Annotated in this window: 107 protein-coding genes, 1 tRNA gene, 3 pseudogenes and 2 riboswitches; of the genes and pseudogenes, 55 read left to right on the top strand and 56 right to left on the bottom strand. The window is 63.0% G+C overall.

All coding sequences use genetic code 11. The features are described from left to right. Positions 1 to 2: 2 nt before the first annotated feature. Positions 3 to 701, top strand: coding sequence for a cobalamin B12-binding domain-containing protein (locus NKJ84_RS06085; protein ID WP_023676506.1), 699 nt, complete (start codon positions 3 to 5; stop codon positions 699 to 701). Between the two features lie 82 nt (positions 702 to 783). Here the strand turns inward: NKJ84_RS06085 and NKJ84_RS06080 are convergent, their stop codons facing one another. Continuing rightward, on the bottom strand, positions 784 to 924 hold the full coding sequence (locus NKJ84_RS06080) for an entericidin A/B family lipoprotein (protein WP_023676507.1): 141 nt from the start codon (positions 922 to 924) through the stop codon (positions 784 to 786). A gap of 64 nt (positions 925 to 988) precedes the next feature. Here NKJ84_RS06080 and NKJ84_RS06075 point away from each other — a divergent pair, with 64 nt between their 5' ends. Beyond that, positions 989 to 1,618: a DUF1638 domain-containing protein gene (locus NKJ84_RS06075; protein WP_254818173.1), complete on the top strand. Its 630-nt coding sequence runs from the start codon at positions 989 to 991 to the stop codon at positions 1,616 to 1,618. Positions 1,619 to 1,626: 8 nt separating this feature from the next. Here the strand turns inward: NKJ84_RS06075 and NKJ84_RS06070 are convergent, their stop codons facing one another. Further along, the gene (locus tag NKJ84_RS06070) at positions 1,627 to 2,550 is read right to left on the bottom strand and encodes an NAD-dependent epimerase/dehydratase family protein (RefSeq protein ID WP_254818172.1); all 924 of its coding nucleotides are present in this window, start codon (positions 2,548 to 2,550) and stop codon (positions 1,627 to 1,629) included. Between the two features lie 121 nt (positions 2,551 to 2,671). Between NKJ84_RS06070 and NKJ84_RS06065 the strand changes: the two genes are divergently transcribed. The 10 genes and pseudogenes from NKJ84_RS06065 (at position 2,672) to NKJ84_RS06020 (ending at position 11,796) form a co-directional block, all read left to right on the top strand. Continuing rightward, the gene (locus NKJ84_RS06065; RefSeq protein WP_352505750.1) at positions 2,672 to 3,247 is read left to right on the top strand and encodes a DUF4893 domain-containing protein; all 576 of its coding nucleotides are present in this window, start codon (positions 2,672 to 2,674) and stop codon (positions 3,245 to 3,247) included. Positions 3,248 to 3,324: 77 nt separating this feature from the next. Beyond that, positions 3,325 to 3,740: pseudogene (locus NKJ84_RS06060) on the top strand (hypothetical protein). Positions 3,741 to 3,783: 43 nt separating this feature from the next. Then, a complete protein-coding gene (locus NKJ84_RS06055) occupies positions 3,784 to 4,695 on the top strand; it encodes a fatty acid desaturase (RefSeq protein ID WP_352505749.1) in 912 nt (303 codons plus the stop codon). 234 nt (positions 4,696 to 4,929) lie between these two features. After that, positions 4,930 to 5,232, top strand: coding sequence for a virulence factor (locus NKJ84_RS06050; protein WP_352505748.1), 303 nt, complete (start codon positions 4,930 to 4,932; stop codon positions 5,230 to 5,232). Then, the gene (locus tag NKJ84_RS06045; RefSeq protein WP_352505747.1) at positions 5,225 to 5,848 is read left to right on the top strand and encodes a methylenetetrahydrofolate reductase C-terminal domain-containing protein; all 624 of its coding nucleotides are present in this window, start codon (positions 5,225 to 5,227) and stop codon (positions 5,846 to 5,848) included. Before NKJ84_RS06050 ends, NKJ84_RS06045 begins: the two co-directional genes overlap by 8 nt. After that, on the top strand, positions 5,845 to 6,936 hold the full coding sequence (locus NKJ84_RS06040; protein ID WP_352477600.1) for a methylenetetrahydrofolate reductase: 1,092 nt from the start codon (positions 5,845 to 5,847) through the stop codon (positions 6,934 to 6,936). Before NKJ84_RS06045 ends, NKJ84_RS06040 begins: the two co-directional genes overlap by 4 nt. A gap of 80 nt (positions 6,937 to 7,016) precedes the next feature. Further along, on the top strand, positions 7,017 to 7,991 hold the full coding sequence (locus NKJ84_RS06035) for a methyltetrahydrofolate cobalamin methyltransferase (RefSeq protein ID WP_023676516.1): 975 nt from the start codon (positions 7,017 to 7,019) through the stop codon (positions 7,989 to 7,991). Positions 7,992 to 8,102: 111 nt separating this feature from the next. Further along, positions 8,103 to 10,172: an ASKHA domain-containing protein gene (locus NKJ84_RS06030; protein ID WP_352505746.1), complete on the top strand. Its 2,070-nt coding sequence runs from the start codon at positions 8,103 to 8,105 to the stop codon at positions 10,170 to 10,172. Positions 10,173 to 10,359: 187 nt separating this feature from the next. Next, positions 10,360 to 10,542: a hypothetical protein gene (locus NKJ84_RS06025; protein ID WP_352477599.1), complete on the top strand. Its 183-nt coding sequence runs from the start codon at positions 10,360 to 10,362 to the stop codon at positions 10,540 to 10,542. Positions 10,543 to 10,812: 270 nt separating this feature from the next. Continuing rightward, entirely contained in the window at positions 10,813 to 11,796 is a 984-nt protein-coding gene (locus tag NKJ84_RS06020; protein WP_352505745.1) for an alpha/beta hydrolase, read from the top strand. A 6-nt stretch (positions 11,797 to 11,802) separates the two neighbouring features. Here NKJ84_RS06020 and NKJ84_RS06015 read toward each other — a convergent pair whose 3' ends face one another. Next, positions 11,803 to 12,702, bottom strand: coding sequence for a LysR substrate-binding domain-containing protein (locus NKJ84_RS06015; RefSeq protein ID WP_023676521.1), 900 nt, complete (start codon positions 12,700 to 12,702; stop codon positions 11,803 to 11,805). Between the two features lie 230 nt (positions 12,703 to 12,932). Here NKJ84_RS06015 and NKJ84_RS06010 point away from each other — a divergent pair, with 230 nt between their 5' ends. From NKJ84_RS06010 to NKJ84_RS06000, 3 genes are all read left to right on the top strand, one after another. Next, a complete protein-coding gene (locus tag NKJ84_RS06010) occupies positions 12,933 to 13,118 on the top strand; it encodes a hypothetical protein (protein WP_023719925.1) in 186 nt (61 codons plus the stop codon). Between the two features lie 334 nt (positions 13,119 to 13,452). After that, on the top strand, positions 13,453 to 13,587 hold the full coding sequence (locus NKJ84_RS06005) for a hypothetical protein (protein ID WP_013894968.1): 135 nt from the start codon (positions 13,453 to 13,455) through the stop codon (positions 13,585 to 13,587). A 347-nt stretch (positions 13,588 to 13,934) separates the two neighbouring features. Next, positions 13,935 to 14,873, top strand: coding sequence for a GlxA family transcriptional regulator (locus tag NKJ84_RS06000; RefSeq protein ID WP_302895626.1), 939 nt, complete (start codon positions 13,935 to 13,937; stop codon positions 14,871 to 14,873). Positions 14,874 to 14,904: 31 nt separating this feature from the next. Here NKJ84_RS06000 and NKJ84_RS05995 read toward each other — a convergent pair whose 3' ends face one another. From NKJ84_RS05995 to NKJ84_RS05965, 7 genes are all read right to left on the bottom strand, one after another. Further along, positions 14,905 to 15,690: an ABC transporter ATP-binding protein gene (locus NKJ84_RS05995; RefSeq protein ID WP_352505744.1), complete on the bottom strand. Its 786-nt coding sequence runs from the start codon at positions 15,688 to 15,690 to the stop codon at positions 14,905 to 14,907. Beyond that, entirely contained in the window at positions 15,687 to 16,463 is a 777-nt protein-coding gene (locus NKJ84_RS05990) for an ABC transporter permease (RefSeq protein WP_352505743.1), read from the bottom strand. The genes NKJ84_RS05995 and NKJ84_RS05990 overlap by 4 nt, the downstream gene beginning before the upstream one ends. Positions 16,464 to 16,534: 71 nt before the next feature. Continuing rightward, positions 16,535 to 17,485 (bottom strand): ABC transporter substrate-binding protein, encoded by a 951-nt coding sequence (locus NKJ84_RS05985; RefSeq protein WP_352505742.1) that lies wholly within the window; start codon positions 17,483 to 17,485, stop codon positions 16,535 to 16,537. 112 nt (positions 17,486 to 17,597) lie between these two features. Continuing rightward, positions 17,598 to 18,446: a DUF1194 domain-containing protein gene (locus NKJ84_RS05980; protein WP_352505741.1), complete on the bottom strand. Its 849-nt coding sequence runs from the start codon at positions 18,444 to 18,446 to the stop codon at positions 17,598 to 17,600. A gap of 91 nt (positions 18,447 to 18,537) precedes the next feature. Continuing rightward, a complete protein-coding gene (locus NKJ84_RS05975) occupies positions 18,538 to 21,099 on the bottom strand; it encodes a GcvT family protein (protein WP_352505740.1) in 2,562 nt (853 codons plus the stop codon). A gap of 268 nt (positions 21,100 to 21,367) precedes the next feature. Next, positions 21,368 to 21,631 carry a hypothetical protein gene (locus tag NKJ84_RS05970; RefSeq protein ID WP_254818157.1) on the bottom strand — a complete coding sequence of 88 codons (264 nt, stop codon included), beginning with the start codon at positions 21,629 to 21,631 and terminating at the stop codon, positions 21,368 to 21,370. 154 nt (positions 21,632 to 21,785) lie between these two features. After that, on the bottom strand, positions 21,786 to 24,275 hold the full coding sequence (locus NKJ84_RS05965; RefSeq protein WP_352505739.1) for a mechanosensitive ion channel family protein: 2,490 nt from the start codon (positions 24,273 to 24,275) through the stop codon (positions 21,786 to 21,788). Positions 24,276 to 24,516: 241 nt separating this feature from the next. Between NKJ84_RS05965 and NKJ84_RS05960 the strand changes: the two genes are divergently transcribed. The 4 genes from NKJ84_RS05960 to NKJ84_RS05945 all read left to right on the top strand — a co-directional run bounded on the left by NKJ84_RS05960 (position 24,517) and on the right by NKJ84_RS05945 (position 29,737). Continuing rightward, on the top strand, positions 24,517 to 25,776 hold the full coding sequence (locus NKJ84_RS05960) for a sarcosine oxidase subunit beta (RefSeq protein WP_352505738.1): 1,260 nt from the start codon (positions 24,517 to 24,519) through the stop codon (positions 25,774 to 25,776). A gap of 91 nt (positions 25,777 to 25,867) precedes the next feature. Next, complete coding sequence (locus tag NKJ84_RS05955) at positions 25,868 to 26,164, top strand: sarcosine oxidase subunit delta (protein ID WP_023676536.1); 297 nt, start codon at positions 25,868 to 25,870, stop codon at positions 26,162 to 26,164. Beyond that, complete coding sequence (locus NKJ84_RS05950; protein WP_352505737.1) at positions 26,161 to 29,157, top strand: sarcosine oxidase subunit alpha; 2,997 nt, start codon at positions 26,161 to 26,163, stop codon at positions 29,155 to 29,157. The genes NKJ84_RS05955 and NKJ84_RS05950 overlap by 4 nt, the downstream gene beginning before the upstream one ends. Beyond that, positions 29,150 to 29,737, top strand: a complete 588-nt coding sequence (locus NKJ84_RS05945; protein ID WP_352505736.1) for a sarcosine oxidase subunit gamma — start codon at positions 29,150 to 29,152, stop codon at positions 29,735 to 29,737. The genes NKJ84_RS05950 and NKJ84_RS05945 overlap by 8 nt, the downstream gene beginning before the upstream one ends. A gap of 21 nt (positions 29,738 to 29,758) precedes the next feature. Here NKJ84_RS05945 and NKJ84_RS05940 read toward each other — a convergent pair whose 3' ends face one another. Then, positions 29,759 to 30,457: a nitroreductase gene (locus tag NKJ84_RS05940; protein ID WP_352505735.1), complete on the bottom strand. Its 699-nt coding sequence runs from the start codon at positions 30,455 to 30,457 to the stop codon at positions 29,759 to 29,761. A 276-nt stretch (positions 30,458 to 30,733) separates the two neighbouring features. On the opposite strand from NKJ84_RS05940, the gene NKJ84_RS05935 reads away from it, so the two are divergent. From NKJ84_RS05935 to NKJ84_RS05915, 5 genes are all read left to right on the top strand, one after another. Further along, a complete protein-coding gene (locus NKJ84_RS05935; protein ID WP_352505733.1) occupies positions 30,734 to 31,321 on the top strand; it encodes a helix-turn-helix domain-containing protein in 588 nt (195 codons plus the stop codon). A 76-nt stretch (positions 31,322 to 31,397) separates the two neighbouring features. Next, positions 31,398 to 33,851 (top strand): GcvT family protein, encoded by a 2,454-nt coding sequence (locus NKJ84_RS05930; RefSeq protein ID WP_352505732.1) that lies wholly within the window; start codon positions 31,398 to 31,400, stop codon positions 33,849 to 33,851. Beyond that, positions 33,848 to 34,747 carry a homocysteine S-methyltransferase family protein gene (locus tag NKJ84_RS05925; RefSeq protein ID WP_352505731.1) on the top strand — a complete coding sequence of 300 codons (900 nt, stop codon included), beginning with the start codon at positions 33,848 to 33,850 and terminating at the stop codon, positions 34,745 to 34,747. The genes NKJ84_RS05930 and NKJ84_RS05925 overlap by 4 nt, the downstream gene beginning before the upstream one ends. Then, complete coding sequence (locus tag NKJ84_RS05920) at positions 34,747 to 35,928, top strand: pyridoxal phosphate-dependent aminotransferase (protein WP_352505730.1); 1,182 nt, start codon at positions 34,747 to 34,749, stop codon at positions 35,926 to 35,928. Before NKJ84_RS05925 ends, NKJ84_RS05920 begins: the two co-directional genes overlap by 1 nt. Then, positions 35,925 to 38,399 carry a GcvT family protein gene (locus NKJ84_RS05915; protein ID WP_352505729.1) on the top strand — a complete coding sequence of 825 codons (2,475 nt, stop codon included), beginning with the start codon at positions 35,925 to 35,927 and terminating at the stop codon, positions 38,397 to 38,399. The genes NKJ84_RS05920 and NKJ84_RS05915 overlap by 4 nt, the downstream gene beginning before the upstream one ends. A 6-nt stretch (positions 38,400 to 38,405) precedes the next feature. Here NKJ84_RS05915 and NKJ84_RS05910 read toward each other — a convergent pair. From NKJ84_RS05910 to NKJ84_RS05885, 6 genes and pseudogenes are all read right to left on the bottom strand, one after another. Beyond that, positions 38,406 to 38,985 (bottom strand): annotated as a pseudogene (locus NKJ84_RS05910) (NAD(P)H-dependent oxidoreductase). After that, positions 38,982 to 40,382 carry an FAD-binding oxidoreductase gene (locus NKJ84_RS05905; protein ID WP_502896041.1) on the bottom strand — a complete coding sequence of 467 codons (1,401 nt, stop codon included), beginning with the start codon at positions 40,380 to 40,382 and terminating at the stop codon, positions 38,982 to 38,984. Before NKJ84_RS05905 ends, NKJ84_RS05910 begins: the two are co-directional and overlap by 4 nt. Then, positions 40,379 to 41,680 (bottom strand): cytosine deaminase, encoded by a 1,302-nt coding sequence (locus tag NKJ84_RS05900; RefSeq protein WP_352505728.1) that lies wholly within the window; start codon positions 41,678 to 41,680, stop codon positions 40,379 to 40,381. Before NKJ84_RS05900 ends, NKJ84_RS05905 begins: the two co-directional genes overlap by 4 nt. A gap of 178 nt (positions 41,681 to 41,858) precedes the next feature. Then, the gene (locus NKJ84_RS05895) at positions 41,859 to 42,710 is read right to left on the bottom strand and encodes an ABC transporter permease (protein WP_352505727.1); all 852 of its coding nucleotides are present in this window, start codon (positions 42,708 to 42,710) and stop codon (positions 41,859 to 41,861) included. Beyond that, positions 42,697 to 43,539: an ABC transporter ATP-binding protein gene (locus NKJ84_RS05890; RefSeq protein WP_352505726.1), complete on the bottom strand. Its 843-nt coding sequence runs from the start codon at positions 43,537 to 43,539 to the stop codon at positions 42,697 to 42,699. The genes NKJ84_RS05895 and NKJ84_RS05890 overlap by 14 nt, the downstream gene beginning before the upstream one ends. A 3-nt stretch (positions 43,540 to 43,542) precedes the next feature. After that, positions 43,543 to 44,547: an ABC transporter substrate-binding protein gene (locus tag NKJ84_RS05885; RefSeq protein ID WP_352505725.1), complete on the bottom strand. Its 1,005-nt coding sequence runs from the start codon at positions 44,545 to 44,547 to the stop codon at positions 43,543 to 43,545. Between the two features lie 381 nt (positions 44,548 to 44,928). Between NKJ84_RS05885 and NKJ84_RS05880 the strand changes: the two genes are divergently transcribed. Then, positions 44,929 to 45,312 carry a RidA family protein gene (locus NKJ84_RS05880; RefSeq protein WP_352505724.1) on the top strand — a complete coding sequence of 128 codons (384 nt, stop codon included), beginning with the start codon at positions 44,929 to 44,931 and terminating at the stop codon, positions 45,310 to 45,312. 222 nt (positions 45,313 to 45,534) lie between these two features. Further along, complete coding sequence (locus NKJ84_RS05875) at positions 45,535 to 46,338, top strand: creatininase family protein (RefSeq protein WP_352505723.1); 804 nt, start codon at positions 45,535 to 45,537, stop codon at positions 46,336 to 46,338. A gap of 64 nt (positions 46,339 to 46,402) precedes the next feature. On the opposite strand, the gene NKJ84_RS05870 is transcribed toward NKJ84_RS05875, so the two are convergent. The 4 genes from NKJ84_RS05870 to cobD form a co-directional block, all read right to left on the bottom strand. Continuing rightward, a complete protein-coding gene (locus tag NKJ84_RS05870; RefSeq protein WP_352505722.1) occupies positions 46,403 to 47,341 on the bottom strand; it encodes a serine hydrolase domain-containing protein in 939 nt (312 codons plus the stop codon). Next, positions 47,338 to 47,613, bottom strand: coding sequence for a hypothetical protein (locus NKJ84_RS05865; protein WP_352505721.1), 276 nt, complete (start codon positions 47,611 to 47,613; stop codon positions 47,338 to 47,340). Before NKJ84_RS05865 ends, NKJ84_RS05870 begins: the two co-directional genes overlap by 4 nt. Before the next feature lie 61 nt (positions 47,614 to 47,674). Next, the gene (locus NKJ84_RS05860) at positions 47,675 to 48,178 is read right to left on the bottom strand and encodes a tyrosine phosphatase family protein (RefSeq protein WP_352505720.1); all 504 of its coding nucleotides are present in this window, start codon (positions 48,176 to 48,178) and stop codon (positions 47,675 to 47,677) included. Next, a complete protein-coding gene (gene cobD / locus NKJ84_RS05855) occupies positions 48,175 to 49,233 on the bottom strand; it encodes a threonine-phosphate decarboxylase CobD (protein ID WP_352505719.1) in 1,059 nt (352 codons plus the stop codon). Before cobD ends, NKJ84_RS05860 begins: the two co-directional genes overlap by 4 nt. Here cobD and cbiB point away from each other — a divergent pair. Next, positions 49,232 to 50,203, top strand: a complete 972-nt coding sequence (cbiB, locus tag NKJ84_RS05850; RefSeq protein WP_352505718.1) for an adenosylcobinamide-phosphate synthase CbiB — start codon at positions 49,232 to 49,234, stop codon at positions 50,201 to 50,203. The genes cobD and cbiB overlap by 2 nt on opposite strands. A gap of 297 nt (positions 50,204 to 50,500) precedes the next feature. Here cbiB and cobO read toward each other — a convergent pair whose 3' ends face one another. The 5 genes from cobO to NKJ84_RS05825 form a co-directional block, all read right to left on the bottom strand. Next, entirely contained in the window at positions 50,501 to 51,133 is a 633-nt protein-coding gene (cobO, locus tag NKJ84_RS05845) for a cob(I)yrinic acid a,c-diamide adenosyltransferase (RefSeq protein WP_352477569.1), read from the bottom strand. 1 nt (position 51,134) lies between these two features. Further along, a complete protein-coding gene (gene cobU / locus NKJ84_RS05840) occupies positions 51,135 to 51,656 on the bottom strand; it encodes a bifunctional adenosylcobinamide kinase/adenosylcobinamide-phosphate guanylyltransferase (protein WP_352505717.1) in 522 nt (173 codons plus the stop codon). Next, the gene (locus NKJ84_RS05835; protein ID WP_352505716.1) at positions 51,649 to 52,431 is read right to left on the bottom strand and encodes a CbtA family protein; all 783 of its coding nucleotides are present in this window, start codon (positions 52,429 to 52,431) and stop codon (positions 51,649 to 51,651) included. Before NKJ84_RS05835 ends, cobU begins: the two co-directional genes overlap by 8 nt. A gap of 15 nt (positions 52,432 to 52,446) precedes the next feature. After that, a complete protein-coding gene (locus tag NKJ84_RS05830; protein ID WP_352505715.1) occupies positions 52,447 to 52,626 on the bottom strand; it encodes a CbtB domain-containing protein in 180 nt (59 codons plus the stop codon). A 36-nt stretch (positions 52,627 to 52,662) separates the two neighbouring features. Then, a riboswitch (cobalamin riboswitch) is annotated at positions 52,663 to 52,860 on the bottom strand. Positions 52,861 to 53,048: 188 nt separating this feature from the next. Then, entirely contained in the window at positions 53,049 to 54,248 is a 1,200-nt protein-coding gene (locus NKJ84_RS05825) for an MFS transporter (protein ID WP_352505714.1), read from the bottom strand. A gap of 245 nt (positions 54,249 to 54,493) precedes the next feature. Between NKJ84_RS05825 and NKJ84_RS05820 the strand changes: the two genes are divergently transcribed. Beyond that, complete coding sequence (locus NKJ84_RS05820) at positions 54,494 to 55,492, top strand: heparan-alpha-glucosaminide N-acetyltransferase (RefSeq protein ID WP_352505713.1); 999 nt, start codon at positions 54,494 to 54,496, stop codon at positions 55,490 to 55,492. 16 nt (positions 55,493 to 55,508) lie between these two features. Beyond that, on the top strand, positions 55,509 to 56,015 hold the full coding sequence (locus NKJ84_RS05815; RefSeq protein WP_352454650.1) for a methyltransferase family protein: 507 nt from the start codon (positions 55,509 to 55,511) through the stop codon (positions 56,013 to 56,015). Between the two features lie 19 nt (positions 56,016 to 56,034). Here NKJ84_RS05815 and NKJ84_RS05810 read toward each other — a convergent pair whose 3' ends face one another. From NKJ84_RS05810 to NKJ84_RS05795, 4 genes are all read right to left on the bottom strand, one after another. Further along, a complete protein-coding gene (locus tag NKJ84_RS05810; protein WP_254818129.1) occupies positions 56,035 to 56,421 on the bottom strand; it encodes a MerR family transcriptional regulator in 387 nt (128 codons plus the stop codon). Between the two features lie 139 nt (positions 56,422 to 56,560). Continuing rightward, positions 56,561 to 57,958 carry a magnesium transporter gene (gene mgtE, locus NKJ84_RS05805; protein ID WP_502894205.1) on the bottom strand — a complete coding sequence of 466 codons (1,398 nt, stop codon included), beginning with the start codon at positions 57,956 to 57,958 and terminating at the stop codon, positions 56,561 to 56,563. 349 nt (positions 57,959 to 58,307) lie between these two features. Next, on the bottom strand, positions 58,308 to 58,790 hold the full coding sequence (locus tag NKJ84_RS05800) for an SRPBCC family protein (RefSeq protein WP_254818127.1): 483 nt from the start codon (positions 58,788 to 58,790) through the stop codon (positions 58,308 to 58,310). Further along, positions 58,787 to 59,104 carry an ArsR/SmtB family transcription factor gene (locus NKJ84_RS05795; RefSeq protein ID WP_023676569.1) on the bottom strand — a complete coding sequence of 106 codons (318 nt, stop codon included), beginning with the start codon at positions 59,102 to 59,104 and terminating at the stop codon, positions 58,787 to 58,789. Before NKJ84_RS05795 ends, NKJ84_RS05800 begins: the two co-directional genes overlap by 4 nt. A 435-nt stretch (positions 59,105 to 59,539) precedes the next feature. On the opposite strand from NKJ84_RS05795, the gene NKJ84_RS05790 reads away from it, so the two are divergent. Beyond that, entirely contained in the window at positions 59,540 to 60,355 is an 816-nt protein-coding gene (locus NKJ84_RS05790; protein ID WP_352505711.1) for a phosphatase PAP2 family protein, read from the top strand. Between the two features lie 344 nt (positions 60,356 to 60,699). Here NKJ84_RS05790 and NKJ84_RS05785 read toward each other — a convergent pair whose 3' ends face one another. Further along, the gene (locus NKJ84_RS05785; RefSeq protein ID WP_352505710.1) at positions 60,700 to 61,767 is read right to left on the bottom strand and encodes a cyclic nucleotide-gated potassium channel; all 1,068 of its coding nucleotides are present in this window, start codon (positions 61,765 to 61,767) and stop codon (positions 60,700 to 60,702) included. Positions 61,768 to 62,020: 253 nt separating this feature from the next. Next, positions 62,021 to 62,105, bottom strand: a tRNA-Leu gene (locus NKJ84_RS05780). A 175-nt stretch (positions 62,106 to 62,280) separates the two neighbouring features. Here NKJ84_RS05780 and lipB point away from each other — a divergent pair. Beyond that, positions 62,281 to 63,024, top strand: a complete 744-nt coding sequence (gene lipB, locus NKJ84_RS05775; protein WP_352505709.1) for a lipoyl(octanoyl) transferase LipB — start codon at positions 62,281 to 62,283, stop codon at positions 63,022 to 63,024. Between the two features lie 388 nt (positions 63,025 to 63,412). Here lipB and NKJ84_RS05770 read toward each other — a convergent pair whose 3' ends face one another. The 23 genes from NKJ84_RS05770 to NKJ84_RS05660 all read right to left on the bottom strand — a co-directional run bounded on the left by NKJ84_RS05770 (position 63,413) and on the right by NKJ84_RS05660 (position 86,873). Next, the gene (locus NKJ84_RS05770; RefSeq protein WP_254818120.1) at positions 63,413 to 64,096 is read right to left on the bottom strand and encodes an ABC transporter ATP-binding protein; all 684 of its coding nucleotides are present in this window, start codon (positions 64,094 to 64,096) and stop codon (positions 63,413 to 63,415) included. Next, positions 64,093 to 65,379, bottom strand: a complete 1,287-nt coding sequence (locus NKJ84_RS05765; RefSeq protein ID WP_352505708.1) for a lipoprotein-releasing ABC transporter permease subunit — start codon at positions 65,377 to 65,379, stop codon at positions 64,093 to 64,095. Before NKJ84_RS05765 ends, NKJ84_RS05770 begins: the two co-directional genes overlap by 4 nt. Next, positions 65,376 to 66,704: a proline--tRNA ligase gene (proS, locus tag NKJ84_RS05760; RefSeq protein ID WP_352505707.1), complete on the bottom strand. Its 1,329-nt coding sequence runs from the start codon at positions 66,702 to 66,704 to the stop codon at positions 65,376 to 65,378. Before proS ends, NKJ84_RS05765 begins: the two co-directional genes overlap by 4 nt. 560 nt (positions 66,705 to 67,264) lie before the next feature. Next, complete coding sequence (locus tag NKJ84_RS05755) at positions 67,265 to 67,549, bottom strand: DUF1467 family protein (protein ID WP_352505706.1); 285 nt, start codon at positions 67,547 to 67,549, stop codon at positions 67,265 to 67,267. Continuing rightward, complete coding sequence (mce, locus tag NKJ84_RS05750) at positions 67,546 to 67,950, bottom strand: methylmalonyl-CoA epimerase (RefSeq protein WP_352477558.1); 405 nt, start codon at positions 67,948 to 67,950, stop codon at positions 67,546 to 67,548. Before mce ends, NKJ84_RS05755 begins: the two co-directional genes overlap by 4 nt. Before the next feature lie 141 nt (positions 67,951 to 68,091). Further along, the gene (locus NKJ84_RS05745) at positions 68,092 to 69,762 is read right to left on the bottom strand and encodes a ribonuclease J (RefSeq protein WP_352505705.1); all 1,671 of its coding nucleotides are present in this window, start codon (positions 69,760 to 69,762) and stop codon (positions 68,092 to 68,094) included. A gap of 134 nt (positions 69,763 to 69,896) precedes the next feature. Continuing rightward, a complete protein-coding gene (locus NKJ84_RS05740; protein ID WP_352477556.1) occupies positions 69,897 to 70,718 on the bottom strand; it encodes a biotin--[acetyl-CoA-carboxylase] ligase in 822 nt (273 codons plus the stop codon). Between the two features lie 4 nt (positions 70,719 to 70,722). Beyond that, positions 70,723 to 72,159: an NADH-quinone oxidoreductase subunit NuoN gene (nuoN, locus tag NKJ84_RS05735; protein WP_352477554.1), complete on the bottom strand. Its 1,437-nt coding sequence runs from the start codon at positions 72,157 to 72,159 to the stop codon at positions 70,723 to 70,725. A 17-nt stretch (positions 72,160 to 72,176) separates the two neighbouring features. After that, complete coding sequence (locus tag NKJ84_RS05730; protein ID WP_352450009.1) at positions 72,177 to 73,682, bottom strand: NADH-quinone oxidoreductase subunit M; 1,506 nt, start codon at positions 73,680 to 73,682, stop codon at positions 72,177 to 72,179. Further along, entirely contained in the window at positions 73,682 to 75,655 is a 1,974-nt protein-coding gene (gene nuoL, locus NKJ84_RS05725) for an NADH-quinone oxidoreductase subunit L (RefSeq protein WP_352505704.1), read from the bottom strand. The genes NKJ84_RS05730 and nuoL overlap by 1 nt, the downstream gene beginning before the upstream one ends. A gap of 10 nt (positions 75,656 to 75,665) precedes the next feature. Beyond that, a complete protein-coding gene (nuoK, locus tag NKJ84_RS05720) occupies positions 75,666 to 75,974 on the bottom strand; it encodes an NADH-quinone oxidoreductase subunit NuoK (protein ID WP_023676620.1) in 309 nt (102 codons plus the stop codon). Position 75,975: 1 nt separating this feature from the next. Next, the gene (locus NKJ84_RS05715) at positions 75,976 to 76,596 is read right to left on the bottom strand and encodes an NADH-quinone oxidoreductase subunit J (protein WP_352505703.1); all 621 of its coding nucleotides are present in this window, start codon (positions 76,594 to 76,596) and stop codon (positions 75,976 to 75,978) included. A gap of 230 nt (positions 76,597 to 76,826) precedes the next feature. Then, positions 76,827 to 77,318: an NADH-quinone oxidoreductase subunit NuoI gene (gene nuoI / locus NKJ84_RS05710; RefSeq protein ID WP_023676622.1), complete on the bottom strand. Its 492-nt coding sequence runs from the start codon at positions 77,316 to 77,318 to the stop codon at positions 76,827 to 76,829. Further along, positions 77,318 to 78,361 (bottom strand): NADH-quinone oxidoreductase subunit NuoH, encoded by a 1,044-nt coding sequence (gene nuoH / locus NKJ84_RS05705; RefSeq protein WP_292663045.1) that lies wholly within the window; start codon positions 78,359 to 78,361, stop codon positions 77,318 to 77,320. Before nuoH ends, nuoI begins: the two co-directional genes overlap by 1 nt. A gap of 2 nt (positions 78,362 to 78,363) precedes the next feature. Further along, positions 78,364 to 80,445, bottom strand: coding sequence for an NADH-quinone oxidoreductase subunit NuoG (gene nuoG / locus NKJ84_RS05700; protein WP_352505702.1), 2,082 nt, complete (start codon positions 80,443 to 80,445; stop codon positions 78,364 to 78,366). A 74-nt stretch (positions 80,446 to 80,519) separates the two neighbouring features. Further along, positions 80,520 to 81,215 carry a helix-hairpin-helix domain-containing protein gene (locus NKJ84_RS05695; RefSeq protein ID WP_352505701.1) on the bottom strand — a complete coding sequence of 232 codons (696 nt, stop codon included), beginning with the start codon at positions 81,213 to 81,215 and terminating at the stop codon, positions 80,520 to 80,522. A 79-nt stretch (positions 81,216 to 81,294) separates the two neighbouring features. Further along, positions 81,295 to 82,599, bottom strand: a complete 1,305-nt coding sequence (gene nuoF, locus NKJ84_RS05690) for an NADH-quinone oxidoreductase subunit NuoF (protein ID WP_352505700.1) — start codon at positions 82,597 to 82,599, stop codon at positions 81,295 to 81,297. Between the two features lie 10 nt (positions 82,600 to 82,609). After that, on the bottom strand, positions 82,610 to 83,671 hold the full coding sequence (gene nuoE / locus NKJ84_RS05685; RefSeq protein ID WP_352505699.1) for an NADH-quinone oxidoreductase subunit NuoE: 1,062 nt from the start codon (positions 83,669 to 83,671) through the stop codon (positions 82,610 to 82,612). Further along, the gene (locus NKJ84_RS05680; RefSeq protein ID WP_254818103.1) at positions 83,672 to 84,862 is read right to left on the bottom strand and encodes an NADH-quinone oxidoreductase subunit D; all 1,191 of its coding nucleotides are present in this window, start codon (positions 84,860 to 84,862) and stop codon (positions 83,672 to 83,674) included. A 66-nt stretch (positions 84,863 to 84,928) separates the two neighbouring features. Continuing rightward, positions 84,929 to 85,306 (bottom strand): four helix bundle protein, encoded by a 378-nt coding sequence (locus NKJ84_RS05675; protein ID WP_352505698.1) that lies wholly within the window; start codon positions 85,304 to 85,306, stop codon positions 84,929 to 84,931. A 21-nt stretch (positions 85,307 to 85,327) separates the two neighbouring features. After that, positions 85,328 to 85,930: an NADH-quinone oxidoreductase subunit C gene (locus NKJ84_RS05670; RefSeq protein WP_352505697.1), complete on the bottom strand. Its 603-nt coding sequence runs from the start codon at positions 85,928 to 85,930 to the stop codon at positions 85,328 to 85,330. Between the two features lie 5 nt (positions 85,931 to 85,935). After that, entirely contained in the window at positions 85,936 to 86,517 is a 582-nt protein-coding gene (locus tag NKJ84_RS05665; protein ID WP_023720749.1) for a NuoB/complex I 20 kDa subunit family protein, read from the bottom strand. Beyond that, positions 86,508 to 86,873 carry an NADH-quinone oxidoreductase subunit A gene (locus tag NKJ84_RS05660; RefSeq protein WP_023720750.1) on the bottom strand — a complete coding sequence of 122 codons (366 nt, stop codon included), beginning with the start codon at positions 86,871 to 86,873 and terminating at the stop codon, positions 86,508 to 86,510. Before NKJ84_RS05660 ends, NKJ84_RS05665 begins: the two co-directional genes overlap by 10 nt. A 335-nt stretch (positions 86,874 to 87,208) precedes the next feature. Here NKJ84_RS05660 and NKJ84_RS05655 point away from each other — a divergent pair, with 335 nt between their 5' ends. The 8 genes and pseudogenes from NKJ84_RS05655 (at position 87,209) to NKJ84_RS05620 (ending at position 97,467) form a co-directional block, all read left to right on the top strand. Beyond that, positions 87,209 to 88,408: a winged helix-turn-helix domain-containing protein gene (locus NKJ84_RS05655; protein ID WP_352505864.1), complete on the top strand. Its 1,200-nt coding sequence runs from the start codon at positions 87,209 to 87,211 to the stop codon at positions 88,406 to 88,408. Between the two features lie 29 nt (positions 88,409 to 88,437). Beyond that, a riboswitch (cobalamin riboswitch) is annotated at positions 88,438 to 88,641 on the top strand. Positions 88,642 to 88,679: 38 nt separating this feature from the next. After that, positions 88,680 to 89,105, top strand: a pseudogene (locus NKJ84_RS05650) (DUF1636 family protein); the annotation flags it as partial. A gap of 5 nt (positions 89,106 to 89,110) precedes the next feature. Then, positions 89,111 to 90,151 (top strand): cobalamin biosynthesis protein CobW, encoded by a 1,041-nt coding sequence (gene cobW / locus NKJ84_RS05645; RefSeq protein ID WP_352505696.1) that lies wholly within the window; start codon positions 89,111 to 89,113, stop codon positions 90,149 to 90,151. A gap of 18 nt (positions 90,152 to 90,169) precedes the next feature. Next, positions 90,170 to 93,820: a cobaltochelatase subunit CobN gene (locus tag NKJ84_RS05640; RefSeq protein ID WP_352505695.1), complete on the top strand. Its 3,651-nt coding sequence runs from the start codon at positions 90,170 to 90,172 to the stop codon at positions 93,818 to 93,820. Beyond that, complete coding sequence (cobG, locus tag NKJ84_RS05635) at positions 93,817 to 95,307, top strand: precorrin-3B synthase (protein WP_352505694.1); 1,491 nt, start codon at positions 93,817 to 93,819, stop codon at positions 95,305 to 95,307. The genes NKJ84_RS05640 and cobG overlap by 4 nt, the downstream gene beginning before the upstream one ends. Next, positions 95,304 to 95,951 carry a precorrin-8X methylmutase gene (locus tag NKJ84_RS05630; RefSeq protein ID WP_502896042.1) on the top strand — a complete coding sequence of 216 codons (648 nt, stop codon included), beginning with the start codon at positions 95,304 to 95,306 and terminating at the stop codon, positions 95,949 to 95,951. The genes cobG and NKJ84_RS05630 overlap by 4 nt, the downstream gene beginning before the upstream one ends. Beyond that, a complete protein-coding gene (locus tag NKJ84_RS05625; protein WP_352505692.1) occupies positions 95,948 to 96,706 on the top strand; it encodes a precorrin-2 C(20)-methyltransferase in 759 nt (252 codons plus the stop codon). The genes NKJ84_RS05630 and NKJ84_RS05625 overlap by 4 nt, the downstream gene beginning before the upstream one ends. Next, positions 96,703 to 97,467 carry a precorrin-3B C(17)-methyltransferase gene (locus NKJ84_RS05620; protein ID WP_352505691.1) on the top strand — a complete coding sequence of 255 codons (765 nt, stop codon included), beginning with the start codon at positions 96,703 to 96,705 and terminating at the stop codon, positions 97,465 to 97,467. Before NKJ84_RS05625 ends, NKJ84_RS05620 begins: the two co-directional genes overlap by 4 nt. Here NKJ84_RS05620 and NKJ84_RS05615 read toward each other — a convergent pair. Next, a complete protein-coding gene (locus NKJ84_RS05615) occupies positions 97,431 to 98,213 on the bottom strand; it encodes a cobalt-precorrin-6A reductase (protein ID WP_352505690.1) in 783 nt (260 codons plus the stop codon). The two genes, NKJ84_RS05620 and NKJ84_RS05615, sit on opposite strands and share 37 nt — an antisense overlap. A gap of 1 nt (position 98,214) precedes the next feature. On the opposite strand from NKJ84_RS05615, the gene cbiE reads away from it, so the two are divergent. The 16 genes from cbiE to NKJ84_RS05535 form a co-directional block, all read left to right on the top strand. Continuing rightward, on the top strand, positions 98,215 to 99,456 hold the full coding sequence (gene cbiE / locus NKJ84_RS05610; protein ID WP_352505689.1) for a precorrin-6y C5,15-methyltransferase (decarboxylating) subunit CbiE: 1,242 nt from the start codon (positions 98,215 to 98,217) through the stop codon (positions 99,454 to 99,456). Beyond that, a complete protein-coding gene (locus NKJ84_RS05605) occupies positions 99,453 to 99,833 on the top strand; it encodes a cobalamin biosynthesis protein (protein WP_352505688.1) in 381 nt (126 codons plus the stop codon). Before cbiE ends, NKJ84_RS05605 begins: the two co-directional genes overlap by 4 nt. Further along, positions 99,830 to 100,594 (top strand): precorrin-4 C(11)-methyltransferase, encoded by a 765-nt coding sequence (gene cobM, locus NKJ84_RS05600; RefSeq protein WP_352505687.1) that lies wholly within the window; start codon positions 99,830 to 99,832, stop codon positions 100,592 to 100,594. The genes NKJ84_RS05605 and cobM overlap by 4 nt, the downstream gene beginning before the upstream one ends. Next, the gene (gene cobA / locus NKJ84_RS05595) at positions 100,591 to 101,397 is read left to right on the top strand and encodes a uroporphyrinogen-III C-methyltransferase (protein WP_352477538.1); all 807 of its coding nucleotides are present in this window, start codon (positions 100,591 to 100,593) and stop codon (positions 101,395 to 101,397) included. Before cobM ends, cobA begins: the two co-directional genes overlap by 4 nt. Continuing rightward, entirely contained in the window at positions 101,394 to 102,740 is a 1,347-nt protein-coding gene (locus tag NKJ84_RS05590) for a cobyrinic acid a,c-diamide synthase CobB (RefSeq protein WP_352505686.1), read from the top strand. The genes cobA and NKJ84_RS05590 overlap by 4 nt, the downstream gene beginning before the upstream one ends. 3 nt (positions 102,741 to 102,743) lie before the next feature. Further along, entirely contained in the window at positions 102,744 to 103,517 is a 774-nt protein-coding gene (gene cobS / locus NKJ84_RS05585; RefSeq protein ID WP_352505685.1) for an adenosylcobinamide-GDP ribazoletransferase, read from the top strand. 24 nt (positions 103,518 to 103,541) lie between these two features. Then, a complete protein-coding gene (cobT, locus tag NKJ84_RS05580) occupies positions 103,542 to 104,552 on the top strand; it encodes a nicotinate-nucleotide--dimethylbenzimidazole phosphoribosyltransferase (protein ID WP_352505684.1) in 1,011 nt (336 codons plus the stop codon). A 26-nt stretch (positions 104,553 to 104,578) separates the two neighbouring features. Further along, a complete protein-coding gene (locus NKJ84_RS05575) occupies positions 104,579 to 105,127 on the top strand; it encodes a hypothetical protein (protein ID WP_352505683.1) in 549 nt (182 codons plus the stop codon). A 467-nt stretch (positions 105,128 to 105,594) separates the two neighbouring features. Further along, entirely contained in the window at positions 105,595 to 106,812 is a 1,218-nt protein-coding gene (locus NKJ84_RS05570) for a tyrosine-type recombinase/integrase (RefSeq protein ID WP_352505682.1), read from the top strand. A 228-nt stretch (positions 106,813 to 107,040) separates the two neighbouring features. Further along, complete coding sequence (locus NKJ84_RS05565) at positions 107,041 to 107,244, top strand: helix-turn-helix transcriptional regulator (protein ID WP_352505681.1); 204 nt, start codon at positions 107,041 to 107,043, stop codon at positions 107,242 to 107,244. 138 nt (positions 107,245 to 107,382) lie between these two features. Continuing rightward, positions 107,383 to 108,942, top strand: a complete 1,560-nt coding sequence (locus NKJ84_RS05560; RefSeq protein WP_352505680.1) for a TOTE conflict system archaeo-eukaryotic primase domain-containing protein — start codon at positions 107,383 to 107,385, stop codon at positions 108,940 to 108,942. 613 nt (positions 108,943 to 109,555) lie between these two features. Then, positions 109,556 to 109,969 carry a hypothetical protein gene (locus NKJ84_RS05555; RefSeq protein ID WP_352505679.1) on the top strand — a complete coding sequence of 138 codons (414 nt, stop codon included), beginning with the start codon at positions 109,556 to 109,558 and terminating at the stop codon, positions 109,967 to 109,969. Beyond that, positions 109,966 to 111,411: a terminase large subunit domain-containing protein gene (locus NKJ84_RS05550; protein ID WP_352505678.1), complete on the top strand. Its 1,446-nt coding sequence runs from the start codon at positions 109,966 to 109,968 to the stop codon at positions 111,409 to 111,411. The genes NKJ84_RS05555 and NKJ84_RS05550 overlap by 4 nt, the downstream gene beginning before the upstream one ends. Continuing rightward, on the top strand, positions 111,332 to 111,943 hold the full coding sequence (locus tag NKJ84_RS05545; protein ID WP_352505677.1) for a hypothetical protein: 612 nt from the start codon (positions 111,332 to 111,334) through the stop codon (positions 111,941 to 111,943). Before NKJ84_RS05550 ends, NKJ84_RS05545 begins: the two co-directional genes overlap by 80 nt. Then, positions 111,943 to 112,311, top strand: coding sequence for a hypothetical protein (locus tag NKJ84_RS05540; RefSeq protein ID WP_352505676.1), 369 nt, complete (start codon positions 111,943 to 111,945; stop codon positions 112,309 to 112,311). The genes NKJ84_RS05545 and NKJ84_RS05540 overlap by 1 nt, the downstream gene beginning before the upstream one ends. Before the next feature lie 12 nt (positions 112,312 to 112,323). Further along, a partial coding sequence (locus NKJ84_RS05535; RefSeq protein WP_352505675.1) for a hypothetical protein occupies positions 112,324 to 112,579 on the top strand: 256 nt, incomplete at its 3' end.

Here is a 112,579-nt window from a genome sequence, read left to right as displayed (position 1 = left end):
AAATGGCCGACGACGAGATCATCCTTTCGGAACTCTCCGACGACGAGTTGGTGCAGCAGATGCACGACGATCTTTATGACGGGTTGAAGGAAGAAATCGAGGAAGGCACCAATATCCTTCTCGAGCGCGGCTGGGCGCCTTACAAGGTGCTGACCGAGGCTCTGGTCGAAGGCATGCGCATCGTCGGTGAGGATTTCCGCGATGGCATCCTGTTCGTTCCCGAAGTGCTGCTGTCGGCCAACGCGATGAAGGCCGGCATGTTCATCCTGCGTCCGCTGCTTGTCGCCACTGGCGCGCCAAAGCAGGGCAAGATGGTGATCGGCACCGTCAAGGGCGACATCCACGATATCGGCAAGAACCTGGTCGGCATGATGATGGAAGGCGCCGGCTTCGATGTCATTGACCTCGGCATCAACAATGCGGTCGAAAAATATCTCGATGCCATCGAAAAGCACCAGCCCGACATTATCGGCATGTCAGCGCTACTGACGACGACCATGCCTTACATGAAGGTCGTCATCGATACGATGAAGGAAAAGGGCATTCGCGACGACTATGTTGTGCTGGTCGGCGGTGCGCCGCTCAACGAGGAATTCGGCAAAGCCGTCGGTGCCGACGCCTATTGCCGCGACGCCGCGGTGGCGGTCGAGACCGCCAAGGACTTCATGAAGCGCAAGCACAACGTCCGCGCTTCGGCCTGAGGTCAATAAGTCCGGCACCAACGAGAAAAGCCGCGCCTTGCAGTGCGGCTTTTTTATTCCCAAATGTTTAGAGCCGTGCGGATCAGGGTTTCTTGACGGTATCGTCAACAGCTTTAGCAGTGGATTTGATATCCTTACCGACGCCGCGCACCGTGTTGGCGCAGGCCGAAACAGCCAAGGCGCAGGCGAGAATAGCGATTGGCGCAACGCGGAACAATTTCATGAATGGTGTCTCCCTCAGCATATAAATTCGCTGGACAGCAACGAAGATGGATTAGACTGGTTCCATGACTACCGCGCGAAAACAACAATCCGATCAGGGCGACAGGCTGCTCGTCATCGCCTGCGGGATGATTGCGCGCGAGGTTTTGGCGGTCAAGGAGCAGCTTGGGCTCGACCATCTCGACCTGACCTGCCTGCCAGCGGAGTTCCACTTCTATCCGGACCGCATCGCGCCGGCCATGGACAAGGCAATCGAGAAGGCCAAGACCGACGGCTACAGACACATCTTCGTCGGCTATGCCGATTGCGGCACGGGTGGCTTGCTCGATCGGATCTGCGAGAAGCATGGCGTCGAGCGCATGGCCGGGCCGCATTGCTTTGCTTTCTACCAGGGCATGGATACCTATGCGAAGGTCGCCGATGATGACATGATGTCGTTCTACATGACCGATTTCCTCTGCCGGCAATTCGATGCCTTCTTCATGAAGCCGCTCGGCCTGGACAAGCACCCGGAGCTGATCAAGGACTATTTCGGCAACTACGAGAAGCTGATCTATATCGCTCAGACTGACGACCCGGAACTCGACAAGGTCGCCGAAAAGGCGGCGAAAATGCTCGGTCTCGCCTATGAGCGGCGCTCGACCGGCTATGGTGACCTGACGAAGGAACTGGCCAGCGCTGCAATCCTGGCTTGACGGTACTTCTAGGCAAGGCCTTCTTCAGCTTCGAGCCCGGCGAGCACATCGGCAAAGCTCGTCTTGCAGACGAAACCCAGCCGGTCCCTCGCTCGCGACGCATCGTAGACCCGGTCGATCGACGAAAAAATCGTCCAGCCTTTCTTCGCGTAGAGTGCCGGATAATCCGGAAAATAGCGTGCGACGACCGAGGGTGCATCGGCGATCAATGCCGCGCAATCCTCGGGCTGGAACGGTGTCGGTGCCGAAATGATGAAGATGTCGAAGCCCAATTGCGGTGCTTTCTCCAAGGCAGCGATATGGGCATCGGCAGCATCCTCCACCGTCAGCCGGCGAAACAAAAGCTCATTGGCTTTGGTGTTGGCGTCCGACTGTTCGATCACGTGCGCCATATCGTCTGCTTCGGGAAAGAACCGAGCGGTGCGCAGTACGATCGACGGAAGGCCGAACTGGAGCTGGTAAAGGCGACAAAGATGTTCCGCGGCAAGCTTGGTGACGCCATAGATGTTGCGTGGCTCCGGCGACATGTCTTCCGTCAGCCATGCCGCCTTGCGCGCGCCTCCCGTGAAACCGGCGCGTATGGCCTCGGAAATCATCAGCGATGTCGTCGACGTAAACACGAAGCGCTGAACCGCGAATGCAGCGGCCGCATCGAGCAGGTTGAGCGTGCCGCGCACATTCGTCTCGACGAAATCCTCGTTGCGATAACGTTCGATGTCGGGCTTGTGCAGCGCGCCGCTGTGGATGATGGCCTCGATGCGGTTCTCCTCGACCGCCTGCATGACCAGGTCGCGATCGGCGACTGAGCCGACGATTGGAGTTTCCGAAGACGGAACGGGATCGAGGCCGGTGACGTCATGGCCGAGGGCCCGCAGGCGCGGTGCCAAGGCGCTGCCCAGCCAGCCCGACGATCCCGTCAGCAAGATCCGCATTCTTTCCACCTCGTTTCCGCTGTCGATGCCCAAGCACGGATGACAGAACGTGGCGAAACATTAAGGTATGCGCCAGACAAGAAAACGGGCTGCTCTAGCCATCAACAGGGAAACGCCACCGATGATCGCTCGCCTCATGTTTGCCGCAGCAACTGTCCTCTGCTTGACCATGCCCGCGTTCGCCGACGGCGAGGTGCAGAAGTTGATAACGGCTGCCGACAAGGCGCGGCTCGACAAATATGGCGAGACGCGCAAGGCAGCGCTTGACGAGGCGAAGGCCGGCGATCCGGCCGAGGTCAAGCAGCTCGACGCCTTGCTGGCAAAGCCGCTGGTTTCCTTCTCCGACAACGACCTGACCGGCAAGTGGCAATGCCGCACCATCAAGGCCGGCGGATTGAGCCCGCTCGTCATCTATGGCTGGTTCAAATGCAAGGTGAGCGACGATGGTTCCGGCTGGAGACTGGAAAAGATCACCGGCTCGCAGCGCACCAAGGGCCGCTTCTTCGACGATGGCGAGAAACGCGCCATCTATGTTGGTTCCTTCTACGTCAACGACGATCCGGCAAAGCCCTACGGCAGCGGCCCGGAAAGCGATCAGGTCGGCTATGCCTTCCGCAACAGCGCCAGCGAATGGCGCATCGAGTTCCCGGCGCCCTATTACGAATCGAAGCTCGACATCCTCGAACTCAAGCGCTGAGCCCCGATCACCAAGGGTTAACCCGGTCAGCCTAGCATTCGCGCGCAAAGAACAGGTCTTTGCGGAGGTCGCGAACCATGGCACGGTCGAAACCAAACCAACGACCGATCGTCGTCGTCACCGAAGGCGGCTCGCATATCTGGGCGATCGTCAACGCGGTCGCCGATCAACTCGGGCCGGTCAGTGTTATCCTCGAAGCACCTGAATCCAAAAAGCAATTGCTTCTCGGACGGGCGCGACGGCAAGGCTGGGCCTCGGCCATCGGTCAACTCGGCACGATGATGCTGACCCGGCAAAACCGCAGCCGGGCGACACAATTTCAAGCTACGCGTTGCGGCAGGCGGCGTTCTCGCGCGACATCTGCGTCGAGGCGGTCAGAGATGCGCTGGCCGGCAAGCTCGGCACGGTCGAGCCCGGCCTGCCTTCGAAACAATGGTATCACCCGACGGTCTGGTCCTATCTCTGGACCGGGATAACGAACGGCGTCTGGTGACGCGCCGATTTACCGGATGCCCACCCGCCGCTAACATTGCATCATGAGCGACATCGATCACCGCACCATCATTGCCGGCCTTTCGGTCGAGGACCGTCGCGACCTCACCGCCAGGCTTGACCGGCCAGGCATTTTCCGGCTGGCCGCCCATGGCGGGCTGGTTATCCTGCTGGGCGCGTTGATCGCCGCCCGCATCCCGTTCTGGCCGCTTCTCGTCTTGCCGCAGGGAATCCTGATCGTCTTCTTCTTCACGCCGCTGCACGAGACCATCCATGAAACGGCGTTCAGGACGGCGTGGCTCAATCGCGCTGTTGCCGCCGTGGCCGGCTTCCTGATCCTGCTGCCGCCGGCATGGTTCCGCTATTTCCATTTCGCCCATCACCGCCATACGCACGACCCCGAAAACGACCCCGAACTGAGGGCGCCGAAGCCGGAGACCGTCAGCCAATATCTGCGCTATCTGTCGGGCGGCCCCTATTGGATCGCCATGGGCCGCGTGGTCGCAACCAATGCGGCTGGCCGCAATCGCGACGGCTTCGTACCGGAAAAGAGTCGCGGCAAGGTGGTTGCCGAAGCACGGCTGTTCCTTATCGGTTATGCGGTGTTGCTGGCCGCATCTCTCACCATACAGTCGGCGCTGCTGTTGTGGGTCTGGATCGTGCCGGTGCTGGTAGGACAGCCGTTTTTGCGGGCCTACCTGCTGGCCGAGCACGCGTTGTGCCCGCATGTCGCCAACATGCTCGAGAACACCCGCACCACCTTCACCAACAGGCTGGTGCGCTTCGTGGCCTGGAACATGCCATACCATTCGGAGCACCATTCCTATCCGGCCGTTCCCTTCCACCGCCTGCCGCGCTTCCATGAGATCGTCGCGGAGCATCTAGGCACGACCGAACGAGGTTACGTGCGTTTCCACAGGAAGCTGGTCGGCAGCTTCGATGGCCGCGCCGGCTGACCTGTGCTGAAAGACTCCGCTTTCAACCGCGGCCGTCGATTGCGTCGCTTTTGAAGGCCCCCGCGTCGTCCCATAACAAGCAGCCCAACAGCGCTTCCGGCAATGCTCGAAACCACTGCATTGGCCCAAAACATCGGAATCGATCTTTGGAGGGCACGATGCAGCGGAGTTAGATGGTAGAGCATCGTTTGTGCGTTCGATTGGACGCGCGGCGCTCTGCAGGAGCAGGAATTCATGGCCGATCTGATCGTCGTCTACTGGCGCGACATCCCCGCCCAGGTCATCGTCAAAAAGGGCCGGCAGAACGCCAAGCGCGAACTGCCGCTGCGCTTCACCGAGGCGATCGACATGTGCGCCATGCGCACCGGCGCCGGCGGCACCGACGACTATCTTGCCGAATGGCGCAAGGCAGAACCCATCCTAGTCGGTGACGATCTTGAAGCCGAGGCGGAGAAGGCTCTTCAGGAAATCGATGCGAAATACGACCGCGAGCGGCTGATAGCTCTGGTCAAGGCGGGCGGCAAAGAAAATGTCTGATCCCCAATCAATGCCGGCGACGACGGCTCAGACCGGCCTGACGCAGGCGACCATCGTCAGGAAGGCGGCGCCGAAATCCGACTACAAGCCGGCCGACGTGTCGCCGCAGCGGCGCGTGCAGCGTTCGTTTGCAGTGCGGCTTTGGTCGGTCCGGCATTCGCGGTTGCTCGAATGGTTTTACGCCAAATTCGCCGACATGTTTCTGCTCCTCCACCCGCTTTGGAAGGGCATCGGCTACAGCCGCGTCGAAGGACCGGTGAAATTCGTCGAAAAGCGCGTCAAGGGTTTCATGTTCGACTGCCGCATGTGCGGCCAGTGCATCCTTTCCTCGACCGGCATGTCGTGCCCGATGAACTGCCCTAAGCAATTGCGCAACGGCCCTTGTGGCGGTGTCCGCGCCAACGGCAATTGCGAGGTCGAGCCTGATATGCCCTGCGTCTGGGTTAAGGCCTGGGAAGGCTCGCGGAACATGGTGCATGGCGACAGGATTTTGGAGGTGCAGAAACCGGTCGACCAATCCTTGCGCGAGACCTCCGCGTGGCTGCGCGTCACCGCGCAGGCGGCGGCCGCCCGCGATGCGGCCCGGAACATTACCAACACTGGAGCGTCGGCATGATTGGCCGCCAGCCCGACGAGAATCCGGCCGGCATCCATTTGCCGCTCGATCCCCTGCCCGGCCACACCTCGCGTGGTCGCCTGGAGCGCGTATTGAGACGCGGCGAATTCGCAGTGACGACCGAGCTCAATCCGCCCGACAGCGCCGATCCGGAAGACGTCTACAACCGCGCCAGGATTTTCGACGGCTGGGTCGACGCCATCAATGCCGTCGACGCTTCCGGCGCCAACTGCCACATGTCGTCGGTCGGCATCTGCGCCCTCCTGACCCGCATGGGCTATGCCCCGATCATGCAGATCGCCTGCCGCGACCGGAACCGCATCGCCATCCAGGGCGACGTGCTTGGGGGTGCTGCGATGGGCGTCGCCAATATGCTCTGCCTGACCGGCGACGGCGTGCAGGCCGGCGACCAGCCCGGCGCCAAGCCGGTGTTCGATCTCGACTGCATGTCGCTGCTCGAAACCTGCCGTATCATGCGCGACAACGGAAAATTCCTGTCCGGCCGCAAATTGACGACCCCGCCGCAGCTTTTCCTTGGCGCGGCCATCAACCCGTTCGCGCCGCCGATCGATTTCCGGCCCTATCGGCTTGGCAAGAAGATCGCTGCCGGCGCGCAGTTCGTGCAGAGCCAGTATTGCTTCGACGTGCCGATGTTCCGTACCTACATGCAGAAGGTCCGCGATCTCGGCTATACCGAGAAATGCTTCATCCTGTGCGGCGTCGGGCCGCTGGCCTCGGCCAAGACGGCCAAATGGATCCGCTCCAACGTGCCGGGCATTCACATTCCCGATCAGATCGTCAAGCGCCTGGAAGGCGCTCAGGATCAGAAGAAGGAAGGTAAGCAGCTCTGCATCGACATCATCAATGAGGTGAAGGAAATTCCCGGTGTGTCCGGCGTTCATGTGATGGCCTATCGCCAGGAAGAATACGTCGCCGAGATCGTCGACGAATCCGGCGTGCTGAAGGGTCGCCGGCCATGGAAGCGCGAAATCCGCCGCGACGACCAGCTCGTTGCCGACCGGCTCGACCACATACTGCATGACGACCTCACCGAAACCCAGGTCGACATGGTCAAAACCGCGCATTGACAGCGCGAATCGTCAGCATTCGCTTGATCACAAACAGATAACGATATAAAGAACTCTTTATATCACGATGGAGAGATTTCATGACCCGCACCATCGTCGCCTCGGCGACACGAGAAATCATCATCGGCTTCGATCAGCCCTTCTGCGTGATCGGCGAGCGCATTAATCCGACCGGCCGCAAAAAGCTCGCCGCCGAAATGATCGCCGGCAATTTTGAGACCGTCATCAAGGATGCGCTGGAGCAGGCCGCCTGCGGCGCGACCATGCTCGACGTCAACGCCGGCGTCACCGCAGTCGACCCCAACGCCACCGAGCCGGCGCTGCTGGTGCAGACGCTGGAGATCGTGCAGGGCCTGGTCGATCTGCCGCTGTCGATCGACTCCTCGGTGACCGCCGCGATCGAAGCGGCGCTGAAGGTCGCCAAGGGCCGGCCGCTGGTCAATTCCGTCACCGGCGAGGAGGAAAAGCTCGAAGCCATCCTGCCGCTGATCAAGAAATACAACGTTCCGGTCGTCGCCATTTCCAACGACGAGACCGGTATTTCGATGGACCCCGATGTGCGCTTTGCCGTCGCCAAGAAGATCGTTCAGCGCTGCGCCGACTTCGGCATTCCGGCGCATGACGTGGTCGTCGACCCGCTGGTCATGCCGATCGGCGCGCTGGGCGATGCCGGCCGCCAGGTATTTGCCCTGCTACGCCGGCTGCGCGAGGAGCTCAAGGTCAACACCACCTGTGGCCTCTCCAACATCTCATTCGGCCTGCCGCACCGTCATGGCATCAACGCCGCCTTCATCCCGATGGTGATCGGCGCCGGCATGACCTCGGCGATCATGAACCCGGTGCGGCCGCAGGAAATGGAAGCGGTGCGCGGCGCCAACGTGCTGAACGGCACCGACGAGAACTGCACCAACTGGATCAGGACATACAAGGACTACAAGCCTGCTGAAGGCGGCCAGGCCGTTGCCGCCCGGACGCAGGTCAACGCGCCGGGCGATGGCAATGGCAATGGCGGACGCAGGCGCGGCGGCCGCGAAGCGCGGATGGCCCGGGGTTGAGCCATGGCTTGGCCGACACGATATGGGTTTACGACTGGGAGGAACCGAAACACAGCGGCATCGCTGCCGTGGCCAAGACCCGAGCAGCGTAGAAAGTAAAGTCTGGAACGAATGAACTCTCCCGTCAACATCACTGATCCGCTCGTGCTGTTCATGCCGTCGGGCAAGCGCGGGCGGTTTCCGGTCGGCACACCGGTTCTGGATGCCGCGCGCCAGCTTGGTGTCTACGTCGAGAGCGTGTGCGGCGGGCGTGCCACTTGCGGGCGTTGCCAGATCGAGGTGCAGGAAGGCAATTTCGCCAAGCACAAGATCGTCTCCTCCAACGATCACCTCTCGCCCAAGGGCGCCAAGGAAGAGCGCTACGAGCGCGTTCGCGGGCTCCCCGAGCGGCGCCGCTTGTCCTGCTCGGCACAGATCCTCGGCGATCTCGTCGTCGACGTGCCGCAGGACACCGTTATTAACACGCAGACTATCCGCAAGGACGCCGATACCAGGGTCATCGCCCGCGATGCGGCTATCCGCATGTGCTATGTCGAGATCGAAGAACCCGACATGCACAAGCCGCTCGGCGACCTCGACCGCCTGAAGATCGCGCTGATGAAGGACTGGGGCCTCAAGAGCCTAGATTTCGATTTCCATCTGTTGCCGCAGGTGCAAGGCATTTTGCGCAAAGGCAACTGGACCGCGACGGCCGCCATCCACAAGGACACCGACAGCGAGACCGCGCGGGTCATCGCTCTGTGGCCTGGCCTGAAGAACGAGGCATACGGGCTTGCCTGCGATATCGGCTCGACCACGATCGCCATGCATCTGGTGTCGTTGCTGTCGGGTCGGGTCGCCGCCTCGTCGGGCACCTCCAATCCGCAGATCCGCTTCGGCGAGGATCTGATGAGCCGCGTCTCTTACGTGATGATGAACCCGGACGGCCGCGAAGGCATGACGGTCGCCGTGCGCGAGGCCATTTCGGGCCTCGTCGACAAGGTCTGCGCCGAAGGCAACGTCCAGCGTAACGATATCCTGGATTCCGTTTTCGTCGGTAATCCGATCATGCATCATCTGTTCCTCGGCATCGATCCGACCGAACTCGGCGGCGCTCCCTTCGCGCTAGCCGTCTCCGGCGCCGTGCACATCAAGGCATCGGATATCGGCTTGAAACTCAACCAGGGCGCCAGGCTTTACATGCTGCCTTGCATTGCCGGCCATGTCGGCGCTGATGCGGCTGCAGTGACGCTGTCGGAAGGCCCGCATCGGCAGGACGAGATGATGCTGATCGTCGATGTCGGTACCAATGCCGAGATCGTGCTCGGCAATCGCCAGCGGGTCGTGGCGGCCTCCTCGCCAACCGGCCCGGCCTTCGAGGGTGCGGAAATCTCCGGTGGCCAGCGCGCCGCACCGGGTGCAATCGAACGCGTCCGTATCGATCCCGAAACGCTGGAGCCGAAATACCGCGTTATCGGCTCGGAACTCTGGTCCGACGAGCCGGGCTTCCTCGACAGCGTGCAGGCGACCGGCGTCACCGGCATTTGCGGCTCCGGCATCATCGAGGTGGTAGCCGAGATGTACCTCGCCGGCATCATTTCCGAGGACGGCGTCGTCGATGGATCGCTGAGCGGCCACTCGCCTCGCGTCGTCGCCAATGGCCGCACCTTCTCCTATGTGCTGAAGGAAGGCGAGCCCAAGATCACCATTACCCAGACCGACGTGCGCGCCATCCAGCTTGCCAAGGCGGCGCTTTATGCCGGAACCAAGCTTTTGATGGAAAAGCAGCACACCGAACATGTCGACCGTATCCATTTTGCCGGCGCGTTCGGCTCGTTCATCGATCCGAAATACGCAATGGTGCTGGGCCTGATCCCGGACTGCGACCTCGACAAGGTCTCGGCCGTCGGCAATGCGGCCGGCGCCGGCGCCCGCATGGCGCTCCTGAACCGCGGCTATCGCCGCGAGATCGAGGAAACCGTCAGCAGGATCGAGAAGATCGAGACGGCGCTGGAGCCGAAATTCCAGGAACATTTCGTTTATGCCATGGCGCTCCCAAATAAGATCGACCCGTTCCCCAAGCTGTCGGCGGCGGTGAAACTGCCGCCGCGCAAGACGGTGAGCGAAGACGGCATTGCCGGCGACGCTGCCCCGCGACGGCGTTCGCGCGAAGGCCACGCCGCGCGGCGCGGGCGGGGATGACTCGCCTCCGCTCGGCTGTCAGCCTTTCTATTTTCATTTGTATGCAAATGTTTCCAGATCGCGCCGATCTGGAAACGAAATCGCGTTTTCGTGAAATCCGCCAGATACATGTGCGGAGCATTTAACCGGCATCGAACGGCAGGCAGAAACAGTTGTCGGCCACCGCAACGCTCCAAAGGAGATCAAGATGTCGATGTTCGGAAGCCTCGGCCGCTATGGTGCGGCCTTCAAGAAAACACGCGAAGCGCGCAAGTCGCTGCGCATCCTCAACAGCTTGCCGCCTGAGATCCAGAAGGACATTGGCTGGCCGGTGTCGCCGCGTTCAAGCGAAAGGCAGCTTTCGGTCGGCTGGGGCATGCAGCGCGGATGAACTTCATCGACAAATGCAAGCTGCTTGGTATTCGCCGGGGCCGCAATGCGGCTCCGGCTGCACCCAGCAATCGGCTGCGCGCCGCACTGCCGCCCGCGGCGCTGAGCTGCCCAGGTGGGCTAGCGACTTCATGGACCTGAGGCTTTATCGCCAGCTGGAGTCAAACCACCGTGTTGAGATTGCATAAATATTGACTTTTTTGGTGGCGACACAATCTTCAAAATAGTCGGGGGTTCTCTTAGTCGGCTCAGCCGAAGTCCGTGTATCTGCATGCCCAGTCTCAAAAGCCACGTCGTTTCGTTCGTGCTCAGGTACAGCCGTAAGAAGGCGTTTTCCAGCCCGGAGAACCTGCAGCGCTGGATCGCCTATGCGCGCAAGACGGAAAACCATCGGCCGCCTGCGTCGCTGCGGTCGCGCCTGGAGATCACAACCCGCACGATCAACGGCTTTCCCGTCTACGAGATCGCGCCCAAGGCTGGCGAGCGGAGGCGGATTCTCTACCTGCACGGCGGCGCTTACGTCTTTGAAATCACCCCCTATCATTGGCGGCTGATCGCCGACATGGCCGACCGCCTCGGGTTCGGTATCACCGTGCCGATCTATCCCATTGCTCCCGAACACGATTTCCACGCGATGTTCGGTATGGTCGGCGCCGTCTACCGCCAGATGTTCGGCGAAACCAGGGCAAATGACATCATCTTCATGGGCGATTCCGCCGGCGGAAACATGGCTGTCGTGCTGACCATGATGGCTGCGCAAGACGGCCTGCCCTTGCCATCACGCCACGTGCTGATTTCGCCCGGCCTCGACGTATCGCTCGCCAACCCAGAAATGTATGAGGCTGAACGCAACGATCCATGGCTGGGCATTGCCGGCGGCCGCGAGGCGATCCGGCTTTACAGCGCCGGCATAGATCCCACCGACTGGCGCATCAGCCCGGTTTACGGCGACCTGTCGGTGCTGCCCAAAACGCTGCTGCTGACCGGTTCACGCGATCTGCTTACACCCGACAATCTGATCTTCGCGGAAAAGGCACGCGCGGCCGGCGTCGAAATTGAGGTCGTCCACGAGCAAGGCATGTTCCATGTCTGGCCATTGATCGACATGCCGGAGGCGCGACGCGCGCGGGACAGCATAGTGGCCTTCTTGACCAACGAAACTGACAGTTATCATGCCAAGGCAGGAGAGTTGTCGCTGCAAAGGGCAGACCGCGATGGAACCCCTCGCGATCTGGTTGCGCCGCTCAGGTCGTAGTTTGGCTCAGAACTTCCCAGTTTCCCTGAACATCTCAAACGTCGCTCGGATATGGTCGGCGACTGCCTTCACCGGCGCGCTGGCGTCCGGCGTCACCACCATGGCGAGGTTGTAGGTGCCGATGTCAGGCATGCCGTCCTTCGGGCACAGCTCGACCATGTCGCTGCCGAGGAACGATTTCGGCAGCGGCGCGACTGCAAGATCCGCCATGATCGCGGCGCGCTGGCCGGCCGTGTGCGCGCTCATATAGGCGATACGGTAGTTGCGGCCCTCGCGGCCAAGCGCCTCCAATGCACCCGCCCGCCAGGCGCAGCCTTCTTCCCACAAGGAGACCGGCAGCGGCTCGCGCAGATGCGCACAGCCCCCCTTGGCACCGGCCCAGACGATAGGCTCGGTGAGCAGTACTTCGGCGCCGATCGCGCTGGTCTTGTATGAGTTGGTGAGCAGCGTGATGTCGAGTGCCCGATCGTCCATGCGACGGCGCAGGTTGACGCTCTGGTCGATGGTGACGTCGACCGCGATGGAAGGATGCGACTGTGCGAATCGCTTCAGCACATGCGGCAGCACACGTTCGCCATAATCGTCCGGCGAGCCGAGCCGCACCACCCCGACAATGTCTGGAATGATGAACTTCGACACCACCTCGCGATTGATCGACAGCAGCCGGCGCGCGTAGCCGAGCAGCATCTCGCCATCGGTGGTCAGCGTCACCGAACGGGCGTCGCGCGCGAACACCGAGCGGCCGAGAATGTCCTCCAGCTTCTTGATCTGCATGGAGACGGCCGACGGCGTGCGGAAGACCGCATTGGCCGCAGTGGTGAAGCTCCCGGTCTCGGCGATTGCGACGAAAGTGCGCAGAACGTCGAGATCGAGCAGCGGCAGCGGATGATTGAGTGGGGCGTTCATGGCAAGCGACCTTCAATTTTTCTGATGCAAACCATCATTCCATTTCGTTTGATTGAACATCAGTTTGGGAGGATAGTCAACTCCATCGAAGGCAGGACGCATCGACGTGGTCCCGAAACAACCATGACACGGACCTGCAATCGACACGAAATGAAGCTGAAACAAACCCGGTGTACCGCCTGACGCTGCAAGCGCCGGGACAATCCCGGCCCAACGCGAAGGAGAATGAGATGTCTATCCTGTCATCCATCGGTCGGATCGCGACCGAGTTCAGCGAGGCCCGTGCCCGCTACCAGACGGAACGAGCCATCCGCGCGCTGCCGATTGAACTGCAGAAGGATATCGGCTGGCCCGAAGCTGCCGATGCCAAGACCGGCACTCGCCATGGTGTGGGATCTTGGGCTGGAGCAAAGTAAACCGTGTGTATCAACAGCTGAGGCCTGCCGCGCAGATCAGCCCGGCAGGCCTTTTTGTTTGTATTCAAATGATTTTCCCGAGCCATGTCGCCGTCGCATGCCGCATATGAGCAAGTCGCATAGCAGCCCGCACTGGCAATCAACACATTGTAAATAATCGAAAATCCTGGGCAGGTTGCCCAAATTTGTCGCATTCCGTGTCGCTTTTCATATCAAGTGCTTCGCTTTTGCGATTTAGTTTCCCCTCACGTAAGCCTATATGATCATCAACAAACGAGCTGCCCCACTCCATCAAGCGAAGGCGACCCGTCTGAGCAACTGAATGGAGATGATCATGAAGCTTTTTGCCCGCCTCTTTGCCCGCCGCGAAATGAACCTGACGACCGCGCTCGAGCGCCAGCGCCTGGCCAACACCATGCCCGGCCAGACCGGGGCCATGGCTGCGGCGCGCCTCGGCTTCGTCGCCTGAGACAGCAATCCTGGCGGAAGCAGCCCAGCGCTGCTTCGAAGTCGATCCAGCGCCGCCTCGGTTTTGCCGAGGCGGCGTTTTCGTGTGCGCAGACTGCGTAGGCTCGTTGGTCGATCCGGCGGCCTGTCACGTCCTTCGCCGCACAGCGATTGCCCATTTGCGACCCATGTCGCAAATAAAGTCGCTCCGTTGCCATCTAGCCAATTGACAGGAAACGTTTTTCCTGATGTCGCTATGCTGATCGCGACATCCTGTTCGCGCCATTGCAGCGTGAGGATCTACCCGTGAACGTCGTAAAGCACCCGATCCGGCGATCGTTCGTATTCTTCCTGGTCCCCGATTTCACCATGATCGCCTTCGCAACGGCGCTCGATCCGTTGCGTTCGGCCAACCGCATGCTCGGCTATGAAGCCTATCGCTGGCGGCTCGCCAGCATCGACGGCAAGCCGGTGCGCGCCTCGAACGGCGTCGAATGCGCCGTCAACACCTCGCTGGAGGAAGAGCGCAAGAAGATGTCCGGACCGGACCGGCCGAACATGGCCATCGTCTGCAGCGGCATCAATGTCGAGCGCTACCAGAACAAATCGGCCTTTGCCTGGTTGCGCGAGGAGTACAATCGCGGCGTTGCCGTCGGCGGCCTGTGCACCGGCGCGCATATCCTGGCCGCAGCAGGCCTGTTGTCCAACAAGCGCTGCGCCATCCATTGGGAGAACCTGCCGGGCTTTTCCGAGGCGTTCCCCAAGGCCAATGTCTTCGCCGACCTCTTCGAGATCGACCAGAACATCTACACCTGCGCCGGCGGCACCGCCGCTCTCGATATGATGCTGAAGCTGATCGGCGACGATTTCGACGAGAGCCTCGTCAACCGCGTCTGCGAGCAGGTGCTGACCGATCGCGTGCGCAGCCCGACCGACCGCCAGCGCCTGCCGCTGCGCGCCCGCCTTGGCGTGCAGAATTCCAAGGTGCTGACCATTATCGAGCTGATGGAAGCCAATCTCTCCGAGCCGCTCTCGCTGATCGAGATCGCTGACCATGTCGACCTGTCGCGCCGGCAGATTGAGCGCCTGTTCCGCACCGAGATGGGGCGCTCCCCTGCCCGTTACTATCTGGAGATCCGCCTCGACCGCGCCCGGCACCTGCTGATCCAGTCGTCGTTGCCGGTCGTCGAAGTGGCGGTCGCCTGCGGCTTTGTTTCCGCCTCGCATTTCTCCAAATGCTATCGCGAGTTGTACGCCCGCTCGCCGCAACAGGAACGCGTCGACCGCAAGCAGCTTCTGGCGGCTTGATCGGGCCATCGGCTGGACGAAGCCCGCCGAGTCAATGCACTTCGGCCGTGCGCATCGCCTCGACGCGGATATCTTCCGTCAGCCGCGCCTTCAGTGCCGAAAACTCCGGGCTGGTCTTCAGCGTGTAGTGGCGCGGATGCGGCAGGTCGACGGCAACGTCCGACTTGATGCGGCCGGGCCGCGCCGTCATTACCACCACGCGCGACGCCATGAAGATCGCCTCCTCGATGTCGTGGGTGACGAACAGCACCGTTTTTTGCCGGCGCTCCCATATGCCGAGAAGCAGCTCCTGCATCAGCCCTCGGGTCTGGTTGTCGAGTGCTCCGAACGGCTCGTCGAGCAGCAGGATCTCCGGATCGTTGGCCAGTGCCCTGGCAATCGCGGTGCGCTGCTGCATGCCGCCGGAAAGCTGCTTCGGCCAATGGTTTTCAAAACCTCTCAGCCCGACGAGATCGACGTAAGAAGCGACGATTTCGTTGCGCTCGTGCTCGGCCATTCCACGTTCGCGCAGGCCGAAGCCGATGTTCTCGGCGACCGTCAGCCACGGAAACAGCGTATAGGACTGGAAAACCATGCCGCGGTCTGGACCGGGCCGGTCCACCACCCTGCCGTCGAGCATAACACGTCCCCCACTCGGCGCTTCGAGGCCGGCGACGATCCTGAGCAGCGTCGACTTTCCACAGCCGGATGGCCCCAGGATGGTGATGAAGTCGTTGGCGGCGACCGCCAGATCGGTCGGCATCAGCGCCTTGACCGGCTGCCCACCGCCGACACCGGCGAAGGTGCGCGAGACGCCTTCGATGACCAGCTTGCTCACGCCAGGCTCCATGGAAACAGCCAACGGTTGAGCGCCTTGAAGGCGAAATCGGACAACAGCCCGATCAGGCCGATGACGATGATGCCGAAGATGATCTGCCCTGTCGCCAGCCGCGACTGGCTGTTGATGATCATGTAGCCGATGCCCGACGACGAGCCGATCAGCTCGGCGACGATGACATAGGTCCAGGCCCAGCCGAGCACCAGCCGCAGGGTCTCGGCAATCTCCGGCGCATTGGCCGGCATGATCACGCGCCGCACGATGCCGTTGTCGGACGAGCCAAGCGTGTAGGCCGCCTCGACCAGGTCGCGCCGTGTTCCGCCGACTGTGACCGCGATGATCAGGATGATCTGGAACACCGAGCCGACGAAGATCACCAGCAGTTTTTCGAGCTCGCCAACGCCCGCCCACAGAATGAGCAGCGGGATGAAGGCCGATGCCGGCAGATAGCGGGCGAAGGAGACGAACGGCTCCAGGAACGCCTCCACGGGCTTCCAGGCACCCATCACGATGCCGAGCGGCACGGCAACGATGGCCGCCATCAGGAACCCGCCGAAGACGCGCCAGATAGTGATAAGGATGTCGAGCCAGAAGCGGTCCTCGACCAGCAGCCGCCAACCGTCTCTCACCATCGACAGCGGATCGGCAAGGAAAATGCGATTGACGTGGCCGCCAAGCGTGATCCACGCCCAGAACGCCACGAACAGCACGAAGAACGAAATGCCGAGCACGGTTCGAATGCCCGGCGAGACCGGATGCAAGGGGCGCGGCATCTTCGACCGTCCTCTGATCGGAATGAAAAAGCGGCGGCGCACGCGCCGCCGCCGGGCGACAATCCTGCCGGTTAGTCGGCGACGGCGCTGGTGTCGGCCAATGTCGATACGTCGGGCGCTTCCTTGATCAAGCCCATCTGCAGCAGAAGCTCGCCGGCGGTCTTGGAAAAGTCCTGGAATTCCTTGGTGAAGAACTGCTTGTTTTCAGCCTTGTCGGCCCATTTCAGGTATTTTGCCGACTCTTCGAACTCCTTGGCCGACTGCTTCACGTCGGCGCCCATCGCCTCATAGGATTTCGCCGGGTCGCTCTTTATCAGGTCAAGTGCCTCGAAATAGCTGTCGGCAAGCGCCTTGGCCGCATCCGGATTGGCCTTGAGGAACTCCGGCGTGCAGCCGACCGTGTCGAGCACCATCGGATAATCGAGAGTGGTCACAAGGATATGGCCCTGGTCGGACTTTTCGCGCACCGCCGAGATGAACGGCTCATAGGTGACCGCCGCATCGTTCTGTCCGGCGAGAAACGCCTGCGCCGCCGCGTCCGGCTCCAGGTTGACGACCGTCACGTCCTTGGTCGACATGCCGTTCTTGTTGAGCACCCAGGCCAGCATGAAATAGGGCGACGTGCCCGGCGCCGAGGACGCGACCGACTTACCCTTGAGATCGGCGACGGTCTTGATGTCGTTGCGGGCGACGATGCCGTCGGCGCCGTAGGACTTGTCGAGCTGGAATATCTGCTTGGTCGTCACGCCGTTAGCGTTCCAGACCAGCCAGGTCTCGACCGTAGTGGCGGCGCATTGCAGGTCGCCGCTGGCGATGGCGAGGGGCCGACTGGCTTGCGGCACCTTCTTCAAGGTGACGTCGAGGCCGTGCTTTTCGAAGATGCCGGCCTGCTTGGCGAGCGTCAGCGGCGCAAAGCCAGTCCATCCGCTGATGCCGATGCTGACCGATGTAGCGGCGGTGGCCGGCGCGGACAATCCGACGGCAAGCGTCAAGCTTGCTGCAAGAATTCCGATCCCGTTCATGTCGGTTCCCCTTTTTTGTTCGGATGGAGGATTGTGTCACAGACGCGCACAGGCTTGTCAATGAAGCAGATGCTGCACTGCGGTATGTCACCACCGGCAGCAAACTTCGCCATTAGCGGGTGTTGTACATCCAGCTGCGGTCGCGCCACATTTTTTCGCCAACCAGGCAGTCGGTGACGGGGATGTCCTGCGCCAGCACCAATGGCGGATGCGCCGCCTCTTCCGCCGCTCGCTGCGGCGAGGCCGGACCGGCAAGCTCCAGCACCAGCTTGCGGCGGATGGCCTCCGGAAACTGCGTCCAGTCATTGACCGGGATCATGAAGGAGCCCGGCCCGCCGATGACGCAGTCGCTGTAGTAGCGGTCGAGATTGTTGACATCGTAGGCGCTGGTGAACCCGCCCCTGGTCATCAGCGGCAGGCCGTTGACGGTGATGCCCTGCTTAATCACGGCGTCGCGGGTGATATCGACAGGTGCGCCCTGGTTGTTGGGGCCGTCACCCGAAATGTCGATCACCCGCTTGACGCCCTGGAAGCCGCTTTCGGCAAAGAGATCGCTGGCGAATTCCAGCGCGCCGGAGATCGAGGTGCGCCTGGCACTGGCCGGCGGATGAGCGGAAAGCTGCGCTGCCAGCCGCTCGGCGTCGGCACGATTGGCGATCACCGTCCACGGCACGACGACCTGCTGCCAGGTCGCGCCAGCCCATTCGACATACGTGACGGCAATCTTGCCATGAGCGCCTTCGCCGATTGCCTGCAGGACATCGTCATGCGTCAGCGCCGCCGCATAGCCATGACGCTGGATTTCAAGCTCGTCCGGCGACATGGACAAGGATACGTCGACTGCCAGCACCAGTTCGACGTCGACCGGCTCGGCGGCGCGGGAGTTTGCAGTCAGCCATAGCACCGACGCCAGCGCGGCGGCACCCGAGACGAAATGTCTTGCACTGGCAAAACCAGACATGCCGCACGTTAAGCGAAAATCGCCGATCGACAAAGAGAAAGCCCGGTGGAGAGCCGCTCATTCGGTCACATTTTTGCGACCGTCCCGATGGTTAGCTGCGCGGATTGAGGTTCTCCGGGTCATAGAGCGGCCTGTAGCCGACGGCGGCCACTTCGACCGGGTATTTCTCGCCGAAATATTCGACGTTCAGCTTGCGGCCCTCCTGGCAATACGCCCAGGGCAGGTAGGCGAGCGCGATGTTCTTGCCGAGGGTCGGACCGTAGGCCACCGAGGTCGTGAAGGAGCGGCGGCCGAGCTCGTCGACGAGCGTCTCACCGGTTTGCGGGTCCATCACCGGCATCGTGCCGACCGGATAGCGGGGAACGCCGTTGGAATCGGTATTGTCCGTCATGATAAGCGTGCAAAGCATGGCCGGCTGGTGCACCCGGGCGCGATATTCCAGATGCTTTGCCTTGCCGCAGAAATCGGCCTCCTTGACCTTCGGTCGGGCAAGGTCGGCTTCCAGCAGATTATATTCGGTCAACAGATCCGCGTTTTGCAGACGCAGGCTCTTCTCCATACGGCGGCTGTTGGCATAGGTCTCGACGCCAAAGGCCATCACGCCGGTCGACCGCAGCGCGTCCCAGACAGCGAGGCCGTCCTCGTAGCGCATGTGCAGTTCCCAGCCTTGCTCGCCGACATAGGAGATGCGGAAGGCGGTCACGTCCTTGCCGGCGATCCTGACGGGCTTGATCGCGGCAAATGGAAAATTCTCCGGCGTCAGCCCGTCGGGGTTTTCCACGCACTTGCTCAATGTCGCCCGCGCGTTCGGACCCCAGATGCCGATGGTCACGTACTTCTCGGTCACGTCGGTGACGGTAACGTCGAAGCCTTTGTCTTCTGCCGTCCGGCGCATGTACTGGAAGTCGCGCGGCCCCGCATCGGCGCCGTCGATGACGCGGCAGCGGTCGACCATGCGGATGACGGTCAGGTCGGCGCGCACCATGCCTGCCTCGTCGAGGAAATGGGTATAGATGCCCTTGCCGATATTGCCGTCGCCGCCGATCTTTGCCGCGCACAGCCATTCCATCAGCGCGACATGGTCCGGGCCTTCGACGTCGTACATGGCGAAATGCGACAGGTTGACGATGCCGCAATCCTCGCTCATCGCGAGATGCTCGGCGTTCGAGACGCGCCAGAAGTGGCGGTTATCCCATTCGTTTTGGCGCACCGGCACCCGGTTGCCGTATTTCTCGAGCAGATGCTCGTTGGCGGCGTAGCCATGGGCGCGCTCCCAGCCGCCGAGCTCCATGAAATAGCCGCCGAGTTCCTTCTCGCGCTCCCAGAACGGCGAGCGGCGGACATTGCGAGCCTTGGAGAAGGTCTCGCGCGGATGGACCGCCGGATTGTAGACCTTCATCGCCGTTTCAGTGCAGCGGTCCCAGATGAACTGCTCTTTCGTCTGGTGCGGATAGAAGCGCGAATAGTCGATGGCGTGATGGTCGATCGCCGTGCGGCCGTCTGTCATCCAGTCGGCGATGAGCTTGCCCATGCCGGGACCGTCCTTGACCCAGATCGCCACGGCATACCAGAGGCCCCTCACCTTCTGGCTTTCGCCCATCGAAGGACCGCCGTCCGCCGTCACCTGCAGCAGCCCGTTGAAGGAATGGCTCTCATTGTAGCCCAGCTCGCCCAGGATCGGCGTCAGTTCCATGGCCCGCTCGAGCGGCGCCAGGATCTGCTCCATGTCGAGATCGCGCTGCGACGGCGAAAGCCGTGCCTCGTTTTTCTCGAGAATATCGCGCGGATGGCAAAGGCGCGGATTGGTCTCTTCGTAATAACCCCATTCGATCTGCCCGCCTTCGGCGGTCTTGGGATCGCCGGTATCGCGCATATAGGCCGAATTACCCTGGTCGCGCAGCAGCGGCCAGCCGATCTCCTTGCCGGTGCCGGCGAACTCGGTGTACGGCCCGAAGAAGGTGAGCGGGTGGTCGATCGGCATGACCGGCAGGTCCTCGCCCGCCATTTCCGCGATCAGCCGCCCCCAGATGCCCGTGCAGACCACGACGTAGTCGGCCTGGATGGTGCCGCGGTCGGTCACCACGCCCTTGATGCGGCCGTTGTCGATGACGAGCGACCTGGCCGAGGTGTTGGCAAACGCCTTGAGTTTGCCCGAGGCTTCCGCCTGGTCGACCAGCTTGCCGGCGACTGTCTGCGAACGCGGGATGACGAGGCCGGCATCGGGATCCCACAGGCCGCCCTGTACCATCTGTTCTTCGATCAGCGGGAATTTTTCCTTGATTTCGGCGGGATCGATCAGGCGGGCGCGTGTGCCGAAGGCCTTCGCCGAGGCGATCTTGCGCTTGATTTCCGCCATGCGGGCGTCGTCTCCGACGCGTGCGACCTCGAGGCCGCCGATGCGGGCGTAATGACCCATCTTTTCGTAGAAATCGATGGAATAGAGCGTCGTCCAGCACGACAGGAAATCATGGCTGGTTGTGTAGCAGAAGTCGGAGGCGTGCGCCGTCGAGCCGATATCCGTCGGGATGCCCGATTTGTCGATGCCGACAATATCGTCCCATCCGCGCTCGATCAGGTGATGGGCGACCGATGCGCCGACGATGCCGCCCAGCCCGACGATGACGACCTTCGCCTTTTCCGGAAACCCTGCCATTGCCCGCGACTCCAAGATGCTATTGCGAGCAGACTATAGGTCGGCGCGGCGGCGCGCTTGCAGCCTGTTTGCGACATCGCCAAAAAAGCCCGCGCCACCAGCTCGTCGAATGCAGTTGGACCTACGCCTTCACCCTGCTCGGTACGAAAGCGCTGCTAGAGCCCGTTCTGCGCAGCTTCGAAGAAAAGTGAATACCTTCATCGCCGATTACTGGAAGTAAATAAAAGGCCGGGCGTTTGCCCGGCCTTCAAAAATCATGGCGTCGACTTTACTTGATGCGCGCGACGCCGCCCGAGATCTCGACGGTTTCCGAACCCGTCAGCGCCTCGAGGTCGCCATTCGGCAAGGTAACAAAACAGCCGCTCGGGCAAAATTCCACGGTTTCGCCGGCGGCCAGCGCCAGCTCGGTCTTGCCGCCGCCTTCCGTCACGATCAGCGTGCGGGTCTCGGCGTCCTTGTTGACCGCGCTGGCGGCATGGGCCGAACCGCCCACGGCCAGAAAAGCGATGGCGGCGACGAGAGACTTCCACATTTTGCAGTATCGGTGTTGCCACCGCCTCTGTTGCATTTCGCAAGGCATTCTCGCCGTTTGCAGGTGAGCTTATATGCAATGCAAGCTGAACAGCAACTGAATGCCGCATTCATGCCGCAATTGATTTCCGAAGCTTGAAGGCAAGCTCCAAACGCTAGTCAGGATCGGGCTTGCGTACCTTGCGTCCCGACTTGGCGAGACGTTTCGCCTCGACTGCCGCTAGAGCTTTTGCTTGTTCCCGCTCGGCGAATTCGACTTCGATCTTGTCGTCGTCGATCGGCCAGGCCTCGTGCTTTTTGGTCTCGACGACGGCGCGCGGTGTCGACGGAATTTCGATATGCTGGTCGGCGAACACATCGAAGATGGCAAAGCGGATGTCGTTCTGGACGATATTGCCACTAAGAACGTCTGCCAGGAACACGCGGATCTCGAATTCGAGCGCGGCCGGGCCGAAATTGGAAAACAACACAAAGGGTTCCGGGTTCTTCAGCACCAGCGGATGGCTGCGTGCGATCTCCAACAGGACGCCATGCACGTGCTTGACGTCGCTGCCATAGGCAACGCCGACCTTGATGTCGATGCGGCCGAGCTTGTTGCGGTGCGTCCAGTTGCCGACCGCATTGTTGATCAGGTTTGAATTGGGCAGGATCACCGATTGCCGTTGAAACGTTTCGATCTCGGTGGCGCGCACGCTGATCTTCTTGACAGTGCCGCTGATGTCGCCGGCGACGATCCAGTCGCCGACCTTGAACGGCCGCTCGGCCAGCAGGATCAGGCCCGACACGAAATTCGAGACGACATTCTGCAAGCCGAAACCGATGCCGAGGGACAGGGCGCCGGCGACCAGCGCAAGATTGGAGAGGTCGATACCGGCCGCCGAGATGCCGACCAGTGCCGCGACCGCGACGCCGGCATAACCGACCGCCAGCCGGATCGAATTGCGCACGCCGGTGTCGACCCGGCCGCGCGCCATCACCGAGCCGTCGAGCCAGCCCTGGAACCAGCGCGTCAGGAAATAGCCGATAATGAAGACCACAACGCCGGTGAGAATGCCGGTGACCGAGATCGTCACCGAACCGATGGTGAGGCCGGTCGCCAGCTTGTAGGCCCAGGCCTGAATGTCGCCGGGCTGGAAGCCCCACATCAACAGGATCAGCGGCAGGAACACCAGCACAATCATGATGTTGATGGCGGCGCTGACGACAAGCCCGAGCTGGTCGAGGGCGGTCTCTTCGTAGCTTGAATTGGCCGCTAGCCAGCGCCCGATCGAAGTTTTGGCGAACCCGCCTTCCTCGCCGATCGCCCGCGCCGACAGGAAACCGATATAGGCGGTGACCAGGATCGTGCCGGTGACCACGACCTGCAGCGAGACGAAAATTGCAAGGCCGATATAGCCAAGCAGTGCCGATGCGATGGTGAATAGGCCTAGTGCGATGGCGGTGTAGCGCAGCCACGCCGGCCAGGGGCGCCAGCTTCCGTCGGGAGCCTTGAACGGCTTCAGTAGGCCCATAAGGATCAGGATGATGCCGACGATGATGGTGGCGATGAAGCTTCTGGCGATGGTCAGCGACAGTGGCGAGCCCATCTTGTCGTTCACGACCGACAGGAAATAGTTGATGCCGATGGCGACGGCCATAGCGGTCGTCAGCCGCACCAGCCAGCGCGCCGGGCCGGTTTCGACCGGGATCAGGCGCCAGTTCGGCAATCGGGGCTCGAGCGCTGCGTTGGTCAGGCGGTTGACGCAGAACACCACCGCGGTGACGGCAACCAGCGAATTCAGGAAGATGCCTATGTCACCGCGTAAAACGTTGTAATAATTGAAGAAGAAGATCGTCGAGACAAGGAAGGCGCCGACCGCCAGCGTCGGCAGCAATGTCGACCAGAACGCCACCGACAAGCGGCTGAGATAGGAGGGGTCCTCGACGGAAGGATCCGCTTCGAAGACGCGGCCGAACAGGCGTCGGCCGCCGATAAAAAGCACTGCAGCGAATGCGAGCGCCATCAAAGTCGCGGCAAGAATGGCCTGGAACTTGAACTTGAAGGCGAAGCTCAGCCAGGACGAGACCGCCTTATAGAAGCCGGAAAACTCAGCGTTGGCGTCGGAAAAGACTTCGGGGCTAAGCGCATCGGACAGCACGTAGCGCTTGGTAAGCACATTGCGAAACAGCTCGCTGCGCATGTTGCCGATCTTCTCGATCAGCCCACTGATGCGGATCGACAGGTTCTGCGCGCTGGCAATAACGGCGTTGATCTCGGCTTTTTCGGAAGCCAAGGCCTGGCGTTCACCGGTTACGATGTCTGGCTCGGCCGGCTGGCCCGCGGCCGGCGGAGGTCCCAGCACCTCAATCCGATCGTTGATATCGCCGAGACGCGAGCGGAACGCTAGCGCGCTGGTGAGCGCCGCCCGCGACAGATCCTCCAATTGCAGACGGATTTCCACCAGGGTGGCATCGTCTTGGCCGTCCTGCTGTATCTTCTTCTCGAGACCGTCGGTTTTGGCCGTCAGACTCTGGATGACCTTCTGCTGGTCTGCGATCAACCCGGCGGCGCCCTGCCCGAGTGCCTGCGCCATTGCAACGAACGACGGCGGCGCCGAGACGACAAGCGCAAGAATCAAGACCAGGCGGAGTAAACGAAAGAACATGTTTTTTCTGGTGACTCGCGGGCGGCATCGGCAGTTTTGAAGCACGTCCTTGATAAAGAGGCTCATATCACGGGGCAAGTCACCCCAGGCGTCTCGTTTTTCGAAGTCGGCCAATCGAACTCGGCCAATCGGAGTCGGTCAATCGAAGTCGGGGAGTCGAAAAGCGATGGCGCAATCTTGGCTTTGCGTTGGCCACCTGCTCTATAGTCTGCCGCCAAGCCTGAAATGGATGACAATAAGAATGGCGGAATATTCGGCCTTTTCGCTTCTCAAAAACGCACTGACCGGAAACAAGGACTGGAGGCCGGCCTGGCGCAAGCCCGACCCGAAGGCGTCCTATGACGTGATCGTCATCGGCGGTGGCGGCCATGGCCTGTCAACCGCTTACTACCTAGCCAAGGAGCACGGCATCACCAATGTCGCGGTGCTGGAGAAGGGCTGGCTCGGCTCCGGCAATGTCGGCCGCAACACCACAGCGGTCCGTTCCAATTATCTCCTGCCGGCCAACACGCGCTTTTACGAGCATTCGATGAAACTGTGGGAGAACCTGGCCCACGACCTCAACTACAACGTCATGTTCTCGCAGCGCGGCTGCCTGAACCTCGCCCACACACCTGCCCAGCTCGACGACTATGCCCGGCGCGGCAACGCCATGCGCCATCTCGGCGTCGACGCCGAACTGATGACTACGGCGGAGATCGCCCGCCTGGTGCCGGCACTGGACGTCTCGGCCACCGCGCGCTTCCCGATTGTCGGCGGCCTGATGCAGCGGCGCGCCGGCACCGCCCGCCACGACGCCGTCGCCTGGGGCTATGCGCGCGCTGCAGATCGGCGCGGCGTCGACATCATCGAAAACTGCGAGGTCACCGGCTTCCTGCGCGACGGCGACCGTATCACCGGCGTCACGACGACGCGCGGCGAAATCCGCGCCAAGAAGGTAGCCGTCGCAGTGGCCGGCAGCACCGGGCAAGTCATGCGGCTCGCCGGCATCGAGACGATGCCGATCGAGAGCCACGTGCTGCAGGCCTTCGTCACGGAATCGCTAAAGCCGTTCATCGATACGGTCCTGACCTTCGGCATGGGCCATTTTTATATGTCGCAATCGGATAAGGGCGGCCTTGTCTATGGCGGCGATCTCGACGGCTACAACAGCTACGCCCAACGCGGCAGCCTGCCGATCGTCGATGAGGTGATGAGCGAGATGCTGGCGCTGTTCCCTGGGCTGGCCCGTGTCCGCATGCTGCGCTCATGGGGCGGCGTCTGCGACATGTCTATGGACGGTTCGCCAATCATCACCACCGGTCCGCTTCCGGGCATGTATCTCAACTGCGGCTGGTGCTATGGCGGCTTCAAGGCGACGCCGGCTTCCGGCTGGTGCTTTGCCTGGACCATTGCCAAGGACGAGCCACACGATCTCAACGCGGCCTTCACGCTCGACCGCTTCTATCGTGGCCTGGTGATCGACGACAAGGGCCAGGGCGCCACGCCCCGGCTGCATTAGGCCATGATCCCGAACCGCAGGTCCGCGTCAGCGAAAAGTGGAAACCGGTTTTCGGACAAGATCATGGTCAAACGAGAAGTTTAAGAGATCCATGCTCATCACCTGCCCCTATTGCGGCCCGCGCGACGTGATCGAATTCACCTATCAGGGCGACGGCAATCGCCAGCGCCCACAGCCGGCCTCGCAGAATCTCGACGCCTGGAACGCTTATGTCTACGACCGGCTGAACCCGGCCGGTGACCACAATGAGATCTGGCAGCATTCCGGCGGCTGCCGCGCCCATCTCAGGGTCGTGCGCAACACGCTGACGCACGAGATCTCCAGCACCGCGTTCGCGCGCGGCGATCACAATTCGGTTGCGCGGCACCGGGCCGAGGACAAGCCATGAGCCCGCGCCGTACCGAGGCCGGCGGCCTCATAGACCGGCTGCGGACCATTCGTTTCACCTTCGACGGCGCGCCCTATACCGGCCACGCCGGCGACACGCTGGCTTCGGCGCTGCTGGCCAACGGCGTCACCCTGTTCGGGCGTTCGTTCAAATATCACCGTCCCCGCGGCGTGCTGACCGCCGGCGTCGAGGAGCCTAACGCGCTGGTCACCGTGTTGCGGGGCGAGGTTCGCGAGCCGAACATTCCCGCCACCATGGTCGAGATCTATGACGGGCTGACCGCAATAAGCCAGAACCGTTTCCCCTCACTTGCCTGGGACGTCAGTGCCGTGAACCAGCTCGGCGGCAAGCTTTTGTCGGCCGGCTTCTACTACAAGACCTTCATGGGACCGGTGATCGGTCCGCTGAAGGGCACACGCTTCTGGATGTTCTGTGAGCATTTCATCCGCCGTGCCGCCGGCCTGGGCAAGGCAGGCACGGCTCCCGATACGGCGCGCTACGAACGCATGAATGCGTTTTGCGATGTGTTGGTAGTCGGCTCCGGCCCGGCCGGGCTGATGGCCGCCAGGGCTGCTTCCGATCAGGGTGCACGCGTCATCCTGGCCGAGCTCGAGCCGCATTTCGGCGGCTCGGCCAGTTGGTCGGGCGAGACGATCGATGGCATGCCGGCCGCCGACTGGGCGGCGCGCGCCGCTGGCCAGCTCGAAGGCCGTGACAATGTCCGCCTGCTGCCGCGCACCACGGTCTGGGGCTATTATGACGGCAACACGCTCGCTGCGCTCGAACGCGTCACCGACCACAAGGAAACGCCCGGCAAGGGCGAACCCCGCCATCGCTACTGGACAATCCGCGCCAAGTCGGTGGTGCTGGCCACCGGCTCGCTGGAGCGTCCGCTGGTCTTTCCGGGCAATGATCGACCAGGCGTGATCCTGGCGCATGCGGCCGAGCGTTTTGCCAATGAATATGGGGTGCTGCCCGGCGACAGGATCGGGCTGTTCACCAACAATGACAGCGCCTATCGCGCAGCCCTGGCGCTGAAGAAGGCCGGCGCCGTGGTCGTCGCCATCGTCGACGTACGCCCTGAGCTTTCGAGCGAGATGCGCAAGCTGGCCGGCGAAACCGAGGCCGAGATCTTTTCTGGCCACGCGGTGATCGCCACCGAGGGCGGCAAGGCGCTGTCCGGCTTCAAGGTGCAGCGCTTCGATATGGCGAGTGGCGCGCTTTCCGGCGATGCGCGCAGCATCCACGCCGATTGCCTGCTGATGTCGGGCGGCTGGTCGCCGACCATCCATCTGGCCAGCCAGGCCGGCGCCAAGGCGGAATGGAACGAAACGTTGCAAGCGTTCCTGCCGCCGAAACCTACAACACGGCAATGGATCGGCGCCGGCGCCTTCACCGGCAGTTTCTCCACCGCCGAGGCGATCGCCGAAGGTCGCGCCGCCGGTTTTTCCGCGACGGGCGGAACCGGCACGCCGGCGGCCTTGCCGGTTGTCGAAGCCGCTCCCGGCGATCCCGATCCGGCGCCGGTGTTCGAGATCAGGGCCAGTGGAAAGAGCTTCGTCGATTTCCAGCATGATGTGACGGCCGACGACGTGCGGCTGGCGCATCGGGAAGGCTTCGTCTCGGTCGAGCATCTGAAGCGCTACACCACGCTCGGCATGGCGACCGACCAGGGCAAGAGTTCCAACATACCAGGCCTGGCCATAATGGCCGAGGCGCTGGGCAAGCCGATCCCGCAGGTCGGCACGACGCGCTTTCGCCCGCCCTTTTCGGCGGTATCGATCGGCTCGCTTGCCGCCGAACGCTTCGGCGATCTGAAACCCGAGCGACTGACGCCGATGCATGACTGGCACGTCGCCAACGGCGCCACCATGTATTCGGCCGGCCTCTGGTACCGGCCGATGATCTATGGCCATCCCGGCGAGACGATCGAGCAGGCCTATGTGCGCGAAGCGAGAGCCACGCGCGAGAGCGCCGGCATCGTCGACGTCTCGACACTGGGCAAGATCGCCGTGCAAGGCCCGGACGCGGCGGAATTCCTTGACCGCGTCTACACCAACATGTTTTCGACGCTGGCCGTTGGCAAGGCGCGCTACGGGCTGATGCTGCGCGAGGACGGTCTCGCCTTCGACGACGGCACAACATGGCGGCTCGGCGAGCAGGATTTCCTGATGACCACCACCACCGCCAATGCCGGCAAGGTGATGCAGCATCTGGAGTATTTCCTCGACGTGATCTGGCCGGAGCTGAAGGTCCACGTCACCTCGGTAACCGATCAATGGGCCGGTGCCGCCATCGGCGGGCCGAAGGCAAGGCAGATATTGGCTGCTTGCGTCAGCGGCACCGCCGTCGACAATGCCGCACTGCCCTTCATGGCCATCGTCCACGGCGAAATCGCCGGCGTGCCGGTGATGATCTGCCGGCTGTCCTTCTCCGGCGAAATGGCCTTCGAGGTCTATTCCGGCGCCGGTTACGGCACCTATGTCTGGGAGGCGCTCATCGAAGCCGGCAAGCCGTTCGGGCTGGTGACCTACGGGCTGGAGGCGCTGGGCACCATGCGCATCGAGAAAGGCCACGTCACCGGTGCCGAGATCGACGGCCGTACCACGGCACGCGACCTGCATCTCGACTGGATGCTGTCGAAGAAGAAGCCGTTCATCGGCTCGGCGATGATGGATCGCGAGGGGCTGATCGCACCCGACCGCCTGGAACTCGTCGGTATTGTTTCGCTCGACAACCAGCCGCTCAATGGGGGCGCACACATCGTCGAGCAGCTTGACGAAGCCAATCCCCACGGCTCGCTTGGCCACATCACCGCCTGCTGCTATTCGCCGGCGCTCGGCAAATATATCGCGCTTGCCCTGGTCAAGGGCGGCAAGGCGCGGCGCGGCTCGCGTGCCTACGTTTCCGACCCGTTGCGCAACCGGTTCGGGCCGGTCGAGATCGTCTCCAACCATTTCTTCGATCCGGACGGGAGCCGCATGCATGGTTGAACGCCAATCACCGCTTGAGCCGGTGCTGCATCCGGGCTCGCATGGCGATTTCGAGCACGGCGTCGAAATCATCCTCTCCGAAACTAGGCCGGGGTCGATTCTGCAGCTCGCCGCCTGGCCCGGCGAGGAGAAGACGTTGATGGCCGGCATCCATACGGTCACCGGCCTGACTTTGCCCGACGGCGCCGGCGGCGGTGTGACGAACGGCGCCAGGTCGGTGTTCGGCTTTGCGCCGGGAAAATTTACGGTTGTCGATGAAGCCGAGGGATTGGCGACGGCCTTTGCCGATGTCGTCACCCCGGCCATCGGTACGGTCACCGACCTTTCGCACGGCCGCACCGCGATCCGTATCGCCGGGCCGAAGGCCGAGTGGGTGCTGGCGAAATTCTTCGCCATCGACTTCGCGCTCCCGGCCTTCCCGATCGGCGCCGGCCGCTCGACCATGCATCACGACGTCTTCGCGCAGATCCAGCGCACCGCGGCCGATCAGTTCGACATCTACGTGTTCCGCTCGTTCGCACGCTCGTTCTGGAAGGCACTCTGCCACGCCAGCGAGGAAGTCGGCTACGACGTGCAATAACTCAGCCGGCGCGTCGCCACGTTAGCTGGCGAACGTCACCCACTCTTCCAGCGGCGCGCGGTCGGTGCGGAATGCGTTTTCGGGCTTGGACGTGTCCTCATGGCCGAGCGCCATGCCGCAGACAACGATCTCCTCGTCGGGAATGTTGAGCACCGGCCTGATCTGCCGGTGATAGGGCGCGAAGGCAGCTTGCGGACAGGTGTGCAGGCCCCTGCCCCGCGCCGCGACCATGATGTTTTGCAGGAACATGCCGTAGTCGATCCACGACCCTTTGTTCAGCCGCCGGTCGACGGTGAAGATCATGCCGACCGGCGCATCGAAGAAGATGAAGTTGCGGTCGTGCTGCGCGCGCATCCTGTCGACCTCGCGCCGGCCGATGCCGAGCACGCCGTAGAGACCGAAGCCGTTGGCCCGCCGCCGCGTCAGATAGGGTTCGAAGAACTGGTCGGGATAATAGCGATATTCGTCCCATTCCGCCTTTTCGGCGCGGATGCCCGAGCTGAGGATGGCATCGCTGATGCGCTGCTTGACCTCGCCCTTGGTCACATAGACCTTCCAGGGCTGCATGTTGGTGCCTGACGGCGCGCGCGCGGCAACGGCGAGAATATCGCGGATGGTCTCGTCGTCGATCATATCGGGCAAGAAGGCGCGTACCGATCGGCGCGAGGTGATCGCGTCATCGACGATCGCCGCCGCAATCCGGGAGTTGTTTTCCAGCATGGCCGTCCCTTTGCGTATGATCCCGAACCCGATTCTCCGGAAGGATCATGCGCCGACTAGAAGTGATGGAGCATCCTTGCGCGTCTTTTTGAACGCCCGATAAGCCTATCCGCCTCGACCGGACGCCCCACTCGCCGCTCGTGCGCCGAGCCTTTGCCCGAACCGTCAAAATGGCGCAAGTAAATCTTGTGGGCGCATGAAAATCCTCTTGATTTTTTCACAAACGTGCCGTCACATGAAATTTGCTGGGAATTTTTCACCGAAACAGGGACAGCTTTGCCCTCAACCGCGGCCAGATCGGAACAAGACAGCGGCGAACGGCTGCTGGCCGGCGACATCCGCGCCTTGCGCAAGGCGCGCGGACTGACGCTTGCCGAGACCGGCCTCAAGCTCGGCCGCTCCGTCGGCTGGGTCAGCCAGGTCGAGCGCGGCCTGTCGATCCCGTCGCTCGGCGACCTCAGAGCCTTCGCCGAATTGTTCGGCGTGCCGGTCAGCCTGTTCTTCAGCCATGACGTGCCTGTCGAGACCGAGCGCGGCGTGGTCGTGCGCGCCGGCAGCCGACGCGTGCTTGGCACAAGCGATTCTGGCCTGGTGGAGGAGCTGCTGTCGCCCGATCTCGGCGGTAGCTTCGAGATGCTGCGTTCGGCCTTCGCCCCGGGTGCCGAGCTGAAGACCGAGGCGCGCCGGCCGACCGAGGAAGCCGGCTACGTCGCTTCCGGCAGCTTCGACATCGAAATTGCTGGCGTCTGGCACCGGCTTGGCGAAGGCGACTCCTTCCGCTTCGACGGCAAGCCGTTCCGCTGGCGCAATCCTGGAGCCGAGCCGGCTGTCGTCATCTGGGTGGTTTCGCCGCCTGTCTACTGAACGAATGCATGTCGCCCAAAAGTGCGTGGCGGTTTGGGACAATGACATGCATCAAAACAAATAGTCGGAGAAGAACATGGCCGGTTTGCCGACCACGGCACGCGTTGTGATCATCGGAGGCGGTGTCGTCGGCGCCTCCTCGCTCTATCATCTCGCCAAAGCGGGCTGGATCGACTGCGTGCTTCTGGAGAAGAACGAGCTGACTTCCGGCTCGACCTGGCATGCCGCCGGCAACGTGCCGACTTTCTCGTCGTCATGGTCGCTGATGAACATGCAGCGATATTCGACCGAACTCTATCGCCGGCTGGGCGACGAGGTCGGCTATCCCATGAACTACCACGTCACCGGCTCGCTCAGGCTAGCCCATAGCGCGGAGCGCATGCAGGAATTCCAGCGCGCCAAGGGCATGGGCCGCTACCAGGGCATGGACATCGATGTCGTCGGGCTCGACGAGATCAAGCGTCGTTACCCCTTCATCGAGACGCATGAGCTGAAAGGCGCGCTCTACGATCCGAATGACGGCGACATCGACCCGGCGCAATTGACCCAGGCGCTGGCTAAAGGTGCCCGCGACATGGGCGCGAAGATCATCCGCTTCTGCCCGGTCACCGGCGTGCGCCGAGAAAACGACGAGTGGGTGGTCGAGACGGCGCAAGGCGAGATCCGCTGCGAGATCGTCGTCAACGCCGCCGGATACCGCGCCGCCGAGATCGGCAGGATGTTCGGCCGCGAGGTGCCGATGATGGTGATGAGCCATCAATATATCCTGTTCGAGGAAATCCCCGAACTGGCGGCCTGGTCGAAGGAACAGGGCAAGAAGCTGCCGCTGCTGCGCGACGTCGATACGTCCTATTATCTGCGCCAGGAAAAGAACGGCATGAATCTCGGCCCTTATGAGCGCAATTGCCGCGCCCACTGGGTCGGCCACAACGACCCGATGCCCGACGACTTTTCGTTCCAGCTGTTTCCCGACGATCTCGATCGGCTGGAAGATTACCTGGCCGATGCTGTCGCCCGCGTGCCGATCCTCGGCACCGCCGGCCTATCCAAGGTCATCAACGGGCCGATCCCCTATGCGCCGGACGGCAACCCGCTGATCGGGCCGATGCCCGGCGTGCCCAGCGCCTTCGAGGCCTGCGTCTTCACCTTCGGCATCGCCCAGGGCGGCGGCGCCGGCAAGGTGCTGGCCGAATGGGTGACCGAGGGCCAGGCCGAATGGGATATGTGGTCCTGCGATCCGCGCCGTTTCACCGCCTTCGCCTCGGCTCCGGATTATTGCGTTGCCAAGGGCATGGAAATCTACGGCAACGAATACGCCATCCAGTTCCCGCGCCATGCCTGGCCGGCCGGACGCGACCGCAAGCTGTCGCCGCTCCACGGCCGCATCAAGGCACTCGGCGCCCAGTTCGATGCCTATAATGGCTGGGAACGCGCCACCTGGTATGCGCAGCCCGGTGACGACGTCTCCGAACAAGCCACGCTGACTTTCCGCCGCGACGGGCCGTGGCAGCATCGTGTGCGCCAAGAATGCCTCGCCGTCCGCGATGCCGCCGGCATTCTGGACCTGCCGGGCTTTTCCCGTTTCAATCTCGATGGTCCAGGTGCGGCCGAATGGCTCAGCCTCCAGGTCACAGGCCTGGTGCCGAAACCCGGCCGCATCGGCCTCGTCTATTTTGCCGACGACAAGGGCCGCATCGTCACCGAGATGTCGGTGGTCCGCCACGACGAGAACCTGATGACGCTGATCACCGCCGCTGTGGCTCAGTGGCATGATCTCGAATGGCTGAAATCGCGCATCCCGAAGGACGCCACATTCAAGCTGATCGACAGGACGGAGGAATACTCTACCCAGATCCTCGCCGGCCCCAACTCGCGAAAAATCCTGGCCGAACTCTGCGCGGCCGACCTCACCCTGCCCTGGCTGACGCATCAGGAGACCAGTATCGCCGGACGTTGGGCAAAGCTGGTGCGCGTGTCCTTCGCGGGCGAGCTCGGCTGGGAAATCCACAGCAAGATCGATGATACTGCAGCGATCTTCGACACCGTCTGGGCAGCTGGCCAGAAGCACGGCCTGAAACCGTTCGGCATGTACGCGCTGGATTCGCTGCGGCTCGAAAAAGGTTACCGCACCTGGAAGGGCGACCTGTCGACCGCCTATTCGATCCTGCAGGGCGGGCTGGAGCGCTTCGTCAGATGGGACAAGCCTGACTTCCGCGGCAAGGCAGCGCTGCAGAACGAGAAGCAGCAGGGCGTCAAGAAACGCTTCGTCACGCTTGTCGTCGAAAACCCCGGTGACTGCGATGCGCCTTATATGTCGACGCTGTGGCATGACGGCCGGATCGTCGGCGAGACGACGTCCGGCGGCTGGGGTCATCGTATCGACAAGTCAATCGCGCTCGGCATGCTGCGCGCCGACCTGACCGAGCCGGGAACGGCGGTCGAGGTCGAGATCTTCGGCGAACGTTTTCGGGCGGTCGTGCAGGAGGATGAGCCGTTATGGGATCCAAAGAACGAGAGGCTCAGAGCATGAAGAAAGTGATCCTCACCGATGGCGGCATGGGCCAAGAGCTGGTCCGCCGCAGCAGCTCCGAGCCGACGCCGCTGTGGTCGGCCAGGGTGCTCATCGACGAACCGGATCTGGTGCGCGACCTGCATGCCGAATTTATCCGCGCCGGCGCCCGCGTCATCACCGTCAACACTTATTCCGCAACGCCGGAGCGGCTGGCGCGCGAAGGCGCGGAAGAGCTGTTCAAGCCGTTGCAGAAGCGCGGCATCGAACTGGCAAGGCAAGCACGCGACCAGGCCGGCGACGCGGCGATCGCCGGCTGCCTGTCGCCGCTGTTCGGCAGCTATGCGCCAGCGCTGACGATATCCTTCCAGGATACGCTCGACGTCTATCGCCGTATCGTTGCCGAGCAGGCGGACGGCGTCGATCTGTTTCTGTGCGAAACCATGGCGTCGGCCGAAGAGGCGCGCGCCGCCGTCACCGCGGCATCGGAAAGCGGCAAGCCTGTATGGGTGTCGTGGACGCTCGCCGACCGCGGCGCGCCGCGCCTGCGCAGCGGCGAAGCCATTGCGGCGGCGGCAAGCGCTCTCGACGGCCTGCCCGTCGCGGCCCGGCTGATCAATTGCTGCCGGCCCGAGGCGATCGCTGCAGCGCTCCCCGAACTGATCGCCCTCGGCGGGCCGGTCGGCGCCTATGCCAACGGCTTCACTTCGGTCGAGGCACTCAAGCATGGCGGCACCGTGGAAGTGCTGCACGCCCGCCACGACCTCGATCCGGATGCCTATGCCGGCCAGGCGATCGGCTGGGTCGAGGCTGGCGCCGGCATCGTCGGCGGCTGCTGCGAAGTCGGACCGGCCCACATCGCCGCGCTGCGCGACCGGCTCGAACAAGCCGGCTACGAAATTTCGGGAGTAGCATAATGCCCAGACCATCATCGCGCATTTCCGGCATCGTGCCTTCGGGCAAGGATGGCTGGGAGGTTCATTCCGCTGCCTGGGCGCGCAAGCAGGCTGGCGAGGACATCATCATGCTGTCGGTCGGCGACCATGATTTCGACACGCCGGGCGAGACGATCGAAGCCTGCGTGACGGCCGTCCGCGCCAGCAATCACCACTATACGCCGCTTGCCGGCGTTCCACGCCTGCGCAAGGCGATGGCGGCGGCGTCGACGCGGTGCACCGGGGTTGCGACCAGCCCCGACCAGGTCATCGCCACGCCGGGCGGGCAGGCCGCGCTTTACGCGGCCATTCAAGCGGTTCTCGACCAGGGCGACCATGCCATCGTCGTAGCGCCCTATTACGCCACCTATCCGAATACCTTCAGTGCGGCGGGCGCCGAGTTCAGCGTCGTCGAGACCCCCGCCGAAGACAGCTTTCAGCCGCGCGCCGCCGACATCCGCGCCGCCCTTCGGCCGAACACCCGCGCCATCCTGATCAACACGCCGAACAATCCCACGGGCGCCGTCTATTCGCGCGAGCGCCTGGAAGAGCTGGCGCAGATCTGCCGCGAGCATGACCTTTGGCTCCTGTCGGACGAGGTCTACTGGACGCTGGGCCGCGGCGAGCACGTCTCACCACGCTCACTGCCTGGCATGACGGAACGCACGCTAGTCATCAATTCGATGTCCAAGAGCCACGGCATGACCGGCTGGCGCATGGGCTGGCTGACCGGGCCCGAGGAGATGATCTCGCTGCTGACCGACCTCAATCTGGTGATGACCTACGGCCTGCCGGCCTTCATCAGCCTCGCCTGCGCCGAGGCGCTCGAAAACGGCTACGGCGTCGAGGAGATCGCCGAGCGCTATGCCGCGAGGCGCGCCGTCGTTCTCGATGCCATGCGCGGTATGAACAACGTCACCGTGCGCGGCTCCGAAGGCGGCATGTATGTGATGCTCGACATATCGGCGATCGAGCCGGACGACGAAAAATTCGCCTGGGCTTTCCTCGACCAGGAGAAGGTCGGCGTTATGCCCGGCTCGAGCTTCGGCGCGGCCGCAGCAGGCCACATCCGCTTCAGCCTCTGCCAGCCTGAGCCGGTGCTGATGGAGGCTGCCACACGCCTGCGCCGCTTCGCATCCAGCTATCGCCGCGAGGCCGCATGAGCGCCCCGCCCACCAAAGCCATTCCGACTAAGGCCATTCCTCCCAAAGCAAGGGCGGTCATCATCGGCGGCGGCGTCTCCGGTTGTTCGGTCGCCTATCATCTGGCCAAACTCGGCTGGACCGATATCGTGCTGCTCGAGCGCAAGCAGCTGACGTCAGGCACAACATGGCACGCTGCCGGCCTGATCGGCCAATTGCGCGGCTCGCAGAACATGACGCGGCTGGCGAAATATTCGGCCGACCTCTACGTCAAGCTCGAGGCCGAGACCGATGTCGGCACCGGCATGCGCCAGGTCGGCTCGATCACAGTGGCGCTGACCGAGGAGCGCAAGCACGAGATCTATCGGCAGGCGTCTCTCGCCCGCGCCTTCGATGTCGACGTGCGCGAGATTTCGCCACGTGAAGTCAAGCAGATGTACCCGCATCTCAATGTATCCGATGTGGTCGGCGCCGTGCATCTGCCGCTCGACGGCCAGTGCGACCCCGCCAACATCGCCATGGCCTTGGCCAAGGGCGCGCGCCAGCGTGGTGCGACGATCGTCGAGAATGTGAAGGTGACCAAGGTCCATACCAGGGCCGGCCGCGTCACCGGAGTGTCTTGGGCGCAGGGCGACGAGCAAGGCACGATCGATACCGACATCGTCGTCAACTGCGCCGGCATGTGGGCACGCGAGCTTGGCGCCCAGAATGGCGTCACCATCCCGTTGCACGCCTGCGAACATTTCTATCTCGTCACCGAACCGATCGCCGGGCTTTCCCGCCTGCCGGTGCTGCGCGTCCCGGACGAGTGCGCCTACTACAAGGAAGATGCCGGCAAGATGATGCTCGGCGCTTTCGAACCGGTAGCCAAGCCGTGGGGCATGAACGGCATAAGCGAGGATTTCTGCTTCGACCAGTTGCCCGCGGACATGGATCACTTCGAGCCGATCCTCGAAATGGGCGTCAACCGCATGCCGATGCTGGGCACCGCCGGCATCCACACCTTCTTCAACGGCCCCGAAAGCTTCACGCCCGACGATCGCTACTATCTCGGCGAGGCGCCGGAGCTTTCCGGCTACTGGATGGCGACCGGCTACAATTCGATCGGCATCGTCTCCTCCGGTGGCGCCGGCATGGCGCTGGCGCAATGGATCAATGACGGCGAGGCGCCTTTCGATCTCTGGGAGGTCGACATCCGCCGCGCTCAGCCGTTCCAGAAGAACCGCCGTTATCTCAAGGAGCGCGTTTCCGAAACGCTCGGCCTGCTCTACGCCGATCATTTCCCCTACCGGCAGATGGCGACTTCGCGGAACATAAGGCGCTCGCCGCTGCATGAGCATCTGAAGGCGCGCGGTGCGGTGTTCGGCGAGGTCGCCGGCTGGGAGCGCGCCAACTGGTTCGCCAGGCCCGGCCAGGAGCGCGAATACCGCTATTCCTGGAAACGGCAGAACTGGTTCGACAACCAGCGTGAGGAGCATCTGGCGGTCAGGAACGGCGTCGGCCTGTTCGACATGACCTCGTTCGGCAAGATCCGCGTCGAAGGCCGCGACGCCTGCGCCTTCCTGCAAAGGCTCTGCGCCAACGACATGGATGTGGCGCCGGGCAAGATCGTCTATACCCAGATGCTCAACCAGCGCGGTGGCATCGAGAGCGACCTCACCGTCTCGCGGCTGTCTGAAACAGCCTTCTTCCTCGTCGTGCCCGGTGCGACGCTGCAGCGCGATTTAGCCTGGCTGCGAAAACACCTTGCCGACGAGTTCGTCGTCATCACCGATGTGACCGCTGCCGAAGCCGTGCTCTGCCTGATGGGCCCGGATGCGAGAAAGCTGATTCAAAGGGTGAGCCCCAACGATTTTTCAAACGAAAACAACCCGTTCGGGACGTTTCAGGAGATCGAAATCGGCATGGGGCTGGCCCGCGCCCACCGCGTCACCTATGTCGGCGAGCTCGGCTGGGAGCTTTATGTCTCGACCGATCAGGCCGCCCACGTCTTCGAGGCTATAGAAGAAGCCGGCGCCGACGTCGGCCTGAAGCTATGCGGCCTGCACACACTGGATTCCTGCCGCATCGAAAAGGCCTTCAGGCATTTCGGCCACGACATCACCGACGAAGACAATGTGCTGGAGGCCGGCCTTGGCTTTGCCGTGAAGACGGCCAAGGGAGACTTCCTCGGCCGCGATGCGGTGCTGAAGAAGAAAGAAACCGGCCTATCACGTCGGCTGGTGCAGTTCCGCCTGAACGACACCGAGCCGCTGCTCTTCCACAACGAGGCGATCCTGCGCGACGGCAGGATCGTCGGTCCGATCACCTCGGGCAATTACGGCCATCATCTCGGCGGCGCTATCGGGCTTGGTTACGTGCCTTGCAAGGGCGAGAGCGAGGCGGATGTCCTGTCGTCGTCCTACGAGATCGAGATCGCCGGCGAGCGCTTTGCGGCGGAGGCGTCGCTTAAGCCGATGTACGATCCGAAGGCGGCACGGGTGCGGATGTAGCGCACCTCAGAGCGCGTCCATCCTGGCCGCGACCTTCGCCACGAACCTGGTCCGACTGCCCTCGGTCGACTGGTTCATCGAGTAATGCGCAAGGTAAAACCGACCCGCCGGGCTGGATCGTCGCGCGCAGCACCCGATTGACCAGCTTGCGCGGCGGGTCACCCATCAGCATGGCTCGGAACCGGCTGCCGCCATAGGTTGTGACGGCGACCACCTTGCGAATATTGTGCAGTGACGGCTGCACCTTGCCGGCGACCAGCTTGAACGACACACCGGGCAGGAAGACGCGATCGAAAAAGCCTTTCAGAATGGCCGGATAGCCGAAGTTCCACACCGGAAACGACAGCACCAGCGCCTCGGCCCGCAGCAAGCGCTCGACATAAGGCGACGCCGGATCGCCGTCGCTGCGTTCGTCGTGATAGGACATCCGTTCGGCGCGCGTCAGCCTGGGATCGAAATTCTCGGCATAGAGGTCACAGTCGTCTACCACATGGCCGGCCGCCTTCAGGCGCTCGACGATGGTCCGGTGCAGGCCGGCATTGAAGCTGGTCTCCACCGGATGAGCGTAGAGGACGAGGATGTTCAACCCGCGTTCTCCAGCCCCTTGAACAGAAACGACTTGCCCGAGCGATAATCATAGTCCGGATTTTCCCAGGCGATCATCTTGCCCGGATTGAGCAGCCCTTGCGGGTCGGTTTCGCGCTTGAAGGCGAGCTGCACCTCGTCGGTGCGCTTCATGCCGCCTTCTTCCAGCGTGTAGCGGTGCGGGTTGAAGATCCAGCAGCCATTGTCCTCGTGGATGCGGATGATCTCGTCGAGCCGCTCCGCCGTGGTGAAACGCACCAGCGGCAGCCCTGCGATGCCGATGGCGCCGTCGAAGCGGATGAATTCGAGATGCGCCGGCACCTCGTCGCCGAAGCGATCGACCATCGCCTTGACGTGGCCGAGGTGGTCCGGCGAAGGGTAGCGGGTCTGCAGGTAGGTGATCGTCGGATCGACCCGGATGGCACGCAGCGTCGTGTGGTTCCAGGTCAGCTCATAGGCCGGCGGCAACCCTTTGAGATCGGCCTCCTTGTCGGCCCGGAAGACAATCTCGCCCTTGCTGCGCGCCGTGAAGGCAAGGAAGGCATCCATCGCATGCGGTGCGATCATCAGGACGACGATGCTTTGGCCGCGCCGGAAAAACCGCTGGTGGCGCTTGAAATAATCGTAGGGGATCGGTGCTGCGATCGGCGTGATCAGTTTCGCCAGTATGCCGTCCTGGATGGCGAGGTCGTTGCCGAACCCGGCCGCATCCATGAAATCGTCGAAGCCGACGATGACGTCGATCCAGTCATAGCTGGCGGTCAGCGGCATCTCGACTTCGGTGATGATGCCGTTGGTGCCGTAGGCATGCATCACCTTCAGCACGTCCTCGCCGGTGAGCTCCATGACACGCGGCTCAGCCTCCATCGTCACGGTCCTCAGCCGGATGACATTGCCGAGGTCGCGCAGTCCGCCCCAGCGGATCGAGCCGATACCGCCGGAGCCGCCGGCGACGAAGCCGCCGATCGACGCCGTGTTGTAGGTCGACGGCGACATGCGGAGCTCCTGGCCGGAATGCGCCCGCGTCGCTCTGTCCATGTCGGCGAGCACGGCGCCGGGGTCGGTGACGACACGGCCGGGGGCGATCGTCTTGACCGCGTTCATCTCGGCGAGATTGAGCACGACGCCGCCGGACAAGGGCATCGCTTGGCCGTAGTTCCCAGTGCCGCTGCCGCGCGGCGTCACCGGCACGCCATGCCGGTGACAGGCGGCGAGAATGCGGACGACCTCGTCTTCGGTTTTCGGCGTCACGATCAGGTCGCCGGTGACGTGATCGAGCTGCTGCTTCAGCACCGGGCTGTACCAGTAGAAGTCGCGGCTCTTCTGCTGGACGATCGCCGGATGGTCGTCGATCTTCAAACCGTACAGGTCGCGCTTGAGCGCCGCAATATCCATCATTCCACCATCAGATCATCGAGTTCGGCATAATCGGGCAACTGACGCTCGATCGCCAGGCCGTCGCGTACAACGATGCGATCCGATTCGGGCCGTGACAGCAATTCCGTCCAGCTCCGCCCCTTGAAGACGACGAAATCGGCCGGCGCTCCGGCGGCAAGCGTGCCGAAACCGTCGAGCCGCATCACCTTGGCCGGCGTCGAAGTCACCGCTTGCGGCCAGTCGGCGACGGGATGGTCGAGATGCAGGATGCGCGTCGCCATCCGGTAAACCTCAAGCATGTCGAGATCGCCATAGGCGTAGAACGGGTCGCGCGTATTGTCGGAAGCGACGGCCACGGCAATGCCGCGCGCCTTCATCTCGTGCAGCAACGTCACCCCGCGCCAGCGCGGCGTGGTGTTGTCGCCGCGCCGGTCCTGCAGATAGAGATTGCACATCGGCAGCGACACCACCGCCAGGCCGGCCTTGGCGACCTTGTCTAGCGTGTCGAGCACGTCAAGATCGGGCTGGCGCGCCAGCGAGCAGCAATGGCCGACCAGGATGTTCCCCTCGAAACCGTTCCAAAGGGCGGCTTCGGCGATTTTCTTCAGCGAGATCGCCGCGATATCGTCGGTCTCGTCCGCATGGAAATCGAGATCGAGGCCGTGCTCGATCGCCTGCGCAAATACCTGGTCAAGTAGTTCTTCGAGATCCGGCACCATATAGGTGACGACGCCGAGCACGCCGTTGGCCGCAGCCACTCGCTTGGCCAGCCTCTCGAACCATTTCCTGTCGCGCACGCCCTCGATGCCGAGCAGGCAGGCCGCCTGCAGCTCGATGCGGCCGCGCCATTTATCCCGCATCGTCTCGAACACCGGCCAGGAGATCTCTTCCTGCGGCGCAACGCTGTCGAGATGCGTGCGCAGCGCCCTGGTACCATGCGCATAGGCCGAGCGCAGCGAAAAATCCATGCGGCGGGCAACGTCGTCGGCGCTCCAGCGCGCCGCCCGGTCGGCGCCCGTTGCGTTCAGCGCGCCCATGAAGGTGCCGTCCGGGTTGGGCGTTCGAGGCCAAATATGGCCCTTGTCGATATGGGTGTGGCAGTCGACGAAGCAGGGCAAGACGATCCGGCCGCCGAGGTCGATGGCGCCTGCCGGTGCATTGGATCGCTGATGTGCTGCAATGCTGGAGATTTTTCCGTTGGCGACGGCGATATCCGTAAGCGCAAAGCCGTCGGCATCGAATGCTGCGGCCAGTCCTGGCGTCAGCGACTGATGAACACGAACGTTTGCAAGATGATAAGGACCAGAGGCTGGTATCAAGCCGCACTCCCCTCTGTCCTGCCGGACATCTCCCCCTCAAGGGGGGAGATCGGCAGCTTCAACCGGGGCACGCGCCTTGCCACGTCAGTAATTGGCGAAATCCGAAATGAGGTCCAATCTCCCCCCTTGAGGGGGAGATGTCCGGCAGGACAGAGGGGGGTAACGGCGCCGACCATGCCTACCGCTCCTGCCTCAGTGCGCTCTCGTGCCAGCGCCGCAAAATGAGATGCGATACAAGCGACAGAACCAGGAAGATCAGGATGCCGGTGAGCGAGATCAGGATCAGCGCGGCGAACAGCCTTGGTGCGTTGAGCCGGTAGCCGGCCTCGATGATGCGCGAGGCGAGGCCAGACGACTGGCCGGTGGCGCCGGCGACGAACTCGGCCACCACCGCGCCGATCAGCGACAGCCCGCCGGCGATCTTCAGCCCGCCGAGGAAATAAGGCATCGCCGCCGGCAGCCGCAGATAGCGCAATTGCTGCCAGCGGGTCGCACCGTTGAGCTTGAACATGTCGCGCAGATTGCGGTCGACCGAATTGAGGCCGAGCGTGGTGTTGGAAAGGATTGGGAAGAAGGCGACGATCCAGGCGCAAAGCAAAAGCTTTGTCGTCTGGTTGTCGACATAGATGTTGATCAGCGGAAAGATCGCGACGATCGGCGTCACCTGCAGCACGATGGCGAACGGAAAGAACGACATCTCCACCCATTTCGACTGAGCGAACAGCACCGCCAGCCCGACGCCGCCGATGACGGCGAGAAGCAGGCTCAAGAAGGTGATCCTGAGTGTCACCAGCAGCGAGGAGAACAGCAGCCCGGCATCGTCATGCAACGTCTGCAGCACCACGCCGGGACGCGGCAGGATGTATTTCGGGACGTCGTTCCAGACGCAGACACGGTCCCACAGCCAGATCGCCAGGATCATGATGGCCAGCGGCAGCAGCCATCTGCCGATGCGCTCGAAGCGCTCCTGGCGGACGCGGCGCGCCTCCTCCGGGTCGAGCGCCAGGACTGGTTCTTCAATGGCCGTCATGATGCGGTCCGGCAGTTGAGTTGATGGCGCCGATCAGCACGTCGGATGCCTGGCGGCAGAGCGCGGCATAGTCGGGCGAGGTGCGAAACGCCTCGTCGCGCGGATAGGGCGCGTCGACGGCAAGCTCCGCGAACACTCGGCCCGGCCGCGCCGCCATGACGACGACGCGGTTGGAGAGGAAAACGCTTTCGAAGACGCTGTGGGTGACGAAAACGACGGTGAAATGCTCATCCTGCCATAGCTCCAGAAGGTCATTGTTGAGCTTGAAGCGGGTGATCTCGTCGAGTGCCGCGAACGGCTCGTCCATCAACAGAATCCGCGGCTTGGTCACCATGGCGCGGGCGATCGAGACGCGCATCTTCATGCCGCCCGACAGTTCGCGCGGCACCGCCTTCTCGAAGCCGGTCAGGTGAACCCGTGCCAGCATCTCCATCACCGTCGGTGCCGCCTTGGCCCGCGACACGCCCTTCAGCCGCAGCGGCAGCCAGACATTGTCGAAGACGTCGGCCCAGGGCAGCAGCGTCGGCTCCTGGAAGACGAAGCCGATATTCGAACGGTCGCCGATATTCGAACGATCGCGGGCGCCGCTGCCGCGCCAGTCGAGCAGGCCCGAGGTCGGCGTCGACAGGCCGGCAATCAGCCGCAGCGCCGTCGATTTGCCGCAGCCGGACGGGCCGAGCAGGCTGAGGAAGTCGCCTTCCCGGATCGTCAGCTCGACATTGCTGAGCGCGGTGACGCCGTTGGAAAAAACCTTGCCGACGCCACGCAGCGCCAACAGCGTCGGCCCCGGTACACTTCCTGGCTGTTGCGCCACTTTCTCCAGCTTCACGGTCTACTTCTTCAGGTCGAGCCCGACGCCCTTGTTGACGAAGGAAAGCGTGTAGGCCTTCTTGATGTCGATGCCCGCCGGCGCGACCTTCGCCTTGACCATCTTGTCGTAAAAACTCTGGATGCGCGCGTCGGTCATGGCGCCGATGCCGAGCTTTTCGCTGTCGCCGGAATCGACCACGCCGAACTTCTTCAACTGCTCGATCGAGAAGGCGATCTGCTCATCCGTCATGTCCGGATTTTCCTTCTTGATCATTTCGTTGGCGGCCTTGTTGTCGCCGTAGAGATAATTGTACCAGCCCTTGGCCGAACCATCGACGAAGCACTGGACCACCTCGGGCCGCTTGTCGATCGTCTCCTGCATGGTCTCGACCGTCGTTGCATATGTGTCCCAGCCATAGTCGGCCAGCAGGAACTGGTTCGGCGTGAAACCGCCCTGCTTCTGAACGGCGAATGGCTCCGAGGTGACGTAACCCTGCTGGATCGACTTCTTGTTGGCGATGAACGGCGCAGGGTTGAAGGTGTATGGCACGCGCTTGGCGGCATCGAAGCCAAGGTCGGTGACCATCCACTGGAAGAAGGTCTGCGCACCTTCGTCGCCGAGGATGTACTGGTCGGCGTTCTTCAGGTCTTCCCATTTGTCCAGCTCCTGGCCGGGATGGGACATGATGACCTGCGGGTCCTTCTGGAAGTCGGCGGCCACGACGCGCATCGGTATGCCTTGCTGCACGGCATCGAAGGCCGACAGCAAATTGCCGCCCATGTAGAAATCGATCTTGCCGGCCAGCAGCAGCGGCCGGCCGCTGACCTGTGGGCCGCCCTGCATGATCGTCACGTCGATGCCGCAGGCCGCATAGGTGCCATCCGCCACCGCCTGGTAGTAACCGCCATGCTCCGGCTCGGCCAACCAATTGGTGCCGAAGGTGACTTTTTCGTTCGCTGCCGCAGCAAGCGTGCCTGCGCCAAGCAGCACGATCGCGCCGGCCGAAATCTTCAGTTTTCCGTACATCCACACCACCCTTTGTTCGCTCCGGCGCATTACGCGGCGGGCTCGACACCATTGTTTCAAGAAGCAAGACACATGCCACCGGCGCGTTGCGCCGGGACCGCCCGCTTGTGCAATGCCCGCCTGTGCAATGGCGGCGCGAAGGCCGGACGGGTCATGCTGTACGAAAGGCATCGTGCCTATTTTTTGATCGCCTGTCCACAATCGCCCTCGTGACATGCACCGCCATCTTGATGCCCGCATCGATCCCGCATTAGAGCGACGTGCGTCCACTTGGACGCACAAAGTACGCTCTAAAACTTCGTATCCTGTCGCATCGTGCTTTCCGAAAATCGATCTCGATTTTCGGGCCGATGCGATAGGCTGCCGTGAACGGAGATTGCCATGTTCAAATTTCTCACGCCGAAGTCGATCAAGCCGCCCTTCGCCCGCTACAGCCACGGCGTCGAGTTGCCACCCGGCAAGCGGCTGGTGCTGTGTTCGGGCCAAGTTGCGATCACAGCGGACGACCAGATCCCGGAAGACGCCGGCGCGCAGGCCGAGCTCTGTTTCCAGAATATATCGGCGATTCTCGGCGAGGCCGGGCTCAGCCTGTCCGACATCGTCCGCATCAACGCCTACGTCACCGACCGCGCCTTCCTGCGCCCCTATATGGAAGTTCGCGACCGGCTGTTCGCCAGCCCTGCGCCGGCTTCGACGCTGATGGTCGTTTCCGGTTTTGCCCGGCCGGAATTCAAGGTCGAGATCGAGGTCATCGCTGCGGGTTGAGCAGGCGCTGGCCAGCGGCTGGAATCGACAGGCCGATGATCTCAAGTTACACGACAAAGGTTGGCGCTGCCCCTCATCCGCCTGCCGGCACCTTCTCCCCGTGTAGTGACGGGGACAGGGCTAGCCGGAACGCTGGCGATCGCCCTCTCCCCCGTCCTTCACGGGGAGAGGCTAAGGGTGAGGGGCAGCGCAAACGCCCATTCAGTCTCTTCGAGGTTCAAAATGGCCGGAACAAAAAAGCGCGTATGGTGGGGTGACTACCGGACCACCGAATACGCGACCATCGATCCTGAGGCGACCATTGCCGTTCTGCCGCTGGCAGCGATCGAGCAGCACGGGCCGCATCTGCCGGTTTCGACCGACACCTCGATCATGAACGGTATGCTGGAAACGGTGATCGCCCGCCTGCCCGGCGATCTCGACATCCGCATCCTGCCGGTGCAGGCGGTAGGCAAGTCGAACGAGCACCTGCATGCGCCCGGCACCCTCACTTTGCCGGCGACGACCTTGGTCGAGGCATGGACCGAACTCGGCCTGTCGGTCGCGCGCGCCGGCGTCCGAAAACTGATTGTCGTCAACTCGCATGGCGGCAATGAAGAGATCATGGGCATCGTCACGCGCGAATTGCGTGTGCGGGCAAAGATGCTGGCGTTAAAGACCAGCTGGCAGCGCTTTGGCCGGCCGGCCGGTATGTACACCGATCTCGAAGACCGCCACGGCATTCATGGCGGCGACGTCGAGACCTCGCTGATGCTGCATTTCCGGTCCGACCTCGTCGATATGGCCAAGGCCGACAATTTCGTGTCCAAGGTTGCCCGCGCCGAAAAGGAATTTTCGCTGCTGCGCCACACCGGAACGCACGCCTTCGCCTGGATCGCCAGCGATCTCAACCCGAATGGCGTGGTCGGCGACGCCAGCATTGCCACCGCCGAAAAAGGCCGGCTCACCGCCGAGCATCAGGCCGACGGCTTCATCGGCTTGGTGAGGGACATGCGCAAGGCCAAGCTGGCGGATTGGCTGGCGTAGGTGTTTGATCCCACCAGCTCAGGCCTCGCTCACGAGGGGCGATTCCATTCGCGCGCGAGGATCCTCACTTCCCCTCTTGAAGCGGCGACACCGTGTAGATTTCGTCCAGTATCTTCACCATCAAGGTGTTGGCGGTCGCCTGGCCGTCGAGCGCGAGAGTCAGGTTGGTCCATATGACCAGGGTGACGTCATTGGCCGGATCGTAGCCCATGAAGGACTGGTAACCGGGCACCTCGCCTTCGTGATAGTAGATTACGTTAGGCCCGAAGGTCAGCGTTAGGATGCCATAGCCGTATTTTTGCATGGCGGGTTCGCCCGGCTCCGGCGCCACAGGGCTTGCAAGCCACTGCCGCTGGAAGTCGGCATTGAAGAGCTTGCCCCCGACCAGCGCGCGCATCCACGTCGCGAGGTCATCGGCGGTGGAGATGACTCCGCCAGCCGCAAAGTAGGCGGACGGGTTCTGCCATGTGTCGTCGTTGGGCTTGAGCGTTCCGGCCCTGGCCGCAGCCTGGAGGTCGTCCGGATAGGGCGCATCAGCCAGGGCGTACGACGTACTGCCGTAGAGGTAACCGTTTGAGTATGGTTCGGGGATGGTGTTCGACGTGCTCGGCGGCAACGCCGTGTTCTTCATGCCGAGCGGCCCGAACAAGCGGTCCCGGAAGATGGTCGAGAGCGGCTTGCCGTCGATCTTCTCGGCAACAAGGCCGAGCAGATAGTAGTTGGTGTTGTTGTACTCGAATTCGGCACCCGGCGCGAAGTCCGGCGGCCGTTTGAACGCCATACCGAGTACTTCATCGGCGGTCCATACCCTGTAAGGATACTTGTCCAGGCTTTCGGCAAGTTCCGGCGCATTTGTGAAGTTAGGGAGGCCGCTCCGCATTGTTATGAGCTGTCGAATGGTTATCTCGTCGCCGTTGAGAACGCGCTGGACGTATTTCGAGATCAGATCGGCGAAGCTCAGTTTCCGTTCCTGCACCAGTTGCACGATAACAGCGGCGGTCATCGTCTTGGTGTTCGAGGCCGCACGGAAGTGGGTATCGGCGCGCGGCGGGTTCGTGGCACCCAGTCAGTCGTACCGTAGCCGAAGACGAGGTTGCCCCGCGGAGTCTTGAGCAAAACCATAGCACCGGGCAGCATAAGTTCCTTGGCCAAACGCTCGACAGTGGCTTGGAGCGCTGCCAGGTCGATCGACTTGAGAGCCGGCATGGAGGCGGCCATGGCGCTGCCTGTCGTGCAGACCACGCCAACAACGATTGCCAAAATTCTCCCGATCATCATTCGCTCCTTGGCTGTGTCCTAGAACTCCTGCGCTCTTTCCTGGAACTTGTTTTTAGGCTCAGATTTTCAATTCGAACGGTGTGCCTTCGAAAGCATCCGCGCCGCGCCCGATCGCCTGGATCGCTTCGATCATTCGGCCCCTGCGATCGAGCAGCGTGTCGGCGATCGCGATCAGCCGCGGATTGGGTGTCGCCGTCGGCGACAGCCTGCGCAGAGTCTCGGCCAACTCGGCCTCGTCGCGCTTCGGCGCCAGCGCTGCCGCGATGATATAGGCCGAGGCGGTCGAGCGGCTGATGCCGGCATGGCAATGCACCACCAGCGGGCGCGAGCGATCCCATTGGCGGGCGAAATCGAGCAGGGTCACAACGTGCTCCTCGCCCGGCATGGTCATGCCCTCCTGCGCCACCGCAATGTCGTGCATGACCAGATGCAGATGGTTTTCCCTGGTGATCGAGGCCGGTCGCACCACCTCCGTTCCGGCGGCGAGCAGCGAAAGCAGCCGCCCGGCGCCGGTCTTCGCTACCGTTTCCTCGACTTTGGACAGCGAGCAGACATGGATCATTGGGTCGTTTCTCCCTTGGCATCATCGTCGCGCCGCGAGGCCCAGCCGGCAAGTGCGGATTCGAGCCGCCGCCATTCTTCGTCGGCTCCCGGCAGGCCGGCGCGCAGCACATCCGGACGATCGGCGAAATGCCGAAGCAGGATGCCGCGCTGGCCAAGCGCCGAAAACAGGCCGGCAGCGTTCGCCAGCCTGAGATAGCGGAACAGCGTGGTGCCACCGGCGACAGGCACGCCGAAGCGGCCGAACAGCGTGTCGAGCCGTGCGGCGTCCTCGGCCAGACGGCGCCGCATCCCGGCCTGCCAGCCGGTGTCGGCAAGCGCCCTTATGCCATATTCGAGCGCCGGCCCGGCAACCGCCCATGGCCCGAATTGCGCCTCCAGCCGCTCGACCATCAGCGCGTCGGCCAATGCAAACCCAAGCCGCAGGCCGGCCAGGCCGAAGAACTTGCCGAACGAGCGCAGCACGACGATGCCGCCCTGGTCGACGTCGCCGGCCAGGCTCTCGCTGCGCGGGCCGACATCCATGAAGGCCTCGTCGACGACCAGCAGCCCGCCTCTGGCGCGTAATGCCCGGGCAAGTCGAAGCAATCTTTCGCGCTCGACGACGCGCCCGTCCGGGTTGTTTGGATTGACGACGATCGCAAGGTTGGCCGCCGCCAGGGCTTCGAAATTATCGACTTCAGCCGCCGCGTGGCCGGCGATCGCTGCTGCCCGCCGATGCTCGGCATAAGTCGGCCCGAGCACCAGCACCTTGCCCGGGCTGACCAGCGAAGCGACGCGCGGCAACAGGATTTGCGTGCCGGGCGCCGCCGCGACGTTCGCCGCCGACGGCGCGCCATAGGCGCTTGCCGCGACTTCAGCCAAGTCGCGGCTGCGCGCCGTTTCCGGCAATCGCGACAGGGCGGTGGCGGGCAAATCGAAAAGCGGGTAGGAGTGCGGATTGATCCCGGTCGAGAGGTCGACGAAAGGCAGCGGCGCGTGAGGGAAAAGCGCCCTCGCCCGGCCAAGGCTTCCGCCGTGGTCCACTGCCGCCGTCACCCCATCAAGAGACTTCATGTCGATCCTGATCACTTTCCTGTCGCTGGCCATCGAACTTGTACTCGGCTACCCGGCCCGGCTCTTCGATGCCATTGGCCATCCCGTCACCTGGTTCGGCAGGCTGATATCCTTTCTCGACCGCAGGCTCAACCGCGCCACTGATTCCGACGCCGACCGTCGCCGCTGGGGCGTCGTCGCGCTGCTGGTGATCGTGCTGGTGCCGGCCGCCCTCGCCTTCTGGATCGAAGTCATGCTTTGGAGCATTCCCTTCGGCTTGTTGGTCACCGCAATCCTGGCGACGTCGCTGCTGTCGCAGAAGAGCCTGGCCGAGCATGTCGAAGCGGTGGCCGACGCACTCGACAGCGGCGGACTGGACATGGGCCGCATCGCCGTCTCCAGGATCGTCGGCCGCGATCCGGAAAAGCTCGACAGGGCCGCTGTCTGCCGCGCAGCGATCGAAAGTCTTGCCGAGAATTTCTCCGACGGCGTCGTCGCGCCGGCCTTCTGGATCGGTATTGGCGGGCTCGCCGGCGGCGTCGCCTACAAGGCCGCAAACACCGCCGATTCGATGATCGGCCACCGCACGCCGCGCCACGAAGCCTTCGGCTGGGCGGCTGCGCGCTTCGACGACTGGATCAACCTGCCGGCGTCGCGGCTGACGGCGCTGCTGATCGTGCTTGCGGCTTTCCTGGTCAAGGGCGCCGACGCCAAAGCCGCCTGGCACGCCGTGCGGCGCGATGCGAAAAAACACCGCTCGCCCAATGCCGGCTGGCCGGAGGCAGCGATGGCCGGCGCGCTCGGCCTGGCGCTCGCCGGCCCCCGTTCCTACGACGGCGTGATGGTCGAAGACGCGTTGATGGGCGAGGGCGGCCGCCGCGACGATGTCGAGAGCACCGACGTCCGACGGGCGCTGAAACTCTACCAGGTCGCCGACTTGCTGCTGATTGCGCTGTTCGGGGTGGTCGCAGTGGTTGTTATCTTGGCGTGACCTGCGCTCGAGATCGACGGAAACAAAAAACCCGCCAAGCGGCGGGTCGTTGGAGCCAATTAGCACCATAGCGAAATTAATAGCATAGCTGCCGGCACAAAGCAAGAACAAAATAGGGCAACGCCTCAAATAATCGGTTCAGGTCGGCGCTGCCCCTCAGCCTTAGCTCCCCGTGAAAAGACAGGGAGAGGGAGATCGCCAGCGTTGCGGCTAGCTCCTTGTCCCCGTCCTTCACGGGGAGAAGTCGCCGGCAGGCGATGAGGGGCAGCGCTGACCTTGACAAACCAGCAACACCCCTCAGAACTCAATCCCCTGCTGCGCCTTCACGCCGGCGGAGAAGTGGTGCTTGGTCACGGCCATCTCGGTGACCAGGTCGGCCGCCTCGACCAGTGCCGGCTTGGCGTTGCGGCCGGTGACGACGATATGCAGGCCTTCGCGGCGTGACTTCAGCGCCGCGACCACCTTTTCGAGGTCGAGATAGTCGTAACGCAGCGCGATGTTCAACTCGTCGAGCACCACCAGGCTGATCGACGGCTCGGCCATCAGCTCGAGCGCCTTCGCCCAGGCGGCCTCGGCCGCCGCGATGTCGCGTTTCAGGTCCTGCGTCTCCCACGTAAAGCCCTCGCCCATGGCGTGCCAGAGGACACGGTCGCCGAAGGCGGCAAAGGCGTCCTTCTCGCCGGTGTGCCATTTGCCCTTGATGAACTGGACGACGCCGACACGCTTGCCGTAGCCGAGCATCCTGAGCGCCAGACCGAAGGCGGCCGTGGTCTTGCCCTTGCCCGGCCCGGTGTTCACGATCAACAGCCCCTTCTCGACCGTCTTGGCTGCAACCTCGGCGTCCTGCACCGCCTTGCGCTTGGCCATCTTGGCGCGGTGGCGTTCCTCGTCCCCCTGTTCAATGGTCTTGGGATCGATAGTATCAGCCATGTCATTTCACCTTGAGCGGCAGCCCCGCCACCATCAAAAGCACGGTGCCGGCGACCGCCGCGACGTCCTGGTTCAGCCGGCCGGCGGCATCGCGAAACCGTCTTGCCAGCGCATTGTCCGGCACGATGCCCTGGCCGACCTCGTTGGACACCACGAACCACGGGCCACGCGGCCGCGACAGCACATCGGCCAGCCTTTGGCATTCGGCCTCGACATCATGGTCGGCCAGCATATGGTTGGTCAGCCACAGCGTCAGGCAGTCGATCAGCACCGGCTGGCCGTCGGGCAGTGCCTCGATCGCGCCGGCAAGGTCGAGCGGCGCCTCGATGGTCGTCCAGCCATCGCCTCGCCGCGAGCGGTGCAGCGCGATGCGCTGACGCATCTCCTCGTCATAGGCTTGCGCTGTGGCGATATAGCTCCACGGCGCCGGACAGGCGCTCACCAGCCTCTCGGCATGCGCGCTCTTGCCGGAGCGCGCACCGCCGATGACCAGGGTCAGCGCCCCGGCAGCGCGGTCAGGCAAAGCTGTCGCGCAGGCTGGTTGCCGCGCCGGTGAAGCGTCCGCGCACCAGCCCGACGACCATACCGAGCACCAGCCAGAACACCAGATTGGTCAGCGTCACCGCCACCACGAACTGATGATGCAGGCCTTCCGGGATCGCCGTCTCGAAACTGTCGGGCTGCGGCGCGCCGACAATATGCGGCGCAACGATCAACGCCACGGCAAGGATCGCCAGCGGCAGCGATCTGCGGAAGGCGATAAGGCCGAGACCGGCCGCTGTCGCCACCACTGTTGCCCACCACCAGATCTGGCGTTGGACAAGGTCGGCCGCCGGCATCGCCGGCAGTTCCGGCGCCAGGCCGAGGCCGGGCGCCAGCGTGAACACGGCAAAGCCGGCCAGGCCCCAGAACAGGCCCTGGCGCCAATTGCCGATGCCGCCGGCGAATTCCGAAACCGCGACCAGGACCAGTGCGAAGCCAATGCCGGTGACGATATTGGCAACGACGCTGAAACCAAAGCGCTCGAAGCCGTCGGCCGGCGCCCAGCCTTCGTCTTCAGCCGGAGCCATTGCTTCAGCCGGTGCCGGCGCGGCGCTGCTCATAGCCATCGTGCCGGCGGCGTTTTCGGCCGGTGCCGCAGGTGCCGCGGCATGGTCATGGCCGCCGCCGGCCTGTTCGTAGACTTCCGCTTTCAGGATGAGCGGCACGGTGGCGTAGGCCTGCATGCAGGCGAGAACGACGCCGGCCACAAGCCCTGCGATCGCCGCGATGAAGACGACGTTGCGAAACAGTGTCATGATGTCAGCCCCTTGTCAGTGGCAGGGAAAGCCCATCGAGTGGCGATAGTCGTGCGCGGCATTGTGGACCGCATCGATATGCGAGAAGCCGACAAAGCCCATGACGAAAATGCCGAGGAATGCAGCAAGCGCCAGCTGCAGGAGACGCGACTGCGAGGAGGCGGAAGCGCCGAGCGAAACGGAAGCGGTATTCATGTCTTGTCCTTTCGCCCTCCACCCGAGGGCATAGAAGTCAGTTTCCTGTCGCCGGCAGGTCTCCTGGCTCGCGGATCAGCGCCCTTCCCCACCTTCCCGAAGGCGAACCTTCAGTGGCATATGGAGAGGACTACCGCACACAGTTGCGGGGGCAGCCACGGCATTGGGCAAACAATTTCGCCCGCACCGCATTCCCTCTTGGTTCCAAACGGAACCGACGACATCAGCGACTATAGGCAGAATCGCCGCGCCCGGCAAACCAAATTCCGCCGGATCGTGTGGCGAATGCGCCGCCTCGCCAAACCGGAGAACTGGCGCCGCAGACGTCGCGATCTGCGCGGTCAAACAGAACGGCCTGCGTTCGATGCGGCACTGCACCGCTTCCACAATTGGGTGTTCGAGCGCCATGCGGCGCTCGAACATCAAAGCGATTTGGGCAGATAGCGCCAGGTGACGAAGCCGCAGATCGCCGCCAGCAGGCCGAGTGTCGCGAAAACCGCGCCCAGGCCGAAGAACGCCAGCACCACGGAATAGACCAGCGGCGGCGTCAGCTCGGAAAAGTCGAGATAGGTGCGGTAGACCGCCGCCATCTGTGCCCGCTCATACGAGCGCACCGAGCGCATGAAGGCGGTCGAGCCCAGCGCATCGAGCGCGATGGTGAAGAAGGCACCGCAAAGCAGCAAGGCGCCGGTGATGAGCGGTGCGGCCTCGCCGACGGCGCCGGCCGCCAGCAGCGTTGCCGACATCGCGAAATAGGCGAACGTCATGGTGCGCCGGCCGCCGAAACGCTTTCCTGCCCTGCCCCAGAAGATGGCCATGAACAAAAGCGCATTGCCGGCCGAAACCAAGAGGCCGCCGGCGAGCTTGCCCTCGCCGGTGATCACCATGAACAGCGGCCCATAGACGAAGAACGTCGTCCAGAAGCAGGAGCGGCCGAAAGCGATCAGCCAGGCCAGCCTCAGCCTTGGCTGCGCGACGAAGCGGCCGATATTGGCCAGCGGATTGACCGGCCGCGTCTTGCCGGGGCGGATCGACGGGTTATCGCCAAGCCGGTAAGTCCAGAACAGCGCCAGTAAAGCCATGGCGAAGACGGCCACCGCGCCATGCGCGGCATAGATGCCGAAACGCGTGTAGAGGTAAATTCCGAGGGTCGGCCCGGTGGTCCAGGCAAGCATCGACCACGCCATGCGCAGCGACTCGGCCTGCATGAAATCGGTCTTGCGGATATGGTCCATGATGTAAAGGTTGAGCGTGATCGCCAGCGCGCCGGCGCCGACGATGCGGCAGAGCATGCCGACCACCTGGCCAGCCAGCGTATGGGTGACGAAGAACAGCGAGCCGGCGGCCAGCAGGCAGGCGCCGGCGGTATAGACCCAGCGCCGGGCAAAGCGGGCGATCAGCATCGGCATGAACAGCGTCGCCGACAGGCCGAGCATCGCCACGATCGTGTAGAGGATCGAAACAATCTGCTCGTTGTGCAGTATCTCATAGGCCTGGATCGGGATGACGCTGGACACGGTGGCGCGCGCGAAGGATTCGACCGCATAGAGCGAGGCGAAGGTGCGGGCATCCGCCGGCCGCAAGGCCGCAAGCCAGATCGGATGGCGCACATGGGTAGCCATTGTGTTCCCCGAAGCCGAATCGCCCGAAGCAGGGTTGGAGCACAAATCTGCCGCGGCGATTCCTGGCCGCGTAACAGGAAACCGACGCCTTCACGGCAAAAAGCGAAGCCGGCCAAAGGCTTTCCGGCTCTGGCCTAAAGCAGCCCTGATGCCGCCGTCACCAACGCAAAGCAAGGCCCTGCTTCTTTTGACGGTGGCAACCGTGATAGTCGTCTTGCCGGGGCTGAACCAAGACAGCGAGACCAATGAGCATCGACACGCCGAGCGCAGCCGTTCAGGATCAACCGAAGTCGAAGCGCATCGCCGCTATCGACATTGCACGCGGCATCGCATTGCTTGCCATGGCGAGCTATCATTTCACCTGGGACCTCGAATTCTTCGGCTACACCGATCCCGGCCTCACCGCCTTCGGCTGGTGGAAAATCTACGCGCGCTGCATCGCCTCGAGCTTCCTGTTCCTGGTCGGCATCAGCCTCTATCTCGCCCATGGCAAAAAAATCCGCTGGACCGGCTTCTGGAAGCGCTTCGCCATGGTTGCCGGGGCAGCGCTCGCAATATCGCTGGTCACCCGCATCGCCACGCCCGACGGCTTCATCTTCTTCGGCATATTGCACGAGATCGCGCTCGCCAGCTTGCTCGGCCTGGCGTTCCTGCGGCTGCCGGCGCTGCTGACGCTTGCCGTGGCGGCCCTCGTTATCGCCGCGCCTTTCTACTTGCGATCCGAGCTTTTCGATCATCCGGCTTTGTGGTGGGTCGGCCTGTCGGCGACCAACCCGCGCTCCAATGACTACGTTCCGCTGCTGCCCTGGTTCGGCGCCGTACTTGCCGGCATCGCGGTTACCAAGCTCGCCGCCACCTCCGGCGCACTGACGCGGCTGTCGGCCTTGGCGCCCGGCCGCTGGGCAAACCCGCTGGTCTTCATCGGCCGGCACAGCCTTGCCTTCTATTTGATCCATCAGCCTGTGCTGATCGGCTCGGTCTGGCTGTTTTCGCAATTCATGCCGGCGCCGGCCGAAACCAGGGAGGTGAGTTTTCTGAAATCCTGCCAGATATCCTGCGAGCAGGCACGCGACACCGAGTTCTGCTCCAGCTATTGTGCCTGCATGCTGGACACTCTCCAGGGCGAAGCCTCGCTTGACCGGCTCTACAGCAACGACCAGTCCCTGGAGTGGAAGGCGCATATTGGCGAGCTCGCCGGCACCTGCACCGCCCAAGCCGAGGCGGCGGAACTGGGAACGCGCTAATCGAGGGAGGACAATAATGAGCGACAGTCACCCGAAACCCGTGCAGCAAAATCCTGGGCAGCCGAAGCTGGGGCACATCCCATGGCCGCCGCTGATCTATATCGCCGCCATCATCGTCAGCGTCGCGCTAGGGCTGTTCTATCCGCTGCCGTGGATCGGCGATCTTCTCGGCGACATCCTGTTCGCCGCCGGCCTTGTGGGGTTGGTGGCGGTTGCCGCGCTCTGGTTCACGGCAATTCGCACCATGATCCGCGCCAAGACGACGCTCAACCCGAACGGCGTGCCTGACCATCTGGTGACCACCGGACCCTTCGCCGTCAGCCGCAACCCGATCTACCTCGCCAACACATTGCTGCTGGTCAGCCTCGCCTTTGTCACGGGGATCGCCTGGTTCCTGCCGCTGGCGGTCATCGCGGCGTTCTTGACGCAGAAGCTGACGATCGAGAGCGAGGAGAAGGTGCTGACCGCCAAATTCGGCAAAAAGTACCGGGACTACGCCAAAAGGGTGCGGCGCTGGATTTGAGCCGAGGCTGACACCGCGCCTATGTGGTGACGCCGAGTTCCACCAGCCGCTCGACGCAGGATTCCTCGGCTTGGTCGAGTTCGGCCAGGGTCTCTTCGAGGTCGCGGCGTTTCTGGCGCAAATGCTCACGCTTTTCCTCGATTCGCTTGATCATCAATTTGAGTTGGCCGACCTCGCCGGGCGGCTCCCTGTACATCTGGATGATTTCGCGGATCTCGTTGATCGAGAAGCCGAGCCTTTTTCCCCGCATGATCTGGCGGATCAGATGCCGGTCCGATGGCCGGAACAGCCGGGTGCGGCCGCGCCTTACCGGCTGCACCAGCCCTTCATCCTCGTAGAAGCGCAACGTCCGCGTCGACACGTCGAATTCCCGGGTCAGTTCCGTGATCGAATAATATTCCCGCATCGTCACTCCAATGCCCCGACCACGCCGCGAGTTCCAACTGGCCGGCGCCGCCGGCGCTCAGGCGCGTACCAGAATCGGCGGACAAGGCGCTTTCCAAAGCCTCGCACGGCATTTACGTAAAAGTCAATTGAGGTGCCGTTCAGCGCACGCCGAACCACCATGTGGCGAGCCCGAGAAAGGCAAAGAAACCGACGACATCGGTGACCGTGGTGACGAAAACCGCCGAAGCCACAGCCGGATCGATCTTGAAGCGGTCGAGCAGCAGCGGGATAAGGATGCCTGCCAGAGCCGCCACGAACATGTTGATGATCATCGCAGCCGCAATGATGCCGCCGAGATTGCGATCGTGGAACCAGGCAGCAGCCACGAGGCCGATCAGGATGGCGAAAATGATGCCGTTGATGAAGCCCACCCCGATCTCGCGGCGGATGATGCGGCCGGCATTGTAGATGTCGAGGTCCCTGGTCGCCAGCGCCCGCACCGTGACGGTCATGGTCTGCGAGCCGGCATTGCCGCCCATGCCGGCGACGATCGGCATCAGCACCGCCAGCGCCACGATATGCTCGATGGTGCGGTCGAACAGGCCGATCACCGAAGCCGCCAGGAAAGCCGTCAAAAGATTGACCAGCAGCCAGGGCACGCGCGAGCGCGAGGTCGAAAAGATGCTGTCCGAGAGTTCTTCGTCACCGACGCCGCCCATGCGCAGCAGATCTTCCTCGGCCTCCTGCTGGATGACGTCGACGACGTCGTCGATGGTCAGCACGCCGACCAGCCGCTCGTTCTCGTCGACGACGGCGGCGGACAGAAGATCGTATTGTTCGAATTCGCGCGCCGCCTCCTCCTGGTCCATGGTGGCCGGGATGGCATGCCTGGTCTCATGCATGACCTCTTCGACCTTGACCGAGCGCTTGGTACGCAGGATCTGGTCGAGGTCGATGGCGCCGAGCAGCTTGAAGCTCGGATCGATGACGAAGATCTGGCTGAAACGGTCGGGAAGATTGTTGTCCTCGCGCATGTAGTCAATCGTCTGGCCGATCGTCCAGAAGGGCGGCACCGCGACGAACTCCGTCTGCATGCGGCGGCCGGCGGTCTCTTCGGGATAATCGAGCGAGCGCCGCAGCCTGATCCGCTCGGTGAACGGCAGTTGCGACAGGATCTCGTCCTGGTCCTCCTGGTCGAGGTCTTCGAGAATGTAGACGGCATCGTCGGAATCGAGATCCTGCACCGCCTGGGCGATCTGCGCATTGGGCAGACTGTCAACGATGTCGCGGCGGATCGCCTCGTCAACCTCGGTCAGCGCGGAAAAATCGAAATCCTTGCCCAGCAATTCGACCAGCGCGCGTCGCTGTTCCGGATGCAGCGCCTCGAGCAGGTGGCCGAGTTCCGACTGGTGCAGATCGTCGACTTCACGCTTCAGCGTCAGCGTATCGCGATCGGCGATCGCGGCCCCGATCTGGGCGAGGAACGACGACAGGATGACGCCGTCCTCGTCATAGATGTCGGCGCGGCGCTCCTCGGCGGCCCTGGCGCCGGTCATCTGTTCGTCCTGGCCTTCCACCAGCGCCTCCCGCCATCGGATTTCCGGATAAGGTGCCTGTCAGGTCTAACGCATGACCCTGACAATCGGAATCGATTTTGCGAAAGGACCATGCGCAACGGCAAATTGCTACAGCGCCGTTCGCGCGTCCAAACGACGCAACGCATACCGGATGGTAGGAGGAGAGGACGTTCTACAAACCTGCGGCGCTGCAAAACCTTTGCGGCGCCAGGTAAAGGGCAGCGTATCTCCCCGCCCGGTCAACCAGATGGGGAGATCGACACTGATTCAAAACGGCGAGGCCGGCAGTGCGAGGGCCTCGCTGGTATTGGACTGGAAGGCTTCCCGATCAGGCGGCGTGGCGCTTCGCCTCGGCCGCATAGCGGTCCAGGAGACCGCTCCAGCCACCCTCGGATTCGAAGGCCTCGCGCATCGCCTCTGCGGTTTCGCCCATGTTCTCCAGAAGCCTGTGCTCGAGTTCCACACGCGTCGCGTTCTCACCGAGCGCGACAAAGCGGATCTCGACTTCGGTCAGCAGTGCCGGATCGTAGCGCCAGCCGGCTCCAATGCGCCAGGCGAGCGTCAGCCTGGACGGCGGATCCCAGGCGAGAACCTCGCCCCAATCGCATTGTGACCCATCCTCGCCAATCTCGTACCAGCGGCCGCCGGCTTTCGGTTCGATCACCGCGGTCGTCAGGGCGGATTTGCCGATCGAGTGCGAAGCCGGCCACCAGCGCCCGAATCCTGTGGTGAACACATCGAATGCCTTGTCGAGCGGCACCTCCACGGTCACCGACTTCCTGACCGGCGCGGGCTTGATCATGGTCGTCATTTCCTCTTCTCCTTGCTGTTGTCGACTTCCCGTTTGAAGGCGTCGAGCGCATCGCCCCACATGCGGTCGAGCCAGGCGCGCATCTCGCCAAGTCCATGCGGGTCGAGATGATAGATGTTGCTGGCACCTTTCGGCTCTGCGCGGACCAGCCGGGCTTCCTTCAAAACCTTGAGGTGCTGCGATACGGCCGGCTGCGAGACCGGAAGCACTCGCGTCAGATCGATGACCGAGCGTGGCCGATCGGCGATGAGCTCGAACACCTTGCGGCGTGTCGGATCGGCCAAGGCCACCATGCCTGCGTAATCATAAATCATGACTTATGATAAGCTAAAACTTATGATACGTCAACAGGAGGCGGCAGGCCGCGTTAAGCACCGACCAGTTCGGTTTCCAGCCCCCGGGGCAATCCCTTCACGCAGGGGCTTGGACAGCAAATGCGGATGCAAGATTACAGGGAAACAATCCGTCGCATGCGAGCCGGCGGCAAATGTCGACCACCGGGGAAAAGTAAACCTGGCGGCAAGGTTTTTACCTTATCGGTATATGTGTCTCTCCGGCGAAACGTTAAGAACGGGTAAATTGGTTTGGCCCTAACCACGGAAGCCTCTCGCTACAGGCCCTCCGCCATATGGCAATTGCGCCTCTCATTGTTCATGGCGACATATGTTTTAGGCGCATCCGCACTATACCCAGAAGTATTCTATACGTCTGCCTCAATCTATTCTCACAAATTTCTTGTTGGGATCCCGGTGTTGTTTATCGGTGGCGTCTGCTGTGCCGCGCTAATCCATGGCCCGCGGCAACCGGTTCGCTACGCACTGGATTTGGCTCAAGGGCGCTGGCGTGGTTGTCTGCTGGTGCTGCTGTTCTTCTTTGCCAGCTTGACCGCGTTCTCTACCTACAAGATCGCCATCCCGTCCGTCGTCCCATACTATGCCGACAACTGGTTGGCCGACGCTGACGAATGGCTGCACGGGATGCCGCCATGGGAGATCGTCCATAAGCTCGACAGCAACGATTGGTCGTCCGTCGTCTTCAACAGCTATGAAGTCATTTGGTTTTACCAGTGGTTCGGCACCATCCTTTTCGTGTCGCTCTGGTCGGACGAGATTGCCCGCATCCGCTATCTCTGCGCAGCAGCGCTGACGTTGTCCGTCCTCGGAACGGTCTTGGCCCTGGCGCTGGCATCGGTCGGACCGGTTTACTACCACCACTTTGTCGGCGTGGATCGCTTCCACGGATTGAATGCGGCCCTGGACAGGCTGGACCATAGTTACATGGTGCGGGACCCCGCGGCATATCTCCTGATGGCTTACCAGAGCGGCCGGCCAAGTCTTGGCGGCGGCATCTCGGCCATGCCAAGCATGCATGTCGCCTTTGCCGTATTGAACGCCTATTTGCTGTCATCGATCAATCGCTGGCTTGGCGTTCTGGGTTGGACCTTTGCAGCCCTGATCCTGTACGGATCGGTGTTCACTGGCTGGCACTATGCCGTGGACGGCTACGCATCGATCGTTGTTGTATCGGTGATCTGGTGGGCGACCGGACGCCTGGTGCGCGAATAGCTATGTGCGCTTGTCGATGGATGGCCATGGCCGCCGATGGCCAGTTCGCATAAGCCAAACTCGCGACCGCAATCAGGCACAAAGCACGTGCCCCGACAAGGACGCTCCCCGCCGTGCGAGAATTCAACGAGGAAGAGATTCCGCTTTCGAATTTAATGGTGCGGTCGAGATGCAGCGCCGCAACGCCTCCCGCGTTGATTTTAAAGCATTTCTCTACGATTCCGCGGCGATTTGTATTGAGGGCGGTTCGGCAGCGGCAGAGCATGTAGTTCCAGCCAGCCACTGTCGGCGGGCAATTGGCCGCCCTGGCAGCGCATCCTCCTCCTGACAAACACCTAGTGCGGTCAACCCTTAGGCGCCGCGCCGCGCCGCTCGAGCGCGGTTTTGCGAATGATTTCTGCGATCTCCGGGCTGCTGCTGCACAGCATCTGGAAATCCGCCGAGTGTAGCGACAGGAGTGAGACCACCGTTGTGGCGCTGACGGTCGCCGAGCGCGGTTCGCCGGTGATCAGCGCCATCTCGCCGAAGAAGGCGCCAGGGCCCAGCTCCACCGGGTTCGGCGTCGCGACGCTGACGCGCCCCTCCACGACGAAGAACATCTGATCACCGGTCTCGCCCTTGCGGCAGATCACAGCGCCAGCCGGCACGCTGCGAGGTCGTAATGCGCGCACGATCTCGACTAGTGTGGCCGGGCCGAGCTTCTGAAACAACGGCACGGCGGCGACCAATTGCCAATTGCGGACGAAATCCTCGCGACGGACTTCTTGATAAAAGCCGGTGGCAAGAATGCCAGCCCAGAGCGCGAAGATGCCGATGCCACTCATCATGACCGCCCCGGCAAGGACGCGGCCGGCGAAGCTTTCCGGAATAGCGTCGCCATAGCCGGTGGTGGACAGCGTGACCACCGCCCACCACATTGCCTGGGGGATGCTGCCGAACTTTTGCGGTTGGACGTCGCGCTCGATTACATAGGCTGCGAGCGCAACACCGAACAGAACGATGCCGAAGACCGTGGCGACGCCGATCAGGTTGCGCGCTTCGTTGGTCAGGATTCTGCCCAGCAGCGGGAAGAAAGTTGAATCGCGCAGCGGTTTCAGCAGCCAGACAGCACAGTAGAGGCTCCGATCGGGCGTGCCGACGAGCAGAAATGCGGCGAGTGGAACCAAAACCGCGAGCATATCAATGGCGATTGCCGGCGTCCTGTCCCGAACGTCTCCCGCCCGGCGCTTGAGCAGTTTCTCGGCCAATTCCAGGAGATAGACGCCCCAAATGACCGCGAGCACGGCAGCCAAAGCCAGTCTGCTTCGCCCGGACATGTCCGGTGTCGTGAGCGCAGCCACCGCCACAAGCCCAGTCGCAGCCAGCACCGCGTTGAGCGGCGCGTAAATTCTTAAGAAAGGCAGTACCGACATTCTATGCCCACGAGCGGATGCTACCCTCCAGAATAGGATGCCTTCAAGGCAAGCGCAAAGGTGCTTGCTTTCGCTGCGATGCCCATCACCAACCGTGAACTCAGATGTCCGGGAAAGTGAACAGACGGCATAGGACGCGAATTAACAAATTACGGTGACAGTGGGCTTTTTGCCGTATTTGCACGGCTGTGCGACAAGCCTGAAAAATCGCAATAACTTCCACAGCCAAAGACTGAACAGCCAGAAGACTGATTGGTGCGGTCGAGAAGACTCGAACTTCCACGGGTTGCCCCACAGCGACCTCAACGCTGCGCGTCTACCAATTCCGCCACGACCGCACGTGGTAGGAGCCGGAACCAACCGGCCCGCGGCGTGTAGCAAATCGTTTCCGGTGAAACAAGTGCGCGGCCAGCAATAATCGGCCGGACATCGGCATAACTCTTCAAGGGCCGAACGTGCCGGAACTGGACGTTTGTACCGATTGCCGCCATATGAGTGGCGAGACGAGATATCATGACGGACCGCAGCCAGATCGCCACGTCGTTCCTGCCCTTGCCCGGCTCGGCGCCGGTCGAATGGCGCATCGAGCCTGGGCTCACCGCCTATCCCGATGCGCTCGCCCTGATGGAGGCGCGAGCCGAGGCAATCCGCAGCGGCGCCGCCGGCGAGATGGTCTGGCTGGTCGAGCACCCGCCGCTCTACACCGCCGGCACCAGCGCCCGCGTCGAGGACCTGATCGAGCCGGACCGCTTCCCGGTCTTTGCCGCCGGGCGTGGCGGCGAATACACCTATCATGGGCCAGGCCAGCGGGTCGCCTACGTCATGCTCGACCTGAAGCGGCGGCGCGAGGATGTCCGCGCCTTCGTCGCCGCTCTCGAACAATGGATCATCGGCTCACTGGCCGCCTTCAACGTACGCGGCGAACGCCGCGAGGACCGCGTCGGCGTCTGGGTGGTTCGGCCGGACCGCCCCGCTTTGCCCGACGGCTCGGCGGCCGAGGACAAGATCGCCGCCATCGGCATAAGGCTGAGGCGCTGGGTGAGCTTTCACGGCATCGCCATCAATGTCGAGCCGGACCTTAGCCATTTCAGCGGCATCGTGCCGTGCGGCGTCCAGGATCACGGCGTCACCAGCCTTGTCGACCTCGGCCTTCCCGTAACCATGGCCGACCTCGACCTGGCGCTGAAATCCGCTTTCGAGGACGTGTTCGGGCCCGCCGCGGTGTCGCCTGTCGAAGTGTCCCGCAAGGCCGGCTGAAACACTCGCCCAATGCCTGCGCCAATATGCGAAGGCGGCCCTCGCTCATCAGCATCGAGCCCGCCCTTGAGCTCAATCCTCACATCGCGCCGATCCAGATTGCCATGGAAATGAGGAACGTGCTCATGCACACCAGCGAAACGACATCCTGAACAAGATTGGTCATAACTCTCTCCTGTTGTTAGTATGTTCGTATTTTGTTCTAATTTTGTTCGAATGTCAACGATCGCAGCCCGGGTGTCACCGGAATTGCGCTCGGTCATTTCGACAGGGTTAAGAAAGGGTTGAAAAGGGAGATGCGGGCGTTTCGGGGCCGACAGGCGCGCGCAAGTGGCGGGACGGCGCACGGCAGCTCGCAGGCCGGCATCGCCTCAATAGCAGCGCACCCCTAAAGCGGCACGACCTTGCCGTCGGCCAGCGTCACGCGGCGGTCCATGCGCGAGGCGAGCTCATGATTATGAGTGGCGATCAGCGCCGCCAGGCCCGATTGCCGGACCAGCGCTGCCAGCGCCTCGAACACATAGGAAGCAGTCACCGGGTCGAGATTGCCGGTCGGCTCGTCGGCCAAAAGCACCAGCGGCGCATTGGCGACGGCACGCGCAATGGCGACCCGCTGCTGCTCGCCGCCGGAGAGCTCGGAGGGGCGATGCTGTGCCCGCTTGCCGATCTGCATATAGTCGAGCAATTGCGCCGCCCGCTCGGCCGCCTCCTTGCGCGGCAGCCCTTTTATCAGCTGCGGCATCATGATGTTTTCCAGCGCCGAGAATTCAGGCAGCAAATGATGGAACTGATAGACGAAGCCGACGTCGTTGCGGCGGATCGCCGTGCGCTCGTCGTCGGAAAGCCGGCCGCAGGCGCGCCCCGCCAGGATCACGTCGCCGGCGTCCGGTCGCTCCAGCAGCCCGGCGGTGTGTAGCAGCGTCGACTTGCCGGTGCCCGACGGCGCCACAAGCGCCACCATCTCGCCACGCTTCAGCGAAAAATCGGCGCCGTTCAGGATGGTCAGCTTGCGCGGTCCCTGCACATAGTGCCGTTCGACGCTCTTCAGCTCGATAATGGCTTCGGCCATCACTCGTACCTCAGCGCTTCGACCGGATCGAGCCTGGCCGCGCGCCACGCCGGAAACAGCGTGGCCAGGAACGACAGCGCCAGCGCCATGAGAACGACGGAGATCGTCTCGCCGGCATCCATGCGGGCCGGCAATTGGCTCAGGAAATAAAGCTCGGGATTGAACAGCCGCTCGTTGGCCAGCCAGGAGAAGAACTGGCGAATGCGCTCGACGTTGAGGCAGATCACGATGCCGAGCAGCACGCCGGCGATGGTGCCGACAACGCCGATCGCAGCCCCGGTCATCAGGAAGATGCGCAGGATCGCGCTGCGCGTCGCGCCCATGGTGCGCAGGATGGCGATGTCGTGGCCCTTGTCCTTCACCAGCATGATCAGGCCCGAAATGATGTTGAGCGCCGCCACCAGCACGATCAGGGTCAGGATCATGAACATGACGTTGCGCTCGACCTGCAGCGCGTCGAAGAACGTCTTGTTGCGTTGCCGCCAATCGACAAGGCTGATCGGCCGCTGCGCCGCATCTTCGACCTTCGGCTTCAGCGCGTCGATATTGTCGGGATTGTCGGCGTAGATCTCGATCGTCTGCGCCCGGCCGTCCATGTTGAAGTAAAGCTGCGCTTCCGAGAACGGCATGTAGACGATCGAGCTGTCATATTCCGACATGCCGACCTCGAAGATCGCGGTGACCGGATAGCCTTTCATGCGCGGCGTCGTGCCAAGCGGCGTGATGTCGCCCTCGGGCGAAATCAGCGTGATCGTATCGCCAAGCACTAGCCCGAGATTCTCGGCCATGCGGCTGCCGATGGCGACGCCTTCGCCGGTGTCGAAGCCGACGATCGAGCCCTCCTTGATATTGTTGGCGACGATGGTGATCTTGCCGAGATCCTCGCCGCGTATGCCGCGCACCAGCGCGCCGGTGCCGCCGCCGACATTGCCTTGCGCCAGCACCTGCCCGTCGATCAGCGGGATGGCGTATTTGACGCCGGGCACGCCGTTGATGCGGCCGGCGACCTGGGCATAGTCCTCCAGCGGCATATCGAGCGGCTGCACGATCAGGTGCCCGTTGACGCCTAGGATGCGCGTCAGCAGTTCGGCGCGAAAGCCGTTCATCACCGCCATGACGACGATCAGCGTGGCGACGCCCAGCATGATGCCGAGGAAGGAGATCGAAGCGATGACCGAGATCACCGTCTCCTTGCGACGCGAGCGCAGATAGCGCCACGCCACCATGCGCTCGAAGCCGGAAAAAGGCCCGGCGCCCGATGGTCTTGCTGCCGCCGCTTTGTTCATGCGGCGGCACCGAAACGCTGCTTCACGTCCGCGATCGGCAGCGTCTCGCGCTCGCCGGTCCTGCGGTTCTTGATTTCGACCTCGCCGGCGGCGATGCCGCGCGGCCCGACGATAACCTGCCACGGCAGCCCGATCCGATCGGCGGTGGCGAACTTGCCGCCCGGCCGCTGGTCGGTGTCGTCGTAGAGCACCTCCTTGCCGGCGGCGGCAAAAGCGGCGTGCAGCTCGCCGCAGACGCGATCGCATTCGGCATCGCCGGCCTTCATGTTGATCAAGCCGACATCGAACGGCGTCACCGCCTCCGGCCAGATGATGCCGTTATCGTCATGACTGGCTTCGATGATCGCGGCGACCAGCCTGGACGGGCCGATGCCGTAGGAACCGCCAGAAACGAAATGATCCTTGCCGTCCGGGCCTGTCACCTTGGCGCCCATCGGCTTGGAATATTTGTCGCCGAAATGGAAGATATGACCAACCTCGATGCCGCGCGCCGAGACCCGGTCGCTCGCGGGCACCTTCTCCCATGCCGCCTCGTCATGCATCTCGTCGGTGGCGGCATAGGGCGTCGTCCATGTCTTGACGATGGCGCCGATCTCGGCGTCGTTCGAAAAATCCGTGTCTGCGCCAGGCACTGCCAGCGAGAGATAATCGCGGTGGCAAAACACCTGGCTCTCGCCGGTGTCGGCCAGGATGATGAACTCATGGCTGAGGTCGCCGCCGATCGGCCCGGTGTCGGCGCGCATCGGGATAGCCTGCAGCCCCATGCGCGTAAACGTCCTGAGATAGGACACGAACATGCGGTTATAGGCGGCCTTGGCGCCTTCATAATCGAGGTCGAAGGAATAGGCGTCCTTCATCAGGAACTCGCGCGAACGCATGACGCCGAAGCGCGGGCGCACCTCGTCGCGAAACTTCCACTGGATGTGATAGAGGTTGAGCGGCAGGTCCTTGTAGGACTTGACGTAGGAGCGGAAGATCTCGGTGACCATCTCCTCGTTGGTCGGCCCGTAGAGCATATCGCGGTCTTGCCGGTCCTTGATGCGCAGCATCTCCTTGCCATAATCTTCATAGCGGCCACTTTCGCGCCACAGCTCGGCCGATTGGATGGTCGGCATCAGGATTTCGAGCGCGCCGGCGCGATTCTGCTCCTCGCGGATAATCCGGCAGACCTTGTCCAGCACCCGCTTGCCGAGCGGCAGCCAGGAAAAGCTGCCCTGCCCCTGCTGGCGGATCATGCCGGCACGCAGCATCAGCCGATGCGAGACGATCTCGGCCTCGCGCGGGTTTTCTTTGAGGATGGGCAGGAAATAGCGCGACAAACGCATGAACTGGTCCGTGAGAGAGGATGGCGGCGCCGGAATCGGCGCGGCACAGGCTTGCTTGCCCCGGCTTCATAGCCATTTCATGGCGGAATGGAAACCCGGCCCAGGCGCTGCACAGGCGCCGCAATTGCCGCACGCGGCTTGCTGGGCGTTTCGCAAGCAACGCCTGCCGTACTATTGTGCACTGCAGCACGAGATTGCCTGTTTCCGGGCAAAATTCTTCGTGACATTTTCACCCGCCTTAGGCTAGTGTGCCCACATAACCGAGAGGGTAGAGAAAAATCTGCCCTCCTACGCGGTCAAAGTCTTGGGAGGATGCGATCTAGGCGCGGTAACTCGCTGCCGCCGGACACCGGAAACAGATCGGACGCGTTTAAATTGCAAGGCCTCGCGCCTTGCATTTTTTTTGTGCAATCATTTGGTTAGCACGACAGATTACCAAACTACATGACGTTGCGTCAGCCCAAGCCCGCCCCGGGGCTTTACTTGGATTGACCGTGCTGGCTCAGCTTGATTTCAGGGCGTCGGCTAGGCTGGGATAGCCGGACACGGTAGGTAGCCGGCTAATGCGCTGGGCTCTGGTTGAAATCCGGCACGATATGCGGGATGTCATCGATGCCGAGGCCAAGCCCTCTCGTGATGCCGTAGAAGATAGCCATGAGGACCAGCGTGGCGATTGTCGTGCGCAGCGCCGCGCGCAGCATATGCGGTCCGCGCGGTGCGCTCGGAACCGTGCCAAGCGTCACGTCCCGGTCCTCGTCCTGTGTCCGCATGCTGAACGGCAGGACGGCGAACAACACCACCCACCATATGGCGAAGAACAGGGCAACAAACGAAACCCAACTCATGCTTGCTCCAGTTCGACCAGCGTGCCGAAGAAATCCTTGGGGTGCAGAAACAATACCGGTTTGCCATGCGCGCCGGTCTTCGGCTTGCCGTCGCCCAGCACGCGCGCGCCGCTGGCCTTGAGACGGTCGCGCGCCGCAACAATGTCGTCCACCTCGTAGCAGAGATGGTGCATGCCGCCGGACGGATTCTTCTCGAGGAATGCGGCGATCGGCGAGGCTTCGCCGAGCGGCTCGAGCAACTCGATCCTGGTGTTGCCGACGTCGACGAACACCACCGTAACGCCATGCTCCGGCAGCGCCTGCGGCGCGGTTACGCGGGCGCCAAGCGTATCGCGATAGACCGCCGCAGCCGCGGCCAGATCCGGCACCGCAAGCGCGACATGGTTGAGACGTCCGAGCATAGGGTACTCCCGGGTTAAGGGAGTAGGGGAGTAAGGCAGTAGGGGAGTAGGGAAAAAAGGATCTAGAAGTGCAGACTGTTTGCGCTCCTACTTCCTGCTTCCCTACTCCCTTACTGCCTTACTGCCCTATTCCCTTGTTCGTCACCGCGTGACGAACACTGTCACCAGCGGCTTCTTGCCCCAGGCTTCGTTGGCCGCGCCGCGCACCGCGCGCCGCACCGCCTCCTGGACCAGGTCGAGGTCTTTTCGGCGCTGGCGGGGGATGGAGTCCACGGCGCCGATTGCCGCATCGATCATCAGGTCTTCCAGGCTCTCGCCGCTGCGGTCGGCCTCGGCGACGCCGATGGCGACGAGATCGGGATCGCCGGCAAGCTCGTATTTGTCGTCGAGCACGACGTTGACGGCGACATGGCCGGCAAAGGACAGCTTGCGGCGGTCGCGAATGCCCATCGCCTGATCGCTGCCGATCAGCCTTCCGTCCTTGTAGATGCGGCCGAACGGAACCTGGTCGATGATGGCGGCAGCACCCGGATACAGCCTGAGCATGTCGCCGTCGCGCACCTGCGCCACCTGGCCGATGCCGGACGTCGACATCAGCGAGCCCTGCGCCACCAGATGCGCCGCCTCGCCATGAACGGGAACGCCGATCTGCGGCCGCACCCATTCATACATCTTGCGCAATTCGCTGCGGCGTGGATGGCCGGAGACATGCACCAGCGCATCGCCGTCCTCGATGATCTTGATGCCGAGATCGATCAGGCGGTTCTTGATTTCGAGGATCGCCTTCTCGTTGCCGGGAATGGTGCGCGAGGAAAACACCACCGTGTCGCCGGCCGTCAGCGCCACCGACTTCATCTCGTCGCGCGACAGCTTGGCAAGTGCGGCAAGCGGCTCGCCTTGGCTTCCGGTGCAGATGATGACGAGGTTTTCGCGCGGGATGAAGCCGTAATCCTCCTCGGCGATGAATTCCGGCAACCCGTCCATATAACCGAGTTCATCAGCCACATCGATGACGCGCTTCATCGAGCGGCCAAGCACCAGGCATTGGCGGCCGGCATCCCGCGCTGCCTTGGCGATCGAGACGATGCGGCCGACATTGGAGGAGAAGCTGCTGACGGCGACACGGCCCTTGGCATTCTGGATGACACCTTTGAGGCCCTCGCCCACCGCCACTTCCGACGGTGATTCCCCTTCCCGCAGCGCGTTGGTGGAATCGCAGATCAACGCCAGCACGCCCTTGTCGCCATAGGCACGGAAGCGTGCCTCGTCGGTCATCGGCCCCACCGTCGGCGCCGGATCGATCTTCCAGTCGCCGGTATGGATGACGACGCCGGCCGGCGTGGTGATCGCCAGCGACATCGGTTCGGGAATGGAGTGCGCGACGGGGATGGCCTCGATCTCGAACGGACCGACGGTGAATTTCTCGCCAGCCCGGTAGATCGTCACCGGGATCTTCGGCGCCCCTTGCTCGCCCTGCCGCTTGGCTTCCAGCAGGCCGGCGCCGAACGGCGTCATCCAGACCGGCGCCTTGAGCTTCGGCCAGATGTCGTGCAGCGCGCCGTAGTGGTCCTCATGTGCATGGGTAATGACGATGCCGCGCAGATTGGCGACATTCTCCTCGATGAAGCGGGTGTCGGGCAGTACCAGGTCGACGCCGGGCAGGGTTGCATCGGGAAAAGTAACGCCGACGTCGACGACGATCCATTCGCGCGCATTGGCCGGCCCATAGCCGTAGAGGGCGAAGTTCATGCCGATCTCGCCGACACCGCCGAGCGGCACGAAGACAAGTTCGGCATTTTCCGCTGTCGCCATGGTCTTTCCTTCCTTGCCGGTCAAATTGTGGGCCGGTCAAATTGTGGGCCGGTCAAAATTGTCGGCCAATCAAAATTGTCAGCCGGTCAAATTCAAGCTGGTCAAATACCTGGCCAGTCAAACGTATTGGCCAGTCAACCGACGGCCGATGCGACCGCGCCGAAATGCACGTCGCCGGCGGCGATCGTCAGAACCGAGCCTTCATCGTCGCGGATCACGAAACGGCAGTCTTCGTCAATGGTCTCGAAGGTGCCGCGCACCACATTACCGTCAATTCTGACAGCAACCTGCCCGCCAAGCCCCGCCGCACGCGCCAGCCAGCGCCGCCTGACGGCGGCAAGCCCACGCCCTTCGTTCCACAGCCGGGCATTCTCGCTCCATGCATCCGACAGCGCCAGAAACAGCGTCTCGGCATCGCAAGCAGACCCCAGCGCGTTGAGCGACGTCGCTGGATAGGGCAAATCATTAGGATAAGCCACCACATTGACGCCGATGCCAACAGCCACCGCCGAACGGTCGCCATCCAGCATCGCCGATTCCAGCAGGATGCCGGCGAGCTTAGCGCCCGAGGCAAGCACGTCGTTCGGCCATTTCAACTCGAAGCGGTTCTTGCCCTGGCTCGCACCATCGAGGCCGATCGCAATCCTGCCTTTCGGCACGACGGCGTCGAGCGCGTCGGCCAGCGCCAGTCCGGCAACGAAGCCGAGCGTCGCGGCAAGTCGAAGCTCGGTGTTGGTGATCACCAGCAGCGTCGCCGCCAGGTTGCCTTCGGGCGTCGCCCAGGCGCGGCCGCGGCGGCCACGTCCCGCTTCCTGCTTTTTTGAGACGACCCAGAGTTTGCCCGGATCGCCGGCCCGCGCGTGCTCCAGCGCCAACGCATTGGTGGAGCCGACCGTATCGTGCGCCTCGAGCCGGAACCCTTCCGAAGCCGCGGTTGGAGCCAGCCTGAACGTCATTCCGTTAGAAGAAGGTCTTGGCCGCGGCGGCTGCGTAGGTTCCGATCGGGCCGCCGATCAGCACGTAGAACAGCACGAAAGCGCCGCAGGCGCCGAGCACGACGCGCAGTTCGGTCGCCATCGGCACGAAGCCGCCGACCGGTTCGTCGAACCACATGATCTTGATGATGCGCAGATAATAATAGGCGCCCACCACAGAGGCCAGCACGCCGATGATCGCGAGCGCGTAGAGGTTGGCATTGATGGCGGCGAGGAACACGTACCATTTCCCCCAGAAGCCGGCGAGCGGCGGGATACCGGCCAGCGAGAACATCATGATGGTGAGGATCGTCGCCATGATCGGGTTGGTCGCCGACAGGCCGGCGAGATCGCTGATCTGCTCGACATTGCCCTCCTTGCGCCGCATGGCCAGGATGAAGGCGAAGGTGCCGAGCGTCATCACCAGATAGATCAGCATGTAGATGGCGACGCCGCGCACGCCGTCCTGGCTGTTGGCGGCAAGGCCGACCAGAGCATAACCCATATGACCGATGGAGGAATAGGCCATCAGCCGCTTGATGTTGGTCTGGCCGATGGCCGCGAATGCGCCGAGCGCCATCGAGGCGATCGAGATGAAGACGATGATCTGCTGCCAGTCGGCGGCGATCGGCTTGAAGGCGCCCATGGTGACGCGCACCATCAGCGCCATCGCCGCCATTTTGGGTGCCGCCGCCAGAAAGGCCGTCACCGGCGTCGGCGCGCCCTCATAGACGTCGGGCGTCCACATATGGAACGGCACCGCCGAGATCTTGAAGGCAAGGCCGGCCAGCACAAAGACCAGGCCGAAGACGAGGCCGAGCTGGCGCTCGCCGCCGCTGAGCGCCGCGGCGATCTCCTGGAAGCCGGTGTTGCCCGTGTAGCCGTAGACCAGCGAGATGCCGTAAAGCAGCATGCCCGACGACAGCGCGCCAAGGACGAAGTACTTCAGCCCGGCCTCGGTCGAGCGCAGATTATCGCGGTTGATCGCCGCCAGCACGTAGATCGCCAGCGACTGCAGCTCGAGGCCGAGATAGAGCCCGATCATGCCGTTGGCCGAGATCATCAGCATCATGCCGAGCGTGCAGAGCAGGATCAGCACCGGATATTCGAACTTGTCGAAACGCTCCGCCTGGGCAAAGCGAACCGACATGACCAGCGTCACCGCCGAGCCGACCAGCGCCAACATCTTCATGAAGCGGGCGAATGGGTCCTGGATGAAGGCTTCGCCATAGGCGTTGCCCTGCCCCGGGGAAAAGATCAGCCAGGCGCCGGCGATCACCAGCACGGCAACAGCAAGGCCGCTCACCGTGACGGCGGTGTTGGCGCGCGAATAGGCGCCGAGCATCAACAGCGCCAAGGCGCCGATGGCGAGGATCAGCTCTGGCGTCGAGAGCGACAGGCTGGAGAGAAGGTCCGGCGTCATGGTTCGCAAACCCCCAGTCAGTTCGCCGCCGCGGTCTGCGCGGCGCCGATGGATGCGGTGACATTGGTAACGAGCGCCTTGACCGATTCGGCCGTCGCGTCGAAGATCGGCGCCGGATAGACGCCAAAGAAGATGACCAGCGCGACCAGCGGATAGATGATCACCTTTTCGCGCGTCGACAGGTCGAGCAAACCTTTCAGGCTTTCTTTGGTCAGTGCGCCGAAGATCACCTTGCGGTAGAGCCAGAGCGCATAGGCCGCCGACAGTATGACGCCGGTGGCGGCGAAGAACGCCACCCAGGTGTTGACCCGGAACACGCCGAGCATGGTCAGGAACTCGCCGACGAAGCCGCTGGTGCCGGGCAGGCCGACATTGGCCATGGTGAAGATCATGAACACGGTTGCATATTTCGGCATGTTGTTGACCAACCCGCCATAGGCGTCGATGTCACGCGTGTGCATGCGGTCGTAGACGACGCCGACGCAGAGGAACAGCGCGCCGGAGACCAGGCCGTGCGACAGCATCTGGAAGATCGAGCCCTGGACGCCTTCCTGGTTCATCGCGAAGATGCCCATGGTAACGAAGCCCATGTGAGCGACCGACGAATAGGCGATCAGCTTCTTCATGTCCTCCTGCATCAGCGCCACCAGCGAGGTGTAGATGATGGCGACGACGGAAAGCGTGAAGATCAGCGGCGCGAACATTTCGGATGCGATCGGAAACATCGGCAGCGAAAAACGCAGGAAGCCGTACCCGCCCATCTTGAGCAGGATGGCGGCCAGGATCACCGAGCCGGCCGTCGGTGCTTCGACATGCGCGTCCGGCAGCCAGGTATGCACCGGCCACATCGGCATCTTCACCGCAAAGGACGCGAAGAAGGCAAGCCATAGCCAGGTCTGCATATTGGCCGGGAAATTATGCGTCAGAAGCGTCGGGATATCGGTGGTGCCGGACTGGAAGAACATCGCCATGATGGCGAGCAGCATCAGCACCGAGCCGGCCAGGGTGTAGAGGAAGAACTTGAACGAGGCATAGACGCGCCGCTTGCCGCCCCACACGCCGATGATGATGAACATCGGGATAAGGCCGGCTTCGAAGAAGACGTAGAACAAGACGATGTCGAGCGCACAGAACACGCCGATCATCAGCGTCTCGAGCAGCAGGAAGGCGATCATATAGGCTTTGACGCGCTTCTCGATCGATTCCCACGAGGCGAGAATGCAGAGCGGCATTAGGAAGGTGGTCAGGATGACGAACAGCATGGAGATGCCGTCTACGCCCATATGGTAGGAGATGCCGGAATCCAGCCAGGCAAACTTCTCGACGAACTGGAAGCCAGGTTGCGAATTGTCGAAGCCGGTCCAGATAAACAGCGAAATCACAAACGTGAACGCAGTCGTGAAAAGCGCGATGGCGCGGATGTTGCGGCGCGCGTTCTCGCTGTCATCACGCACGAAAAGGATGAGCAGCACACCAACCAGCGGCAGGAAGGTGACCAGCGATAGGATCGGCCAGGCGGTCATCAGAGCATCATCCAGGTGACGAGTGCGGCAACGCCGATCAGCATGGCGAAGGCATAGTGGTAGAGATAGCCGGTCTGCAGCTTGACGACCCGGTTGGTGACGTCGACGACGCGCGCCGAAATGCCGTCCGGCCCGAGTCCGTCGATGACGGTGCCGTCGCCGGTCTTCCACAGGAAGTGGCCGAGGCGCTTTGCCGGCCGCACGAACAGGAAGTCGTAGAGCTCGTCGAAATACCATTTGTTGAGCAGGAAGGCGTAGAGCAGGCGATGGTTGGCAGCGACGCTCCGAGGCATTTCCGGCGCGCGAACATAGAACTGCCAGGCTATCGCAAAGCCGATCAGCATGGCGATGAACGGCGACAACTCGACCCATAACGGCACTTCGTGGATTTCGTGCAGGATCTGGTTGTCCGGCAGCGTGAACAGCGACGCCTTCCAGAATTCGGCATAGCCCTCGCCGATGAAGGCGCCGTGGAAGATCACACCGGCGAGCAGCGCGCCAGCCGCCAGGATGAACAGCGGCACCAGCATGACCGGCGGCGATTCATGGACATGGTGCATGACCTCGTGGCTGGCCCGCGGCTCGCCGTGGAAGGTCATGAAGATCAGCCGCCAGGAGTAGAAGGAGGTGAAGCAGGCAGCAATGACCAGCAATATGAAGGCAAATGCGGCGACCGCATTGTGGCCGGCGAAGGCCGCTTCGATGATGGCGTCCTTGGAAAAGAAGCCGGCCGTGCCGATGATCGTTACCGGAATGCCGACACCGGTCAGCGCCAGCGTGCCGATCACCATCATCCAGTAAGTCGTCGGGATCAGCGTCCTTAGGCCACCCATTTTGCGCATGTCCTGCTCGTCGGAGACGGCGTGGATGACCGAGCCCGAGCCGAGGAACAGCAGCGCCTTGAAGAAGGCGTGGGTGAACAGATGGAAAATCGCCGCGCCATAGGCGCCGACGCCGAGCGCCACGAACATGTAGCCGAGCTGCGAACAGGTCGAATAGGCGATGACGCGCTTGATGTCGTTCTGGACAAGACCGACTGTCGCCGCGAAGAAGGCGGTGAAGGCGCCGATGAAGGTGACCACCGTCAGTGCCGAATGCGACAGCTCGAATAGCGGCGACAGCCGCGCCAGCATGAACACGCCTGCCGTCACCATGGTGGCGGCATGGATCAGTGCCGAGACCGGCGTCGGGCCCTCCATGGCATCCGGGAGCCAGGTGTGCAGCGGCACCTGCGCCGACTTGCCCATGGCGCCCATGAACAGGAGCAGGCAGACAACCGTCATCGCGGCCTGCTTATCAAGCGCATAGCCGAGGAAGGTCAGTACGGCCGCGCCTTGCGGCGCGCCTTCCGCCGGAATGAACGTCGCCGCATTGGCGAAGATGGTGCCGAGATTGACCGAGCCGAACAGCACGAACACGCCGAATATGCCGAGCGCAAAGCCGAAATCGCCGACGCGGTTGACGACGAAGGCCTTGATCGCAGCTGCATTGGCCGACGGCTTCTTGTACCAGAAGCCGATCAGCAGATAGGAGGCAAGGCCGACGCCTTCCCAGCCGAAGAACATCTGCACGAGGTTGTCGGCCGTCACCAGCATCAGCATGGCGAAGGTGAACAGCGACAGATAGGCGAAGAAGCGCGGCCGGTCCGGGTCGTGATGCATGTAGCCGATCGAGTAGATATGGACCAGCGCCGACACCGTATTGACGACGACCAGCATCACCACGGTCAGCGTATCGATCCGCAGCGCCCACGACGCTTCGAGGCCGCCTGACTGGATCCAGCGCAGTACCGGCACGGTGAACACCTCGCCGCCGCCGAAGCCGACCGAGAAGAAGGCAACCCACGACAGCACTGCCGCGATCACCAGGAAGCCGGAGGTGATGTATTCGGAAGCCTTGGCCCCCAGCGAAGTGCCGAACAGGCCGACGATCAGGAAGCCGAGCAGCGGAAGGAAGACGATGGCCTGATACATGGTGGTTCCGTCAACCCTTCATCATGTTCACGTCTTCGACCGCGATCGAGCCGCGGTTGCGGAAGAAGACGACGAGAATGGCAAGGCCGATCGCCGCTTCGGCCGCCGCGACCGTCAGCACGAACAGTGCGAACACCTGGCCGACCAAATCGCCGAGCGCCGCCGAAAAGGCGACGAAATTGATGTTGACCGCAAGCAGGATCAGCTCGATCGACATCAGGATGACGATGACGTTCCTGCGGTTCAGGAAGATGCCGAACACGCCGAGCGTGAACAGGATCGCCGATACGGTCAGGTAGTGCGCGATGCCGACGACCATTTCAGACTCCTTCGCCCGTCTTGACCTTGCGGATTTCCACTCCGGTTGCCGCCGTGCGGCCGACCTGGGCGGCGATCGACTGCCGCTTGACGCCCGGCTTATGGCGCAGCGTCAGCACGATGGCGCCGATCATGGCGACCAGCAGCACCAGGCCGGCGATCTGGAAGTAATAGAGGTAATCCGTATAGAGGATGTCGCCGAGCGCTGCCGTGTTCGAGCGCGCGGCCAGGTCCGGAATGGGCTTGGCGACCATCGCCGCCAGTTTCGGCGCGAATGTATAGCCGCCGAGCACCACGATCAGCTCCGCCGCCAGGATCAGCCCGACCAGCGCGCCGATCGGTGCATATTGCAGGGCGCCTTCCTTCATTTCGGCGAAGTCAACGTCGAGCATCATGACGACGAACAGGAACAGCACCAGCACGGCGCCGACATAGACGACGAGCAGGATCATCGCCAGGAACTCGGCGCCGGTCAGCATGAACAGGCCGGCGGCGTTGAAGAAGGTCAGGATCAGAAACAGCACAGAATGCACGGGATTGCGCGCCGAAATGACCATGAACGCCGATGCCACCGCGACAAAGGCGAAGAGGTAGAAAAAGGCCGCCTCTAGTCCACTCAGCATGGGTTCCCCCGGGTTTCCTGTCCAAACAGGACGTTCGTCCTGTTTTTTGCCACCGCCTCCGGTCGGCAAGTTGCGTGTTCCTATCGCATGTTCCGATCGGGTTGAAAGACCCGATCGAAAAGAAAACATGCGACACTCTTTCATTCCGGAGGATGATCTTGTCCGAAAAGTATGCAACTTTTCGGGATCATCCTCTGAACGAGGCCCTCGCCCCGTTCATGCATCAAATATCAGCGGTAAGGCGCATCCAGCGAGATGTTGCGCGCCAGCTCACGCTCCCAGCGGTCGCCATTGGCCAGAAGCCTGTCCTTGTCGTAATAAAGTTCCTCGCGCGTCTCCGTCGCGAACTCGAAATTCGGCCCCTCGACGATGGCGTCGACCGGGCAGGCTTCCTGGCAGAAGCCGCAATAGATGCATTTCACCATATCGATGTCGTAGCGCACGGTGCGCCGCGTGCCGTCATTGCGGCGTGGGCCGGCTTCGATGGTGATGGCCTGCGCCGGGCAGATCGCCTCGCACAATTTGCAGGCGATGCAGCGTTCCTCGCCGTTCGGATAACGGCGCAGCGCATGCTCGCCGCGGAAGCGCGGGCTGACCGGTCCCTTCTCATGCGGATAGTTGATCGTCTCCTTCGGCGCGAAGAACTGGCGCATCGACAGGAAGAAAGCGCTGACGAAATCCTGCAAAAGCAGTGACTTGGCGGCCTGGGATAATGCAGACATCAGGCAAACCCCGTGATCTTTAGGAAAGCGGCGGTGGCGACCACCATGAACAGCGAGATCGGTAGGAAGACCTTCCAGCCGAGCCGCATCAGCTGGTCGTAGCGATAGCGCGGCACGAACGCCTTCACCATCGAGAACATGAAGAACACCAGGCAGACCTTGAGCACGAACCAGATCAGCCCCGGCACCCAGGTGAACGGCGCGAAGTTGAAGGGCGGCAGCCAGCCGCCGAGGAACAGGATGGTGGCCAGCGCGCACATCAGGACCACGGCGACATATTCGCCGAGGAAGAACAGCAGGAACGGCGTCGACGAATATTCGACCATGTGGCCGGCGACGAGTTCCGATTCGGCTTCCACAAGGTCGAAGGGCGGCCGGTTGGTCTCGGCCAACGCCGAGATGAAGAAGACGATGAACATCGGGAACAGCGACAGCCAATGCCAGTCGAGGAAGGTGTTGGGCAGGCCGAGCCGCGTGCCCAGCCCGTCCTGCTGCGACAAGACGATGTCGGACAGGTTGAGCGAGCCGACGCAAAGCAGCACGGTGACGATGACGAAACCGATGGAGACTTCGTAGGACACCATCTGCGCCGCCGAGCGCAGCGCGCCAAGGAACGGGTATTTCGAATTGGACGCCCAGCCGCCCATGATCACGCCATAGACCTCGAGCGAGGAGATGGCGAAGACATAGAGGATGCCGACATTGACGTTGGCGATCGCCCAGCCCTCATTGACCGGGATCACCGCCCAGGCCGAGATCGCCAGCACCGCCGAGACCAAGGGCGCCAGCAGGAAAACGCCCTTGTTGGCGCCGGACGGGATCACCGGCTCCTTGAACACGAATTTCAGCAGATCGGCGAAGGCCTGCAGTGTGCCCCACGGGCCGACGACGTTCGGGCCGCGGCGCAATTGCACCGCCGCCCAGATCTTGCGGTCGGCATAAAGCACATAGGCGACGAAGATCAACAGAACGACGATCAGCACGACCGACTTCAAAAGGATCAGCAGCGCCGGCAGCACGTAGAAGGAGAAGAAAGTGTCCATGTCTACTCCGCCGCCTGCCTGAAGCCGTTTTTCGCCAAAGCCGAGCATTCGGCCATCACCGCGGAAGCCCGCGCGATCGGATTGGTCAGGTAGAAATCCTTGACCGGCGAGGTGAAGGTGCCCTTGTTCAGCCGACCGCCGAGCTTGGCAACCCTGGCGATGTCGGCCGGGTCGCCGGCCGCGACATGGTCGACGCGGGCAAGATGCGGGTATTGCGCATAGAGCTTTGCGCGCAGTTGCTGCAGCGAATCGAACGGCAGCTTCTTGCCGAGCACATCCGACAGTGCCCGAAGGATCGCCCAGTCCTCGCGCGCTTCGCCGGGCGCGAAGCCGGCACGGTTGGTCTGCTGCACGCGGCCTTCGGTGTTGACGAAGGTGCCCGACTTCTCGGTATAGGCGGCGCCCGGCAGGATGACGTTGGCGCGATGCGCGCCCTTGTCGCCATGCGTGCCGATATAGACGACGAAAGCGCCGCCGGTCTTGGCCATGTCGATTTCGTCGGCGCCGAGCAGGAACAGCACGTCGGTCTCGCCCAGCATGCCGGCGACATTCCTGCCGCCCTCGCCCGGTACGAAGCCGACATCGAGGCCGCCGACGCGTGCCGCGGCGGTGTGCAGCAGGGCAAAGCCGTTCCAATCGGCCCTAGCGGCGTTGACTGCGACGGCGAGCTTCGCCGCCTGGCCGAGCACGGCCGCGCCGTCCGGACGCGCCAGCGCACCCTGGCCGACGATGATCAGCGGATGCGTCGCCTTCTTTAGCAGATGGAAGAACTTGCCGTTGCCGTCGGCCAGATCCTTCAGCGATTCCGGTCCGGCGCCGAGCTGCTCGTAATCATAGCGCGTATCGCCGACATCGCCGATGACGCCGACCGGCAGATTGCCGGCCCGCCAGCGCTTGCGGATGCGGGCGTTGAGCAGGGATGCCTCGAAGCGCGGATTGGCGCCGATGATCAGCACCGCATCGGCCTGTTCGATGCCTTCGATGGTCGGGTTGAAGACATAGCTGGCCCGGCCGAGCGACGGATCGAGTGCGGCACCGTCCTGGCGGCAGTCGGTGTTCCTCGAGCCGAGCGAAGCCATCAGAAGCTTCAGCGCGTAGATCTCCTCGACGGCTGCGAGATCGCCGGCAATGGCGCCGATCTTTTCGGGTGCGGCATTCGACACCGCTTCCTTGATCGCGGCAAAAGCCTCCGCCCAGCTTGCCGGGGCCAGTCTGCCGTCCTTGAGCACATAGGGCCGGTCGAGGCGCTGCGTGCGCAGGCCGTCCCAGATAAAGCGGGTCTTGTCGGAAATCCACTCCTCGTTCACCGCCTCGTTGGTACGCGGCAGGATGCGCATCACTTCGCGGCCCCGGCTATCGACGCGGATCGCCGAGCCGACGGCGTCCATCACGTCGATGGACTCGGTCTTGGTCAGTTCCCAAGGCCGTGCCTGGAAGGCGTAGGGTTTGGAGGTCAGCGCACCGACCGGGCAAAGGTCGATGACATTGCCCTGCAGTTCCGAAGTCATTGCGCTTTCGAGATAGGTGGTGATCTCGGCATCCTCGCCGCGGCCGATCAGGCCGAGCTCGGATATGCCCGCAATCTCGGTGGTGAAGCGGACGCAGCGCGTGCAATGGATGCAGCGGTTCATGATCGTCTTGACCAGCGGCCCGATATACTTGTCTTCGACCGCCCGCTTGTTCTCGTGGTAGCGTGAGGAATCGACGCCGAACGCCATCGCCTGGTCCTGCAGGTCGCACTCGCCGCCCTGATCGCAGATCGGGCAGTCCAGCGGATGGTTGATCAGCAGGAATTCCATCACGCCTTCGCGGGCCTTCTTGACCATCGGCGTGTTGGTGAAGATTTCCGGCGGCTCGCCGTTCGGACCGGGGCGCAGGTCGCGCACGCCCATGGCGCAGGACGCCTGCGGCTTGGGCGGGCCGCCCTTCACCTCGATCAGGCACATGCGGCAATTGCCGGCGATCGACAGCCGCTCGTGGAAGCAGAAGCGCGGCACTTCCGCACCGGCGTCCTCGGCCGCCTGCAGCAGCGTGTAGTGGTCGGGTACAGTGATCTCTTTCCCGTCGACCTTGAGCTTTGCCATTTCGCCTCAAACCCCTGCGGACGTTCCGCAATCTTTCCTTCCGGGCGCAGCCGACACCGCGCACGGTATTGAATTCAATTTTTGGCCCCGGCCAATGCGGCCGCCTGACCGATCCAGCCGTCACGGCCGATACGGCCCTTCAACGACAGGTAATCTTCGACCCAGGCGATCTCTTGCGGCGTCCACGCGGCAATCTGGGCGTATGTCCAGATGCCAAGGCCGTTCAGCACCTTTTCCAGTTTCGGCCCGATGCCCGATATTGCCTTGAGGTCGGCGGGCACGGCTGGCCGGTCCATCGGCTTGGGCTGCTTGAAATCTTCCGGCATCAGCCCGGCCGACGCATCCGCTGCAACGGTGCTGGCATTCGCCACGCTCCGCGCCGCAGTGCTTGTTGCAATGTCGGTCACGTCATTAGCGAAGGACTGCGCCTCGGCAATCAGGGTTTTGGTGGCTGCGCGCGCCTTGGTCGAGGAGCTTTTGCCGGTCGCGGAAACGCGTTCGGTCCGGGCCTCGAAATCCTCGGTGACCGGCTGCCAAAGCCGCTGCGAGGTCTCGGCCACGCCTGAAAGCACGCCCATCCAGACGCCAAAGGCGTGGTTGGCAAGCCCGATGCCGAGTGCCGTCATCGCCGCCGCGCCGGCGACAGGATGCGCCAGGAGATTGACGGCGCTGGCCATCTCCTTCGGCATTGTCCTGGTCAGGTCCTGGTTCATCTTCAAGAACGGGTCCCCATCGGGCGTCAAATCGTCGGGTATCGAAAACAGCGACATAGGTGGTCTCCTGGTCGTTTCCGTCTGCCCCGCGCTCGTTTCCTCGTTTCGGGCATTCGCCCGCATTTTTTGAATTCTTCTATTCCGCCGCCGCCAGCACCGGTTCGGCGCGGTGTGCGTTGCGCGAGAACTCGTCGATGCGCCGCTCCACCTCGCCGCGGAAATGCCGCATCAGGCCCTGGATCGGCCATGCCGCCGCATCGCCCAGAGCGCAGATCGTGTGGCCCTCGACCTGCTTGGTCACGTCGAGCAGCATGTCGATCTCGCGCTTCTGCGCCTCGCCGCGCACCAGCCGTTCCATCACCCGCCACATCCAGCCCGTGCCCTCACGGCAGGGCGTGCACTGGCCGCAGCTCTCATGCTTGTAGAAGTAGGACAGCCGCGCGATCGCTTTCACGATATCGGTCGATTTGTCCATGACGATGACAGCCGCGGTGCCGAGGCCCGATTTCAGGTCGCGCAGCGCATCGAAATCCATCGGCGCGTCGATGATCTGCTCGGCCGGCACCAACGGCACCGAGGCGCCGCCCGGAATGACCGCCAGCAGATTGTCCCAGCCGCCGCGGATGCCGCCGCAATGCGTCTCGATCAGTTCGCGGAACGGGATCGACATCGCCTCTTCGACGGTGCACGGATTGTTGACGTGGCCGGAGATGCAGAACAGCTTGGTGCCGGCATTGTTGGGCCGGCCGAAGGACGAGAACCAGGCCGCACCGCGGCGCAGAATGGTTGGCGCCACGGCGATGGACTCGACGTTGTTGACCGTCGTCGGGCAGCCATAGAGGCCGACATTGGCCGGAAACGGCGGCTTCAGCCGCGGCTGGCCTTTCTTGCCTTCGAGGCTTTCGAGCAGCGCCGTTTCCTCGCCACAGATATAGGCGCCGGCGCCATGGTGCATGTAGATGTCGAAATCGTAGCCGGAGGTATTGTTCTTGCCGATCAGCTTGGCCGCATAGGCCTCGTCGATGGCGAGTTGCAGCGCCTCGCGCTCGCGGATGAACTCGCCGCGCACGTAGATGTAGGCGGCGACCGCGCCCATGGCGAAGCCGGCGATCAGGCAGCCCTCGACCAGCGTATGCGGATCGTGGCGCAATATATCGCGGTCCTTGCAGGTGCCGGGTTCGGACTCGTCGGCATTGACGACGAGATAACTCGGCCGGCCGTCGCTCTGCTTGGGCATGAACGACCATTTGAGCCCGGTCGGGAAGCCGGCGCCGCCGCGGCCGCGCAGGCCCGATGCCTTCATCTCGTTGACGATCCACTCGCGCCCCTTGGCGATGATGCCGGGCGTGTTGTCCCAGGCGCCGCGCGCCATGGCGCCGGCCAGCGACTTGTCGAAGCGGCCGTAGATGTTGTTGAAGATGCGGTCTCTGTCCTGAAGCATTGCTCGTTCCTCAGACCGGCTTCTTGCCGGTCGGCCGGCTCTTGTTTCCGGGCGACGGCTTGGCCGCTTCGGCGGCAGCCTTCGCTGGTTTAACCTTGGCCTCCGGCGCTTTGAAAGCAGACGCCGGCTCGGCCTTGTTCTTGGAGCCTTTGCGCTGTTTCGAGACGTCCTCGACCTGCGGCTCGGCCTTGTTGGCATTGGCGGCCGAATGCAGAGGCGCTGCAACGCTCGCCGCCTTCTCCGCCGTTGGCGCGACTTTTGTCGCCGACGGCGATTTCAGCGCCGGGCTGGTCTCGACCGCATCGGTCTTCGGCTTGCTGGCATTCGAGGGCGCAACTGGCGCCGGTGCAGGCGCGGCAGCAGGCGGAACCGGCGCTGCGGCGTAAGCCGCCGGCGCCGCTTCCTTGGCGGCCTTGGTCGCGGCCCTGGTTTCCCGGTCGCGGGTCGCCTTGAGGATCGCCTTTTCACTCTTAAGGGTCGTCAGGCCACTGGCCGGCTCGGAAGTGACGCGGCCGTTTTGCGGTCCCGGTTCCACCGTAGCGCCCTTGCCGGCGTCATAAAGGTCGATGATCTCGGCAAGCCGCTCCGGCGTCAAATCCTCATAGGTGTCCTTGAATATCATCACCATCGGCGCGTTGACGCAGGCGCCGAGGCACTCGACCTCCTCCCACGACAGCGTGCCTTTGTCGTTGGTGTGGAACTGGTCGTGATGGATCTTCGAGCGGCACACATCCATCAGCGCTTCCGAGCCGCGCAGCATGCAGGGTGTGGTGCCGCAGACCTGGATATGGGCGCGGCTGCCGACCGGATTGAGCTGGTATTGCGTATAGAAGGTGGCGACTTCCAGCCCTCTGATATAGGGCATGCCGAGCATGTCGGAGATCGCCTCGATCGCCGCCTTGGTCACCCAGCCTTCCTGCTCCTGCGCCAGCATGAGCAAGGGGATGATCGCGGATTGCTCTCGCCCCTTCGGATATTTCTTGATCCACTGCTTCGCCGCTGCCGCATTCGCCCGGTTGAAGGCAAAGGCGGCTGGCTGGAGGCTGGCTTCTGCGAGACGGCGGACTGACATTTAGCGATCGACCTCACCAAACACGATGTCGAGGGAGCCGAGAACCGCGGTGACGTCGGCCAGCATGTGGCCGCGGCACAAAAAGTCCATGGCTTGCAGATGCGCAAAGCCCGGCGCGCGCAGCTTGCAGCGGTAGGGCTTGTTGGTGCCGTCGGAGACGAGATAGACGCCGAACTCGCCCTTCGGCGCCTCGACCGCGGCATAGACCTCGCCGGCTGGAACGCGGTAGCCTTCGGTGTAGAGCTTGAAGTGATGGATCAGCGCTTCCATCGAGCGCTTCATCGCCGCGCGCTTCGGCGGCACCACCTTGCCGTCGAGGTTCGACACCGGCCCGCCGCCCTCCTTGCCGAGCAACAGGTCGACGCACTGGCGCATGATTTTCGCCGACTGCCGCATCTCTTCCATGCGCACCAGATAACGGTCGAAACAGTCGCCGTTCTTGCCGACCGGAATGTCGAAATCCAGCTCGGCATAGCATTCGTAGGGTTGCGATTTGCGCAGGTCCCACGGCGCACCCGAGCCGCGCACCATGACGCCGGAAAACCCCCAGGCCCAGGCGTCCGCCAGGGAGACAGTGGCAATGTCGACATTGCGCTGCTTGAAAATACGGTTGCCGGTCAAAAGCGCGTCGAGGTCGTCGATCGACTTCAGGAACGGGTCGATCCACTTGCCGATGTCCTCGATCAGCTTCTGCGGCAGGTCTTGATGCACACCGCCCGGCCGGAAATAGGCCGCATGCATGCGCGAGCCGCTGGCACGCTCATAGAACACCATCAGCTTTTCGCGCTCGACGAAGCCCCATAGCGGCGGCGTCAGTGCACCGACATCCATCGCCTGCGTCGTCACATTGAGGATGTGCGACATGATGCGGCCGATCTCAGAGTAGAGAACTCGAATAAGCTGCCCGCGCTTCGGCACCTCGATGCCGAGCAGCCGCTCGGCTGCGAGCGCGAAGGCATGTTCCTGGTTCATCGGCGCGCAATAATCGAGCCGGTCGAGATAAGGCACCGCCTGCAGATAAGTCTTGTGCTCGATCAGCTTTTCCGTGCCGCGGTGCAAAAGTCCGATATGCGGGTCGACGCGATCGACGACTTCGCCGTCGAGTTCAAGAACCAACCGCAAAACACCATGCGCTGCAGGGTGTTGCGGGCCAAAGTTGATATTGAAGTTGCGAACGGAGGTTTCAGCCATGGAGGCGCCTCTGGCGAAGAGTCAGTAGTGAGTAGTGAGTAGTGATCATCAACCTCAATGCCTGCTTCATTCCGCCTGCTTGGCCTGCACCGTCCGGATAAGAGATCTCGTCATTTTTCCAATCTCTTCGCATCGCAGTAGCAGTTCAATCTCATCGTCTTTTCGTAGCAGCCCAACCCGGCATGCCAGCAAAATGTGCGTTTCCAGTTCCTTCAACGAACCTTGCGCCATGCGCAAAAATTGAACGAACGAACCTCTGTTTTCTCGACCGTATCCCTCCGCGACGTTGGCTGCGATCGAAACCGCCGATCGGCGCATCTGCGAGGTCATGCCGTAGATCTCCTCCTTCGGAAACCCTTTACTGATGCGGTAACAATCTTCAGCAAGCACCATCGCCGATTGCCACACCTTCAGGTCGCGATAAGATTCGATCCTTTTTTCCAATTCCTACTCACTACTCACTACTCACTGTTTCGCCTTCTCGTCCCCCGGCAGAACATAATCCGTGCCTTCCCATGGGGACAGAAAATCGAAATTGCGGAATTCCTGCTTGAGCTCCACCGGCTCGTAGATGACGCGCTTGGCCTCGTCGTCGTAGCGCACCTCGACGAAGCCGGTCAGCGGAAAGTCCTTGCGCAGCGGATGGCCTTCGAAGCCGTAGTCGGTCAGAATCCGCCGCAGATCGGGATGACCCGAAAACAGCACGCCATAGAGATCGTAGGTTTCGCGCTCGAACCAGTCGGCGCCGGGATATATGCCGGTGATCGACGGCACCAGCGTCTCTTCGTCGGCCTGGACCTTGATGCGGATGCGGATATTCTGCCTCGGCGACAGCAAATGATAGACGACGTCGAAGCGCTTTGCCCGCGACGGATAATCGGCGCCGCAGACATCGATGATCGAGATGAACTGGCATTTCGGGTCGTCGCGCAGGAAGGTCACTGCCTCGATCAGGTCGCGCGGTTCGACCGAGATGGTGAGTTCGCCATAGGCAAACACCGCCTCGCCGATCCGGCCGGTCAGCTTCTCGCCCAGATAGGTCGAGAGGTCATTCAACGCCTGGGTCATGCCGCTCACCGTTCGATCGTGCCGGTGCGGCGGATCTTCTTCTGCAGGAGAAGGATGCCGTAGAGCAGCGCTTCGGCGCTCGGCGGGCAGCCGGGCACGTAGATGTCGACCGGCACGATGCGGTCGCAGCCGCGCACCACCGAATAGGAATAATGATAATAGCCGCCGCCATTGGCGCAGGAGCCCATCGAGATGACGTAGCGCGGCTCCGGCATCTGATCGTAGACCTTGCGCAGCGCCGGCGCCATCTTGTTGGTCAGCGTGCCGGCAACGATCATGATGTCGGACTGACGCGGAGACGCGCGCGGCGCGACACCGAACCTCTCGGAGTCATAGCGCGGCATCGAGGTATGGATCATCTCGACCGCGCAGCAGGCGAGACCGAAGGTCATGAACATCAGCGAGCCGCTGCGCGCCCAGGTGATCAGCGCCTCGGTCGAGGTGACGAGAAAGCCCTTGTCGGCGAGCTCGTTGTTGATCTCCAGGAAGAACGGATCATCCTCCCCCACCGGCCTGCCGGTGTTGGGGTCGATGAGGCCCTTGGGCTTCGGCGCGACGAGCGTGCCGGAACTGTCGTTCAATCCCATTCCAGCGCTCCTTTTTTCCATTCATAGGCAAAGCCGATGGTCAGCACCGCCAAAAACACCATCATCGACCAAAAACCGAGCATGCCGATCTGGCTGAACGACACCGCCCAAGGAAACAGGAAGGCTACCTCCAGATCGAAGATGATGAACAGGATCGACACCAAGTAGAAGCGGATGTCGAACTTCATGCGCGCATCGTCGAACGAGTTGAAGCCGCATTCATAGGCCGAAAGCTTTTCCGGATCGGGGTTGCGGTAGGCCACCAGGAAGGGTGCGGCAAGCAGCGCCAGCCCGACCACCAGCGCCACGCCGATGAACAGGACGATGGGCAGGTACGAACCTAAAAGTGCGTTCATGCTGCAGTTTCCGTTGGCGGCCAATCCACTCTGATACAGCACCGGACCCACTTGCGGAAGCGTGACAGTTTAACCACTGAACCGTTTTAAGGGGGCTCTATGCTGCAACGCGGCGAGGGTTAGCGCAGCGCTTTCGGCGAAGCAAGTCAAACCTTGTTCAAATCGCGGTACTGGGCGGCATATCCGGGAAAACTGGTCAGATCCGCTCCTGTTTGATTTCTTTCACTTTTCACTCCACTTTTCTCTCCTGACATGGATACCGCCAAAACCCTGCTAGCATGGCGCGGAATCACAGATTCTCTTCTCTGTCCGGCATCATCAGGATACCCGCATTGATGAAGGAAAAAATCTCACTTCGCATGGCCCGCCGCATCGCGCTGGCGGCACAGGGATTCAATGACCCCCGACCCGCCGGTACACCCGACCGCCGACATCTGGCCCGCGTGCTTGCCCGTACCGGCCTGCTGCAGATCGATTCCGTCAGCGCCGTGGTGCGCGCCCACTACATGCCGCTCTATTCGCGGCTTGGCCCCTACAAGCTGGCGCTGCTCGACGACGCCGCCATAACGCGCAAGCGCATGGTCTTTGAATATTGGGCGCACGAAGCCTCCTTCCTGCCGGTCGAGACCTATCCGCTGATGCGCTGGCGCATGCAGCGGGCCGAGCGCGGCGAGGAAATGTACAGCGGACTGGCCAAATGGGGCCGCGAGCACGCCGCCTATATCGAAGACATCTATCGCGAGGTCGCCGAACGAGGCCCGATCGCGGCGTCGGCTTTCGAAGGCCAGAAGGGTTCGGGCGGCTGGTGGGGCTGGAGCCATGCCAAGCACGCCTTCGAATGGCTGTTCTGGGCCGGCCGCATCACCACCGCGCATCGCCGCGGCTTCGAACGGTTCTACGATCTGCCGGAGCGCGTACTGCCGCCCGCGATACTCGCTCTACCGGTTCCCTGCCCCGAGGACGCCCACCGCGAATTGCTGCGCATCTCCGCCCGCGCCCATGGCGTCGCCACGGCAGGCGACCTGCGCGACTATTTCCGCCTCTCGCCCGCCGATATTAAGGGCCGCATCGAGGAGCTGGTCGAGGCTGGCGAGCTGTTGCCGGTGAGCGTCGACGGCTGGAGCAAAACAGCCTATCTCCATAAGAACGTCCGTTTGCCGCGCAGGATCGAGGCGCGCGCCTTGCTTGCGCCGTTCGATCCCGTGGTCTTCGAGCGGTCGCGCACCGAGCGATTGTTCGACTTCCACTACCGCATCGAGATCTACACGCCGGCCGAAAAGCGCCGGTATGGCTATTATGTGCTGCCGTTCCTGCTCGGCGACAGCATCGTCGGGCGCGTCGACCTCAGGGCCGACCGTCCGGCCGGCGTATTGCGCGTCCATGCCGCCTATGCGGAGCCCGGCGCCCCGCCACAAACCGCTGCCGAACTCTTCGAGGAATTGAAGCAGATGCAGGGCTGGCTCGGGCTTGAGCGCATCGCGGTGACGGCTGCCGGCGACCTTGGCCGGCCGCTCGCAGATATCGCCGCGTCATAGACGTGCGTTGACACGACTGCCTCCACAAGCCTAAATCCGTTTCAGACGGTCCCCTGCCCGCAACGGCAGGGGCCAAGAGGGAATGCGGTGCGAAATCTCGATTTCAAATCCGCGGCTGTCCCCGCAACTGTAAGCGACGAGCCAAGGCCGAAAACCACTGGGATATTCCCGGGAAGGCGGCACCAAGGCGATGACCCGCGAGCCAGGAGACCTGCCGTCTAGGACATAAGAATCCGATCGCCTGGCGGGTTTTCCGGGCAAGGAGCCTGATTTGGAACGCGACAGCAGTTTTTCGGCTGAGACAGCGGATTTATTGTCCGGCCCTGACGATTCCCCGGCCGGCGTTACCGTCATCGTCTGCTCTTCCTGCCGTGACGAGACCGGTTCGGACGCTCATCCCCGCGCCGGCGAACTGCTCGCCGAGGACACGCGCCGCGCCGCTTCCGGCGAAAACATCAAAATCCGCACCGTCGAATGCCTCGGCAATTGCAAGCGCCGGCTCAGCGCCGCCATGCTGCGCGACGGCTGCTGGAGTTACGTCTTCGGCGACCTGACCGCGACCAGCGGCGCCGATCTCGTGACCGGCGCAAAGCTGTTCGCCACCTCGACGGATGGGCTCATTCCGTGGCGCGGCCGTCCCGATTGCCTGAAGCGCGGTCTGGTTGCCCGCATCCCTCCCCTCGACCTTTTGAAGGACTTGATATGGCCGCTGCCCCCCTTTCGCGCGTCCCCTGCACCGTCGTTACCGGATTTCTCGGCGCCGGCAAGACGACATTGATCCGCCATTTGCTCGAAAACGCCAAAGGCAAGCGGCTGGCCATCATCGTCAACGAGTTCGGCGACATCGGCATCGACGGCGAGATCCTGAAGGGCTGCGGCATCGACACCTGCCCCGAGGAAAACATTGTCGAGCTGGCCAATGGCTGCATCTGCTGCACTGTCGCCGACGATTTCGTCCCGGCACTCGACCAGATCCTGTCGCTGATGCCGAGGGTCGACCATATCCTGATCGAGACGTCCGGGCTGGCCCTGCCCAAGCCGCTGGTCCAGGCCTTCCAGTGGCCGTCGGTCAAGAGCCGGGTGACCGTCGATGGCGTTATCGCCGTCGTCGACGGACCGGCGCTGGCTGATGGGCGCGTCGCCAACGACATGGACGCCCTGCAGGCGCAGCGCGCGCAGGACGAGACGCTCGAACACGACGATCCGGTCGAGGAAGTATTCGAGGACCAGCTCGCTTGCGCCGACCTGATCATCCTCTCGAAGAGCGACCTGATGGACGCAGCCGGCTCGGCCCGTGCCAATGCCGTCATCGGCAAGCATGTTGCGCGGGCGGTGAAGATCGTGCCGACTTCGCAAGGCAAGGTCGATCCGTCGGTGCTGCTCGGCCTCGGCCTCGCCGTCGAGGACGACATAGAGAACCGCAAAACCCATCACGACGACGAGCTCGACCACGAACATGACGATTTTGACTCGTTCGTCATCGACATCGCGTCCGTGTCTAACCCGGACGAGCTCGCACAACGCGTCGCCACGGCGGCGGAGGAAGAAAACGTGTTGCGCGTCAAGGGCTTCGTCGAGGTTGGCGGCAAGCCGATGCGGCTCCTGCTGCAGGCCGTCGGCCCGCGCGTCAACCATTATTACGACCGGGCCTGGACCGCTGAAGACGATCGCCGCTCGCGCCTTGTCGTCATCGGTCTGAAAGGGCTGAACCGCCCGGCGATAGAGCGTATCCTCGCCGGCTGACCCCAGGTACAAGCCGCGATGCACATCCTCACCACCACATCCGCCTCGCTCGACGATCTCGCCGAGCCTGTCGATCTCAGGCAAACGCCTGCGGATGTCGTGGCCCTGTCCTTCACCGACAGCGACCTGGCCGGGCTGGCGGCGGCGTGGAAGGCGGATGCGGACCGCCTGCCCTCGATGCGGCTCGCCGCCTTGCGCGACCTGCGCCATCCGATGTCCGTCGACCTCTGGACCGAGAGCGTCGCCCGCCACGCCAAGGTCATTCTGGTCCGCATTCTCGGCGGCTACGAGTGGTGGCGCTATGGCTGCGACCAGCTCGCCGTTATCGCGCGAAATCGCGGTATCAAGCTGGCGCTCCTACCGGGCGAGAGCCACGACGAGGATTTGCGACTGATCGAAGGCTCGACGCTGCCGCGCGAGGAGTTGGACGCCCTGCTTGGCTATTTTCGCGAGGGCGGGCCGGCAAATATGACGGCGCTGGTGCAGAGGCTGGCAAGTCTCGCTGGATCTGGTGCGGCGGTAGCCGAACCCGTTAGCGTGCCAAAGGCTGGATTTTACGAGCCGGGACTGGGGGTCGTAGAACGCGGCGTCCCCCTCCCCCTCGAGGGGAGGGTCCGGCCGCAGGCCGGGGATGGGGTCCTCTCCGAAGCGCGCCAACTCAAAGAGGCGTCGAGCACTGCCGCAATGACCCCACCCGGCCCTTCGGGCCACCCTCCCCTCGAGAGGGAGGGGGACGTCGTGCCAATCCTCTTCTACCGTTCGATGCTGCTCGCGGCCGACGTCGCGCCCATCGACGCGCTTTTCGAAGCGCTGAGCGCGCGCGGCATGGCTCCCGTGCCTATCTTCGTCTCCAGCCTCAAGGACCCGGCCTCACTCGCCTTTGTTGAAACCGCGCTTGCAACGCTGAAGCCTGCCGCCATCATCACCGCCACAGCTTTCGCCTCTGGGGCCGAGCCGGGCGTTGAAACCCTGTTCGACCGCGCCGGCGTGCCGGTGTTCCAGGTCATCGTCGCAACCACCCGCCGCGACATCTGGCAAACCAATCAGCGCGGCCTGGCGCCCGCCGACCTTGCCATGCATGTCGTCCTGCCCGAGCTCGACGGCCGCATCCTGGCCGGCGCCATTTCCTTCAAGGGCGAAAGCGAAACCGATCCCGCATTGGCCTTCCGCGCCTTCGCCAACCGGCCAGAGCCCGACCGCGTCGCGCAAGTGGCGAACCGTATCGAGGCATTCGTGCGCCTGCGGCGGACGCCGCGCGCGGAACGCAAGCTCGCCATCCTGATCCCCGACTATCCGAGCGCCCCCGGTCGCACCGGCTACGCCGTCGGCCTCGACGTGCCGTCCAGCGTGCTGGCAATGCTGCACGATCTGAGCGAACAGGGCTACGCCGTTGAAAGGATTCCGCAAACGCCAAGGGAGTTGTTGGATTTGCTGGAACGGGGGAATGGTGGGCTGAGACTGGACGATTATCTCGCTCTTTCTGCAGAGTTACCGACTGCGGCACTCGCTGCCGTGGAGGCGGCATGGGGTAAGGCGGAAGATGAGACAGGTTCGCGCGAGGCGCCCCCCTCTGTCCTGCCGGACATCTCCCCCTCAAGGGGGGAGATTGGCCGTTTCGCCGACGGCACCCGTTCTGCAACCTCAGTGATTGGCGAAACCGGCAATGAGAGCGCAATCTCCCCCCTTGCGGGGGAGATGTCCGGCAGGACAGAGGGGGGTGTTCAAGCGCCTGCTGTCGCCAAATTCCGCTTCCGCACGGCCACGTTCGGCAACATCACCGTGGCGCTCGCCCCCGATCGCGGGCGCTCAGTCGACCGCCGCGCCGACTATCACGACCCGACATTGCCGCCGCGCCATGCGCTGGTCGCCTTTGGCCTCTGGCTGCGCCAGTCGCTCGGCATCCATGCAATTGTCCATGTCGGCGCCCACGGCACGCTGGAATGGCTGCCCGGCAAGACCGTTGCGCTCAGCGAAAACTGCTTTCCCGAAATCGTCACCGGCGCCCTGCCCGTCGTCTACCCCTTCATCGTCTCCAATCCAGGCGAGGCAGCGCAAGCCAAGCGGCGCGTTGCCGCCGTCACGCTTGGCCATCTGCCGCCGCCGCTGACCGGCGCCGGGCTGGACGAAAACCAGCACAGGCTTGAACGACTGGTCGACGAATATGCCCAGGCCGACGGGCTCGACCGCCGCCGCCGCGACCGCCTGGCGAAGCTGATAGTCGAAACGGCGGAAAAGACCGGCCTCGCCTCAGAGGCTGGTGTCGCCAGGACCGACGCAGCCGACGAGGCTTTGCGCCGCATCGACGCCTGGCTCTGCGATCTCAAGGATTTCGCCATCAAGGACGGCCTGCACATTTACGGCCGCTCGCCGGAAGGCGAGGCTGATCCGTTGCGGCGGGAAAGCGCGGCAGCTGAAAAAACCGCGCTGCTTGCCGCCCTCGACGGCCGCCACGTCGCTGCCGGTCCGGCCGGTGCGCCGGCACGGGGTCGGCGCGATGTTCTGCCGACCGGCCGCAATCTTTTCACCGCCGACCCACGCACCATGCCGACGCCGACCGCCCATGATCTGGGCAAGGTGGCAGCGGAAGAAGTGGTCCGCAGCTACATGCAATCGCATGGCGACTGGCCGCGCTCGCTGGTCATCGACCTGTGGGGGTCGGCCTCACTGCGCACCGGCGGCGAGGAGATCGCGCAAGGCCTGGCGCTGATGGGCTGCCGGCCGCAATGGGATTCAGCCACCGGCCGCATCACCGGCATAGATGTGCTGCCGCCGGCAACACTCGGCCGTCCGCGCATCGATGTCACCTGGCGCATATCGGGCTTGTTCCGCGACATGTTCCCGACCCAGATCGCGCTGATCGACGCCGCGGCCAACGCGGTGGCGACCCGCGACGAGGACGATTCGGAAAACCCGCTCGCCGCTAGGACCCGCATCGACGGCAAGATCAGCCCGCGCATTTTCGGCACCTCGCCGGGCAGTTACGGCGCGGGCGTCGAGGACTTGTTGTCGAGCGGCGACTGGGCCGCGCGCGAAGAGATCGGCCGCACCTATCTCGCCGCCACCTCGCACGCCTATGGCGGCTGCGAGGGCAAAGGCATTTCGGCGCCCGGCGCTTTCGAGGATCGCCTCGCCGAGGCCGACCTTCTGGTTCATACCGGCGACGACCCCGGCCGCGACATCCTCGAAGGCTCGGCCGACGTCGCCTTCATCGGCGGCTTTTCGGCAGCGCTTGCCGCGCTCGGCAAGAACGCCGACGTGATCGTGCTCGACACCACGGACCCGCAAAAGCCCAAGCCGCGCTCGATCAGTGAGGCCGTATCCCGGGTAGTTCGCGCCCGCGCGGTCAATCCGCGCTTCATCGCCGGCCAGATGCGTCATGGCCCGCGCGGCGCCTCGGAATTCGCCGAGACGGTCGACCGGCTTGTCGGCTTTGCCGAGACTACCCATGCCATATCGGGCACGCTTATCGAGGCCGTGCACGACGCCTATCTCGGCGACCCCGTGGTCCGCGCCTTCATCCTGCGCGAAAACCCTTCAGCCGCAAAAGTCATCGCCGAGCGTTTTCTCTCGGCACGGCGGCGCGGGCTCTGGCATCCGCTGCGCAATTCCATCGATGACGATCTCGCCGCACTGATTGCCGAAGCGCAAGCTCTGGGAGTGGCGGCATGAACGCTTTCTCGCGCCGTGACGCCTGCCCTGCCTTGTCCGCGCCGATGCAGACCGGCGACGGGCTGCTGGTGCGGCTCAATCCGGTCGCTGGAGGACTGTTGCCGAAATCGTTGATCGGACTCTGCGAATCCGCCTTGCGCCATGGCAACGGCATCATGGAAGTGACCGCCCGCGGCAGCCTGCAGATCCGCGGCCTGACGCCGGCAAGCGCGCGGCTGCTGGCAATGGAGGTCGACGCGCTCGGCATCGCCGTGCGCACAGGCGTGCCGGTCGAGACTGGCCCGCTAGCGGGCATCGATCCGCAGGAGATCGCCGATCCGCGACCGCTGACAGAGCGGATCAGGGTGGCGATTGAAGAGGCTGGTCTAACGGCAAGGCTCGGTCCGAAGGTTTCGGTCGTTGTCGATGGCGGCGGGCAACTGACGATGGATGCGGTAGTGGCCGATGTACGACTGGCTGCGATCAGAACCGACGCGGGCGTCCGCTGGCGGATAGCTGTTGCTGGCGACGGGCAGAATGTCAGGCCTCTCGCCATGATCGAGAAAGATGCTGCCCGTGATATCGCCGTCGCGATTCTCAGGATGGTCGCCGAAAAAGGCCGCGAAGCTCATGCAAGGGATTTGACGGAACGGCAGCGTAGATCACTCGCAAGCTGGCATTCCTTCGCGCCCCCCTCTGTCCTGCCGGACATCTGCCCCTCTAGGGGGGAGATCGGCAGTTCCGCCGACGGCCGTCCTTCTGCTGCCTCGGTATTCGGCGCGACTTCGGCGATTAGCGAAGGCGGAGACCAAGGTGCAATCTCCCCCCTAGAGGGGCAGATGTCCGGCAGGACAGAGGGGGGCGCCGTAGAGCGCCATCGCCCGCCCATTGGTATCTTCAACCTGAGTAACGGCCACGCTCTCGGCATCGGCCTGCCCTACGGCAGCATGCCCGCAGATAAACTCACCGGCCTCGCGCAGAGTGCCCTCACTCTTGGCACAGTCGAAATCCGCCTTGCCCCGAGGCGGGGCCTGCTTCTCCTCGGTCAGCCGGCAGCCGCCAACCAGCCCCTTCAAAACACCGCCGCTACCCTCGGCTTTGTCACCGACGCAGCCGATCCGCGCACCAGGATCGCCACCTGCCCCGGCGCACCCGCCTGCGCCTCCGGCCGCATCGCCACCCGCGACATCGCCGAGATCATCGCTACAGAAAACCGCGACATCCTCGATTCCTCCTTAACGCTGCACATCTCCGGCTGCGCCAAGGGCTGCGCCCATCCCGGTCCGGCGGCGCTGACCCTGGTCGGTGGCGAAAACGGAGCCGGACTTGTCGTGGACGGGACGGCAAAGGCATTGCCCGCCGGATACAGGCCGGGCTACGACGCCGCGCACAGCATCGGCCGCATTGCAGCGGCGATCCGCAGCGCACGACATTCCGGCGAAACTGCTGTCGCCTGCCTGGCAAGGCTCGGCGCGCCCGGCATCACCGAAATCTATCGACAGGAATGAGCATGCCCGCCCAGAACGCCTACGACTACATCCATGATGGCACGGCGATCTACGAGCGCTCCTTCGCCATTATCCGCGCCGAGGCCGACCTGTCGCGCTTTTCCGAAGCCGAGGCCGAAATCGCTATCCGCATGATCCACGCCTGCGGCCAGGTCGAGGCAGCGCGACATTTCGTTTTCTCGAGCGATTTCGTCGCCGCTGCGCGCACGGCGCTGGGCGCCGGTGCGCCGATCTTCTGCGACGCGCAGATGGTCTCGCACGGCGTCACGCGCGCCCGGCTGCCGGCCGGCAACGAGGTGATCTGCACGCTGCGCGATCCGCGGACCGCCGACATCGCGAAAAAGATCGGCAACACCCGCTCGGCCGCCGCCATCGATCTGTGGGGCGAGCGCATGGCCGGTTCGGTCGTCGCCATCGGCAATGCGCCAACCGCGCTGTTTTATCTGCTGGAAAAGCTGCGCGACGGCGCGCCGAAGCCGGCGGCGATTATCGGCATGCCGGTCGGGTTTGTCGGTGCCGCCGAATCGAAGGATGCGCTGGCCGAAAATTCCTATGGCGTGCCTTACGCCGTCGTGCGCGGCCGGCTGGGCGGCAGCGCCATGACCGCCGCCGCCCTCAATGCATTGGCGAGGCCGGGCCTATGAACGTGATCGCAAAAGGTCGACTGGTCGGCGTCGGCACCGGTCCCGGCGACCCCGACCTGCTGACGCTGAAGGCGGTGCGTGCGCTGGCCGAGGCCGATGTCGTTGCGCATTTCGCCAAGCGCGGCAACAACAGCAATGCGCGCGCCATCGTCGGCGCGCATTTTCGCCCCGATTTGATTGAACTGCCGCTGCTCTATCCGGTGACGACCGAGATCGACAAGGATCACAGCGATTACCGCTCGCAGATCACCGATTTCTATGAGCAATCGGCCGAAAAGGTCGCCGCGCACCTCAGCGCCGGCAGGATGGTCGCGGTGCTTTCGGAAGGCGATCCGCTTTTCTACGGCTCCTACATGCATCTTCATGTCCGGCTGGCGCACCGTTTTCCGACCGAAGTCATCCCGGGCGTCACCGCCATGTCCGGCTGCTGGTCGGCGACCGGCCTGCCGATCGTCCAGGGCGACGACGTGCTGACGGTGCTGCCGGGCACGATGAGCGAATTCGAGCTGACGCGTCGCCTCGCCGATACCGACGCTGCGGTGATCATGAAGGTCGGCCGCAACCTGCCCAAGATCAGGCGCGCGCTGGAGGCAACCGACAAGCTGGCGCGGGCCATCTATGTCGAGCGCGGCACCATGCCGGGCGGCGTCTCGATGCGGCTGGCCGACAAAAAGGACGACCAGGCGCCCTATTTCGCCATCGTGCTGGTGGCCGGCTGGTCGGGCCGGCCTAGCGCATTGAGAGCCGAAGCATGAGCGGCCGCCTCACCGTCATCGGCCTCGGGCCCGGCAACGCCGACCAGGTGACGCCGGAGGCAAGCCGCGCCGTTGCCGAGGCAAAATTCTTCTATGGTTACAAGCCTTATCTCGACCGGCTCGATCTGCGCCCCGACCAGACCCGCGTCGCTTCCGATAATCGCGAGGAACTCGCACGCGCCAGGGACGCGCTGCTGAAGGCTGCGGAAGGCCACGATGTCGCCGTCGTGTCGGGCGGCGATCCCGGCGTCTTCGCCATGGCGGCGGCCGTCTGCGAGGCGATCGAGGCGGGCCCACCCGAATGGCGCACGGTCGATATCGCTATCGTGCCCGGCATCACCGCCATGCTCGCTGTCGCCGCCCGCATCGGCGCGCCGCTCGGCCATGATTTCTGCGCCATCTCGTTGTCCGACAATCTGAAGCCGTGGGATTTGATCGAGCTGCGCCTACTTGCCGCGGCGGGCGCCGGCTTCGTGATCGCGCTCTACAATCCGATCAGCAAGGCACGCCCCTGGCAGCTTGGCCGCGCCTTCGAGTGCCTGACGGCGATCCTGCCCGGCACCACGCCGGTGATCTTCGGCCGTGCCGCCGGCCGTCCCGACGAGCGCATCGAGGTTTTTCTGCTGGCCGACGCCGATGCCGCGAAGGCCGACATGGCGACCTGCATCATCATCGGCTCGCCGGAAACCAGGATCATCAAGCGGCGTGACAAGGCCGCGCTGGTCTACACGCCGCGTTCGGCAGCTGGCCTAAGAACATGACCGACCAGAAAATGATCGACCATAGCGGCAAGCGATTCGATGGTTTCGGCCGACGTAACGTCCGGCAACGCCGGCCTGCGGATCATGACCACCTCGACGCCGAGGGCCCGCGCCGCCGCGATCTTGCCGTAGGTCGCCTCGCCGCCGCTGTTTTTGGAAACGACGACATCGATGCGGTGCTCTTGAAGCAGCGCGCGCTCATCGACCTCATGAAACGGCCCGCGCGCCAAGAGATAGGCCGCGTCGGGCACAGCGAGCCTGGGCTCGACCGGGTCGACACTGCGAATGAGATAATGATGCCGGGGAGCTGCCTCGAAGGCAGCGACCTCCTGCCGCCCGAGCGCCAGGAACACACGGCGCGGCACCGATCCCAAAGCCGTCACCGCGCTGGCAACGGTGTCGACCAACATCCAGCGATCACCTTCGACCGCCTCCCATTCGGGACGCCTGAGCGCAACGATAGGCACGCCGGTCATGCCCGCAGCGTCCGCAGCATTGGCGGAGATTTGCGCCGCATAGGGATGCGTGGCGTCAATCAGCAGGTCGATCTTGTTCTGGTGGAGATAAAACGCCAGCCCGCCGGCACCGCCGAAGCCGCCGACCCGCACCGGCACCCCCTGCGCGGCCGGGTTTTCGGTGCGACCGGCCAGCGACAGCATGACCGAAATATCCGCGCGCGCGGCAAGCTTGCCGGCCAGTTGCCGTGCTTCGGTGGTTCCGCCGAGGATCAGAATGCGGTGGGTCATCATGCCTGCTGAAGCTCCGCGCGGCGCCAAGCTCACCTCAAAGTGGCTCACGATCGTCGGCATCGGCGAGGACGGTGTAGCGGGTCTCGGCGACGAGGCCAAGCGGTTGATCGCTGAGGCCGAGTTCGTCTTCGGCGGCAAGCGCCACCTCGCCCTTGTCGCATCACTGGTCAAAGGTGAAGCGCGCGCCTGGCCGACGCCTTTCGATGCCGAGATGCGCGACGTGCTGGCGCTCTCCGGCAGACGCGTCTGCGTGCTGGCCTCCGGCGATCCCTTCTACCACGGTGTCGGCGTCATCCTCGCCCGCAAGGTCGCGGCAGAGGATATGCGGGTGATCCCCGCGCCCTCGGCCTTTTCGCTGGCCGCCTCACGCCTGGGCTGGGCGCTGCAGGACGTCGAGACCGTCTCGCTGCATGGCCGCTCGCTCGACCTGATCCGGCCGTTGCTGCATGATTGCACCCGCATTCTCGCGCTGACTTCGGACCGCGATGCACCGGAAGCGATTGCCCGTCTCCTGACCGAGCTCGGCTTCGGCGCGTCGCGGCTGACGGTGCTGGAGGCGCTGGGTGGGCCGAACGAAAGGCTGCGCTCGGCGAGCGCCGGCACCTTCGACCTCGCAAAGATCAATCCGCTCAACGTGCTCGCGATCGAAGTTGAATCGACTCCGCAAGCACCCATCCTGCCGCTGACAGCGGGACGTGCCGATCTTTTGTTCGAGCATGACGGCCAGATCACCAAGCGTGAAGTGCGCGCCGTCACCCTGTCCGCTCTCGCGCCAAGGCGCGGCGAACTGCTGTGGGACATCGGCGCCGGATCGGGCTCCATCGGCATCGAATGGATGCTGGCCCATCCTTCCATGCGTGCCATCGCCGTTGAGGCCGATCCGTCCCGCGCCGCCCGCATCCGACGCAACGCCGCGGCCTGCGGCGTTCCCGGTCTCGCCGTCGTTGAAGATTCGGCACCGCAAGCTCTTGCCGGGCTGGAAACGCCGGCAGCGATCTTCATCGGCGGCGGCGGCAGCGATGCCGGCGTGCTGGAAACAGCCATCGATGCCTTACCTGCCGGCGGCCGCCTAGTCGCCAACGCAGTGACCCTGGAGATGGAGGTACTGCTGCTTTCCCGTCACGCTGCGCTCGGAGGCGAGCTTACCCGGATCGCTATATCCCGTGCTTCGCCGGTTGGTTCGATGCAGGCCTGGCGGCCGGCTATGCCGGTCACGCAATGGAGTTGGGCCAAGCCATGATGGTCGCGGGCATCGGCAGCCGCAAAGGTGTCAGCGCACGCGACGTGCTTGCTGCGGTAGAAACCGCGCTGGAGGCGCACGGGCTTGCCCTGCCCGCGCTTTCAGCCCTCGCGACCGCGTCTCTCAAGCAGGATGAAGCGGCAATCTTCGCCGCCGGACGTGAACTCCGCCTCCCGGTGATCGTTGTCGAGCAGGACGAACTCAAAGCTGCATCTACGACCAGCCACTCCGACCTATCACAGGAGCATGCCAGCACGCCGTCTGTTTCCGAAGCCTCGGCGCTTGCCGCCGCCGGCAAAGGCGCAAAGCTGCTCGGACCGCGCACGGTGCTCGGTGCTGTCACCTGCGCCATCGCCATCAGCGGAGATGCGGCATGACCGTTCACTTCATCGGTGCCGGCCCGGGTGCTGCCGATCTCATCACCTTGCGCGGCAGCCGCCTGCTCGGCAGTTGTCCCGTCTGCCTCTATGCCGGATCGATCGTGGCGCCGGAGCTGTTGCAGCACTGCGCGCCCGGAACGAGGTTGATCGACACCGCGCCGATGTCACTCGACGAGATCGAGGCCGAATATGTGGCCGCCCACGCGGCCGGCCATGATGTCGCCCGCCTGCATTCCGGTGATTTGTCTGTCTGGAGCGCAGTTGCCGAGCAGATCCGCCGGCTGGAGAAGCATGGTATCCCTTATACGCTGACGCCGGGCGTGCCGTCCTTCGCCGCTGCGGCGGCAGCGCTGCGCCGCGAGCTGACCATTCCAGAAGTCGCGCAAAGCCTGGTGCTGACCCGCATCTCCGGCCGCGCCTCGAAAATGCAGCCCGGCGAAACGCTGGCCGGCTTCGGCCGCACCGGCGCCACGCTGGCCATCCACCTTGCCATCCACGCCATCGACCGCGTCGTCGCCGAGCTGACGCCGCATTACGGCGCCGACTGCCCGGTCGCGGTCGTCTTCCGTGCCTCCTGGCCGGACGAGCGCGTGCTGACCGCCACGCTGGCCACCATCGAGGCGCAATTGGCCGCCGATCCGATGGAGCGCACGGCAATCATCTTCGTCGGCCGCTCGCTGGCGGCGGAAGGCTTTGGCGAAAGTTCACTGTATGACGCGCACTACCAGCGGCGCTTTCGCGGACGGGGCGGGTTGTGAGCGGCAGCAATAGAAACACTACGGTCGAGCAGGCGCTCACCCGGCTGGACTTCAAGCCGCGCCAGCTGGAGCCCGGTCATGTCTGGCTGGCCGGTGCCGGCCCTGGCGATCCCGGCTGCCTGACGCTGGAAGTGCTGGCCGCCCTCGGACAGTGCGACGCGCTGGTTTATGACGCGCTGGTCTCGCCCGCGGTCGTCGCCGTCGCCGAGGGCGCGGAACTGTTCTATGCCGGCAAGCGCGGTGGCAAACCATCGATGAAGCAGGACGACATTACCGCTCTGCTGGTTCGGCTGGCGCGCGCGGGCCGGCGCGTCGTCAGGCTGAAGGGCGGCGACCCCTATATTTTCGGGCGTGGCGGCGAAGAGGCGCTTGCGCTGGCCGGGAAAACCATCCCGTTCCGCATCCTGCCTGGCCTGACGTCCGGCCTCAGCGCGCTGGCCGCCACCGGCATTCCCGGCACCATGCGCGGCATCAACAAGGCGCTGATCCTGGCGACCGGTCACGCCGCCGGCACCGATGACGACCTCGACTGGGCGGCCATCGCCCGTACCGGCCAGCCGGTGGTCATCTATATGGGCATGGCCAATCTGCCACTGATCGCCGCCTCGCTGCTCGAGGGCGGGCTGGCGCCTTCGACGCCCACCGCGGTGATTGTCGCTGCGACGACACCGCAGGAACGGATCGTCGTCGCCACGCTCGCCACCATTGCGGAAGAGGCAGCAGCCGCCGGTCTGACCTCGCCGGCGCTGATCGTCGTCGGCGGTATTGTCGCTATGCGTGCGGCACTGGCGGGCGAGCCATGACCCGCGCCATCATCATCGGCGCGCCGCGCTCGGGCTCGGGCAAGACCAGCGTCACCATCGGCATTTTGCGCGCACTTGCCCGGCGCGGCCTGAAAGTGCGCGGCGCCAAATCCGGCCCGGACTATATCGATCCTGGCTTCCACACCGCAGCCACTGGCCTGTCCGGAGTCAATCTCGACAGTTGGGCAATGCCGCCCGCCCTGCTCAACGCACTGGCCGGCGAAGCGACCGAAGATGCCGATTTTATCTTCCTCGAAAGCGCCATGGGCCTGTTCGACGGGATCCCTGCTGCTTCAGGCCGTTCCGGCTCGGCTGCCGACCTTGCCCGGCTTTACGGCCTGCCGGTGCTGCTGGTGCTCGACGTCTCCGGACAGTCGACCACGGCGGCGGCCGTCGCCAAGGGTTTTGCCACTTACGATCCGGATGTGCGCATGGCCGGTGTCGTGCTCAACCGGCTGGGCAGCGAGCGCCACCGCCGGCTATGCGGCGATGCCATCGAGGCACTCGGCCTGCCTGTCGTCGGTGCCATCCTGCGCGATCCCTCGCTCAACCTGCCCGAGCGCCATCTCGGCCTCGTCCAGGCCGGCGAATATGAGAATCTGATGGCGCATCTCGACCGGCTGGCCGACATGGTCGAGCGCTCGCTCGATCTCGACGCCATCATGGCGCTGGCGGCGCCATTCACGCCTGCGCCGGGCAATTTCGGCGACGCGCTGCCGCCGCCCGGCCAGCGCATTGCACTCGCCGAGGACGCCGCCTTCACCTTCCTCTATCCGCATGTCGCCATGCATTGGCGCAAGGCCGGCGCCGAAATCGTGCCCTTCTCGCCGCTCGCCGATGAGGCGCCTGGCGACGATTGCGATGTCTGCTGGCTGCCCGGCGGCTATCCCGAGCTTCACGCCGGCCGCCTCGCCGCCGCGAATTTCAGGGCGGGCATGGCGAGGTTCGGCGCCACGCGGCCGGTGCATGGCGAGTGCGGAGGCTTCATGGTGCTCGGCGAGGCACTCGAGGACGCGTCGGGCGAGACGCATCGGATGCTCGGCCTCCTCGGCCATTCGACCAGCTTCGCCAAGCGCAAGATGAATCTCGGCTACCGCGAGGCGCGGCTGCGTTCCGAGTGCCCGCTCGGCAGCCAAGGCACGCTGATCCGCGGCCATGAATTCCACTACGCGCAGATGGTTGCGACCGGCAATGACGAGCCGCTGGCCGACCTCGCCGACGGTCAAGGAAATCCGCTCGGCGCCTCCGGCTACCGGCGCGGCAATGTCAGCGGCACGTTCTTCCATGCCATTGCGAGGGGCGAGAGCATGATCCCGAAAAGTAGTAGCCGGTTCTCGGAATAGATCATGCTCAACCCCCAGATCCCCTCGCAACAGCAAATTCTCGATGATATCGCGCTTTGCCTCGTCTTCTTTACCCGGCTGCCGCTGCCGCGAGCCGACTTCCGTGGCCGCAGCCTTGCCGCTGCGATCTGGGCTGCACCCGTTGCCGGTCTCGCCGTGGCTCTGGCCGGTGCGCTGGTCTACGCCATCGGGACGAGGCTCGGCCTTGCCGAGGGTCCTGCTGCTGCGTTGGCCCTTGCCGCGATCCTGCTCGCCACCGGCTGCCTGCATGAGGACGGCCTTTCGGATGTCGCGGACGGCGTTGGCGGCGGCAAGACGCGGGACAGGAAATTGGAGATCATGCGCGACAGCCGCATCGGTGCCTACGGCGCTTGTGCACTTGCTGTCTCGCTGCTGATCCGCTGGAGCGTGCTCTCTGGATTCGCCGGCCCAGCTCATGTCTTCTGGGCTCTCATTGCAGCGCATGCGGCCTCGCGCGGCCTGCTCGGCGCCTTCATGCACCTGCTGCCGCCTGCCCGCGCCGACGGCCTCTCGGCCGATGCAGGCACCGTCTCCACTGAAACCGCTGGTATCGGTGCCGTGCTCGGCGCCGTCGCGCTGCTGGCGCTTGGGTTCAGTGCTGCCATGTTCGCGCTCATCCTGCTTGCGTTCTTGTTTGCCGCGTTTCGAGCGCTTTGCCTCAACCAGATCGGCGGCCAGACCGGCGACACCGTCGGCGCACTGCAGCAGCTCGGCGAGATCGCAATCCTGCTCGTCGCTTCCGTTTCCCTGTCTTGACTCTGTTTCGGAGATTTTGCCCCCATGCCTTTCAAATCGCTCGATGAACTGCGCGCCGCCTGCCTCGACCTGCACAGCGGCAGCGACGCCGCGGCCAACGCCGTCGCCCACCGCCAGGACACGCTGACCAAGCCGCAAGGCAGCCTCGGCCGGCTGGAGACAGTAGCCGCCTGGCTGGCGCGCTGGCAGGGCCGCGACATACCAAAGCTCGACCGCGTCAAGGTTTTCGTCTTTGCCGGCAACCACGGCGTCACCGCGCAAGGCGTGTCGGCCTTCCCGTCGGAGGTCACCGTGCAGATGGTGGCGAATTTCGCCGGCGGCGGCGCCGCCATCAACCAGCTTGCCCGCATTGCCGGCGCCGAGCTCGACGTCATCCCGCTCGACCTCGACCGCCCGACCGGCGACTTCACGCAAGAGCCGGCGATGGACGACGAGGCCTTCCTCGCCGCCGTCTCCGCGGGCTACGACGCGATCAGCAAGGAACTCGACCTCGTCTGCTTCGGCGAAATGGGCATCGGCAACACCACGCCGGCGGCGGCCATCTCGACCGCGCTGTTCGGCGGCGGCGCGGAGCGGTGGACAGGGCGTGGCACCGGCGTCGACGATGCCGGCCTCGTGCGCAAGATTGTCGCCATCGAGGCCGGCCTGAAGCGCCACGCCACGGCGCTGGCCGATCCGCTGAAGATAGCGGCAGCCCTCGGCGGACGCGAGCTTGCGGCGATCTTGGGCGCAACACTGGCAGCGCGCCATCTCGGCGTGCCGGTGCTGCTCGACGGCTTCGTCTGCACCGCCGCCGCGGCACCTTTGGCAGCGCTGCACCCTGCCGGCCTAGCCCACACGCTGGCAGCCCATGTCTCAGCCGAATCCGGCCACCGCCGCCTGCTCGAAGCGCTTGAACTGCCGCCGCTGCTCGACCTCGGCATGCGGCTCGGCGAAGGCTCCGGCGCCTGCCTCGCAGTCAACATTGTTCGTTCAGCCCTAGAATGCCATACGCGCATGGCAAGCTTTGCCGAGGCTGGGGTTTCGGAGAAGTAGGGCGGAGCCAAGCGCGGATCGCGTCGATGAACAAACCCTCACAGATTTTCGGAGACCCGAAACAGGGGCTTCGCGATATTCTTGCTCGGATCATCAGAGATTTCGACCGCAAGAGCGGCGCTTTTGCCGGGCTGAAATACAATTCCCCGTGGATACTCGCCACCGAAGATTGGGCAGAGCGACCAGGCCATACGGTCGAAGAGCTGTGCGAGATGATTTCTCAATGGCGAATCTCAATCTTTTCTGGTGAGCAGACAGACCCGAGAATCGTTCAGATTTTTGAAGATCTTCGCAGCGCCGCGGAAGATTGGCGAACCGAGACAGACTACATCGATCCACCCCTTCCCTACGATCCTGAAGAGGCAAAATTCCCCAATCGCAAAGAACTGAAAGCGCATACCCTCAGGGCTTGGGATTCTTTGGGATTATCGACGCAGTGGCATCACTACGATGCCCGAGACCTTAGTTTTAGCGGAATTATCGAAGATAGATTTGGTCACGAAATTAGATTCTCGATGACTTTCAAGCTGGCATATGGTGGTCCCATAAGATTGTTCTTCCAATTTCCTTACTAATCGGAAGGCGATCCGAGACATCTAGACCTCTTTATGCTTTCAGGCTGTTTTGTCTGTCAGGACCTCCGTTTGCCCGAAGCACTCGACCTTAAATGGACCGTCGGTAAAAGCAGGACAAATTTCGATGCCGTCGACGGCGTCTTGGCCATAGTGCGGGCGATCCTCAGCTGTCTGCGGCCGACTATCCATTAGCGGTTGCATAAATGCGGCCACCCGATAGCGGCGAAACATCCGGCTTTCTAGGTCTTTCCACCAATTTTCTGAAAAATTTGGTGGGTGCGCACAGGATTGAACTGTGGACCCGCTGATTAAGAGTTTGTTCGTATAGCTTTTAGGCGCACCCCATAGCGTTTTAATAAGGCCTTAGAACCCTTGCAAATTAAGGATTTCTCCCTGAAATAGTTTTACGTTCCGGCTAAACTGTTTTACACAGGACCCTTACTAGAAACCTTAGTAAGGAGAGTTCGGTGCCAAAATTGAAGCTCACGACCAAGGGCGCAATCGACGCCCTACCCCGTCCAGAGAAAGCTCAAGAGCACTACTGGTGCACTGATCTGCGGGGCTTTGGCGTGGTCGTCGGGGCCAAGAACAAGACGTTTGTCGTCCAGCGCGATGTGAAGGGAAAAAGCCGGCGTGTGGCGATCGGCCGGTATGGCGACATTACACTGGATCAGGCGCGCAAGAAGGCCGAGCAGTTGATGGGGCAGATGCGGGGCGGAGTTGACCCCACCGGGCAGCGAAAGGCGGCCGCCGCAAACAATATGACGCTTCGCGACGCGCTTGAAAAATACGAGAGGTACCTAGTCGCCAAGGAGCGGTCGCCACGAACCGGCGCTGGATACAGGGCCAACCTTCAACGCTATTGCTCGGATTGGTTAGACCGACCCATGGCCGAGATCACACGCACCGCCGCTAATGCTCGCCATCATCTGATTGGGGACAGGAATGGCAAGCATGCCGCAAATCAAACCATGCGGGCGCTCAGCGCCATTTGGCGTCGAATTGGCCGGGAGTATCCAGCCCTCGATGCGACCCCAACGGTCAACGTAGATTTCTATCCAGAACCGCCCCGTACGGCGGTCATCCCCTATGCACAGTTGCCTGAGTGGTGGGCCGGCGTTCACAACCTCAAGAACCCAATTCGGCGTGACCTGTACATATGGTTCCTGTTCACTGGAACACGGCGGGAGGAGTCGGCCTCGCTACGCTGGAACCAGGTCGATCTTGATGCTGGGACGGTGCATTTTCCGCGCACGAAGACCGATCCGTTCACTCTGCCATTGTCCGACTTCTTGGTGGACCTCCTGCGTGGGCGTCGGTCGTGTGAAAGCACGTTGGCGCTGTTCGGGAAGGACTGTGAGTTCGTCTTTCCGGCGCGAACCAGAACCGGCAAGATTGGGCATGTGACCGAGCCCAAATTGAACGAGAACGAGGTGGCGTTGTTCCCCTGCGCATGGACCCCGCACACGCTGCGCCATACCTTCGTGTCGATTGCCGAGAACAAGGTCTCCATACCGGCCACCCATGGACGCCTGCTGGTCAATCACGCCCTCGCAAAATCTGGCGACGCTCATAGTGGATACAACCACCCAGACTTTGATGATTTGAAGCGCAGTCAGCAGTTGGTGACCAACGCACTGCGCACCGCGATCTGGAAGTTCTCCTATCCGCAGCGCCCACTGTAAAAACGCTTTACGAGCATAAAAACGGCGCTATGCTTGTGCTGTAAATTGTCTGTCAGGGTATGGCGAAAAGACGTCTGGCAGATAGTTCCTCTCGCAGGGAACAGCCCAACTTCGCTTGGCACTTGGGACCATCGCCCATGCTGCCGTGATGCCCCTACGGGATGGGGAGCCGGGTTCACTCAAAGACCGTAGGCAGGCGCGGTCGTCTCATAGAGTGAGAACCCGACCATGAGCGAATCTGATCGCGAATACATGAACACCCAGCAAGCCGCCAAGTATCTCGGCTTCTCCACCCAATTTCTCGAAATCGGCCGGCACAAGGGTTATGGCCCGGCATATCTGAAGTACCCGCAGGCCGTAAAATATCGGCGCTGCGACCTTGACGCTTGGGCCGCGCAGCATCTCCGCAGCCACACTAGTGAGGTGGCATGAAAACGCCGACCCTGACGGGGAATTCAGGATCGGCGTTCAGGAGAAGAGCATGTGCACTGGAGCCGGGGGTTGCGGTCAATCCCTTGGGCCAACTCCACAGTACCCGCAAAGACTTGATAAAACAAGGAGTTGCGGCTTATGGGCCAATTCAGCGACGATACCATTCTTGCACTCTCAGCCCTCTTTCAGGGCTTTGAGGGCGCTCATGGTCGGTATGACATCAAGCGCGTCAACGAGAAGGGCAAGAACGAGGGCAAGGCGTCTACACGCAAAGGGCCAGCCACGCCCGAAGTGTGGGGCGTACACTTAGCTGGAACCGGGCCGGGCTTAGGGATAATTCCATTGCTGGCAGACAATACTGTCAGATGGGCGGTGATCGATATTGATGTCATTGGGATTGACCTCGACGCGCTTGAGAAGCGGTGTCGCGTTGAGGGCCTGCCTCTGGTCGTCTGCCGCAGTAAGAGCGGTGGGGCGCATTGCTTCCTGTTCCTGAAGGAGCCGATCCCTGCTGAGCGCATAGTGCCGCTGCTTGAGAGCTTCGCCGCTCGCCTCGGATATGCTGGCTGCGAAATCTTTCCCAAACAGACAACGCGACTCAACGAGGACGAGGACATCGGCAACTGGCTCAACATGCCGTACTTCTTTGCCGAGAAAACAAGCCGCTACTGCATCCACGACCGGGACTTTTTGGACCTTCAGCAGTTCCTCGACTTCGCTGAGGGTATGAAGCAGACAGAGGATCAGTTGACCGTGTCCGATGTGCTACCCCAGGAGAAGGACACGCTGTTTGCGTCCGGCCCACCCTGCCTGCAGACTCTACACGCCAAGGGCGGGTTTCCTGACGGAACGCGGAATGACGGCATGTATAACGTCGCCGTGTACCTGAAGAAACGTTTTCCCGATGATTGGGAGGACAAGATGGACGACTACAATCGGGAGATGTGCAGGGACGGCGGATACCTCAAGAAAGAGGAAATCAATAATACGATCAAATCGGCGCGGAAGAAGGAGTATTGGTACCGCTGCAAGAAGGCACCCATCAACGCGCACTGCAACAGCCGGGTCTGCGCCATGCGTGAACACGGCGTCGGAGACAGCACTCCGCTCCTTGGTCTGACGCGAGTAAACGTCGAGCCGCCAATATGGTTTTTCGACGTAGGCGGCAAGCGCATCAAAATGAGCACGAAGGAACTAATGGACCAGCGCTTGTTCAGGATTCGTGTGGCGGATGCCGGCGCTGTCCCACCCCGGCTCATCCCCGGTCCTATTTTCGATGAGAAGGTCATCAGCGCTATCGCGAATTGCAAAGCGCAACCGGTCAGCGAAGACGCTACGCCCAAGGGGCAGTTCCTCGAGGTGTTTCATTCGTTCCTGATGACGAAGGCGAAGGCTATGGATCTTGAGCAGTTGCTCAATGCGCATGTCACTCAGCCATACCTTGATAAAGAGGGTGTCTATTGGTTCAAACTGCGTGGCCTGCAACAGTCCCTGAAGCTTCATGATTTCGAGTATCCAAAGAACGAGCTCACGCTATGGCTTAGGGAGATTGGCTGCACATACGATGAGAAACCCCACCGCTTCAAGACTAGGTCAGACAAGTGGGAAAGCATTCGCTGCTGGCGCTACGCGATGCCCAGAGAAGCTGAAGAACGAGACGTACCGTATCTACCCATCGAACAGACTACTGAATTTTGATTAGACCCGTTACCCCGTTACCCCGTTACAACGCGTACGCATATGCAGCTTTTGCCTGCGTAAAATAATTGAGTTTCGGGGTAACGAATGTAACGGGTGTGCTTAAGGGATTGGTACTGCTGTAGTTTTACGCGTTACACTGGACAGGGATGAACTGTGCACGGCTGTAACGAGGGTAACTACAGGGTGGATTGCACATCCAACGTGCACGGAGCTGTTTTCTGAAAACTGCTTACCTGTATGCGCATTAAAGGGGAGCGGCGATAGCGCAGCGGCGTATCCCCTGGAATGCCGGCGGCTTGCCGCCTAGGCGGGCGCTACAGCGTGGAACAGCCCCTTGCCCGAGTAGTGCCTGCCCCCGCTATGAAACGCCCTGTAGGCGGCTGCAAATTGGTGACGAAGAAATCCGAAAGTGCGGCGCTTTTCCCGTGCCACTTGCAATATTGCAGACAGAATAAGTGTTAGTTATTCAGTCGTCGATGAAGATACACAAATAAAATCCTTGTTTTACAGCGTTTGCGCAGCGTAACGTGCGCCTTAATTCAAATCTAGCAAGGCTTTTAGCAACTGCATCCGCCGGTTTTACTCGGCGATCAGCCCCGGAAACTCGCCCATGGATGGCCTAGCCGATCAGCCCTTAGCCGAGGGGCAGAAATCCCCGCAACGCTCCCGGATCGCGAATGGCAGCGCCACCCTGCTAGGCGCGAGGGACGAGCGCTCCCTGTACGTGCGCCGCATGAAGGAAGTCATTGCCGAGCATGTGGACGATCGAGGCGGACTGGATGCCATGTCAGCCGCCGAGAAGTCCCTGATCCGGCGCGTTGCCGTGCTGACGATAGAGCTTGAGAAGCTTGAGACGCGCTTTGCAGAGGATGAGACAGTCGGGGAGCGCACCCTTGACCTGTACAATCGGACAGCCGGCAACCTGGGGCGCCTGTTGGATCGCCTTGGGCTGAAACGCAAAGCCAAGCCGCCCATGACCATCAAGGGCTACCTCGCCGCGAAGAAGCAACAGGGGGCATCGTGAAGCCTCTCGTCACCATGCGCCATGCACTTGAGGACGAGCACCTGTTCGGGACGATTCTGGCCGGTGACAGCTGGATGCCATGGCGGGTGATGCTCATAGCCCTGATGGGCGAGCCGTTGACGCTGGACGAGCGCGTCATCTTCACCGCCTTGACGCAACGCGATCACGAGCCGCTGTCCCCTGTCGAGGAGTTCTGGGGCATCGTCGGACGCCGTGGCGGCAAGACCCGCGCCATGTCCGTCCTGAGTGCCTACCTAGCCGCTCTCTGTGACTGGTCGGACGTGCTTGTCCCGGGCGAAACCGGCAAGCTGTTTTACCTCGCTCACACCCAGAAGCAGGCCGGCATCGCATTCGACTATGCGAAGTCGATCTTCGCCGACCATCCCCTGTTCCAGCAGCAGGTGGAGAACGTCAGTGCCGACATCATCGCCCTCAAGACCGGCATTGAACTGGAAGTGCGGGCGGCGACATGGCGCGGGCTGCGCGGCGTCACCTCCATCGGGGCAATCTTCGATGAGTTGGCGTTCTTCCAAAGCGACGAATATTCCGCGAACACCGACAGAGAAATTTTGAAGGCGGTGCGCCCTTCGCTTGCGACGACATCTGGACCCCTGATCGCGATTAGCTCGCCGTTCGCAAAGTCGGGTGAAGTGTTCCAAGCGGTTGAGCGCGACTTCGGTCCAAATGGTGATCCCCTCATCCTCGTTGCCCGCGGAGCCAGCCGAGACTTCAACCCGAGCCTATCCCCGCGTGTTGTTCAGCGCGCACTGGAACGCGATGCCGCCGCCGCGCAGGCCGAGTACATGGGGCAGTTCCGCGAGGACTTGGCGGCCTTTGTGGACTTGGCTGTCGTGCAAGCGTGCGTAGCTGCGGGCCTCGCTGCCATTTTGCCCAACGCTCTGCGGCAACCCTACACAGCCTTCTGTGATCCGGCAGGCGGCAGTGGCACCGACTCGTTCACCCTCAGCATCGGGCATGACGGGCTGGACGACAGGCAGCTTGGGAAAGACGTGATCGTTCTGGATCTGGTGGATGAGGTGAAACCGCCATTCCGCCCTGAGCAAGTCGTCATGAAGTTTGCGCAGACGCTAGCGTCGTACGGCTGCGATTCAGTCTACGGCGACAACTACGCGGCCCAGTGGGTCGTCGATGCCTTCGACCGGCATGGCATCCGATACATCAAGTCGCCACTCAACAAGAGCGAGCTGTTCCTGAACTTCCTGCCGATGTTGAACTCCCGATCAATCCAACTTCTGGACCACGGGAAGCTGGTTTCGCAGCTCGTTGGCATGCAGCGGAAAGTCACCAGCGGGGGCCGCGAGACAATCGACCACAACCCAAATGGGCATGACGACGTGGCGAATGCCGTCGCTGGATGCCTGGCTGTCATCGCGCGCAACCGGCGTCAGATGGTCAGCTACACAACCGCAATTCCGATGTGAGGACACCATGCGTAGCGGCGACATCATAACATCAACGCGTAAGCACAAATGGATCATCGGCTATGCGGTCGAGGAAGGCGCCTACGAACGCGCTCTCGGCAAGGGCCGTCACTTTTTTCTGATTCGCGCTGTCGAAAGCGACGCCGGCCCGGTCTTGTTGTTCACCCTGCGCCCGCAATGCGACATCCGGAAGGGTTGGCAGCGGAACGACTTTGAAGTCGGCTACTCATCAGCTGGGTACCTGAATGGTTCGGTGAGCCTCGTGCGGCAGGACACGCTCTATTTCGCGGTGCCCGCTACGGCAGACGTTCACCCCTTCGCGGAGGTGCATGACGGCAAGATGCTGGTCAAAGCGTCGGGCTTCAACGACCTGTTCGTCGCGGTGCAATATGATAGCGATAGCGGCGGCTCAGACCACCTCATTTTGTGGCGTTGGCAATTCGCGCTGCTGATGCAGCGTGACCGCGACGGCAAGCCGCCCATCGATTTCTCGCAAGCGCAGGGCCGCATAGCGCGCGCGGAGGAAATCTGATGACCGTAGCGGTCGGCGATGTCGTCGTGACGCAAAGCGGCCTGAAATGGGTCGTCCTCGAACTAATCGGCAACGCGCACGGCGGCACAGACGCTCGGCTAATCCGCCCATGTGATGGCGTTCGCTTCACTGGGCTGCTCAAGGACGCGAGCGGCTTGATCGTCACCGACAGCCCGTCGTTTCAACCTGGCGACCCTGTGACAGTCAACGGGCTGAAAGGCGGCTACCTCGGAACGGAAAACGGTGTTGCCCGCGTGCTCTTGGCCGAACGCCGAGTGACAACGAAATCCGGCGCTTTCATCGGCCTCGACGCGTCTGTCGCACGGATGAGCATCGGTCTGCTCGTCATTGAAAATCGGAAGCTTTGAAGGAGAAAATCCATGGCAGTCAATGCACCTGTGTCAGTCGATGAAAGGCTGATCGAACAGTTTCACGCTGTCGATCCTGTCAGCCGCGAAAAGCTCGAGGACGACGATCTGGATGACCTCGCCAACTCGATCAAAGCGGCTCGCGAGGCGGCGCAACGCATCGTGAAGTTCGCTGACGTGACAATGCGCGACAGAACGCAGGTGCCTGAAGTCGGGCTTCTGCAAGTTCGAAACCACGCGCTGTCGTCGTCCGCCGCCGTGGCAACGA

Source organism: Mesorhizobium sp. M0048, assembly GCF_040323405.1.
GTDB lineage: Bacteria > Pseudomonadota > Alphaproteobacteria > Rhizobiales > Rhizobiaceae > Mesorhizobium.
This window is presented reverse-complemented; position numbering and strand designations above follow the sequence as displayed.

Bases quoted from the DNA above. Each gene is read 5' to 3' on its own strand.
- NKJ84_RS05625 (WP_352505692.1), top strand. From the start codon at position 95,948: ATGAACGTGATCGCAAAAGGTCGACTGGTCGGCGTCGGCACCGGTCCC.
- NKJ84_RS05940 (WP_352505735.1), bottom strand. From the start codon at position 30,457: ATGCTGGAAAACAACTCCCGGATTGCGGCGGCGATCGTCGATGACGCG.
- NKJ84_RS05795 (WP_023676569.1), bottom strand. From the start codon at position 59,104: ATGATTTATGATTACGCAGGCATGGTGGCCTTGGCCGATCCGACACGC.
- NKJ84_RS05630 (WP_502896042.1), top strand. From the start codon at position 95,304: ATGAGCATGCCCGCCCAGAACGCCTACGACTACATCCATGATGGCACG.
- NKJ84_RS05970 (WP_254818157.1), bottom strand. From the start codon at position 21,631: ATGTGGAAGTCTCTCGTCGCCGCCATCGCTTTTCTGGCCGTGGGCGGT.
- cobG (WP_352505694.1), top strand. From the start codon at position 93,817: ATGAACGCTTTCTCGCGCCGTGACGCCTGCCCTGCCTTGTCCGCGCCG.
- NKJ84_RS05640 (WP_352505695.1), top strand. From the start codon at position 90,170: ATGCACATCCTCACCACCACATCCGCCTCGCTCGACGATCTCGCCGAG.
- NKJ84_RS05540 (WP_352505676.1), top strand. From the start codon at position 111,943: ATGACCGTAGCGGTCGGCGATGTCGTCGTGACGCAAAGCGGCCTGAAA.
- NKJ84_RS06035 (WP_023676516.1), top strand. From the start codon at position 7,017: ATGACCCGCACCATCGTCGCCTCGGCGACACGAGAAATCATCATCGGC.
- NKJ84_RS05870 (WP_352505722.1), bottom strand. From the start codon at position 47,341: ATGACCGCCGCTGTTATCGTGCAACTGGTGCAGGAACGGAAACTGAGC.
- NKJ84_RS06010 (WP_023719925.1), top strand. From the start codon at position 12,933: ATGTCTATCCTGTCATCCATCGGTCGGATCGCGACCGAGTTCAGCGAG.
- NKJ84_RS05860 (WP_352505720.1), bottom strand. From the start codon at position 48,178: ATGATCCATGTCTGCTCGCTGTCCAAAGTCGAGGAAACGGTAGCGAAG.
- NKJ84_RS05545 (WP_352505677.1), top strand. From the start codon at position 111,332: ATGCCGTCGCTGGATGCCTGGCTGTCATCGCGCGCAACCGGCGTCAGA.
- NKJ84_RS05785 (WP_352505710.1), bottom strand. From the start codon at position 61,767: ATGTCGGTACTGCCTTTCTTAAGAATTTACGCGCCGCTCAACGCGGTG.
- NKJ84_RS05990 (WP_352505743.1), bottom strand. From the start codon at position 16,463: ATGCCGCGCCCCTTGCATCCGGTCTCGCCGGGCATTCGAACCGTGCTC.
- NKJ84_RS05985 (WP_352505742.1), bottom strand. From the start codon at position 17,485: ATGAACGGGATCGGAATTCTTGCAGCAAGCTTGACGCTTGCCGTCGGA.
- NKJ84_RS05765 (WP_352505708.1), bottom strand. From the start codon at position 65,379: ATGAACAAAGCGGCGGCAGCAAGACCATCGGGCGCCGGGCCTTTTTCC.
- NKJ84_RS05925 (WP_352505731.1), top strand. From the start codon at position 33,848: ATGAAGAAAGTGATCCTCACCGATGGCGGCATGGGCCAAGAGCTGGTC.
- NKJ84_RS05875 (WP_352505723.1), top strand. From the start codon at position 45,535: ATGGCCGGAACAAAAAAGCGCGTATGGTGGGGTGACTACCGGACCACC.
- lipB (WP_352505709.1), top strand. From the start codon at position 62,281: ATGACGGACCGCAGCCAGATCGCCACGTCGTTCCTGCCCTTGCCCGGC.
- NKJ84_RS05905 (WP_502896041.1), bottom strand. From the start codon at position 40,382: ATGATGGATATTGCGGCGCTCAAGCGCGACCTGTACGGTTTGAAGATC.
- NKJ84_RS05745 (WP_352505705.1), bottom strand. From the start codon at position 69,762: ATGGCGACAGCGGAAAATGCCGAACTTGTCTTCGTGCCGCTCGGCGGT.
- NKJ84_RS05810 (WP_254818129.1), bottom strand. From the start codon at position 56,421: ATGCGGGAATATTATTCGATCACGGAACTGACCCGGGAATTCGACGTG.
- cobO (WP_352477569.1), bottom strand. From the start codon at position 51,133: ATGGCTGATACTATCGATCCCAAGACCATTGAACAGGGGGACGAGGAA.
- nuoN (WP_352477554.1), bottom strand. From the start codon at position 72,159: ATGACGCCGGACCTTCTCTCCAGCCTGTCGCTCTCGACGCCAGAGCTG.
- NKJ84_RS05825 (WP_352505714.1), bottom strand. From the start codon at position 54,248: ATGGCTACCCATGTGCGCCATCCGATCTGGCTTGCGGCCTTGCGGCCG.
- NKJ84_RS05885 (WP_352505725.1), bottom strand. From the start codon at position 44,547: ATGTACGGAAAACTGAAGATTTCGGCCGGCGCGATCGTGCTGCTTGGC.
- NKJ84_RS05930 (WP_352505732.1), top strand. From the start codon at position 31,398: ATGGCCGGTTTGCCGACCACGGCACGCGTTGTGATCATCGGAGGCGGT.
- NKJ84_RS05975 (WP_352505740.1), bottom strand. From the start codon at position 21,099: ATGGCAGGGTTTCCGGAAAAGGCGAAGGTCGTCATCGTCGGGCTGGGC.
- NKJ84_RS05945 (WP_352505736.1), top strand. From the start codon at position 29,150: ATGGTTGAACGCCAATCACCGCTTGAGCCGGTGCTGCATCCGGGCTCG.
- NKJ84_RS05755 (WP_352505706.1), bottom strand. From the start codon at position 67,549: ATGAGTTGGGTTTCGTTTGTTGCCCTGTTCTTCGCCATATGGTGGGTG.
- NKJ84_RS06055 (WP_352505749.1), top strand. From the start codon at position 3,784: ATGAGCGACATCGATCACCGCACCATCATTGCCGGCCTTTCGGTCGAG.
- NKJ84_RS06030 (WP_352505746.1), top strand. From the start codon at position 8,103: ATGAACTCTCCCGTCAACATCACTGATCCGCTCGTGCTGTTCATGCCG.
- NKJ84_RS05590 (WP_352505686.1), top strand. From the start codon at position 101,394: ATGACCCGCGCCATCATCATCGGCGCGCCGCGCTCGGGCTCGGGCAAG.
- NKJ84_RS06070 (WP_254818172.1), bottom strand. From the start codon at position 2,550: ATGCGGATCTTGCTGACGGGATCGTCGGGCTGGCTGGGCAGCGCCTTG.
- NKJ84_RS05800 (WP_254818127.1), bottom strand. From the start codon at position 58,790: ATGACGACCATGATCAAGCCCGCGCCGGTCAGGAAGTCGGTGACCGTG.
- NKJ84_RS05980 (WP_352505741.1), bottom strand. From the start codon at position 18,446: ATGTCTGGTTTTGCCAGTGCAAGACATTTCGTCTCGGGTGCCGCCGCG.
- NKJ84_RS05665 (WP_023720749.1), bottom strand. From the start codon at position 86,517: ATGGGATTGAACGACAGTTCCGGCACGCTCGTCGCGCCGAAGCCCAAG.
- NKJ84_RS06045 (WP_352505747.1), top strand. From the start codon at position 5,225: ATGTCTGATCCCCAATCAATGCCGGCGACGACGGCTCAGACCGGCCTG.
- NKJ84_RS05920 (WP_352505730.1), top strand. From the start codon at position 34,747: ATGCCCAGACCATCATCGCGCATTTCCGGCATCGTGCCTTCGGGCAAG.
- NKJ84_RS06075 (WP_254818173.1), top strand. From the start codon at position 989: ATGACTACCGCGCGAAAACAACAATCCGATCAGGGCGACAGGCTGCTC.
- NKJ84_RS05740 (WP_352477556.1), bottom strand. From the start codon at position 70,718: ATGACGTTCAGGCTGGCTCCAACCGCGGCTTCGGAAGGGTTCCGGCTC.
- NKJ84_RS05895 (WP_352505727.1), bottom strand. From the start codon at position 42,710: ATGACGGCCATTGAAGAACCAGTCCTGGCGCTCGACCCGGAGGAGGCG.
- NKJ84_RS06020 (WP_352505745.1), top strand. From the start codon at position 10,813: ATGCCCAGTCTCAAAAGCCACGTCGTTTCGTTCGTGCTCAGGTACAGC.
- NKJ84_RS05955 (WP_023676536.1), top strand. From the start codon at position 25,868: ATGCTCATCACCTGCCCCTATTGCGGCCCGCGCGACGTGATCGAATTC.
- NKJ84_RS05815 (WP_352454650.1), top strand. From the start codon at position 55,509: ATGAGCGACAGTCACCCGAAACCCGTGCAGCAAAATCCTGGGCAGCCG.
- NKJ84_RS05605 (WP_352505688.1), top strand. From the start codon at position 99,453: ATGATGGTCGCGGGCATCGGCAGCCGCAAAGGTGTCAGCGCACGCGAC.
- NKJ84_RS05555 (WP_352505679.1), top strand. From the start codon at position 109,556: ATGGATGGCCTAGCCGATCAGCCCTTAGCCGAGGGGCAGAAATCCCCG.
- nuoG (WP_352505702.1), bottom strand. From the start codon at position 80,445: ATGGCAAAGCTCAAGGTCGACGGGAAAGAGATCACTGTACCCGACCAC.
- cobT (WP_352505684.1), top strand. From the start codon at position 103,542: ATGCCTTTCAAATCGCTCGATGAACTGCGCGCCGCCTGCCTCGACCTG.
- cobM (WP_352505687.1), top strand. From the start codon at position 99,830: ATGACCGTTCACTTCATCGGTGCCGGCCCGGGTGCTGCCGATCTCATC.
- NKJ84_RS05915 (WP_352505729.1), top strand. From the start codon at position 35,925: ATGAGCGCCCCGCCCACCAAAGCCATTCCGACTAAGGCCATTCCTCCC.
- cbiE (WP_352505689.1), top strand. From the start codon at position 98,215: ATGCCTGCTGAAGCTCCGCGCGGCGCCAAGCTCACCTCAAAGTGGCTC.
- nuoF (WP_352505700.1), bottom strand. From the start codon at position 82,599: ATGCTTCAGGACAGAGACCGCATCTTCAACAACATCTACGGCCGCTTC.
- NKJ84_RS05575 (WP_352505683.1), top strand. From the start codon at position 104,579: ATGAACAAACCCTCACAGATTTTCGGAGACCCGAAACAGGGGCTTCGC.
- NKJ84_RS05655 (WP_352505864.1), top strand. From the start codon at position 87,209: ATGAAGGAAAAAATCTCACTTCGCATGGCCCGCCGCATCGCGCTGGCG.
- nuoL (WP_352505704.1), bottom strand. From the start codon at position 75,655: ATGTATCAGGCCATCGTCTTCCTTCCGCTGCTCGGCTTCCTGATCGTC.
- NKJ84_RS05730 (WP_352450009.1), bottom strand. From the start codon at position 73,682: ATGACCGCCTGGCCGATCCTATCGCTGGTCACCTTCCTGCCGCTGGTT.
- mce (WP_352477558.1), bottom strand. From the start codon at position 67,950: ATGCTCGGACGTCTCAACCATGTCGCGCTTGCGGTGCCGGATCTGGCC.
- NKJ84_RS05820 (WP_352505713.1), top strand. From the start codon at position 54,494: ATGAGCATCGACACGCCGAGCGCAGCCGTTCAGGATCAACCGAAGTCG.
- NKJ84_RS05660 (WP_023720750.1), bottom strand. From the start codon at position 86,873: ATGAACGCACTTTTAGGTTCGTACCTGCCCATCGTCCTGTTCATCGGC.
- cobW (WP_352505696.1), top strand. From the start codon at position 89,111: ATGGCCGCTGCCCCCCTTTCGCGCGTCCCCTGCACCGTCGTTACCGGA.
- NKJ84_RS05680 (WP_254818103.1), bottom strand. From the start codon at position 84,862: ATGGCTGAAACCTCCGTTCGCAACTTCAATATCAACTTTGGCCCGCAA.
- NKJ84_RS05670 (WP_352505697.1), bottom strand. From the start codon at position 85,930: ATGACCCAGGCGTTGAATGACCTCTCGACCTATCTGGGCGAGAAGCTG.
- NKJ84_RS05865 (WP_352505721.1), bottom strand. From the start codon at position 47,613: ATGATCGGGAGAATTTTGGCAATCGTTGTTGGCGTGGTCTGCACGACA.
- mgtE (WP_502894205.1), bottom strand. From the start codon at position 57,958: ATGACCGGCGCCAGGGCCGCCGAGGAGCGCCGCGCCGACATCTATGAC.
- NKJ84_RS05620 (WP_352505691.1), top strand. From the start codon at position 96,703: ATGAGCGGCCGCCTCACCGTCATCGGCCTCGGGCCCGGCAACGCCGAC.
- NKJ84_RS05880 (WP_352505724.1), top strand. From the start codon at position 44,929: ATGTTCAAATTTCTCACGCCGAAGTCGATCAAGCCGCCCTTCGCCCGC.
- cobS (WP_352505685.1), top strand. From the start codon at position 102,744: ATGCTCAACCCCCAGATCCCCTCGCAACAGCAAATTCTCGATGATATC.
- NKJ84_RS06065 (WP_352505750.1), top strand. From the start codon at position 2,672: ATGATCGCTCGCCTCATGTTTGCCGCAGCAACTGTCCTCTGCTTGACC.
- NKJ84_RS05695 (WP_352505701.1), bottom strand. From the start codon at position 81,215: ATGTCGCTGTTTTCGATACCCGACGATTTGACGCCCGATGGGGACCCG.
- NKJ84_RS05950 (WP_352505737.1), top strand. From the start codon at position 26,161: ATGAGCCCGCGCCGTACCGAGGCCGGCGGCCTCATAGACCGGCTGCGG.
- NKJ84_RS06040 (WP_352477600.1), top strand. From the start codon at position 5,845: ATGATTGGCCGCCAGCCCGACGAGAATCCGGCCGGCATCCATTTGCCG.
- NKJ84_RS05615 (WP_352505690.1), bottom strand. From the start codon at position 98,213: ATGACCCACCGCATTCTGATCCTCGGCGGAACCACCGAAGCACGGCAA.
- NKJ84_RS06015 (WP_023676521.1), bottom strand. From the start codon at position 12,702: ATGAACGCCCCACTCAATCATCCGCTGCCGCTGCTCGATCTCGACGTT.
- NKJ84_RS05830 (WP_352505715.1), bottom strand. From the start codon at position 52,626: ATGAATACCGCTTCCGTTTCGCTCGGCGCTTCCGCCTCCTCGCAGTCG.
- nuoE (WP_352505699.1), bottom strand. From the start codon at position 83,671: ATGTCAGTCCGCCGTCTCGCAGAAGCCAGCCTCCAGCCAGCCGCCTTT.
- cbiB (WP_352505718.1), top strand. From the start codon at position 49,232: ATGTCGATCCTGATCACTTTCCTGTCGCTGGCCATCGAACTTGTACTC.
- NKJ84_RS06005 (WP_013894968.1), top strand. From the start codon at position 13,453: ATGAAGCTTTTTGCCCGCCTCTTTGCCCGCCGCGAAATGAACCTGACG.
- NKJ84_RS05565 (WP_352505681.1), top strand. From the start codon at position 107,041: ATGAGCGAATCTGATCGCGAATACATGAACACCCAGCAAGCCGCCAAG.
- nuoI (WP_023676622.1), bottom strand. From the start codon at position 77,318: ATGTCTGCATTATCCCAGGCCGCCAAGTCACTGCTTTTGCAGGATTTC.
- NKJ84_RS05960 (WP_352505738.1), top strand. From the start codon at position 24,517: ATGGCGGAATATTCGGCCTTTTCGCTTCTCAAAAACGCACTGACCGGA.
- proS (WP_352505707.1), bottom strand. From the start codon at position 66,704: ATGCGTTTGTCGCGCTATTTCCTGCCCATCCTCAAAGAAAACCCGCGC.
- NKJ84_RS06025 (WP_352477599.1), top strand. From the start codon at position 10,360: ATGTCGATGTTCGGAAGCCTCGGCCGCTATGGTGCGGCCTTCAAGAAA.
- NKJ84_RS06085 (WP_023676506.1), top strand. From the start codon at position 3: ATGGCCGACGACGAGATCATCCTTTCGGAACTCTCCGACGACGAGTTG.
- NKJ84_RS05715 (WP_352505703.1), bottom strand. From the start codon at position 76,596: ATGCTGAGTGGACTAGAGGCGGCCTTTTTCTACCTCTTCGCCTTTGTC.
- NKJ84_RS06080 (WP_023676507.1), bottom strand. From the start codon at position 924: ATGAAATTGTTCCGCGTTGCGCCAATCGCTATTCTCGCCTGCGCCTTG.
- nuoK (WP_023676620.1), bottom strand. From the start codon at position 75,974: ATGGTCGTCGGCATCGCGCACTACCTGACCGTATCGGCGATCCTGTTC.
- NKJ84_RS05965 (WP_352505739.1), bottom strand. From the start codon at position 24,275: ATGTTCTTTCGTTTACTCCGCCTGGTCTTGATTCTTGCGCTTGTCGTC.
- nuoH (WP_292663045.1), bottom strand. From the start codon at position 78,361: ATGGACACTTTCTTCTCCTTCTACGTGCTGCCGGCGCTGCTGATCCTT.
- NKJ84_RS06000 (WP_302895626.1), top strand. From the start codon at position 13,935: ATGATCGCCTTCGCAACGGCGCTCGATCCGTTGCGTTCGGCCAACCGC.
- NKJ84_RS05835 (WP_352505716.1), bottom strand. From the start codon at position 52,431: ATGACACTGTTTCGCAACGTCGTCTTCATCGCGGCGATCGCAGGGCTT.
- NKJ84_RS05560 (WP_352505680.1), top strand. From the start codon at position 107,383: ATGGGCCAATTCAGCGACGATACCATTCTTGCACTCTCAGCCCTCTTT.
- cobD (WP_352505719.1), bottom strand. From the start codon at position 49,233: ATGAAGTCTCTTGATGGGGTGACGGCGGCAGTGGACCACGGCGGAAGC.
- NKJ84_RS06050 (WP_352505748.1), top strand. From the start codon at position 4,930: ATGGCCGATCTGATCGTCGTCTACTGGCGCGACATCCCCGCCCAGGTC.